We start from the raw sequence: 115343 nt of genomic DNA on the forward strand, positions 1-115343 counted from the left end.
CGTAGCTCAATACGCCGGCGACCACGGCAACGAAGGCGGATGACACGAGCGCCAGGACGACGAGGAGCACCTGCGCGGCGAAGGGGGAGAGTTTCACCGGTCCCAATCCCTTTCGTAAGAGTGGCCGGACCGATGGCAGGGTTGCCTCAGCTCGGCCACATGGATGTGGCCTTACTGAGGCTTTGGACGCATCAAAGCGCTCGTTGCTACACCTGCGCGGCCGGTGCCCCCTTGCGCCCACCGATCATGCGCAGTCAGTCAGACAGCCTCTTCGGACGGTCCTCGTCGCCGTCGCCCCGCCCGACTTCCTCGTACGAGGCCCCGCCTCGCATTGACGAGCGTAGCCCTGTCAACTCCGTGATCGCCACAGCCAGTTGAGCATGGCGAGCCGCACTCCGACCGCTCCCGCATGCCGTGCCCTGCCTCGCGATCCACGCCCCGATCAGCTACTCGGCGCCCTTCCTTGCACGGGGCCACGCTCGACGTCGCACAACATCGCCCCGAAACGCCGGAGCGCCCCAGCCAATGATCCCCGGCCGGGGCGCTCAGACGCAGGTCAGAGGGGTAAACCCCTGACCCCACTCGATGTAGGCCATGTCGGACTCGAACCGACAACCAACGGATTAAAAGTCCGCTGCTCTGCCAATTGAGCTAATGGCCCTTGGCGAGTCACCCATGAGCATAGCCGGACGCCGCCCGGCAGCCGATCGGGTATCGGTTGCCGGGCCCGTCGCGGGTCAGGCGCGGGGTGTCGCGTCGGCCGTCGGGCGCAGGAACCAGTGGCGGGCCGAGGCCAGCCACCAGGCCGTCGCGAAGCCCAGGACGGCGAGCACCGCGACCGGGGCGTAGTTGAAGTTCTCCCAGGTCATCGGGGAGAGCTGCGGCAGCATGAACAGGACTGTGATGACCGCCACCCAGGCCACCGCCAGGATGCCGACCGGGCGCGACCAGCGGCCCAGGTGCCAGGGGCCGCGGGCGAAGGAATCTCCACGGAACAGGCGCAGCAGGGTCGGGATCACATAGGCGATGTAGAGGCCGATCACCGCGATCGAGGTCACGGCCGCGTACGCCGTCACGTTGATCAGGTAGGGCAGGCCCAGGACCAGCGCGGCCCCGGCGGCCAGCCAGACCGCCGCGACCGGTGTGCGGGTGCGGGGGCTCACCGTGTGCCAGAGCCGGGAGAAGGGCAGCGCGCCGTCGCGTGAAAAGGCGTAGATCATGCGCGAGTTGGCGGTCACCGACGCCATCCCGCAGAAGAGCTGCGCGCCGATCACCACCAGCAGGAGCAGTTTGCCGCCCGTCGCGCCCAGTGAGTCCAAGAGGATCTGGGCGGGGGGCGCGCCGGTGTCGGAGTTCAGCTGGGTGTCGTACGCGCCGATCGCGTACGTGAAGCCGAGGAGGAGGACGAGGCCCGCTATCCAGGACGTCCAGATCGCGCGGACGATGCCCTTCGGGCCCGCCGTCGAGGCGTCGTGGGTCTCCTCCGTCATGTGGGCGGAGGCGTCGTACCCGGTGAAGGTGTACTGCGCCATCAGCAGGCCGATCAGCACGACGTACACGCTGTTGGTGAAGCCGGTTTCGTTCACGAACTTCGTGAAGACGAACGAGGTGGAGCGGTGGTGGTCGGGGACCAGCGCGAGCGCGGCCACGATCACCGCGACGCCGAGCACGTGCCACCACACGCTGACGCCGTTGAGGAACGCGACGATGCGCACGCCGAAGGTGTTCAGGAGGCCGTGCAGGAGCAGGATCGCCGCGAACAGCAGGATCGTTCGGGCCGGGGTGACCCCGAAGCCGAACTGGAGGTTCAGGTACGCCCCGAGGAACGACGCGGCGCCGAAGTCGACGCCCGCGGTCACGGCGATCTGGCCGAGCACGTTGAACCAGCCCGTGAACCACGCCCACGCGGCGGCCTGGCGCGGCGGGGCCAGACGGTGGGCCCAGAAGTACAGGCCCGCCGAGGTGGGGTAGGCCGAACAGATCTCAGCCATCGCGAGGCCGACGACGAGCGTCATGAGGCCCACCGCGACCCAGCCCCAGGTGATCAGGGCCGGGCCGCCGGTCTTCATGCCGTACGCGTACATCGTCAGGCAGCCGGAGAGCACCGAGATGATCGTGAACGAGACGGCGTAGTTGGAGAACGCCGACATCCGGCGCGCGAGGACCTGCTTGTAGCCCAGCTGTGCCAGGCGTTCCTCGTCCGACCCCGGTGTTCCCTCGCTGGTGGTGCCGACGTCAGTTGTCATGCCCCCGGTGATGCCCGCACCGGGGGCCCGACATGCCATCAGTCAGCCATGGAATGACCGCGTCTGAGCGTCCGCGGGACCGAAGTGGCGCCTAATAGAGCGACTTGTACATGTTCCAGCCACCGCCGAGCGGCTTCCGCTCCCCGAAGGCGCCGTTCCCGGCACCCGGGTACAACCAGAGCGAGCCGCCGTTCTCCCGGGCCAGCAGGTCGGGCCTGCCGTCGCCGTCGAGATCGCCCGCGCCGACCAGGGAGTTGAAACCGCCCCAGCCGCCGCCCAGGCGGATCCGGTCGGCGAAGCCGCCCTTGCCGTTGCCGGGGTACGTCCACAGGACACCGGCGGAGTCCCGGGTCAGGAGGTCGCCCCTGCCGTCCCCGGTCAGGTCGCCCGCGCCCACGATCAGGAGGCCGCCCCAGCCCCAGCCCGCCTTGACCGGGTCCTTGAAGCCGAGGGCGCCGTTGTCGGAGTAGACGTACAGATCCCCGCCGGGCGTCCGGGCCACCAGATCCGGGCGGCCGTCGCCGTCCACGTCCCCGGGCGACACCAGCGTGTCGTAGGCGTTCCACCCCTTGCCCAGGCTCTGGTACGCCGTCGAGGGCGTCAGCGCGGCGCCACACGGCGGTGTGTACGCCCGCAGCTCACCGGTCGCCATGCGTACCAGCACGTCGTTGCACCGGTCGCCGTTCACGTCCCGGAAGGCGATGGCGGCGGCCATCTCGTTCGCGCCGGTCCAGCCCTCGCCGACGGCCTGCGCCGAAGTGGCGACGCCGGGTCCGGTCCGCAGGTCGAAGCGGCCCGAGGGGGTCAGCGCGAGGAGGTCGGCACGGCCGTCGGGGCCGCCCGCGCCGACGAAGTCCCGCGCGACGGCGCCCGCGCCGGTCAGGCCGACCGTGCCGGTCCGGGTGAGGGCCGCGCCCTGGCCGTCGGCCGGGGTGGCGGTCAGGGTCCAGGCGTAGCCGCCGTTCGACGCGTACCGGCCGTCATCCGCCTTCCCGTCCCAGTCGGGCCGCACCAGACCGCGGGTCTGTCCGCCGGTCAGGGTGCGGACCGTGGCACCCATAGCGTCCTTGACGGTGAGCTGCCAGGACGCGGCGGGCTTGCTCAGCCACCAACGGGGCTTCCAGGAACCGGAGTTGGCGTTGCCCCGGGCGGGCGTGTCCGCGTCGATGGCGCTCAGAGCAGAGGTGGGGACGCCGGTCGGGACGACGTGAATGGCGTCCTCGGCGTCGACGTGGGCGACGGGCCCGCCGAAGCGGTCCACGGCCCAGCCCTTGTCCGCGGCCGTCTGCTTCGGGCTGCCGAGCGTCCGGGTGCCCGAACCGCCGCGCACGTCCGTGACGTTGAGGACGCCGCCCTGCTGCCAGGCGACGTAGCCGTCACCGAGCCGGGCGTCCTGGTGCGCGGGCAGCGCGACGCCGCGCCCGGTGGCGCTGTCGTACACCCCCGATGCCGAACTCCCGCACTCCCACAGGATGTTGACGCCATTGGCCTGGAGCGAGGTGAGGTCGCAGTCGCTCACCTTCGCGGTACTGAGGGTCTTGCCGCTGCGTACGTCGATGGCGTCCACCGAGCCGGTGCCACTCTCGACCCACAGGGTGGAACCGTAGAGCGCGTACGCGGAGTACATCTGGGAGTCGGGGCCGCGGTAGACGTACTCACCCGTGTCGAGGTCGTTGACCTCGACGCCGTACGGCCTGGTGGCCACGTACCGGCCGGACACCTGGAACGGATCGCTGCGCCGGAACAGCGGACCGTCCAGGACGGTCCGGCCCGGCAGCGACGCACCCTCGTCGACCACCCGCAGGCCGTCGGCCGCCCGGTACACCAGTCGCCCGTCGCCGGTGGGCTGGAGCTGGGGGCAGCTGTCGTCGGCGCAGCCGTTGGGGAAGGCCTTCTCGTCGCCGCCCCGGTCCACCCGCTCACCCGCCGCGGGAGCGCCGGTGACCGTGAGGTCGATGCCGCGCAGCCGGGCGGGCCGCTCACCGTCGCCCAGTACATGGTCGAGCGTGCTCAGGCGCCCCTGCGCGAGGGACATCCCGAGGCCGGCGGTCCGCACCAGCGGCGCGTTCGCGACCTCGGTCACGGAGAAGGAGCCGTCGGCGCCCGGGGCCCGGACCGCGACGACGCCCTTCCTGCCGCCCTCGGCCCGGCCGATCAGCATCGTGCCGTCCGCCGTGAACCGCGGCATCGCGGTGGCGCGCTCCAGGACCTGGCGCTCGGGGCCGCCGCCGAACGGGACGGCGACGATGCGGTAGTTGAGGGAGGAGTAGTACGTACCGCCGTCCGCGGAGATGCGCCGGGCGATCAGCACGTGGTCGCCGACCGTGCCGAGCAGCCGCGCGTCGTCGTCGCCGGAGACCGTGAACTCGTGGGCGGCGGGCTTGTCGAGCGCCGCCATGTCCCAGACCTTCACCCGGCCGTCGGGCGCCCACTGGGTGACGTGACCGCCGCTCACCTCGGTGCGGTCGACCTCGGCCAGCTTGGTGAGGCGGCTGCCCGACGCGTCCAGCCAGTACACCCAGGTGAACCCGCTGTAGTGGGTGATGGCGAACAGGCCGTCCCCGTTCGACGCCAGTTCGTTGACGTAGTCGCCGAACACGGCGGTCGGCCGGTCGTTCACGCTGCCGTTCCTCCAGGTCAGCGCGTGGAGCGTGGTCGTACTCCAGTCCTTCTGCGAGGTCACCACGGTGTCGCCGAAGACCGAGAAGAACTCCTGGCCCACGGGCAGCGTCCAGGTCCGCTCCGAGCCGTCCTTCATGTTGCGCTGCGTGACGCTGCGTCCGTCACGGCTCCTGAAGGTGACGGTGTCCGTCCCCGTCCCGTAGGCCACCTCCATGCCCGCGGGCATCGGCAGCGGCTTGGTGACTCCGTCGGCGTACGTCGTCCAGTTGAAACCGTCGTGCACCCAGCCGGACAGGTATCCGGTGTCTCCCGCGCCGTTCAGGACGACCGCGTTCTGGTCGGGCCGCTGCTCGGCGGGGATGGTCAGTCCGGCCGGCGCGTCGGCCGCGACCGCCGCCTGCGTGGTGAGTGGTACGACGACCGCGGTGATGCCGAGGGCGGCGGCTGCCGCGACAGCGCCGCGGAACATGGTGTGACGTCTCAAGTGGCTCTCCCGTAACCCTTCAAGGCAGGGGAGGACACGGCGAACGCGGTGTGCAGGATGAAGCCCCCCGGCTTCCCATAACCCCCCAGATCAAGCGCTTTGACCCTAACAGCAGACTCACAGGAAGCGGCGCGCGGTTTCGAACCCGTTCAGTTGCCGCCACCACGGATACGCGAACAGGGCCCGCACCACACCGATGAGGTGTCGTGCGGGCCCTGTCGAGCCGTCAGGCGGCGGCGTCAGGCAGTGCCTCAGCCGTTGCGCTTCCAGCGGGGCTTGTCGTCGCGGCGACCGAAGGAGCCGGTGTTCGTGCCGGTGTTGGAGCCACCGCGGTGGTCGTCACGACGGCCGTACGGGCGGTCGTGTCCGCCGGAGCGGAAGCCACCGCCGGCGGGACGGTCGTCACGACGGTCGCGGTTGAACGGGCGGTCGCTGCCACCGCGGTTGAAGCCGCCCGAGGGGCGCTCGTCACGGCGGTCGCGGTTGAAGCCACCGCGCTCGCCACCGCGGTCGTCACGGTTGAAACCGCCCGAGGGACGGTCGTCGCGGCGGAAGCCGCCACGGTCGCCACCGCGGTCGTCACGGTTGAAACCACCGGAGGGGCGGTCGTCGCGACGGAAGCCGCCCGAGGGACGGTCGTCACGGCGCTGGAAACCACCGGAGGGACGGTCGTCACGGCGGAAGCCGCCGGAGGGACGCTCGTCACGACGCTGGAAACCGCCCGAGGGACGGTCGTCACGGCGGAAACCGCCCGAGGGACGCTCGTCACGACGGTCACGGTTGAAGCCACCGCGCTCGCCACCGCGGTCGTCACGGCGCTGGAAACCGCCGCGGTCGCCACGGTCGCCGCCACGGTTGTCACGGCGGTCGAAGTTGCCCCGGTCGTCGCGGCGCTGGAAGCCACGGTCGTCGCGGGACTCGCGGGCCTCCGGCTGAGCCGGAACCGCGGCGGCGGCAGCAGCCGCGACCTCGGCCTCGGCCTCGGCGGCGACCTCGGCGACCGCGGCCGCCACGCCCTCGGCGTCCTCACCGCGCTCGCGGGCGGCACGCGCCACCAGGCGGTCGGCCTCCTCGCGGAGCTCGGCGGCCCGGCGCGTCGAGCGCTCCAGCTGCTGGGTGAGCTCGGCGACCTCGCGCTCGGCCTGCTTGGCGGCGTTGTTCGCCGAGTCGGCCTGGACCTCGGTCAGCGAACGGGCGCCGGTGATCTCGGCGACCTCGGGGTCGAAGGCGCCGGCGCTCTGGATGATGTGGCGCGAGGCGTCGACGCCCGCGTCCTCCATCAGCCGGAAGATCTGGCGGCGCTGGTGCGGCAGGGACAGCGACACGACGACACCGGACTTGCCGGCGCGGGCGGTACGGCCCGAACGGTGCAGGTAGTCCTTGTGGTCACCGGCCGGGTCCACGTTGAGGACCAGGTCGATGCCGTCGACGTGGATGCCGCGCGCGGCGACGTCGGTGGCGACGAGCGCGTTGACGTAACCCTTCTTGAAGTCCTCAAGGACTCGGGTACGCGCGCCCTGGGTCATGCCGCCGTGCAGCGCGTCGGCCTTCACGCCCGACTCGCACAGCTGCTCGGCGATGCGGTCCGCGCCCAGCTGGGTGCGGACGAAGATGATCGTGCGGCCCTTGCGGGCGGCGATCGCGGCCGTGACCGGCGCCTTGTCCTTCGGCTTCACGACGAGGACGTGGTGGGTCATGGTCGAGACGTTGCCCTGCGCGCTGTCGACCTCGTGCGTGACGGGGTTCGTCAGGTAGCGCTTGACCAGCGTGCTGATCTCGTTCTCCATGGTGGCGGAGAAGAGCATGCGCTGGCCGCCGCCGGGGATCTGGTCGAGCAGCTCGGTGACCTCGGGCAGGAAGCCCAGGTCGGACATCTGGTCGGCCTCGTCGAGGACGGCGACCTGGACGTTGGCGAGCGAGCAGGCGCCGCGGTTGATGAGGTCGCGCAGACGGCCCGGGGTGGCGACGAGGATGTCGACGCCGCGCTCCAGGGCGTAGATCTGGTTGCTCATCGAGGTGCCGCCGCAGACGACCTTCATCTTCAGGCCGAGCACGTCGCCGTACGGCTGGAGGGCGTCCGCGACCTGCATCGCGAGCTCACGCGTCGGCGTGAGGATGATCGCGCGGGGCTTCTTCTTCTCGGTGTGGCCGCCGGCCAGCTGGGCCAGGGTCGGCAGACCGAAGGAGAGGGTCTTGCCGGAACCGGTACGGCCACGGCCGAGGATGTCCTTGCCGGCCAGGGCGTCCGGGATGGTCGCGGCCTGGATCGGGAAGGGGGAGGTCACCCCGTTCTGGGCGAGCTTGCGCACGACGCCCTCGGGCAGACCGAGGTCCGCGAAGGTGACGGTGGGCTCGGTGTTCTCGTCCGCCTCGGACTCGACGATCTCGACGACCTCGATGACGTCGGAGGCCGCTACGGCCTCGACGACGTCGTTCTCACGGGTCTCGTTGTTCTCGTTCTCGGGCAGGACGGAGTGATCAGTGCTGGAAATGGACATGCGAAATGCGAAACCTTCCGGAGTCTCGGCACGCGCCCGTCAACTCCGTGATTCGCAATTCGACCGCCTCGATGCGGTCAGCCACGGCTAGGGAGAGTACGCGCCACACGGCGCTCTTCTGTGTCGGCGCCGGGCAATGGGATCAAACGATCTACTACCATACGCACCCCCACCCCCTTAAGGCAAACCGAGTCCGCCTAAACCGGTCCCACCTGCGGTGATGCGGTCGGCTCCTGATCCATCTCGACCCTGCTGCGGCGCAGCGCGCTGTTGTGGGTGTCGGCTCCCGGGGTCGTGGACGGCGAGGGGTCCGCGGTCACCGGCGGCGGCGCCGGAGCCGACGGGGAGGGCGGCGGGCTCGGGGCCGGGTGGCTGGGCACGGAGGGCGGCTGCGAGGGACCGCCCCGCGAGGGCTTGGCCGGGGCGGGCACGCCCGGCTTCGGCGGGGCACCGGCCGGCGGCGCGGCCGCGCCCGGCGCCGTGGCGGACCCGCTGGGGCTCGGCGCCCCGGACGCCCCGCCGGGCGCCTTCGCCTCGTGCTTGCCGGTGTGGGCCCGGCCCGCCGCCTCGCCCCCCTTGCCGCCGCCGGACCTGGCCGCCTCACCGTGCTGCCCGGCCGAGGCCGAGGGCTTCGGCCTGCCCCCGTCGTCCCTGACGCTCATGCAGCCCGCCGACGCCGCGAGCACCAGGACAGTCACGGCCAGCTCGGCCAGGCGGACAGGGGTGGTCAACTGGCGCACGGGGGCACCTCCGGGACGGGGAGCGGCGGGGTCGTACTTCCCAACTCCCGCGCCCCCACCGGGGACACGCCCGGCCCGCACCCGGGTTGCCCCCGACATTCGTCCGAGCCACGTCAAACTCCACCGCCGGTCTCGACGGGACCGGCAGGTCTCACGCCTGCCCGGCTTTTTGATGTTCTCCGGGCCGCCGGAACAGGCGTGCGTCCCGGACAATGGACCGTGTGCTGGAGATGACGCGCGACGCCTTCGAAGAGCTGGTCAGCGATGCCCTGGACAAGATCCCGGCAGAGCTGACCAGGCTCATGGACAACGTGGCCGTATTCGTCGAGGACGAACCCGATCCGTCGGACCCGGAGCTGCTGGGTCTGTACGAGGGGACCCCGCTCACCGACCGAGGTGAGTGGTACGCGGCCGTCTTGCCGGACCGGATCACGATCTACATGGGCCCGACCCTGCGGATGTGCGAGACGGCCGAGGACGTGGTCCACGAGGTTTCCGTGACCGTGGTCCACGAGATCGCCCATCACTTCGGCATCGCGGACGACCGCCTCCACGAGCTGGGCTGGGGCTGACCAGGGCTGATCGAGCCCGGCGGCGGTCACGCGATCACCCCAAGAGCCCCCGAAGAGACACGCGACGGGATTCGTGACCCCCCGTCACTTCCGCCTCCCCGAGCAGTTCCTCGAACTCCTCGCACGTCATCTCCAGCACCCGGCCATTGCCGGTCACCCGGCGGCATACGGGCGCGCCCGCAGGGGCATACGGCTCCCATGCGAGCCATGTCCGCGACCCGCCAGGCGCTGGCACGGGCAGCGGGACTGTGCTGCGTCGTCCTGATCGGCGCCTGGCTGGGACTGCTGGTCGTCGGCAACGTACGCACCCCCGTGGGCCCCATGGACACCACCATGACGCTGCGGCCCTCGCTCACCGGCGGCACCAAGATCAACGTCTCTCCGCTGGGCGCCCTCGAACTGCGCTCGCACCTCGCGCCGCTCCGGCTGGACGTCGACGTCGACCGGCTGGACCCGGAGCGCGCCCAGGCGCTGGTCAGCCACCCGGAGCGGATTTCGGGGCTCCAGCAGGAGATCACCCGCGACGTCGGGCAGGGCACCCGGGACGTGGCGCTGCGCTCGTGCGTCGCGGTTGTCTCCGGCGCCACCGCGCTCGGCCTCGCCGTCTACCGCCGCCCGCGCCGCGCGCTGGCCGCCGGCGGACTCGCCCTCACCCTGCTCGGCGCCTGCGGCCTGAGCGCGTACGCCACCTGGAACCCGCAGTCCGTACTCGAACCGAAGTACTCGGGGCTGCTCACCTCGGCCCCGCAGGTCGTCGGCGACGCCCGCTCGATCGTGACCGAATTCGGCGTCTACCAGCAGGAGTTGGCGAAGCTGGTGACCAACGTCACCAAGCTGTACGACGTCGCCTCCACCCTCCCCGCCTACCAGCCGGACCCGGCCACCCTGCGCGTGCTGCACGTTTCCGACATCCATCTGAACCCGGCCGCCTGGCACATCATCACCTCGCTGGTCACCCAGTACCGGATCGACGTGATCATCGACTCCGGCGACACCATGGACCACGGCAGCACCGCCGAGAACCGCTTCCTCGACGCGATCCCCGACCTCGGCGCCCCGTACGTCTGGGTGCGCGGCAACCACGACTCGGCGGCCACCCAGCGCTATGTCGCGGGGCTGCGGAACGCGCACGTCCTGGACGACGGGCAGGCCGTCACGATCGCGGGCGTACGCATCGCCGGGATGGGGGATCCCGAGTTCACCCCGGACCGCTCGACGGCGGACACCGACCCCGACGGGGCCGAACGTGCGGCCGGGAGCCGGCTCGCCGCCGCCCTGCGCGCCCAGAGCCGGGCCGGCACCCCCGCCGACATCGCGGTCACCCACGAGCCGGCCGCGGCGCGAGACGGACGGCACCGTCCCGCTCGTCCTCGCCGGGCACCTCCACCACCGCGAGACGGAGGTCATGAAGCAGGGCACCCGGCTGAAGGTGGAGGGATCCACGGGCGGTGGGGGCCTGCGCGCGCTCCAGAACCAGGAGCCGGAAAAGGTCCGCGCCTCCGTCCTGTACCTCGATCGCACCACCCGCCGTCTCCAGGCCTGGGACGAGGTGACGCTGGGCGGTCTGGGCCTGACCACGGCCGAGGTCGCCCGCCATCTGCCCACCCCGCGGTGACCTCCACGGAAACCGTTTTGGCGATACCTCCCCGCATCCCATATGCTTCTCACGTCCCCGACGCGCTGCGAAGCGCCCAGGCGGGCCAATTAGCCCTCATCGTCTAGTGGCCCAGGACGCCGCCCTTTCAAGGCGGTAGCACGGGTTCGAATCCCGTTGGGGGCACGCACAATCCTGTGCGAGACTTGGTCTCGCGCAAGCTTGGTCCTGTGGAGCAGTTTGGAGTGCTCGCCACCCTGTCAAGGTGGAGGCCGCGGGTTCAAATCCCGTCAGGACCGCTGGTGTTTCACGTGAAACACCGTGGCTGGGTAGCTCAGTTGGTACGAGCGATCGCCTGAAAAGCGATAGGTCGCCGGTTCGACCCCGGCCCCAGCCACCACCCGAAAGCCCCGACCGATCCGGTCGGGGCTTTCGTCGTATTCCAAGCCCAGGATGGCGTATTCCAAGCCCAGGACGGGGCCCGCCCTCCCCCGGGCGGGCCCCGTCACCTCAGGTTTCCTCCGACGCGCGGGTGCGGCCCCGCCAGCCGCGAACGCCCAGGACCAGCGCGGCCACCGCCGCCAGGACCATCAGCAAGACCCAGTCCGGGACCGCGTCGCCGATGCCCTTCGTCCACTCCTCCACCGCGTACGAGTCGTCGACGTCCAGCAGCCCCGGCAGGGCCGTCGCCCCGTCGTACGCGAGGAACAGCGCGCCCAGCGCGATGAAGAAGAGGCCCGACAGCAGCGACGTGGTGTGGAGTTCGAAGCGGCCCAGCCGCACGATCCGGCCACGCAGCCACTTGCGGCCGCCCAGTTCGAAGCGTTCCCAGAGCAGCGCCAGGACGAAGAGCGGCACCGCCATGCCCAGCGCGTACACCGCGAGCAGCAGGCCCCCGTAGACCGGGCTGCCGCTCACCGCCGCCACGGTGAGGACGCTGCCCAGGATCGGCCCCGCGCAGAAGCCCGCCAGGCCGTAGACCGCGCCGAGGGCGTAGACGGAGAGCGCGGTCGTGGGGCGGATCTTCCCCGACAGCTGCGTCATGCGGCGGCTCGCGAAGCCCAGGCCCACGATCTGGGCCACGCCGAGCGCGACGATCAGCCAGCCGCCGATGAGCACGAGCTGGTCGCGGTGGCCGTAGAAGATCCGGCCCGCGTACGAGCCCGCCGCCCCCAGCGGGACGAGCGTGGTCGCCAGGCCCGCGTAGAAGATGCCGGTCCGGGCGAGCAGCTTGGTGCGGCTGGAGATCGAGTACGCGAAGAACGCGGGCAGGAGCAGCGCGCTGCACGGGCTCAGGAGCGCGAGGAGACCGCCCAGGAACGCGGCCAAGTAGCCGATGTCCGGGGTCATTTCTTCGCCGCCGCCTTCGCCGCCTCGACGGCCTGCGCGAACTCGTCCATCGGCTGGGCGCCCGCCAGCGGACGGCCGTTGATCAGGAACGAGGGGGTGGAGCTGGCGCCCAGGCCGTACGCCTCGTCCTGGTCCTTCTTCACCGCCGCCTTGGCGGCCTCGCTGTCGAGGTCCGCCGCGAAGCGGGCGTCGTCCGGCACGCCCGCTTCCTTGGCGAGTTCCTTGACGCGCTCCGCGCCGAACCCCTTCTCCTTCGAGCCCTGCGCGTACGCCGCCGCGTGGAACTGCCAGAACCTCCCCTGCTGCCCGGCCGCCCAGGCCCCGCGCGCGGCCGCCTCGGACTCGGCGCCGAAGATCGGGAAGTTGCGCCACTCGATGCGCAGGGTGCCGTTGTCGACGTACTTCTTCACCAACTGCGGCTCGGTGTCGCGGGCGAACTTCCCGCAGTACGAGCACTTGAAGTCGGCGTACTCGATCATCACGACGGGGGCGTCCGCGCGGCCCTGGGCCAGCGGGTCCCTGGCGTCACGGCGGGCCAGCTTCGTCAGCTCGGGGTGGGTGTCGGCGGCCGCGTCGGTGGAGGAGGCGTCGCCGACCGCGGGCCGGGGGCCGGGGTTGGTCGCCTGGTAGGAGGCGATCCCGAGGACGGCCGCGGCGGCCACCACGGCCACCCCGATCAGGAACGGCTTGCGGGACTTGGCGGGCGGCGGGCCGGGCTTGCGGGACTTGGCGGACGTGGCAGCCTTCGCGGGCTTCGCGGACGTGGCAGCCTTCGCGGGCTTCGCGGACGTGGCAGCCTTCGCGGGCTTCGCGGGCGTGGCGGGCTTCGTGTTCTTGGGCATGCGGGAACTCCGGGTGCGTACGCAGGGCGCGTACAGGAAGGACGCGTGCAGCAAAGACGCGTACGGGGAGGAAAAGGGCGGTCGCGGGTGAGCGGACCGGACCTCTAGACCCGGAGCACCGAGAGTTCGACGGGGGAGGGCGCGACGAGCGTCGGCCCGCGCACCGGCGGGTTGCGGTGGGCCGCGTAGAGCCCGCACAGCGCGCCGGGCGCGATGCGGTCCTCCAGCACCGGCGCCTGGTCGTGGGCGACGCGCGCCCGGACCGGCGCGGCGGGCTCGGACCCCTCGTTCTGCCCGCCCTTCTTGCAGCCGGGCGTGCCCGACGTGCCGGCGAACGCGGGCGCCGACGCCTTCTGCGCGGGTACGCCGCCGGGCGCGGCCGAAGTCGCGGCAGCCGGCCCGCACAGCGCCACCGCGAACACCGCGAACACCGTCAGCAGCACCGCGGTGAGGCGGCGGCGCGGGGCACGGGAGCGGGGCATGCCCGAAATGGTACGGGGTGTTCACCCAGGGACACCGAAATGCGTTCGCCACTCGTCCGCGGCGGGTGAGATCCTGAATCAGGTATGTCTACTTCCTTCGCCGATCTCCAGACGCTGCTCGACGGGGCCTCGCTGCGCGACGCCCACCGTCTGGGCCGCCGTCTCGAAGGCGCCCGCCGCATCCGCAAGCCCGAGGCCCGGCAGGCCGTGCTCGACGAGATCGCCGCCGAGGCCCAGAAGTCCGCCGAGCGCATCGCCCGGCGGTCCGCCCGCGTGCCCGAGGTCAGCTACCCCGAGCAGCTCCCGGTCAGCCAGAAGAAGGACGACATCCTTCAGGCGATACGCGACCACCAGGTCGTGATCGTCGCGGGCGAGACCGGCTCGGGCAAGACCACCCAGATCCCGAAGATCTGCATGGAGCTGGGTCGCGGTGTCCGCGGGATGATCGGGCACACCCAGCCCCGCCGGATCGCGGCCCGCACGGTCGCGGACCGGATCGCCGAGGAGCTGAACACCCCGCTGGGCGAGGCGGTCGGCTGGAAGGTCCGGTTCACCGACCAGGTGAACCAGGACGCGACCTTCGTGAAGCTGATGACGGACGGCATCCTGCTCGCCGAGATCCAGACGGACCGCGAGCTGCGCGCCTACGACACGATCATCATCGACGAGGCCCACGAGCGGTCCCTCAACATCGACTTCCTGCTCGGCTATCTGGCCCAGCTGCTGCCCAGGCGCCCCGACCTCAAGGTCGTCATCACCTCGGCGACCATCGACCCGGAGCGCTTCTCGCGCCACTTCGGCGACGCGCCCATCGTGGAGGTCAGCGGGCGTACGTACCCCGTCGAGGTGCGCTACCGCCCCCTCCTCGAAGAGGACAGCGAGGACTCCGACCGCGACCAGATCACCGCGATCTGCGACGCCGTGGACGAGCTCCAGTCGGCGGGCCCCGGCGACATCCTGGTCTTCCTCTCCGGTGAACGCGAGATCCGCGACACGGCGGACGCGCTGATCAAGAAGAACCTCCGGTCGACGGAGGTGCTCCCCCTCTACGCACGCCTGAGCCACGCCGAGCAGCACCGCGTCTTCCAGCAGCACTCGGGCCGCCGGATCGTGCTCGCCACGAACGTCGCCGAGACCTCCCTCACCGTCCCGGGCATCAAGTACGTCATCGACCCCGGCACCGCCCGCATCTCGCGCTACAGCCACCGCACCAAGGTGCAGCGCCTGCCGATCGAGCCGGTCAGCCAGGCCAGCGCCAACCAGCGCAAGGGCCGCTGCGGCCGTACGTCCGACGGCATCTGCATCCGGCTGTACTCCGAGGACGACTTCCTCACCCGGCCGGAGTTCACCGACGCCGAGATCCTGCGTACGAACCTGGCCTCCGTCATCCTCCAGATGACCGCGGCCGGCCTCGGCGACATCGAGAAGTTCCCCTTCATCGACCCGCCGGACCACCGCAACATCCGTGACGGCGTCCAACTCCTACAGGAACTGGGCGCGTTGGACCCGACGGAGAAGGATCCGAAGAAGCGGCTGACCCAGCAGGGCCGCAAGCTGAGCCAGCTCCCCGTCGACCCGCGCCTGGCCCGCATGGTCCTGGAGGCCGACCGCAACGGCTGCGTACGCGAGGTCATGGTCATCGCGGCCGCGCTCTCCATCCAGGACCCGCGCGAGCGCCCCTCCGACAAGCAGGCGCAGGCCGACCAGCAGCACGCCCGCTTCAAGGACGAGACCAGCGACTTCCTGGCCTTCCTCAACCTGTGGCGGTACGTCCGCGAGCAGCAGAAGGAGCGCGGCTCGTCCTCGTTCCGCCGGATGTGCAAGCAGGAGTACCTGAACTTCCTGCGCATCCGCGAGTGGCAGGACATCTACTCGCAGCTGCGTACGGTCGCCAAGACCATGGGCATCCACCTGAACGAGGAGGACGCGCCCGAGCAGTCGGTGCACACCTCGCTCCTCGCCGGACTCCTCTCGCACATCGGCTTGAAGGACACCGACAAGAACGAGTACCTGGGCGCCCGCAGCGCGAAGTTCGCGATCTTCCCCGGCTCGGCGCTCTTCAAGAAGCAGCCGAAGCTCGTGATGTCGGCGGAGCTCGTGGAGACCTCGCGCCTGTGGGCCCGGGTCAACGCGAAGATCGAGCCCGAGTGGATCGAGCCGCTCGCCCAGCACCTGGTCAAGCGCACCTACAGCGAGCCGCACTGGGAGAAGGACCAGGCCGCGGTGATGGCGTACGAGCGCGTGACGCTGTACGGCGTGCCGATCGTCGCGAACCGCAAGGTGAACTACGGCCGCATCGACCCCGAGGCCTCGCGCGAGTTGTTCATCCGCAACGCCCTGGTCGAGGGCGACTGGCGCACGCACCACAAGTTCTTCGCCGACAACCGCAAACTCCTCACCGAGGTGGAGGAGCTGGAGCACCGGGCGCGGCGCCGCGACATCCTCGTGGACGACGAGACGCTGTACGACTTCTACGACCGGCGGGTGCCCGAACACGTCGTGTCCGGCGCGCACTTCGACTCCTGGTGGAAGCACAAGAAGCACGACGAGCCCGAACTCCTCGATTTCGAGCGCGAGATGCTCATCAACGAGAAGGCCGGGGCGGTCACCAAGGACGACTATCCGGACTCCTGGCGCCAGGGCCCGCTGAAGTTCCGGGTGACCTACCAGTTCGAGCCGGGCGCGGACGCGGACGGCGTGACCGTGCACATACCGCTCCAGGTCCTGAACCAGGTCACCGACGAGGGCTTCGACTGGCAGATTCCCGGCCTGCGCGAGGAGGTCGTCACGGAGCTGATCCGTTCCCTCCCCAAGCCGATCCGCCGCCATTACGTCCCGGCGCCGAACTACGCGTCGAAGTTCCTGGACCGGGCGGTGCCGTTGCAGGAGCCGCTGCCGGTCACCCTCGCCCGCGAGCTCCAGCGGATGGTGGGCGTCCCGGTCACGGCCGACGACTTCGACCTCACCCGGGTGCCGGACCACCTGAAGATCACCTTCCGGATCGTCGACGAACGGCGCCGCAAGCTCGCCGAGGACAAGGACCTGGAGGCGCTCAAGCTCCAGCTGCGCCCGAAGGCCCGTCAGGCCCTCTCGCAGGCCGCCAGGGCCACCGCGGGGCCCTCGGGCGAGTCCATCGAGCGCTCGGGCCTCACGGACTGGACGATCGGCACCCTGACGAAGGTCTTCGAAACCCGCAGGGCGGGCCAGCCGGTGAAGGCCTTCCCGGCGCTGGTCGACGCGGGCGAGACGGTCTCCGTACGCCTCTTCGACACGGAGGCCGAGCAGCAGCAGGCGATGTGGCGCGGCACCCGGAGGCTGATCCTGCTGAACATCCCGGTGAACCCCGCCAAGTTCGCCTCGGACAAGCTCACCAACCAGCAGAAGCTGGCCCTGTCCCGCAATCCGCACGGTTCGATCCAGGCGCTCTTCGACGACTGCGCGACGGCGGCCGCGGACAAGCTGATCGCGGACCACGGGGGCCCGGCCTGGGACGAGGAATCGTTCCGCAAGCTGTACGACAAGGTCCGCGCGGACCTGGTGGACGCGACGGTGCGCACGGTCGGACAGGTCCAGCAGATCCTGGCCGCCTGGCAGGCCTGTGAGCGCCGCCTGAAGGCCACGAACAGCCTGACCCTGGTCGGCAACGTGACGGACGTACGCAACCAGCTCGCGGCCCTCGTGCCGCCCGGCTTCGTGACGAAGACGGGGCTGCGCCGGCTACCCGACCTGATGCGCTACCTCGTCGCGGTGGACCGCCGGCTCCAGCAGATGCCGACGGCCGTCCAGCGCGACACCACGCGCATGGAGAAGGTCCACGAGATGCAGGACGAGTACGCGTGGCTGCTCGAACAGCTGCCGCAGGGGCGTCCGGTGCCGCAGCAGGTCCTGGACATCCGCTGGATGATCGAGGAACTGCGGGTGAGCTACTTCGCGCACGCGCTCGGCACGGCGTTCCCGGTCTCCGACAAGCGCATCGTGAAGGCGATCGACGCGGCGGCGCCGTAGCGCGGGCATCGCTCTGCGTGAGTTCGACCTGACCAGCTGACCTGCGGTACAGTCTGACTCGCAGCCAAGCACAACGGGCTGCGAAACCAGGTCCTGTGGAGCAGTTTGGAGTGCTCGCCACCCTGTCAAGGTGGAGGCCGCGGGTTCAAATCCCGTCAGGACCGCAGCAAATCGGAGCCCGCATCCCCACCGGATGCGGGCTCCGGTGTTTCCCGGGCACACCCCCGAAGGCCGCGTCCCACGGCACTGCCGCGCAGCGACACGGCAAATCCCGTCAAGAACGCGGCAGTTGAAGCCCCGCATCCGTTTTCGGACGCGGGGCTTCGGTGTTTTCGGCTTCCGTCTTGACTGGGGCACCTGCCGCCGGTACCCCTGCAAGGAGGGGAAGCGGGCCCCGGGAGGTGTCGCATGGCGCAGTCGTCGAGGCACGAGACGCGGGCGCTGCTGCGCGCCCACCTGGCGGCCGCTTCGGGCTACCGCCACCTCACCCGCCACTGCGCCGTCTGCCACCGGCTCCTGCGGCTCGCCATGGAGCCCGCCGAGGCCGCGCGCCCCGAGGACGAAAGACCCTCCAACCGGTGACCATTGGCGGCCCGGCGACCATTCCGGCGGTGGGAGGCTCGTACGAGGACGGGCTTGACGGTGTGACGGGAGTCACGGAATGAGTTTCCGGAACGGGTGAACTTACACACCCCCTACAACGCTCCCATTTAATATATGCAATTGCACTCCCCCGAACGGCCGTCGGCCAGAGCGTGCGGAATTACCCCTTCCGCAGTAGTCGGAACAGGGGTGGGGAGCCTCCCGGACGTGCCGGACAAGCCCGGACATAAAAAGATCGCGCTGGACCCGGCGGAGTCCAGCGCGATCGACGACGCGACCCGTTGGGGCGGGCATGCGTCATGTGGAGCTATAGGCGGGCCTGGCCGGGGTGGGGGCCCCAGTACGCCCGGATTTATTGGGGTGTTGTTCAGGCCTCGCTACGCTGCTGCGGAATACCCGCCAGCAGTGCGCGGACCTCTGCCTCGCGGTACCGGCGATGCCCACCCAGCGTGCGGATGGACGTGAGCTTGCCAGCCTTGGCCCAGCGGGTCACCGTCTTCGGGTCCACGCGGAACATCGTGGCGACCTCAGCCGGGGTCAGCAGCGGCTCGGCATCAGGGGTGCGAGCGGTCATGAGCGGCCTCCTCGGGAGAACCGAACCTTCTCGGTTCTTTCCTCTAAATTCTGCACCTTGACCCGCGTTGCCCGAAATGGCGGACGCGAGCCGAGTCGGTTATAGGACGAACGGCTTGTCCTCGGCACTACAACTACACCATCCGTCCAGCCACGTCGGCCAAACCGATGGAATTGCCCTCCCAGGTGTTCATCAGCGACGGAAGCCGATGGACCATGCCATAGCGGACAGTCACGCCACAGTGACGATCAGTCACAGAGCGATCAGGAGTCGTCAGACCCCCCATAGCAAGCAATACCGAGCATTCCACCCTCAGTTGGGCGGAAAGGGATCCTCCCCGGACCCCTTGTCCTATTTTGGCACGAGGGTGGGGTCTGGGCGCAAGGGTGAGATAAGTGCGTTCCGTCACGCTTGAGGGAAAGGCCCGTATCAGGACCTACGTCCTAAGGCAAGCGTTCGAAGGCCCCTCAGAAAACGGCCCGGCGGCTCAGTTGGCCATCCGGCGCTCCTTGACGGCCCGCCAGCGCTCCGCGAATCGGCCGTACGCCTCCTCCGCGCCCGCCTCGTCGCCGGCCCGCAGCGCGGCGACCCCCTCCGCGACATCCGCCGCTGAGCGGTCCGCCTCCAGAGCGGGCCAAGGAAGGGCATGAACGAGCCCCCCGTAGTCCAGCTCGACCATCGAGCGCGGATGGAACTCCTCCAGCCACCGCCCGACATCCACCAGGCCCTCGGTCAGCGGCCCCTCGTCGATGTGGTCCCGCACCGCCTTGAGCGCCCTGGCCAGGCGCCGGCGGGCCTGGACCATCGGGGTGCGGTAGCGCAGCACGGGCGCCGCCGCGCCCTTACCTCGGACATACTCGCGCTCTTCGTCCGAAAAGACCGTGAACCAGCTCACAGGAACGTGCCAAACACTGGTCAAGATCCAGGGCCGGGCGTCCGGGTTCTTCTCCCGCCAGCGCTCGTAGTCCGCCGCGGCCTGCCGGCGCACCACCTCGGGCAGCACGGCGTCGAGCACCGGCGCCGGGAACTGGCCCTCCAGCCCCTCCAGCGCCTGCCAGCCGCGCAGCCGGGTCCGCCACGGACAGACGCACACCACCCCGTCGACCTCCGCCACGAACGCGTCCGCGCTCTCGTGCACCGGCACCGGGACGGGCGGGGTGGCCACCAAGTCGGCCAACGCGCGCCGGAGTTCGTCCTGGGCCGTAGGAGTGCGCCCGCGCTCGGCATAGCGCAGCCAGTGGCCGCGCTCCGGTTCGGGAAAGGCGGCCAGCGGCTCGTACACCCGCAGGTAGGACGCGTACGGAACGATCACCGAGGACACCAGCGCCATGCTCCGCATCGTCCCACGGGAGTGCGCCCCTGCGCGCCCACGGGGGTGATCCTCAGCACTGAGCCCGATCTACGGGCGCGTAGGACTTAACCTGCTCCTCAACCAGGCCCGCCACCACCCATCGGCGGGCCGTCAACCGCCGCTTCGTACTTGGGAGTCACCACCGTGACCGATGTGACCGGCGCCGATGACGTACTGCACACTCTGTTCCGCGCCGACCAGGGCGGCCACGAACAGGTCGTGCTGTGCCAGGAACGAGCCAGTGGGCTCAAGGCAGTCATCGCGATCCACTCCACCGCCCTGGGCCCGGCCCTGGGCGGGACGCGCTTCTACCCGTACGCGACCGAGGCGGAGGCCATCGCCGACGCCCTCAACCTGTCGCGCGGCATGTCGTACAAGAACGCCATGGCCGGGCTCGACCACGGCGGCGGCAAGGCCGTGATCATCGGCGACCCGGACGCGATCGAGGCCCCGCAAAGGACAGAACTGCTGCTGGCCTACGGCCGGTTCGTGGCGTCCCTCGGCGGGCGTTACGTGACGGCCTGCGACGTGGGCACCTATGTGGCCGACATGGACGTCGTGGCCCGTACCTGCGAGTGGACCACCGGCCGCTCCCCCGAGAACGGTGGCGCGGGCGACTCGTCGGTACTGACCGCCTTCGGCGTCTTCCAGGGCATGCGGGCCTCGGCCCAGCACGTGTGGGGCGACCCGACGCTGCGCGGCCGCAAGGTGGCCGTGGCGGGCGTCGGCAAGGTCGGCCGCCACCTCGTCGATCACCTGCTTTCGGACGGCGCCGAGGTCGTGATCACGGACGTGCGCGAGGAATCGGTACGCGCCATCGCCGCCCGGCACCCCGAGGTCGCCGTCGCCCCCTCCACGGACGCGCTGATCCGCACCGAGGGGCTCGACATCTACGCTCCGTGCGCGCTCGGCGGCGCCCTGAACGACGAGAGCGTGCCGGTGCTCACCGCCAAGGTGGTGTGCGGCGCGGCCAACAACCAGCTCGCGCACCCCGGCGTCGAGAAGGACCTCGCGGACCGCGCGATCCTGTACGCACCCGACTACGTGGTGAACGCGGGCGGTGTGATCCAGGTCGCCGACGAGCTCCACGGCTTCGACTTCGACCGCTGCAAGGCGAAGGCCGCGAAGATCTTCGACACCACGCTCGCCATATTCGCTCGTGCGAAGGAAGACGGCATTCCGCCGGCCGCCGCGGCCGACCGGATCGCCGAACAGCGGATGGCGGAGGCACGTCAACACTGAGCCTCTCCGGGGCCCGCCGACCGGGCTGAGAGACATGACTCACGCCGGTCGGCGGGTCGGGCGCCAATAAGAGGTTAAAATCGCGGTTGACCAGCGAGGACAGGGCGCTTTGTTGGTTCTGCCAAGTGGCGCGTAATGCGGGCGGCGTACCGTATGGCCGCGGAAGCAGGTACCGTTGAAGCCCTACGGACACGGACTCTCCATGGAGAGTCCGTTCCGGATCATGAACGCGTGTCAAGACTCTGGGGCCGTCGAGCCCCGTCACCGAGGGGGTCGAGCCATGGGGCGCGGCCGGGCAAAGGCCAAGCAGACGAAGGTCGCCCGCCAGCTGAAGTACAGCAGCGGCGGGACTGACCTGTCGCGTCTGGCCAACGAGCTGGGCGCATCTACTCCGAACCCGACAGTGAGCCAACCGCCGAACGCGGAGCCACTGGAGGACGAGGAGGATGACCCGTACGCCCGCTATGCGGAGCTGTACGGGAACGACGACGAGGACGAGGACGAAGAGTCCGGTCCGTCGTCGCAGCGCCGCGGCGCTTGACTACGCTGATCCCGCTTCCGCAGCAGCCTTCGTTCCTGCTGCTCTGAGCACACCGACCCGGTCCGGGGCCTTCGCCCCAGACCGGGTTTCGTGCTGCCTGTAGCGGCTTACTTGGCGTAGTCGCCCGTCAGCTCGGCGCCGTCGCGGTGCTCGCCCCGGGTGCGGATCTCACCGGCGACCCAGGCGTCCACGCCCCGGTCCGCGAGGGTCTGGAGCGCGACGTCGACCGAGGCTCCGGGGACGATCGCCATCATGCCGACGCCCATGTTGAGCGTCTTCTCCAGTTCGAGCCGCTCGACGTTGCCCGCCGTGCCCACGAGGTCGAAGACCGCGCCCGGCGTCCACGTCGAGCGGTCGACGGTGGCGTGCAGGTGGTCCGGGATGACCCGGGCCAGGTTGTTTGCAAGGCCGCCGCCGGTGATGTGGCTGAAACCGTGCACCTCGGTGGTGCGGGTCAGGGCCAGGCAGTCCAGCGAGTAGATCTTGGTGGGCTCCAGGAGCTCCTCGCCGAGGGTCCGGCCGAACTCCTCGACGTGCTGGTCCAGGGTCATCCCGGCCCGGTCGAACACCACATGCCGTACGAGTGAGTACCCGTTCGAGTGAAGCCCGGAGGACGCCATCGCGATGACCGCGTCGCCCTCGCGGATGCGGTCCGCACCGAGCAGCTGGTCGTACTCGACGACCCCCGTACCGGCGCCGGCGACATCGAAGTCGTCGGGGCCGAGCAGGCCCGGGTGCTCCGCGGTCTCGCCGCCGACCAGCGCGCAGCCCGCGAGCACACAGCCTTCGGCGATGCCCTTCACGATGGCCGCGACGCGCTCGGGGTGGACCTTGCCCACGCAGATGTAGTCGGTCATGAACAGCGGCTCGGCGCCGCACACGACCAGGTCGTCCACGACCATGCCGACGAGGTCGTGGCCGATGGTGTCGTACACGCCCATCTTGCGGGCGAGGTCGACCTTCGTGCCGACGCCGTCGGTGGCGGAGGCGAGCAGCGGGCGCTCGTAGCGCTTGAGGGCCGAGGCGTCGAAGAGTCCGGCGAATCCGCCGAGGCCGCCCATGACCTCGGGCCGCTTCGTCTTCTTCACCCACTCCTTCATCAACTCGACGGCGCGGTCGCCCGCTTCGATGTCGACGCCCGCGGCTGCGTAGCTGGCACCAGTGGTCTCGGATGACATGGCTCAGAGAACTTTCGTGTCGTACTGCAGGGTTTTACGGGCGGCGCAGGGCGTCGGCTGCCGCGGTCGCGGCGGGGCCGGAAGCCAGCTCGGACTCCAGAAGCTGCTTGCCGAGCAGCTCGGGGTCGGGGAGCTCCATCGGGTACACGCCGTCGAAGCAGGCGCGGCAGAGGTTGTCCTTGGGGATCGTCGTCGCTTCGATCATCGCGTCGGTCGAGATGTACGAGAGCGAGTCGGCGCCCAGGGACGTGCCGATCTCCTCGATGGTCATGCCGTTGGCGATCAGCTCCGCGCGGGTCGCGAAGTCGATGCCGAAGAAGCAGGGCCACTTCACCGGCGGCGACGAGATCCGGATGTGGACCTCGGCGGCGCCCGCCTCACGGAGCATCTTCACGAGCGCGCGCTGGGTGTTGCCGCGGACGATCGAGTCGTCCACGACCACCAGGCGCTTGCCGCGGATGACTTCCTTCAGCGGGTTCAGCTTGAGCCGGATGCCGAGCTGGCGGATGGTCTGCGAGGGCTGGATGAACGTACGGCCCACATAGGCGTTCTTCACCAGTCCTGAGCCGTACGGGATGCCGCTGGCCTCCGCGTATCCGATCGCGGCGGGGGTGCCGGACTCCGGAGTCGCTATGACGAGATCGGCCTCGACCGGTGCTTCCTTGGCGAGTTTCCGTCCCATCTCCACTCGGGAGAGGTAGACGTTGCGGCCCGCGATGTCGGTGTCCGGGCGCGCCAGGTAGACGTACTCGAAGACACAGCCCTTGGGCTTCGCGTCCGCAAATCGGGACGTGCGCAGACCGTTCTCGTCGATGGCGACGAGCTCGCCCGGCTCGATCTCGCGGACGAAGCTGGCGCCGCAGATGTCGAGAGCGGCGCTCTCGGAGGCGACGACCCAGCCGCGCTCCAGGCGACCGAGGACCAGCGGGCGGATGCCCTGCGGGTCACGGGCGCAGTAGAGGGTCTGCTCGTCCATGAAGACCAGCGAGAAGGCGCCCTGCACCTGCGGAAGGACCTTCGCGGCCGCTTCCTCGACGGTCAGCGGCTTGCCGTCGTCGTCCGTCTGGCCCGCCAGGAGCGCGGTGACCAGATCGGTGTCGTTGGTGGCGGCGAGCTGAGTAGCCCGCCCGTTCTCCTTGGGCAGCTCGGCGACCATTTCCGCGAGCTGCGCGGTGTTCACCAGGTTGCCGTTGTGTCCGAGCGCGATCGAGCCGTGGGCGGTCGCCCGGAAGGTCGGCTGAGCGTTCTCCCACACGGAGGCACCCGTGGTCGAGTAGCGGGCGTGACCGACCGCGATATGACCCTGGAGGGAACCGAGCGAGGTCTCGTCGAAGACCTGGGAGACAAGTCCCATGTCCTTGAAGACGAGGATCTGGGAGCCGTTGCTGACCGCGATGCCCGCGGATTCCTGGCCCCGATGTTGGAGGGCGTAGAGCCCGAAGTAAGTGAGCTTCGCGACCTCTTCACCCGGAGCCCAGACACCGAAGACGCCGCAAGCGTCCTGGGGGCCCTTCTCACCGGGGAGCAGGTCGTGGTTGAGTCGTCCGTCACCACGTGGCACGCCACCGAGTGTAGGCGAGATCGACCACTGGTCCGAATTGGGGATACCGACAGACGGCCGCGATGGCCTCTTTTGTAGCTTTCGTGCCTCGGCCTCCCGCGACCGCCCCCTTCTGACCTTCGGCCACGTACCCGCAGGTGGGCCGGGGTACGCGTCGGCCGCTCGCGGTGTTTGCGACTGCGTCCGGGGTGGGGCGTGGGGCGGTGCCGAGTGTGACGGAGTTCGCTTCCGGCGCGGGGTTGGGCCGGGGGCCAGGTCCTGGGGCGTGTGCGCTGCGTGAGGACCCCGCGGCCCGCAGTCGCTGATCACGCGGTTCCCCGCACCCATGAACCCGCTATCGACCGCGGACCGTGCAAGGTTGCTCGCGCGGTTCCCCGCACCCCTGAACCCGCTATCGACCGCGGACCGTGCGTGGTCGCTCGCGCCCGGGTCGGTACGGGCATACCTGAGCCCGGGTCACGGCCGGCGGGCCGCCCGCCCCCGGGCGGCTACGACATCACCGGCAGGAGCGCCGTGAGGTCCGCCCGCTCGCCGCTCGCCGCGACCTGCGCCGCGTTCAGCGCCTCGGCCCATCCCGTACGCCCGGTGGCGAGCCGGATCCAGGTGAGCGGGTCGGTCTCCACCACGTTCGGCGGGGTGCCCCGGGTGTGCTTGGGCCCGGCCACGCACTGCACCACCGCGTACGGCGGGATCCGCACCTCGACCGAGCCGCCGGGCGCCTTCACGGCGAGCGCGTCGGCGAGCAGCCGCGTGCAGGCGGCGAGCGCCTGGCGGTCGTAGGGGATGCCGAGTTCGGGCAGCGCGTCGTTCAAGTCGTCGGTGTGGACGATGAGTTCGACGGCCCGGGTCACCAGGACGTCGGCGAAGGTCATCGCGCCGAACCGGGTCGGCATGAGCCGGGTGTCGGCGGTCGCGTCGAAGAGCTCGGCGGTGCGGGTCGCCCGCCGCTCGAACAGGGCGTCCAGGTCACCGACCCGCTCCGCCAACTCCCTTGTGCCGTCCGCGACTTGACCAGCGGCGGCCGCCGTCGCGAACGGCCAGTCGAGCAGCGCGACCTCTTGCTTGAGCGGCTCCTCCTCGGCGAGGTAGCGCTCCAGCATGCCGAGCGCCATCGTGTGGTGCACGGCGAGCTCGCGCACCGTCCAGTCACCGAGCCGGGTGGGCCGACCCAGCTGCGCGGGCGTGAGCGTGCGGACGGCGTCGCGTACGTGGCCGAACTGGGCGAGGACGGCGGACCGGACCTTCGCCGGGTCGTAGCTGCGGGTGCGCTTCTTGGCCGGGGGCATGAAACCGAGCCTACGCCGGGCCGGGATAACTCCCCAGACCGTTTTCGACCTGCGCGAACGCCCGCTCGGCGCGCTCCGCGGCGTCGGTCACGACCCACTGCACGGACTCCCCGCCGAGGATGCGGCGGTGGTGTTCGGTGATCAGCGCGTTGCGGGCGCCGGTCAGCTGGGCGGCGGCGACCGCGGCGAGCATCGCATCGCCGCTCTCCTCGGCGAGCAGCTCGGCCAGCTCCTGCTGGGCTTCGCGGAAGGCGACGGACGCGCGCTGGAGCAACACCGGTGTGTTCATGATGAGTTGGCGGGCCTGGAGGGAGCGGGGGTCGTCGTTGAGGCCGACCGACGGGTCGCGCGCCTCGATCATCTCCAGGAACTGCCGACGCACCGCGGCCACCGCCGACTCGCCCGGCTCGCGTTCGCGCACGGCCCGTACGACATCGCCGACGTGGTGCATCATCGGCGCGGTGACCAGGTCTTCCTTCGTGCCGAAGTAGTTGAAGACGGTCATCTTCGAGACGTCGGCGGCGGCGGCGATCTCCGCGACGGAGACGTGGTCGAAGCCTCGCTCGGTGAACAGGTCCAGCGCGGCGCGCCAGATCCGCATCCCGGTCTCGCGCTTCTTGCGCTCGCGCAGCCCCATCTCACCATCAGCCATGACAACACTGTACCAGGATGAAATTTAATCCGAGATGAAAGATTGACCCGGTACATTTTCTAGGCCATGGTGGTGCCCATGACCAAGACCCAGACCCTCATAGGCTTCGCCGTCTGCATCGCCACGATCCTGCTGGCCGTGCTCGACATGAACATCGTCTCGGCGGCCACCGTGCCCATCGCCCGCGATCTCGATCCGGCCCACGGGGTGGACAAGATCCCCTGGCTGATCAGCACGTTCGCGCTCGCCTCGGCCGCGGCGCTGCCGCTGTACGGAAAGCTCTGCGACAGCCTCGGCGCCAAGAAGGTCTTCGTCGGCGCCGTCGCCACCTTCCTGCTCGGCTCCACGCTGTGCGGCGCCGCCCAGTCCATGACCGAACTGATCGCGGCGCGCGCCCTCCAGGGCCTGGGCGGCGGCGGCCTCATGAGCGTCACGATGGTCGTGCTCGCCCAGCTCAAGGGCCCGGACGGCAAGGGCGGCAACAAGGGGAGCGGCATCGGCGGGATCGTCGCCGGCACGGGTATGGCGGTCGGCCCCTGGGTCGGCGGCACGCTGGCCGACCACGCCAACTGGCGCTGGATCTTCTACATCAACCTGCCGCTCGGCATCACCGCGCTGGTCGCCGCGATCCTCGTACTGAAACTCCCGGTCTCCCCGGTCCGCCACCGCATCGACTACCTCGGCGCGGCCCTCGCCGCCGCGTTCACCAGCAGCCTTCTCCTGCTGACCAGTTGGGGCGGCCAGCAGTACGCGTGGGGCTCGCCCCAGATCCTCGGCCTGGCCGCGGCCTGCGTGGTCTGCCTCGCGCTGTTCCTGCACCGCCAGCGGACCGCCGCCGAGCCCGTGCTGCCCCTGTCGATGTTCAAGGTGCCCCAGCTCCGGTACGGATTCGCCATCCAGGGGCTGCTCGGCGCCGCGATGATGGGCGCGCTCGTCTACGTCATGGTCTACCTCCAGGCGGTGCGCGGGCTCGCCCCCGCCGCCGCCGGGCTCTACCTCATCCCCATGGCGCTCGGCATGACCGCCGTGGGCCTCGCCGCCGGAAGGCTCACCGCCCGGGGCCAGTCCGTGAAGACCTCCGTGGTGATCGGCACCGTCACCTCCACCGTCGCGCTCGCCCTGCTCGCCACCCTCGACGCCGGCACCTCGCTCTGGCTGATCCGCACCGGGCTGCTGCTCATGGGCTGCGGGTTCGGCCTGCTCATGGGCCAGCTCATCCCGTACGTCCAGAACGCCGCCCCCGCCCACCAGCTGGGTGTCGCCACCACCAGCATCCGGTTCTTCCAGACCCTCGGGAACGCGCTGGGCGCCGCCGTCTTCGGCACCCTGCTCAGCCGGGTGTACGAGGCGAAGGTGCCCGGCGGCTCGACCAGCGCCATCGCCCACCTGACCGGCGCCGCCCACGACCGGGCGGTGCACGGCTTCGTCACCGCGATGGACGTCGTTTTCCTGGTGGCCGCCGCGGTCATGGCGGTGGCCGCGGTCCTGGCCGCCAGGCTCCCGGCCGAGACCGGCCCGGCAGCGTACGAGCCCATCCAGGAGAGGGAACTCGTCGCGGCCTGAACGCACTTCGGCCCCGTACCCCCTCAACAGGGGTACGGGGCCGAGGAGTTGAGGCGGTACTAGGCCAGCAGAGCCGGAATGGTCGCCTCGTAGGCCGTGCGGAGCTCGCTCAGTTCCAGAGTGAACTCGTCCTGGACGTCGATGCTCTCACCGTCCACGACACCGATCCGGACCGCCGGAAGACCGCGCGCACCGCACATGTCGGTGAAGCGCAGCTCCTCGGAGCGCGGCACGGAGACGATCGCGCGGCCCGCCGACTCGGAGAAGAGGAACGTGAAGGCGTCGAGCCCGTCCGGAACGACGAGGCGCGCGCCCTTGCCGCCCTTCAGGCAGGACTCGGTCACCGCCTGGATCAGACCGCCGTCCGACAGGTCGTGCGCGGCGTCGATCATGCCGTCGCGCGAGCCCGAGATCAGGATCTCGCCCAGCAGCTTCTCGCGGTCCAGGTCCACCTTGGGCGGCAGGCCGCCGAGGTGGTTGTGGATGACCTCGGACCAGGCCGAGCCGCCGAACTCCTCGCGGGTGTCACCGAGGAGGTAGAGCAGCTGGCCCTCTTCGGCGAACGCGATCGGGGTGCGCCGGTTCACGTCGTCGATCACGCCGAGCACCGCGACGACGGGCGTCGGGTGGATGGCCGTCTCGCCGGTCTGGTTGTAGAGCGAGACGTTGCCGCCGGTCACCGGGGTGCCGAGCTGGAGGCAGCCGTCCGCGAGCCCACGGGTGGCCTCGGCGAACTGCCACATCACGTCCGGGTCCTCGGGGGAGCCGAAGTTGAGGCAGTCCGAGATGGCCAGCGGCTTCGCGCCGGAGGCCGCCACGTTGCGGTAGGCCTCGGCGAGCGCCAGCTGCGCACCGGTGTACGGGTCGAGCTTGGCGTACCGGCCGTTGCCGTCGGTCGCCATGGCCACGCCCAGGTTCGACTCCTCGTCGATCCGGACCATGCCCGCGTCCTCGGGCATCGCGAGCACCGTGTTGCCCTGCACGAAACGGTCGTACTGGTCGGTGATCCACGCCTTGGAGGCCTGGTTCGGGGAGGCGACCAGCTTCAGGACCTGGTCCCTCAGCTCCGCGCCGGACCGCGGACGAGCGAGCTTGCCCGCGTCGTCGGCCTGGAGCGCGTCCTGCCAGGAGGGACGGGCGAAGGGCCGGTGGTAGACCGGGCCCTCGTGGGCGACGGTGCGCGGCGGTACGTCCACGATCTGCTCGCCGTGCCAGAAGATCTCCAGCTGGGAGCCCTCGGTCACCTCACCGATGACGGTGGCGATGACGTCCCACTTCTCGCAGATCTCCATGAAGCGCTCGACGTGCTGCGGCTCGACCACCGCGCACATGCGCTCCTGCGACTCGCTCATGAGGATTTCCTCGGGCGAGAGCGAGGAGTCACGCAGGTGGACGGTGTCCAGCTCGACGCGCATGCCGCCGGAACCCGCGCTCGCGAGCTCCGAGGTCGCGCACGACAGGCCCGCCCCGCCCAGGTCCTGGATGCCCGCGACGAGCTTCTCCTTGAAAATCTCAAGGGTGCACTCGATGAGGAGCTTCTCCTGGAACGGGTCGCCGACCTGGACCGCCGGTCGCTTGGCCGGACCGGTCGACTCGAAGGTCTCGGACGCGAGCACCGAGACACCGCCGATGCCGTCGCCGCCGGTGCGGGCGCCGTACAGGATGACCTTGTTGCCGGGGCCCGACGCCTTCGCGAGGTGGATGTCCTCGTGCTTCATCACACCGATGCAGCCGGCGTTGACCAGCGGGTTGCCCTGGTAACAGGCGTCGAAGACGACCTCGCCACCGATGTTCGGCAGGCCCAGGCAGTTGCCGTAGCCGCCGATGCCCGCGACGACGCCCGGCAGTACCCGCTTGGTGTCCGGGTGGTCGGCCGCACCGAAGCGCAGCGGGTCCACGACCGCGACCGGGCGGGCACCCATGGCGAGGATGTCGCGGACGATGCCGCCGACGCCGGTGGCCGCGCCCTGGTAGGGCTCGATGTAGCTGGGGTGGTTGTGCGACTCGACCTTGAAGGTGACCGCGTACCCCTGGCCGACGTCCACGACGCCCGCGTTCTCGCCGATGCCCACCAGCATGGCGTCGTTCTCGGGGACCTTGTCGCCGAACTGCTTCAGGTGGACCTTGCTGCTCTTGTACGAGCAGTGCTCGGACCACATGACCGAGTACATGGCGAGCTCGGCGCCGGTCGGGCGGCGGCCGAGGATCTCCCGGATGCGCGCGTACTCGTCCTCCTTGAGGCCGAGCTCCTTCCAGGGCTGCTCGACGTCCGGGGTCTCGGCGGCGTGCTTGACAGTGTCGAGAGTCATGCGTTGACCAGCTTCTTCAGGATCGAGGTGAAGAATCCGAGGCCGTCGGTACGGCCCGTACCGATCAGCGGCTCCACGGCGTGCTCGGGGTGCGGCATCAGGCCGACGACGTTTCCGGCGGCGTTGGTGATGCCGGCGATGTCACGGAGCGAGCCGTTGGGATTGACGTCCAGGTAGCGGAACGCGACCCGGCCCTCGGCCTCCAGCTCGTCAAGGGTGCGCTCGTCGGCGACGTAGCGGCCGTCCATGTTCTTGAGCGGAACCTGGATCTCCTGGCCCACCGAGTAGTCGGCGGTCCAGGCGGTCTCCGCGTTCTCCACCCGCAGCTTCTGCTCGCGGCAGATGAAGTGCAGGTGGTTGTTGCGGAGCATGGCGCCCGGCAGCAGGTGGGACTCGGTGAGGATCTGGAAGCCGTTGCAGATGCCGAGGACCGGAAGACCGGCCTTCGCCTGCTCGATGATCGTCTCCATCACCGGCGAGAACCGGGAGATGGCCCCGGCCCGCAGGTAGTCGCCGTAGGAGAAACCGCCGGCGAGGACGACCGCGTCGACCTGCTTGAGGTCCTTGTCACGGTGCCAGAGCGAAACCGGCTCGGCGCCCGCGATGCGCACAGCCCGCAGACTGTCCCGGTCGTCGAGAGTTCCGGGGAAGGTGACAACGCCGATGCGTGCAGTCACTTGGACTGCTCCTCGACCTTGACGGTGAAGTCTTCGATGACGGTGTTGGCGAGGAAGGTCTCGGCCATCTCGTGGATGCGGGCGAGGGCGGCCTCATCGACCGGCCCGTCCACTTCCAGCTCGAAACGCTTTCCCTGACGTACGTCGCCGATCCCCTCGAAGCCGAGACGGGGCAGTGCGCGCTGCACCGCCTGTCCCTGCGGGTCGAGGATTTCCGGCTTGAGCATGACGTCGACTACGACGCGTGCCACTGGCACTCCCGGTGTGGTGTGGTGCGAAGGCGGTTCCCTCAGAGTACCCGCCCGGAAAATCTACGCGGGTAGATATCGCTAACACCTGATCACGTTCCGGTTTCGGCCGCGACAACACGTGGGAAAAATCCCGAGAAAAAGTCGCCGAAGTCATTGCGTCGGGACACGCTGATGCAATTGGCTGGGCTTCACATTGCAATGGGTGTCGCTGTACAAAGGAATCTCAGCGAAAGCAACATTGCTCCATAACAGCCGGAAGGCCGGTATCGCCGCACGTCAGGCATGTGCCCATGTGCGACTGGCGACACCGTAGGAAGGAACCGATATCCGTGGCTCAGCGCGTAGTGGTCACACTCTCCGATGACATCGACGGCGGAGAAGCGGCGGAAACGGTCACGTTCGGCCTGGACGGAAAGGTCTACGAGATCGACCTCAATCCCGCCAATGCAAAGAAACTGCGCAAGGCGCTCGCGCCTTACGTGTCGGCGGGCCGCAAGCAGTCGAAGTCCGGGAAGACCTTCAGGCACACCGCCGTCGCCCCCGACCCGGCGGCCGTCCGGGCCTGGGCCCGCTCCAACAAGATGGACGTGCCGGCCCGCGGCCGGATCCCGAAGAAGGTCTACGAGGCCTTCGCCGAGGCGAGCTGACCTCCCGGCCGGGGCTGCTCTGCGGCCGCCCCGGCCACCGGAGTTGCAAACCCCCCCTGCTGATCAGCTAGAGTCTGGAGCACGCCGAGGGGCAAGGCCGAAAGGCCCGGTCCACCGGAGCGTGCGGGTGTAGTTCAGTAGTAGAACATCCCCCTTCCAGGGGGAAGGCGCAGTGTGCAATTCCTGTCACCCGCTCTGCATTGCCTACCAGTCATCCTTGTGGATCAGGTAGAGTAGTGCTCGCACCGCCCAGTGGCCCCTCTTTTTGAGGAGCGTGTGGTCGGAGGCATGCGGACGTGGCTCAGTTGGTAGAGCATCACCTTGCCAAGGTGAGGGTCGCGAGTTCGAATCTCGTCGTCCGCTCAGGAAGCACTAAAGGCCCCGGTTCATCGAACCGGGGCCTTAGTCATGTCCCGGTTCACTCCTGACATTTGTCATGCGCGGCGATGACAGCGCGCACTGCCCCCGCCTCCCTTCCCGCGGAACGCTGAAGTCATGGCAGGCACAGCAGATGTGATCGAGGTCGAGGAGCTGCGGCGGACCTACGCCGGTGGCTTCGAGGCCGTTTCCGGAATCTCCTTCTCGGTGGCGCGCGGCGAACTCTTCGCGCTGCTCGGCACCAACGGCGCGGGCAAGACCTCCACCGTCGAACTCCTCGAAGGTCTCGCCCGGCCGAGCGGCGGCAGCGTGCGGGTGCTGGGGCACGACCCGTACACCGAGCGGGCCGCCGTACGGCCCCGTACCGGGGTGATGCTCCAGGAAGGCGGCTTTCCAGCCGAGTTGACCGTCGCCGAGACCGTACGGATGTGGGCGGGCTGCACCAGTGGGGCCCGGCCGGTGGAGGAGGCGCTCGAAGTCGTCGGCCTCGCCCGGCGCTCCGACGTACGCGTGAAGCAGCTGTCCGGGGGCGAGAAACGGCGGCTCGACCTGGCGCTGGCGCTGCTCTCGCGGCCCGAGGTGCTCTTCCTGGACGAGCCGACGACGGGGCTCGACGCCGAAGGGCGGCGCGACACCTGGGAGTTGGTACGGGCGCTGCGCGACGGCGGCACCACCGTCCTGCTGACCACGCACCACCTGGAGGAGGCCGAGGCGCTCGCCGAGCGGCTCGCGATCCTGCACGACGGGCGGATCGCGGCGAGCGGACGCGTCGAGGACGTGGTCGCGGCCCAGCCGTCACACATCGCCTTCGAGTTGCCCGACGGCTACCACCTGGGCGATCTGCCGCCGCTCGCCGCACTCGGCGTCACCAGCCACGAGACGTCCGGCCGCACCGTGAGGCTGAAGACGGCCGAGCTCCAACGGGCCGCCACCGGGCTGCTGTTGTGGGCCCGCGACAGCGGGGTCGAGCTGCGGGGGCTCGATGTGCGCTCGGCCTCGCTCGAAGAGGCGTTCTTGAAGATCGCGCAGAGCCGGCGCGAGGAAAAGGAGACGGTTCGATGAGCACCCTGGACGCGGTACGCAGCCCGGTACGGGCCAGGGAGCGGACGCCGAACAACGCGGCGGACCGCATGAAGGCGCTCGGGCGGGCCGAACTCACCCTGCTCGGCCGCAACAAGTCCGCCCTGTTCACGATGCTCGCGCTGCCGAGCCTGCTCACCTACTCCCTGTACTCCGCCGTCCAGAGCATGGACCTGAAACGGGCCGGGCTCACCGTCGGGACCGTGCTGCTGCCCGGCGCACTCGGCTACGTCCTGCTGTTCGCGGTGTACTCGACGCTGAGCGGCGTCTATGTCATACGCCGTGAGGAACTCGTCTTGAAGCGGCTGCGCACGGGCGAGTTGCGGGACCTGGAGATCCTGGCCGGGGCGGCGCTGCCCGCGCTGGTCCTCGGGCTCGCGCAGTCCGTGCTGCTCGCGGCGGGCTGCGCGGTCCTGATGGATGTGCCGGTGCCCGGCACGGTGTGGCTCGCGGCCGTCGGGCTGCTGCTCGGCATGGGCCTGATGGGGGCGCTCGCCGCGGCGACGGCCGCGCTCACCAAGTCCGCGGAGGCCGCCCAGATCGCGGTCCTGCCGCTGATGATGGTGTCCATCCTCGGCTCGGGCATGGTCGTTCCGCTGGACACCCTGCCCGACCAGCTGGCCGCTGTGTGCGAGATGCTGCCGCTGACCCCGGTCATCGGCCTGATCAGGGACGGCTGGACCACCGGCACGGGCGCGGGCGACGTGCTGCGGGAGTTGCTCGTCATGGTTGTCTGGACGTTCATCGCGGTGTTGGTGGTGCGCAAGCGGTTCCGCTGGGAGCCGCGGCGCTGAGGGCGAGGGGGCGGCGGCGTGGTCGGCCGGATACGGGCATGGCACCAGCGGCACTGGCGGGACCGCAGCAGGGTCGAGAAGGTCGAAGTGCAGAGCCGGCTGATCTGGCGGTGCTCGACGTGGTTCCTCTTCATCAGCTGGGACGTGCCGTTCGTCATCCAGGACCTGCGGCCCGAGCCGCTGGCGAGGGCCCTGGCCTGGGCCGTTCTGGCGACCGGCGCGGTGCAGGCCTTCCAGGGCCTGCGGGCGCACCGCGACGCGCTGGACCAGTACCTGGGGCGCGGCGTGGCATCGCGCCGCCCGCTGGTGGTGGCCGGAGTGCTCTGCCTGGTCTCGATCGCCCTGCTCGCCGCGCTGTACGCGGGGCACGGCATCAAGGACACCGAGCTCATCCTGGTGCTGGTCTACGTCGTGCTGCCCTTCGGGATGACGTACAGCATGCTCACCACGCCGTGGAAGTTCCTCCTGCGGTCCGCCCTGCTCGCCGTCCCGACCGCCGTGGCGTTCACCCTGGCCGGAGTGCCGGCCGCGCGCGTGGTCTCCCTGGCGCTCGCGGCCGCCCTGTCCGGCGCGTACAACCTGCTGGTGTCGCGCTGCGGGGCCTGGACGCTGTCGGTGATGTGGGAGTCGGACCGCGCCCGCGAGACCGAGGCGCGCCTCGCCGTCGCCGAGGAACGGCTGCGCTTCGGACGGGACATGCACGACGTGCTCGGCCGCAACCTCGCCGTCATCGCGCTCAAGGCGGAGCTCGCCGTCCAGCTCGCCCAGCGCGGCCGGCCGGAGGCGGTGGCGCAGATGGTGGAGGTGCAGCGCATCGCGCAGGAATCTCAGAAGGAGGTACGGGAAGTGGTGCGCGGCTATCGCGAGGCGGACCTCGGCGTCGAAATCGAGGGCGCCCGGGGGGTGTTGGAGGCGGCCGGGATCGGCTGCGACTTCAGCGGCCCGGCGGACGGGCTGCCCGTCGAGGCGCAGTCGGCGCTCGGCTGGGTGGTGCGCGAGGCCACCACCAATGTGCTGCGGCACGGGGACGCCCGCGCGGTGGCGATCCGGCTCGCCCTCACCGAGCGCACCGCGACCCTGGTTGTCGAGAACGACGGCGTGCCCGAGCGCCCGGCCGGCACCCCCGGCTCCGGCCTCGCGGGGCTGCGCGAACGCCTCTCGGCGATCGGCGGCACCCTGGAGGCGGGGCCGGCCGGCGGCGGCCTTTTCCGGCTGACCGCGGAGGTGCCCCGATGACGCGGGTACGGGTGCTGCTCGCTGACGACGAGCATCTGATCCGGGGCGCGCTGGCCGCCCTGCTCGGCCTGGAGGACGATCTGACGGTGGTCGCGGAGGCCGCGTCCGGGCCCGAGGCCCTCGCGATGGCGCGGGCGCACCGGCCCGACGTCGCGGTGCTCGATCTGGAGATGCCGGGTGCGGACGGTGTGACAGTGGCCACAACGCTGCGGGCCGAGCTGCCGTCCTGCCGGACCATGATCGTGACCAGCCACGGCCGTCCCGGACACCTCAAGCGGGCACTGTCGGCGGGGGTGCGCGGCTTCGTACCGAAGACGGTGAGCGCCCAGCGCCTCGCCGAGATCATCCGGTCCGTGCACGCCGGAAACCGTTATGTGGACCCGGAGTTGGCGGCCGACGCGATCTCCGCCGGGGACTCGCCGCTGACCGCGCGCGAGGCCGAGGTGCTGGGGTTCGCGGCCGACGGGGCACCCGTCGCGGAGATCGCCGAGCGGGCCGCGCTGTCCCAGGGAACGGTGCGCAACTACCTGTCCTCGGCCGCCGCGAAGCTGGGCGCGGAGAACCGTCACACGGCCGTGCGTCTCGCCCGCGAGCGCGGTTGGGTATAGTGGTCTCCGCGCCACGGCGCATGCGAACGTAGCTCAGCTGGTAGAGCACCACCTTGCCAAGGTGGATGTCGCGAGTTCGAACCTCGTCGTTCGCTCAGAAGAAGAAGCCCCCCGGCCGCTCGGCCGGGGGGCTTCTCGCTGTCTACGACCAGCTGTTGCCGGTGAGGACCTCGTACGCCTCGACGTACTTGGCCCGCGTCGCGTCCACGACCTGCTGGGGCAGCGCGGGCGGCGGCCGCTCGGAGGTGCGGTCCCAGCCGGAGGCCGGCGAGGTCAGCCAGTCGCGCACGTACTGCTTGTCGTAGGACGGCTGGGCGCGGCCCGGCTCCCAGGTGGCGGCCGGCCAGAAGCGCGAGGAGTCCGGGGTGAGCACCTCGTCGGCGATGACGAGCTCCTCGCCCGCGAAACCGAACTCGAACTTGGTGTCGGCGAGGATGATCCCCCGCTCCAGCGCGATGTCGCGGGCCCTGCCGTACACGGCGAGGGTGGCCTGGCGCAGCTCGGCGGCGGTCTCCGCACCGATCTGGCGGGCGACCTCCTCGTAACTCACGTTCTCGTCGTGGTCGCCGACGGCGGCCTTGGTGGCGGGCGTGAAGATCGGCGCGGGCAGCTCGGAACCGTTGGACAGGCCCTCGGGCAGCGCGAGACCGCACACCGTACGGGACTGGTTGTACTCGACGAGGCCCGATCCGGTCAGGTAGCCGCGGGCGACGCACTCCACCGGGACCATCGCGAGCGACCGGCACACCAGGGTGCGGCCCGCCCAGTCGGCGGGGGCGCCTTCGGGGAGCTCGTCGGAGATGACGTGATTGGGCACGAGGTCGGTGAGCAGGTCGAACCACCACAGCGAGAGCTGGGTGAGCACCCGGCCCTTGTCGGGGATCTCGGTGGGCAGCACCCAGTCGTACGCGGACATCCGGTCGCTGGCGACCATGACCAGGTCGCCGGCCTCGTTCTGATAGAGGTCACGCACCTTGCCCGTGTGGAGGTGGGTGAGGCCCGGAACCTGGAGCGGCTCGGGCTTTTCTACGAATCCGGACACGGTTCCTCCGCGTAGGTTGATCCAGGAGCGATTCCGATTCTCTCGCATGCGGCCGGGCCCGGCGGTCGCGGGTCGGGCCCGGAGCCCCCGGCCGGATCCGGTCGGCCCCGCGGAGGCGGAGTCAGTCCCGCTTGCAGATGCGGTCCAGGAGGTTGGCGGTGGCCCGCTGAATGCGGGCGTCCACATGGCCGGGCCGATCCAGGGCCGGGGACCAGGCGAAGGTGCCGGCGGCGAAGACGAGCGCGCCGGAGGGGGCCCGGTACAGGGAGGTCTCCTGGTGACGGGCGTTCTGCTCGCCGTCCCGGTACGGGGAGTGGGCGAGCAGAATGCGGTCCTGGTGCTCAGGGAGCGCGGTGCGCGGGTAGTAGCGGTCGGCCTCGCCCGCGACCAGACCCTCGATCTCGTCGCCCTCACCGGCGCCGGTCGCCTCCCACAGCCAGTGGTCGGCGTTGCGGACGACCATGGGGTACGGCTCGGGGACCCGGCCCGCGTACTGGATGCCGAGGAGTTGCTGCTCGGCGCGCGCGACCTCGCGCCACAGGGCGGGCCGGCCGGGGCCGCGTCGCTTGCGGCAGGTCAGCAGACGGTCGGGTACCCCGGACGGCGACGGCCCCAACTCGACTTGCCAGTAAAGGGTGTTGGCGGACAGGAAGACGAGCGAGGTGCCGCCCTCGCGGGCCAGCTCCACGGTGCGGCGCATCGGGGCCGACCAGTACTCGTCGTGGCCGGGGAAGACCAGGCCGCGGTAGCGGGAGGGATCCACTCGGCCGGCGTGCAGATCGCGGGCGTCGGCGTAGGCGAGGTCGTAGCCGTAGCGCTCGGCCCAGCGAATGAAGTCGTAGGCGTGGCCGACGTGCAGGGGCAGACCCGCGCCCGCGTACGGCCGGTCGAAGGAGACGGTGATCGCCGCGTCCTCCTCACCGAGGAGGCGGCCCTCGTCGTCCCAGGCGTGGTAGAGGCTGGCGCCGGTGCGGCCGTCCTCCGGATAGAGGTTGTAGGCCTGCCAGGTGATGTCGGGCAGCAGCAGGAGCAGATCCGCCGGGTGGCTGTCGCGAACGGTGAACGGGATGTGCGAGCGGTAGCCGTCGGCGGTGGTCAGCACGGCGACGTGGGCGCCGATCGACGCGTGCGAGGGGACCTGGTAGCGCCAGGACTGCCACCAGTGGTGGCAGGAGACGGTCCGGTCGGCGGCGAGCGGCAGCGGCTGGACGATTCCGGAGAGCCGCGGGCTGGTGGTGATCTTCGCGGCTCCGTCGCCGCCGTAGTGCCCGATCCGGTAGATGTCGACGGTGAACTGCTGCGGCGGGTTCACGGTGATGTGGAAGTCGATGGCCTCGCCGGGTTCGACGGCACCGCTGGAGGCGAACCCCTTGATCTGCTGGCGTACGTCGTCGGCGGTGCGGGGGCCGGTGATGCGGGCGGTGCTGCGCGGGGTGCCGCGCTGGACCGGGAGGTGGTCGACGTACCAGGGCACCACGTGGCCCGTGTCGTCGAAGTAGGTCTCGCTGCCGCGCAGCCAGGGCAGTGGGCCCTGCCCGAAGGGGTCCGAGACGGCGTGCGCGAGGGCCCCGGATTCCCAGCGCGGGATGTGGTCCGACCGTTCCGCCCCCATGTCACTCCCTCCTCGATCCCCCGTGCCGTCATCGGTGCGGCGTTTTGGTGCCACGGCGGTACGACTGTGACGCGCCGCCTGTCAGCTACCGGTCTCCAGCACATCACATAACGCACGCACTCCGTCACCGTTCGTCGCGAATTGACGTGAAGGGGAAGTTGACGTTCCGGATGTGAGCAGGTGAGGGGGCGGAGGAGGGCGGGGTGGACAGGGGGCACTGGGGTTCACCGGGGGGCGTGAGGGGGCGGGCGGGGGGCGCCAGGGTTGAGGGGGCGGGACGGGGGCGCCAGGGTTGAGCGCGGGCCGAGGGAGTGGGGCCCAGGGGGCACAGCGTGGGGCGAGGGGGCGGAGCCCAGGAGTTGAGCGCGGGCGGAGAGCGGGGCCCGGGGCTGAAGGGCGCGAGCGGAGGGAGTGGGGGCGCCCAGGGTTGAGGGCACGGGCCAAGAGAGCAGAGCCCAGACTCAAGGGCGCGGGCCGAGAAAGCGGGGGCGCCCGGATTCAGGAGCGCGGCCACTCAGACCAGGCGTATTGGCTTCTCCGGGCGGATGCCTATGACCGAGAGCCACCCGCGCAGTTCGTCCGCGTCCCCGTCCTCGACCAGCGTCAGCACCGGCGAGGACAGGTCGGACCGGCGTACCCCGTCGACGAGCAGCGAGGGCCCGTCCAGCCAGTCGAGGCCGGGCAGCGCGCCCGCCGTGTCGACGGCGGCGCAGCACACCATCGCCGTCACATGGTCGGCGAGCAGTTCGCGGCCCGTGCGCGGCGGCTGGAGCGGGAACAGCGGTATCGCGTCGGCACCCCAGGACTCCGGGCCCGGGACGGGCGGCGCGGACGCGGCTTCCTCGTCGGCCACTTCCGCCGCGATCTGGGCGGCCAGCCGCTCCGCGGCCTCGCCGTCGCCGGCGGCGAGGTGGTCGATGACGCGGGCGAGCGTGGGCGCCGCCGGTTCCGCGGCGCGGCGCTCGCCGAGCGCGTCGAGTACCCGGTGCAGCCGGGCGGCCTCGATGCGCCATTTGCGGTCAACGACCTCCTCCGGGTACGCCGCCCAGTCGACCGGCGCCCAGTCGGGGCCGGGCTCGGCGGGGCCGCCGTGGAAGAGCCGGGCGGCGAGCAGCGAGGTCGCCTCGTCGGCGACTCCCGGTTCCTCCAAGAGGTCGCAGGCCGGGCGCTCGCCGAGGCGGGAGGTGAAGCCCTCGGCCAGTCGGTCGCGCCGGGAGAGCTCGGTGAGCGCCGAGACCACGCCCGCGTCGAGGCGGGACGGCCAGCGCCCCATCCGCCAAGCGGGCAGTGCGACCCGGGTGAGCAGCCGGTCCCAGCCCGCGTAGGCGAGCCCCACCTGCTCCTGGGCCACTATCCGCACCCCGTAATCCACAGCCTGTGCACGCTCGGACGCGGCGACGGCGACCCCGCGCTCCATTTCGGCGACATGCGTCCGGCAGCCCCGCAGGAGCAGCCGGGCCATCGAGCCGACGAAGCCGAACCCGAGGCGCCGTACCGGGTCGAGGCCGGGGCGGGCGGCCACGGCGACGGCCGCGTCCAGACCTCTGACGAATCGGCGCGCGGCGGCTATGTCCGGGTGCGCGGAGGGTCCCGTACCGGCGACGACGGGGGCGAGGATCGCGCGGAGTTCGCCGACCCGCATCCACCACATGAAGGGCGAGCCGATGACCAGGACCGGCGCGGCGGGGACCCGGCGGGCGCGGCCGGAACGTACGTCGGCGCCGCCCCGTATGGAGCGCTCGGGCACCGGGCGCTCGGCGGCGCCGTGCGCGCGGTGCGTACGGTCCTCCAGCCAGCTGTCGCAGTCCGGCGTGAGGGCTATGGCCGAGGGCGCGGGCACATCGAGCCGGTCGGCCAGGTCTCTGACCAGGCGGTACAGGTCTGGGGCGGCCGATTCGGAGAGGTGCACCGTCGGCGAGAGGGCGGGCCTGGCCCGTACGATCACCGCGGCGACGGCACCCGCGAGCAGCAGCACGACCAGTGCGACGACGGTGACCGCCCAGCGCGTGGCGTCCCACCCGCTGCCGTCGATGCGGCCCTGGACGGCGGCGACGCCCAACACCACGGCGACGGCGGCCGGCAGCAGGGCCACGGCCAGCGCCCTGCTGCGGATGCGCAGCACGGCCAGAGCCCGCGAGCGCGCGTGCTGCGCACCCACCTCTCCACCCATTCCGGTATCGGACACGGCGTTCACCCCCTCTGCCCTGCGGCGGCATTGCTCACTCCCCCACTGTGGCACCCCCCACTGACATCGCAATGCCGGTGGGCCAAGTGCCGCAACGCCCTCGCCGCACCCTAGTTGGGGCCCCGGCAGGAGTCATCCCGATGGGGCGACCGTCACTCGATGGAATGGCTTTGGGTAAAGGTGTGAGTGTTCCGGAGCGGGCGCCCGGCACGGCCGGTCGAACGCCGGGACGGGGGTGCGGGGGCGCAGGCCGGAACGGGCGCGGGGCCGCAACTGTGACGGTTCGGCACCGCGCCGCAGTCGTCAGCCCCGGCCCTCCGCCGCCGCGCGGGCGATGTCCGTGCGGTGCTGCGAGCCGTCGAGGCGGATCCGGCCGACGGCCGCGTACGCCCGGTCGCGTGCCTGCGTCAGGTCCTTGCCGGTCGCGGTGACCGAGAGGACCCGGCCGCCCGCGCTGACCACCGTGTCGCCGTCCCTCCTGGTCCCGGCGTGCAGGACGTACGCGGTGGGCGCGTCCTCGGCCGCTACCTCGTCCAGGCCCTCGATCGGGTCGCCGGTGCGGGGCGTGGCGGGGTAGTTGTGCGAGGCGAGGACCACGGTCACGGCCGCGTCGTCGCGCCAGTTCAGCGGCGGTTCGACGCCGAGCGTGCCGTTGGCCGAATTGAGCAGGACGCTCGCGAGCGGCGTCTTGAGCCGGGCCAGCACGACCTGCGTCTCGGGGTCGCCGAAGCGCGCGTTGAACTCGATGACCCGCACCCCGCGCGAGGTGATCGCAAGGCCCGCGTACAGAAGTCCGGAAAACGGCGTTCCGCGGCGGCGGAGTTCGTCGACGGTCGGCTGGAGCACGCTCGCCATCACCTCGTCGACGAGCTTGGGGTCGGCCCACGGAAGTGGTGAATAGGCGCCCATACCACCGGTGTTGGGACCCTCGTCGCCGTCGAGCGCGCGCTTGAAGTCCTGCGCGGGCTGGAGCGGAAGGACGGTCACGCCGTCGGTGATCGCGAAGAGCGAGACCTCGGGGCCGTCGAGGAACTCCTCGATGACGACGCGGTCGCAGGCCAGCGCGTGCTCGCGGGCCGCGGCGAGGTCGTCCGTCACGACGACGCCCTTGCCGGCTGCGAGACCGTCGTCCTTGACGACGTACGGAGCTCCGAAGGCGTCCAGCGCCTCGTCGATCTCCTCGGGGGTGGTACAGACGTAGGAGCGGGCGGTGGGCACGTTCGCCCCCGCCATCACGTCCTTGGCGAAGGCCTTGGAGCCCTCCAGCTGGGCGGCCTCCCGGGAGGGGCCGAAGCAGGGGATGCCGGCGGCGCGTACGGAGTCGGCGACCCCGGCGACGAGGGGGGCCTCGGGCCCGACGACGACCAGGTCGCTGCCCAGCTCGACGGCGAGGCGGGCGACCGCGTCCCCGTCCATCTGGTCGACCGGGTGGAGCTCGGCGACCTCCGCGATCCCGGCGTTGCCGGGGGCGCAGTACAGCGCCGTCACGTCGGGGTCGAGGGACAGGGAACGGCACAGGGCGTGTTCGCGGGCACCGCCGCCGATGACAAGGACCTTCACGGCAGCCAGCCTAGCCGCCACGGTGGCGTGATCTTTGTGCGGGCCACCAGGTGGACCCCTACCCCTCGTTCGTATATTCCTCCACCACGGTCGCCCCGAGCTCGCGCACGATCAGGTCGTGCCCGGACAGCGCGTTGTCCACGAGATCCGGGTCGTCGTCCTCCGGAACGTCGTCCTCCGGCCGGACCGGGGGTGGCGGCGGCTCCTCCTGCCGTACGGGAGCAGCAGCCTGCGGCGGCTGCTGTACGGGCGTGGAGGCGGCCGGAGTCGAGGGCCTCGGGGCCTGCGGGGTCGGCTGAACCGGCTGGTGCTGCTGCACCGGCGGCGCCGGGGGCCGGGGCGCGCCGCCGCCGAAGTTGCCCGCGGCGGCCGGGGGCTGGGCGCCGCCCGACGGGTCGATGATCGCCTCGACCTTCCACTGCACCCCGAACCGCTCGGAGAGCACGCTGCGCAGCACGTCCTCGCTGCCGCTGCTCGCGAAGTTGTCGCGGGCTCCGGCGTTGATGAAGCCGAGCTGGACCGTGGTGCCGTCGAAACCGGCCACCTGCGCGTTCTGACTGAGCAGGATCCAGGTGAAGCGCCGCTTGTTCTTCACGGCCTCCAGGATGTCCGGCCACATGTTGCGGACCTGCATCGCGTTGCCCTGACCGGCCGGGGCGGGGGCCTGCGCGACCGGGGCCGGGGTGGGCTCCGGTGCGGACGCGGGAGCGGGTGCGGGTGCGGGCCACGCGCCTGCGGAAGGGGCGGAAGCGGGAGCAGGGCCGGGGGCGGGAGCGGGGGCCGCTGCGCCGGGCCAGGCCCCTGGACGCTGACCGCCCCCCTGACCGGGTGCGGCCGCCGACGGCCAGGCCCCGGCCGGATTCCGCTCCGCGGGCTGAGCGGGCTGGGGCTGAGCGAGGGGCGCCGACTGAGCGGGCTGCGGCTGCACGGGTTGCTGCGCGGGCGCCTGCTGCACGGGCGGAACCGGCGGCGCGCCGGCCCCCGAATGGGCGGGCCCGCCAACCGGCGCCGGCCCTCCCGCCCCCGCACCCCGCGCCGCGGCCCGAGCAGCCTCGGGCCCGCCGGGCCCACCCTGCATCGGCGCATGCGCCTCGGGCCCCGGAACGTAGCCCATGGCGGGCCCACCGGCGGGCGCCGCCTGGAAGTTGGCGCCGCGCTCCAGACGGTCGATCCGGGCCTGGAGGGAGCGCTCGTCGTCGTACGCGGCAGGCAGCAGTACCCGGGCGCAGATCAATTCGAGCTGGAGCCGGGGCGAGGTGGCCCCGCGCATCTCGGTGAGCCCGGCGTTGACGAGGTCGGCGGCGCGGCTCAGCTCGGCCGCGCCGAACACGGAGGCCTGCGCCTGCATCCGCTCGACGACGTCCACGGGGGCGTCGATGAGCCCCTTCTCCCCCGCGTCGGGAACGGCGGCGAGGATCACCAAGTCGCGCAACCGCTCCAGAAGATCGGCGACGAAGCGGCGCGGGTCGTTGCCGCCCTCGATGACGCGATCGACAACCTCGAAAGCGGCGGCCCCGTCCCCCGCGGCGAAAGCGTCCACGACGGAATCGAGCAGCGACCCGTCGGTGTACCCGAGCAGGGCGGTGGCCATGGCGTACGTCACACCGTCTTCGGCGGCACCGGCGAGCAGCTGGTCCATGACGGACATGGAGTCACGCACGGACCCGGCCCCGGCCCGCACGACGAGCGGCAGCACCCCGTCCTCGACGGGAATGCCCTCGCGCCCGCAGACCTCCCCGAGGTACTCCCGGAGCGTCCCCGGCGGCACGAGCCGGAACGGGTAGTGGTGCGTACGCGACCGGATGGTCCCGATGACCTTCTCGGGCTCGGTGGTGGCGAAGATGAACTTGAGGTGCTCCGGCGGCTCCTCGACGACCTTCAGCAGGGCGTTGAAGCCCGCCGAGGTCACCATGTGCGCCTCGTCGATGATGTAGATCTTGTACCGGCTGGAGGCGGGCCCGAAGAAGGCCTTTTCGCGCAGCTCACGGGCGTCGTCCACGCCACCGTGCGAAGCGGCGTCGATCTCGATCACGTCGATGGAGCCGGGCCCGTTGCGAGCGAGATCCTGGCAGGACTGGCACTCACCGCACGGGGTGGGCGTCGGCCCCTGCTCGCAGTTCAGGCACCTGGCGAGGATCCGGGCACTGGTCGTCTTGCCGCAGCCCCGCGGCCCGCTGAACAGGTACGCGTGATTGACCCGGTTGTTCCGCAGCGCCTGCTGCAGCGGGTCAGTGACATGCTCCTGCCCGATGACCTCGGCGAACGACTCGGGGCGGTAGCGGCGGTACAGCGCAAGGGACGACACGCATACGAGGTTATCGGGGCCCACTGACAACCGTCCCCGCCGACGGATCCCGGGCCGCACCCGGCCGGGCGAAAGGGCGCCCACGCAGGGGGAGTAGACCCGCACCCCCGCGAAAAAATAAGCGCCCCCCACGCACCCGCCAGAGCCAACCTACCCTTGCTGCCTTCCGGCCCTGGGGGAGTTCAGTCAGATAGCGCCACGTGAGGGGCTCCGCACAGGGTACCCGATCCCTGACGTGGGAACGAGTTCGCGAGCACCCCTCAACGTCTTGTATTGTTTGCCGCGGAGGATTCGCCTAGTGGCCTAGGGCGCACGCTTGGAAAGCGTGTTGGGGGCAACCCCTCACGAGTTCGAATCTCGTATCCTCCGCCAGTGCCTCACCGGGCACGATGTTGAAGGGCCCCACCGTTCGCGGTGGGGCCCTTCTCCGTTCGCAGTCTCATCTACAGTCTCAACGCGCTTCGGCGGAGCCGTTCGAACCGTCCTCCTCGGCGGTCTTGGCCACCTCCCGGATAAGACCGCCGACCTGTTGCGCGACGTCGGCCAAGATTCCGCCCGTCACGTGCTGGTAGCGGGCCGCCATGGCCGTGGACGACCACCCCATGATCTGCATGACCACGCGCTCCGGGACTCCGAGGATGAGCAGCACCGTGGCGACGGTATGCCGGGCATCCCTGGTGGCAGTTCCGGTTGCATTTATATCGACATTTAGGACATGTCATCAAGCAGGAAGGGCTCGCGCCCGCGTCCTACAGGTCGACCGGCGCCGACCCCGAGGGGCTTTGACACCAAACGCGGTCACGCCCCGCATCCGTCGATGCCTTATCCACCCATCGCGGGCCGACCTGCGGCGACTCTGACTCACGGCGGATCCGCGCGGATCTGCCCATGGTCCCGGGACGAGCTCGCGTTCATAGCCCGATCATCCGGACCTTGCTGCCGCACAGCCGGGTCAGGTCATCGACATCCGACGTGAGGATGGCGACCGGGCCAGGCTGACGCAAGGCCGCTTCCGCGACGGTGGCGTCGATCGCGTACTTATGTCCGTGCAGACCTGCTCCCTTGAGCAGTTGTGCCGCCGCCTTCGCCGCTGCCTCCGTGACCGGCTCCACCTTGACCCGGGAGAGCGCCCATTGCAGTTGGGGCAGGTTCACCTTGGCGTGGCTCACCTCCACGATGGTGTTGGCGCTGACGACAAGGTCCGCTCCCATGTCATGGAACACCTGGAACATCGCCAGAACCTTCCACTCCTGCGCCACCCAGGCCGACAGCCCCTCGCTGTCCAGCACGACGGTCTCAATGTGCCCGCTCACGCGGCGCTCGCGCCGCCGGCCTGCGGCGTACCGAAGATCCGCGCCCGCGCCTCGGCCAGCTCTTCCTCGCTGAAGGCCCCGTGCTCGTCTGTGTGGCTGCGCAGGTCGGCCCCCAGGAGCTGATGCCGGATCTGCCTGGCGACCGCTTCGGCCACGTAGCCGGAGATGTTGTCCGTGATCTTCTTCAGCTCCGTCACCTGCTCGGTGGGGAGTGTCACCGTGATGCGTGTGGTGTCAGCCATAGCCGCAAGCATACTGCGGTATGCGCGCTGCGTGCTGCCTGTTCTCCGCAGTCGGTCCGGCCGGCGGCAGTCGGGGTGACTGTCCGTTCGACCAGGGCCTCAGCTGGGCAGTTGTGCGACACGCCGGTTCAGCGGGCCCAGTGGCGGTATGCCTCGATCCACTGTGAGCCCTCTGGGTCGGGTTCCGGCAGCGGCAGGTCCAGAATTCCGATGTCCTGTCGGACCGACCCCCGGGTGCAGCGTGCGACCACGCGACCGTCCTCGGCCAGTTCGACACCGACCACGCTCACCTCGACGCCGAGAACGGTCGTTGTGAACGGGAGGGCGAGGTTCTCCTCGATCATCGTGAAGAGGCCGGTGAGCTGCTCGTCCTCGCCGTAGGCGTCGATCGTGGCCTCTTCGATCAACGTGTCCAGTGTGGCGGGGTCCAAGGCGCTCATGGCCTCACCGTAGCGCCACACCGCGGCGAACTCGGCTCGTTTCCGGGAGTGAAGGCAAGGCCCGAACTTGCCAGTGGGTGACCGCTCCTGGTGGAGTTCGATGGCAGCGGGCCTGGATATGGGTCCCGGCGAGCGGCAGGGTGGGCGAGAGTGTCACGGGTCGTCGTACGAGGGTCGGGTACGGGTGTGAGGAGCGCACCGCCGCTGGCCCGACAGGAGACGTCCGCCTTCGTGAGGGGGCTGCTCGACGCCGGCTGGGCGACGGTGTTCCTGCCCGGTGAGCCCGCCCGCCTCGGCCGGCTGTTGCTGTGGAAGCCGACCGGGGCAGCAGCCGGAAACGGTATGGCGCCCACCGGCCTTGAGACCGAGGCGGTGGAACTGGTGCTACCGCATGGCCGCTCGGTCAGGCGGCGCACGGTGGAGGGTTACGCGCTGCCTGTCGCCGTTGCTGTCTCCGCCCTGGCCGACGCCCAGCCGACGCACCCGTCCGCCACTGCCTGGCAGGTGGCCGCCCGCTTCGCGCTGCGGCTGCTCGCCGACGGCCGCCTCCACCCGGCCCTCACCCCCGCCGGCTATGACACCTGGCAGGCGGGTCCCTTCACCGCCGCCCAGCGGCAGACACTGAACGCCCTGGCCACCGCTTTCCCTCCCCACGCCCACTGTCTGCCCGAGCCCGGCCCGGCCCCGCTGCGGATCGCGGAACCCGCCGCGCTGGTGCGCCAGTTCTGCGACGCGGTCGCCGACGAGCTGGTCCGCACCCCGGCCGCTCCGCTCGCCATGGGCCTGCTGCCGTACGCCTGGCGGGAGAAGCATGCGGTGCCCGTGCTGCGCGAGTGGGCCGAGGAGATCACCGACGCGTTCACGGCCGAGGTGAGCGTCTCGTTGCGCGTGGACGTACCCGAGGGACGCAGGAGGCAGTTCCGGGCCGTACTGCAGTTGCACACCGCGGCCGATCCGTCGCTCGTCGTCGAGGCCGCCCGGCTGTGGAGTGAGACGGCCGAGGTGGAGCGGCTGCTCGGCCCGCGCGCCGAGACCGAGACCCTGCTGGCGCTGCGCCGGGGCGCCCGCGTCTGGCCCCCACTGCGGAGGCTGCTCGACGATGCCGCCCCCGATCAGCTCCGGTTGACCGACGACGAAGCCTTCGACCTGCTGGGGGACGCCACCGACACGTTGCGCGCGGCCGGTGTCGACGTGCACTGGCCGCGCGAACTGGTCAAGGCACTCACCGCGACCGCGGAGATCGGGCAGCGCACCGCCCCCGGTTCCACCTCGGGCGGCCTCCTGGACGCCGACGCGCTGCTCGACTTCCGCTGGCAGCTCTCGCTCGGCGATGAGCCTCTCAGCGAGGCCGAGATGGATGCCCTCGCCGAGGCGCGCCGCCCGCTCATCCGGCTGCGTGACCAGTGGGTGGTCGCCGATCCGAAGCTGGTGGCCCGCGCCAAGCGCCGCCGCCTTGACCCGCTCTCTCCCATGGAGGCCCTGGGCGCCGCGCTGACTGGCGAGGTGGAGCGGGACGGCGAGCCGGTCCCGTGCGCGGCCATCGGCGCGTTCGGCGACCTCGTCGCCCGTATCCGCGACCCCGAGTCCCGCACGCCCGCCCCGCAGCCCGCTGCACTCAAGGCCACCTTGCGCGACTACCAGAAACGGGGCCTGGCCTGGCTGGCCGAGATGTGTGAACTCGGCCTCGGCGGCTGCCTCGCCGACGACATGGGCCTGGGCAAGACCATCACCCTCATCGCCCTGCACCTGCACCGCCAGACCGCCCCCGCCACCGCGGGCCCCACTCTCGTCGTCTGCCCAGCCTCCCTGCTCGGCAACTGGCAGCGCGAGGCGGCCAGGTTCGCGCCGTCGGTGCCCGTACGCCGCTACCACGGCGGCGACCGCCACCTCAAAGACCTCACCGAAGGCGAGATCGTCCTGGTCACCTACGGCGTCCTGCGCCGCGACCGCGACGTCCTGGCCGAAACCGCCTGGTCGCTGATCGCCGCCGACGAGGCCCAGCACGTCAAGAACCCCTACGCCGTCACCGCCCGCGAACTGCGCGCCTTGCCCGCCCGCGCCCGCGTCGCACTGACCGGCACCCCCGTGGAGAACAACCTCTCCGAGCTGTGGGCACTCCTGGACTGGACCACCCCAGGACTCCTCGGCTCGCTCGGTGCCTTCCGCGACCGGCACGCCCGGCCCATCGAGACGGGCGAGGACCCCCAGGCCGCCGAACGGCTGTCCCGCCTGGTCCGCCCCTTCCTGCTGCGCCGCAAGAAATCCGACCCGGGCATCGCCCCCGAACTGCCTGCCAAGACCGAGACCGACCGCGTCGTACCCCTCACGACCGAGCAGGCCGGCCTGTACGAGGCCGTGGTCCGCGAGACCATGGCGAAGATCGCGGAAGCCGAGGGCATCGCCCGACGCGGCCTGGTCCTGAAACTCCTCACCGCGCTCAAGCAGATCTGCAACCACCCGGCCCAGTACCTGCGCCAGTCCACGCCCTTGCGCGGCCGGTCCGGCAAGCTCGACCTGCTCGACGAACTGATCGACACCATCACCGCCGAAGGCGAGTCCGTGCTGGTCTTCACCCAGTACACGCAGATGGCGACGCTGCTGGAGAAACATCTCGCCGAGCGCGGCGTCTCCACCCTCTTCCTGCACGGCGGCACGCCCGTCGCCCGCCGCGAGGAGATGGTGGACGCCTTCCAGCGCGGTGAAGTGCCGGTGTTCCTGCTGTCGTTGAAGGCGGCGGGCACCGGCCTCAACCTCACCCGCGCCACCCATGTGGTGCACTACGACCGCTGGTGGAACCCGGCCGTCGAGGACCAGGCCACCGACCGCGCCTACCGCATCGGCCAGGACAAACCCGTGCAGGTCCACAAACTCCTCGCCGAGCAAACCGTGGAGGACAAGGTGGCGAAGCTGCTCGAATCCAAGCGCGCGCTCGCCGACGCCGTCGTCGGTTCCGGCGAGGCTGCCCTGACCGAACTGTCCGACGCCGACCTCGCCGAACTCGTCGCCCTGGGAAGGCCGTCATGACCCCCTCGCTCCCCAGCCCGCGCCGCGCCCCCGCCCGTGGCAAACGCGCCTTCGCCGCCACCTGGTGGGGCCAGGCGTGGGTGGCGGCCCTGGAGGACTCCAGCCTGGACGCGGGACGCCTTTCGCGCGGACGCACCTACGCCCGCAAGGGCATGGTCGGCCCGACCACCGTCGCCCCCGGCCAGATCAAAGCCCCGGTCCAAGGCAGCCGCCCCCGCCCCTACCGCTCCGCCGTCCACCTGCCCGTCCTCACGAACGCCCAGTGGGACACCCTCCTCGACACCATCGCGGCCCGCGCCGGGCATCTCGCAGCCCTCCTCGACGGCGAGATGCCCACCGAACTCGTCGACGACACCCGCCACACAGGCGTCCCCCTGCTCCCGCAGCCCACCGAACTCGAACCCGAATGCTCCTGCCCCGACTGGGGATACCCCTGCAAACACGCCGCCGCACTCTGCTACGCCATCGCCGCCACCATCGACACCGACCCGTTCGTGCTCTTCGCACTGCGCGGCCGCGGTCGTGAGGAGGTCTTCGCCCAGCTGCGCGCACTCCGTACGGCAGCACAGGAGACCGCAGCCCCACCGGCACCGGCCGGCATCCCGGCCGCCGCCGCGTACGCCCGCTGGGCCGAAGAGTCCCCCGAACTGCCCGAACTCCCAGAGCCCGCCGCCCACGCCACAGCACTGCCCGTCGCCCCGCCACCCGGCACCGGCCTGGCCGCCGCAGACCTGGAACGCCTCATGGCCGACGCCACCGCGCGCGCCGCCCGGCTCCTCGCGGGCGCCACCGCCGACCTGTACCTGACCCAGCACCAGGACGCCGTGCGCATCGCCGCGAGCAGCCCCGGACCCGAGTGGTTCCACCACCTGATCCGGAACACCGGCACCAAGCCCACTGCCTTCGCACGCCTCACCCGCGCCTGGCGCCATGGCGGCCCCACGGGCATCACCGTCGCTGAACAGCCCTACACGCCCGACCCGACGGTGATGAAGGCCGCCCGCACCTCCCTGGGCACCGCCCTCGCCGAGATGGCCGACTCCCCCGCACACCTCAGAACCTGGCGCAACCGCCTCACCCTCACCCACCACGGCATCCAGCTGCGTCTGGGCCCCGACACCCGCTGGTACCCCTACCTCCAGGACGACGACGGCGAATGGTGGCCCGCAGGACCAGCCGACAGTGACCCGGTCACCGCGCTCACCGCGGCCTGGCCGCAGAACGGGGGGTAGTGGTCCAGCGCTCCACTTGCGGGGCCGAGTCCGAGCCCGAGTCGGATCCCGAGCCGGATCCCGAGTCCGAGTCCGAGTCCGGCAATTAGACATTTCCGTTTGGCATGTGCCCGGATGGTCACGGCTGTAGCGTCGAGCTCCTTCTCGGTGACGGCCGGAGGAACGTCGCAGGCAGGGGGCGCCCGGACGCGGGTGTCCGGCGTGGGGGTGCGTCGTGGACCAGTACCGATTCAATCCGCCGCCCGGCTGGCCGGCTCCGCCGCCGGGGTGGGTGCCGCCGCCCGGCTGGGAACCCGAGCCGTCCTGGCCACCGCCGCCCCCGGGCTGGCAGCTCTGGGTACCCGTCGCTTCCGTATCCGTACCCGCCGACGCATCGGGCGGTGCCGCCTGGGGCGTCGGCCGCCCCTCGCCCGCCGGGGGCACCGTACCCGCGGCCCGGCAGGGCGGAATGCTGCGGCGGCTGCGGCGGGACGGCCCGTCCGAGGCCGCGCAGTTACGCGAGTGGATCCATGCCACCCAGGGGGCCGACGCCCTGAACGTCGCCCTGCTGACGCAGCGGTCGCGCGACGAGGCGCAGGAACTGCGCGCCCAGGCGGAGCGAGAGGCGGAGGAGATCCGCCGCGAAGCCCGTGATGTGGTCAAGAACGTCAAGGAGCACGCCCGCCGGACCGCGCGGGAGACCGAACTCGTCCGCAAGGACGCCGACCGGCTGCGCGGGGAGGCTTTCCAGGCGGAGACACGGCTGACCGAATTGCGCGCGCAGATCGTGACCACGGACGAGACGGCGATGCTCCAGCAGGTCGGCATCTACGCCTACCGCCATCCCTTGCAGGACGCCGTCGCCTACCGCAGCGCACTGGATTCCCTGCGCGCGGAGATCAAAGACCTGGCCCGCAAGGACGGGGCGGTTCTGGCGGCCACGGACTGGACGGTCAACGGATCGGTGCGCGAGGGCCGCAAAATGGTGCGCGACTTCTCCAAGCTCATGCTCCGCGCGTACAACGCCGAGGCCGACTACGCGGTGCGCAGCATGCGCCCCTACCGTCTGACCTCGCTGGTGGACCGCCTCTACAAGAGTCGCGAGACGATCGCCAAGCTGGGCTCCACCATGCACATCCGGATCTCGGACGGCTATCACAACGCCCGCGTACGGGAGTTGGAGATGACGGCCGACTTCCTGCAGAAGAAGGAAGAGGAGAAGGAAGCACAGCGCGAGGCACGGGCCCGCGAGCGCGAAGAGGCCGCGGCGCAACGCGAACTCGATCGCGAGCGGGAGAAGCTGCACAAGGAGATGGGGCACTACCAGTCCGCCCTTGAGCGCCTTCGTGAGCGCGGGGACCACGCGGCGGTCGGCGAGATGGAGGCGAAGCTCGCCGACCTTGAGAGGGCGCTGAACGATGTGGAGGCCCGTGCCGCCAACGTACGGACCGGGTACGTGTACGTGATCTCCAACGTGGGGGCGTTCGGCGACCGCATCGTCAAGATCGGCATGACGCGCCGGCTCGAACCGCTGGAGCGGGTCTACGAGTTGAGCGGGGCGGCGGTCCCGTTCCGCTTCGACGTGCACGCCCTCATCTTCAGCAAGGACGCGGTGGGTCTGGAGACGCGTCTGCACCAGGAGTTCGCGGCCCGCCGCGTCAATCGCGTCAACAGCCGGAAGGAGTTCTTCTACGTGACGCCGGTCGAGGTGCGGGACGCGTTGGAACGCTGTGCGGGCGAGCACGTCGTGGAGTTCAGCGAGGTGCCGCAGGCGTTGGAATGGCGAGCCAGCACGGCCGGTGCCGGTACCACGGAACAGCGTCCCTGACCCGTTGCTGTCCCGGCGGGCGCGTCACCCCGGGGTCGCAACGGGTCACCTCCGCCCGTCTCTCGCCCGTTCCCCGCCCCCCGCCTCTCTCCCCTTCCCTGTCGGCGCCACACCCGCGCGCCGGTCACACCCGCGCGCCCGTTACGCCTTCCCCGTCGGCGTCACCTCCACGAACGGGATGTGGTCGCGTCCGATGAGGTAGTAGTCGTCCTCGGTGCCGTCGGTTTCGATGCCGCAGACGGCCATGAGGCGGCGGGCGGTGCGGGGGTGGCGCGGGGCATAGGCAGCCATGGCCCGGCCGGATTCCTCGGGCGTCATGGGGCGGGCGGTCGCGGTGCTGCGGTGGCGGCCGACCTGGATGGTGACCCGGGGGGTCTGCTGGATGTTCCGGTACCACTGCGACTCGGGGCCGAAGCCGGAGGCCAGGTGGTACGCGCCGGTAGCCGGGTCGCGTCCGGTGATCTCCAGAACGACCTGCCGGGGCTGACCGCTTGTGCGGCCGGTGTGGGTCAGCAACAGGAGCCTGCCGCCGAGGAGTTGGCCGAGGCGCCAGCGGTAGAGGGTGATCGGCGCGCGGGCGATCACTCGGCGCCAGCCGGTCGGGGAGGGCGTCGCTCGGACCTTTCGGGGCATGGGGTCCTGCCTTTCGTCGCGGCTCGGCGGCCGCTTGTTCGGTGGCCGGTGGGGGCGCCCGCAGGGTGCTGGCCCGACGTCCACGGGATGCGCCGGGCGCTCGCGAGGGGCTCACGGGGCGCAGGGCTGCCGGGGACCGCGACCGCCCGCCCCGGCGCGCGCAGCGCCCGCACGGCTCGCACCGCCCAGGACTCCATTGCCCAGCACCCCGCCAAGCGCCCGCGTCGACAAGTTTTGCAGAGTGCAATATTCTACCTGTGACTCACCTCGGGAGTGAGCCTCTGTACATCAACTGCCTTGATGCCGACCCGAGTTGCATCGAAGAGGACGGCGGCCCGGCAGGGCCCGAGTGCGTCGCCCATGGGAGTGATGACCATGACAACAGCGCGCAGCCACCACGTGGCCTACTCGTTCCTCTGCACCGACTGCGCATACGGCTGGGACGCCGCCTACGAAGTCCGGGACCGGGCACCCTCGGCCAGTGGCGGCCCGGCACCCGCCGAGCATTACCTCGTTGGCATCCGCATCCCGTCACCCCTCACCCATAACCTCTGTACCGAGTGCGGCAGTGCGCGCGTCCGCGCGCTCGGGCCCGGTCGTACGGTCGCAGTCACATCCCCATCCCCATCCGCATCCGCATCCGCATCCGCATCAACAGCCACAGCCGGCGCAGTCGGCCACCGCGCATAGGAGGCAGCTTGTCCGCGCAGGAGACGTCCCGGGTTCTGGTGGCCCTCGCCACCCGCCTCGCCGCTGCTGACGAGGGGCAGAGCGGAGCGCTGTGGCGGCTCACGCAGGAGAGTCGGCAGCTCGACGCCAACCTGGTCAGACTGCCTGCCGACGCCTCCGTCCCCGGACACGTCGAAGCCGAACTGGACGTACTGCTGGTGGTTGTGGACGGCGCCGGGCACCTCGACGACGGCGTGAGTCTGCAAGAGCTGGAGCCCGGCGTCGTGGCGTGGCTGCCGAAGGCGGCGCCGCGCGGGCTGCGCGCCGGTCCGCGCGGATTGGCCTACCTGACCGTCCACCGACGCCGCCCCGGCCTCACCATCGGCGGGCGCACCGCTGCCGCCGAGGAAGGCGGGGAGGCGGCCTGCGCCCTGGACCGGGTCTGCCCGGCGTGCGGCCGCATGAGAGCGGAGGCACGAGCCCCGTTCTGCAGTTGGTGCGGGGAAGAGGTGGGGGCCGCCTAGTTCTGGGCGGCCGAACAGGACCCGGCACCGCTCAACACTCCGACTCCGGTCCACCCAGCGCCGGTCGCCCTACCGCGCAGCCCTGAGCACCCGCCAAGCCCCCATGTGGCCCGAGCCTCATGGCCGCAGGCCCCGTACGTCGTGCCCACACGCCGCCAGGCCCACATGGCTCGCGCCCCCATGCCCGCGAGCCACACGGCCCGATCTCCCGTGTCCGCCAGCGCCACAGCCCGAGCACATAGCCCCAGGCCACACGACCCCGAACTCCCACAGCCACACGCCACACGGCCCGAGCCCCCATGTCCGCCAGCGCCACAGCCGGAGCGCACATGACCCCAGGTCTCATGCCCCGAATCCGCACGGCCCCCGACTCCACAGCGCAACCCCACACCCCCGAGCCCCCAGCGCCCAAGCCCCCTTCAGACCACCGGCTCGCCCCCCAACAGGTCCCCGACCCCGCCCCGCTGTCCCGCGCCGATCGTGGGGTCGGCCGCGATCGCCGGGGTGGCGCCGGTCGCTGGGGTCGCCGGGTCGTCTGCGATGGCCGTCAGGGCGCGCAGACCCACGACGAGGCCCGCGCGCACGTCCACCGGCAGTCGGCTCACCAGAGCCGCGATCTCCCGGTGCCGGTGGTCCAGGACCTCGCGTACGAGATCCGTACCGGCGCCGGTCAGCCGCAGGATGACCTCCCGGCGGTTGTCCGGGTTGACCTTGCGGTCGACCAGGCCCCCGCCCTCCAGCCGCTCCACCATCCGCAGAGCCGTCGACGAGTTCACCCCCAGGGTCGCTGCCAGCGCCGCGAGCTTGGCCGGGCCGCTCCCGTCGAGGACGACCAGCGCCCGCAACTGCGGCAGCGTCAAGGTGTTGCTCACCTCGGCGAGCGCGCGTGCCGACAGGCCCACCAGGAGGCGCGAGGCCGCCATGACCGCCTCCGTGACCTCCCCGGTCTGCTCGGCGAGACCGGCCGCCCCGAAGCCACCCCCCGAGCCGTCCCCACCGCCAGGCCCGGCGCCATCCTCACCACCACGCCCGGAGCCGCTTCGGGGGTCGCCCCCATGGGCACCCCCGTCCGCCAACCGTGGCGGGTGGTCGTGTGCGGCGTCGCTGGCCATCTGATTTGTCCACCGTTCTGTCGTCCGGTCGGCCGACCGGACGCTCGTCCGGCCGGTCTGAGATCAAGTCTCCCGCAGGCCCGCAACCAGCCTGTAAGCCACGCCACACCTATCATTGCACTCTGCAATGATAGCCTTGGGGCATCAACCCGGTGCTGCGCGGGCGCGACAGAACCGGTCAAGGGATGTGATGGCCATGGGCGTTGAACTGGTTCATCGAGCGTATTCATTTGTCTGCCTCAGCTGCGGGCACGGTTGGGAGGCCTCGTACGACGTACGCCTCCGCACCGACCAGTACAACCGCCTCCACGCCGACTACTACCTGGCGGACCGCAAGGTCCCCTCGCCGCTCGCCCGCGCCCAGTGTCCGGCCTGCGAGAGCGGTCGCGTACGGATACTGCGCCCCGGACGCGTGGACTCCGCCCGCCCGCACCCCGGCTGATCCCGGCACCCAGCGGACCCGCACCCCCTGACACCAGGGGGACACCACCCGGGCAATGACGCCCGACCTCGGCACGGCGCGACCCCGCCACCGCGCGACCCCGCCACCGGCGACCCCGCACCCAACCGTCGACACCCGCCACCGCGGCCGCCGACGGCCTCCCACATGCGCCTGGACCACACGTGCCCGGCCCACATGTGCCAGGACCACACGTGCTCGCCCACGCATGCCCGGCCCACACGAAACCCCACCCCCACCCCCAACACCTCGACACTCCAACCCCGACACCCCACCACCCCAACACCCCGAAGCGGAGCCTCCGTGCCTAGTTCCAGCGCGTCCTCAGCACCCAAAAAGTCACGAACCCCACGCACCTCACGAACCCCACGGACCAATGCCGCGCAACGGCCGACCCGGCCCAAGGAGACCGGTCCCCCGAAGCCGGCCGCGCACCTCGGGAAGGTCGCCCACCTCGGCGACTTCCACGTGTTGCCCCGGGTGGCGGTCATCACCGCGCTCGCCGCCCCCGTCGGCGCGATCGCGGCACTGGTCGCGGTCGGGCTGCTCAAGCTGATCGCGCTGTTCACCAATCTCTGCTTCCACGGCCGTCTCTCCTTCGCCCAGACCACACCGGCCGGCACCACGCACTGGTGGCTGCTCCTGTTCATGCCGATCGTCGGCGGCCTCGTCATCGGATTGATGGCGCGGTACGGGTCCGAGAAGATCCGTGGCCACGGCATGCCGGAGGCCATCGAGTCGATCCTGGTCGGCGGCAGCCGCGTCCAGCCCCGGCTCGCCGTGCTCAAGCCGGTCTCGTCCGCGATATCCATAGGCACCGGCGGCCCGTTCGGCGCCGAGGGGCCGATCATCATGACCGGGGGCGCGGTCGGGTCGATCCTGGCCCAGTTCCTGCGCGTGACCACCGACGAACGCAAGACCCTCCTCGTCGCCGGCTCCGCCGCGGGCATGGCGGCCACGTTCAACGCCCCGCTCGCCGCGATCCTGCTCGCCGTCGAGCTGCTGCTCTTCGAATGGCGCCCCCGCTCCTACCTCCCCGTCGCGGTCGGCGCGGTCACCGCCACCCTCGTCCGCGGGCCGATCCTCGGTACCGCACCGCTCTTCGGCGGCGCTCACGTCCCGGCCCAACTCCCCATATCGGCATACGGGTTGTGCGTCGCGGCCGGGATCGGCGCTGGGCTGCTCGCGCTGCTCGCCACCTGGCTCGTCTACGTCTCCGAGGACCTGTTCGCGAAGCTGCCGCTGCACTGGATGTGGTGGCCCGCCATCGGCGGCGCCATCATCGGCATAGGCGGACTGTTCGAGCCCCGCGCCCTCGGTGTCGGCTACGACGTCATCGACCAGCTCCTCACCGGCCGGGCCACCGTCAGCCTGATCATCGGCATCCTCGTCGTCAAGACCCTCATCTGGGGCCTGTCGCTCGGCTCCGGCACCTCCGGCGGCGTACTGGCCCCCATGTTCATGGTCGGCGGTGCGCTCGGGGCCGCCGAAGGGCTCGTCTTCCCCTCCGTCAGCCCCGGCTTCTGGGCCCTGGTGTCCCTGGCGGGCGTGCTGGGCGGCGTGATGCGTTCGCCGCTGACCGGCATCGTCTTCTGCCTGGAACTGACCCATGAGATGAACGCCCTGATACCCATGGTGATCACCGCGTCGGCGGCGTACCTGCTGTCGGTGATCGTCCTGAAGCGGTCCGTCCTCACCGAGAAGATCGCCCGCCGCGGCCTGCACCTCAGCCGCGAGTACTCGGTGGACCCGCTCGAAGTCCATCTCGTACGGCAGCTCGAAACGCCCGTCACCGTGACCTTCCGTACGGGCGGGAGCGCGTCCGAGGCCACCGCGCTGCTGCGCGCGGCCCATCAGGGCGGCGACGCCGAGCGGCTGCTCGCCCAGCGGCTCTACCCCGTACTGGACGAGGACGGGCGCCTTGCCGGGGTGGTCACCCGCGCCGAGCTCCTGCACGGGGCCCCGGACGACCCGCGTCCGCTGGGCGCGCTCACCCGGCCCGCGATCACCGCCCACCCCGACGAGACGCTGCGGACCATCGCCAACCGGATGGCCGCGCACCACATCACTCGCGTCGTGATCGTGCCGCGCGGCGACGCGGGCGGGGTCGAGGGCATCCTCAGCCTGCGCCACCTGCTGGAGGCGCGCCGCGTCGACCTGCACGAGGAGCAGCACGCCGAGCGCCTCATCACCCCGTTCCGGCGCACCCCGCGACCGTCCCGGACGGTCGCCAGGGGTACGGGTGAACTACAGCCTCAAAAGGGCCAGTTGACGCCCTGACACCCTTTCGAGCACCCCCGCCGCCGTCCCACCTACAGCGGCCCGTCCTCGGGCTGCCAGGGGATGCGAATCGTTTCGGTGGGGCGCAACTGACGTCTGGCGGACTGGAGTTGCGGTGCGTCGGTGGGGTGGTTGCGCAGGCCCTGCCGGCGGGGCGGGGCGCCGGAAAGGAGGGCGCTCGTGCGGTACAGGTAGCCCACCTTGATACGCAGGGCCCACGGATCGAGGGGCTTGATCAGGTAGTCGGCGACACCCAGGTCCAGTGCCTGCGCGGCCAGTTCGTGGTCGAGGCCCATTCCGGTCACCAGAATGACGGGAATCAACTGGGTCTGGGACAGGCGGCGCAGATAGCGGACCACGTCCAGGCCGCTCACGCCCGGCATCACCACGTCCAGGACCGCGACGGCTATCCCTCCGTGGAGGGCGGCCTTGAGCGCCGCGTCCCCGTTGGTCGCGAGCTCCAGCGGGTAGCCGAGCGGCGCGAGGATGCTCTCCATGGCGAACAGGTTGTCCTCGTGGTCGTCGACCAGTAGCACCTTCATGTCCGCGGACATGGCCCCATCACCTTCATTCGGGAGCACACCGGTTGGGCATATGCCCGCTCGTGGCGACTCGTACGCAGTCGGAGAGCACAACTGTGGGGTGCACGTGGGGGATGCACGGGGTGCGTGCATGTGCCCGGATCTTCCGCACATGCTCGTCGGCTGGGTTTCGCGTGGTCCGAATTCTCGCACCGGGCCGGGCGGAACAGCAGGGTGGGGACGGCTCCGGTTGTCCGGCACCATGGCGCCATCCGGTGCCAACACGCAAGTGCCACAGGCTCATTTACGGCAGTTGATCACACCTATGGGTGAATCGGTGAATGCGCTTATGGGATTCGGTACCCCTGCGCGCCCCCCGCTCCGCCGCGCCCGCCGGGCGCGACCGCCATACCCGGGTGGTCTGAACCACCGTTCCTGGCGCGGCACTTGATCGTCTGAAACCTCCAGAATGACCGGATGATGATCCCGTCATCCCCTTTCATGCGGTACGCGACCGGGCGCGGCAAGCGATGAACGCGTCCGCCCCCCGGCGCCGCAACGGCCCCGCCGCCCTCGTCGCCGCGGTGCTCGGCGCCGTCCTCGTGCTCGGCGCCTGCTGGCTCCTCCTGGTCGTCGTGCCCGGGGCACTCGACGAGGAGAAGGCGTTCGTCGTGGCGACCGGCTGCCCTCTCGCGCGCGTCTCGGCGGAGTGCAGACACACCGTGGCGGCGACGGTGACCTCCGTGGTGGCCGATCAAAAGCACCGCTCCACCTACTACTGGCTGGGATTCGACCCCGTACCGGACGGCCAAAAGGCCCTCTCGCCGCTGCGGGTCAAGATGGACGGCCGCACCCCGGTGTTCGCGGCCGTGGAGCCCGGCGCCATCGCCCAACTGACGTACTGGCACGGGGAGATCAGATACGTCGAGTACCGCGACCTGCGCCAGTACACCTCGGCGGACCCGCGGGGCGGTTACCGGCTCCCGTTCGCCGCGGCGCTCGTGCTGATCTTCCTGGGCGGGGCCGCGCTGCGCGGCGCCCACTGGTGGGCCGGGCGCGCCGGTGAGCCGGCCGCGCCCGAGCCGTGGCGCCTGGCCGTGCCGCTGGCCTCCGCGCTGCTGCTCGCCTGCTGCGCCTTCGGCACCCCGTGGGTGGCCGGCGGGGTGCCGACCGCCCTGCTGCTCACGGCGGCCGGAGCCGTGCCGGTGCTGGCCTGGGCGGCGTGGCTGACCCGCCGCCACCGCCGCCGCACCACCGACACGATCAGGGTGGTGCCGCTGATGCCCGCCACACCGGGGTGCTTCCCGGGCCGCGTACTCGGCGAAGTCCCGTACGCCCACGAAGGGTTCGGGTACCTGGTGGCCGCCCCCGGGCTGCTCGCCGCCACCCCGGACCCGACCGGCCGCTTCGCCCGTCACCCGGTCCCGCGCACCCTCACCCCGATCCGCGTCCGGCCGCCCTACTGGACCGACCCCGGCCCCCGCCCCGCCCCCGGCTCCCAGGTGGTGGAGTGCCGGGACGGCGCGACGCCGGTGTACGTGGTGACCGAAAAGCGCTACACGGCCTGGGTGTTGGGGGCGCTGGCGCGCTGCCCGGGGATGGAGGTGCGGCCGGGGGGCGGGGTGCTGAGGGGATAGCGGGGCGCGTCGGGCCCTACTCGGCCGGGACCTCCGCGGGACAGCTCGTCCCCTCCCTCGGCAGCGCCCCCGTCGCGAAGAACGCGTCCGCCTTCGTCCTGACGCACTGGGAGGCGGTGTACGCACCATGGCCCTCGCCCTCATAGGTGAGCAGGACACCCGAACCCAGCCGCTTGGCGGTGTCCTCGGCCCACACGTAGGGCGTCGCCGGATCGCCCTTGCCGCCGACGACCAGGATCTTGGGCGCGCCGGGGTGGTTGATGCGGCGGATGTAGTCGGTGCCCGCGGGCCACCCGGCGCACGCGACCGCCCGCCCGGCCGCATTCGGCCCGAAGTAGGGCGATTCGGCGGCGAGTTGAGAGCGTACGGTGTCGAATTCCTTCACCGGGTCGGCCGGTCGCTCCGGGTCGTCCGCGCAGTTGACGGCGAGCAGCGCCTCATCGCTGTTGCCGGCGGCCGTCTCGTCCATCGCGCCGTTGAGCGAGATGAGGACCGAGGGATCGCTCTCCTGGAGCAGGGCGGCGATGCCGGAGGACAGGACCGGCCAGGAGGCCTGGCTGTACAGGGCGGTCCGTACGGCGCTTTGGAGGTCGGCGCCGGAGAACTCCTCGCTGTCGGCCGCCGTCACCGTCCGCCCGTCGGCGAGCTTCGCGACCGCCTGGTCGAAGGACGCCCTGACCTCCTGCGGGCTGGTGCCGAGCTCGCAGTTCTGCTGGGCGCAGGCCACGAAGAAGGCGTCGAGGGCCTGCTGTAGCCCCTTGGTCTGCGCCAGTACGTCCTGCTTGGCGGAGGCCTGCAAGGTGTCGACGGCGTCGAGGACCATCCGGCCGGTCTTGTTGGGGAACTGGCTCGCGTAGACCGCGCCGAGCCGCGTCCCGTACGAGATCCCCAGGTAGTTCAGCTTGTGCTCGCCGAGCGCCTGACGCAGGACGTCCATGTCCCGGGAGGCGTTGATGGTGCCGACGTGGTCGAGCAGCGGGCCCGTCTTGTCGTGGCACTCCGCGGCGATGCGCTTGGCCTCGTCGACCGCGGCGGCGCCCGTGTCCGGCGGGCTCGGGCCCTCCCCCTTCAGTTGCTTCATCTTGTCCGCGCCGCCGCAGTGCACGGGGGAACTGCGCGCGACCCCGCGCGGGTCGAAGCTCACCAGGTCGTAGTGCTTGGCGATCTGCGCGGCCTCGTCCCGGAACGCGGCCAGGCCGTCGACGCCGGATTCGCCGGGCCCGCCGAAGTTGAAGACGACGGAACCCTTGCGGTCCTTACCGCTCGCCTGCGTCGTGAAGCGGGAGACGGCGAGCGCGATCGCGCCCTTGCCGGGATCGGCGTAGTCGATCGGCACGCTGAGGGTGCCGCACTCCATGTCCCGTACGGAATCGAGGAGTTCACCGGTCTGGCCCTCGGTGGGCTTGCAGGGCTCCCAGCCGATCCGCTGCTGGTAGAACCGCCCCAGATCCGGGTCCGGCCCAGCGGCTTCGGTGACGGCCGCGGGGCCGATCAGTGCCAGCGCCGTGGTGGCTCCGGCCGCGATCACGCGTCGAGCGAGCATGGACTCACCCCTCCAGGAAGCCGAGCCCCCCGTTCAGGCTAGGCACCACCGACCGATCCCGCGCGCCGAGGCCGGTCACCCTCAGTAGCCGCTCGTTGGCGCGTCGTCCGCAACCAGTCTCCGAACGCCTCCGCGCCCCGGGCCTCGGGCCGCTCGGAGGTCAGGTGGCCCGCGCGCAGGGGCCGGCGTATGGCCCCGGGCAGGGGCACGTGCAGGAGGGCGTACCTGCCGGAAGCCGCCGTGCGCCACTGCTCGGCCAGGGTGCGCAGGTCGGTGACCTCCGGGCCCGCCGCCTCCACGCGGGCCCGGCGGGCAGCCGACTCCGCCGCGTCCGCCACGGCTCCCGCCGCCTCCACCGCGGCGATCGGCTGGAGGCGGACGTTCCGTGTGGCGGGCAGCACGCGGGCCCGGCCCGTCACGGTGAACACGCTCGCGACCAGCTCGTGGAACTGGGTGGCCCGCACGATGGTCCACGGCACCGGGCCGGCCGTCACCTCGTCCTCCTGCGCGGTCTTGACCTTGTAGTACGGCAGCGGTACGCGGTCGCAGCCCACGATCGACACGCACACGTGGTGGCCGACGCCCGCCGCCCGCTCCGCGGCGAGCAGCCGCCGCGTACCGTCCACCAGGGTGGCGCGCATGGTGCGCGGGGAGGTCGAGTTCGCCGCGTCGACCACCACGTCGCAGCCGGCGAGCGCCTCCTCAAGGCCCGCACCCGTGCGCAGGTCCACCCGGTACTCGGCCGAACTCCGGCTCAGCACCCGCACCTTGTGGCCGCGCTCCCTCAGCTGTGCCACCACATGGCGCCCCAGCGTGCCGGTGCCTCCGGCGACGGCTATGTCCAGCGTGCTCCGCCCGCTCGCGCTCTGTCCGCGCGCCTGGCGCTCGCCCGCAAACGGTCCGTGCGCGGGTTGCTGGCCAGCGGCGGCCGTGCCGGATGTGGTGCACGTGGCGTCCGGGTTCATGGCGTCCGTGTTCACGTCGTTGCTATTCGCGTTCACGTGGTTGCCATTCGTGTTCGCTTCGTTGGTATTCATGCCCCCAGGACGAGACGGCGGCGCCATGTGTGACAGTCCGGGCGACATCGAGACGCGGCAGACATGGGTGACCGTCACATGTGCAGGGATTCCGCGGCTTCCCGGTGGCCCTCCGGCTCCAGCTGGATCGTGGAGTGCGCCACGTCGAAGTGGTCGCCCACACAGCGCTGGAGCCGGGCGAGCAGCTCCCCGTACCCCCCGTCCAGGGCGGCCGCCGACACCACCACATGCGCGGTCAGCACGGGCATCCCGGACGTCACGGTCCAGCCGTGCAGATCGTGTACGTCCACCACACCCGGCTCATCAAGGAGGTGCTGGCGCACCTGGGCGAGGTCCATGTCCTGCGGGGTCGCCTCCATCAGCACGTGCAGGGCGTCGCGCAGCAGGCCGTACGCTCTCGGCACGATCAGCAGCCCGATCACGATCGAGGCGATCGGGTCGGCGGCCTGCCAGCCGGTGAGCAGGATGACCAGGCCGCCCACGATCACCGCGACCGAGCCGAGCGCGTCACCGAGCACCTCCAGATAGGCGCCGCGCAGATTGAGGCTCTTGTCCTTGGCATCCTTCAAGAGCCACAGTCCCACCAGGTTCGCGGCGAGCCCGCCCACCGCGACGGCGAACATCAGCCCGCCCTTGACCTCGACGGGTTCACGGAAGCGGCCGATCGCCGACCACATGACCCAGACGAAGATCGCCGCGAGCAGCAGCGCGTTCAGGACCGCCGAAAAGATCTCCACCCGGTAGAAACCGAAGGTGCGGCGCGGGGTCGGGGCGCGCTGGGCGAGCGTGATCGCGCCGAGCGCGAGGGACACCCCGATCGCGTCGGTGAGACTGTGCGCGGCATCGGCGAGCAGCGCGAGGCTGCCGGAAAGCAGCGCGCCGACCACCTGGATGAGGGTGATCGACACACTGATGCCGATGGTCCACAGGAGCCGCTTGCGATACGTGCCGCTGAGCGTGCCGGATGCGGCGGTGGGCGCGCCGTGGTCGTGTCCCATGCGCGCCTCCTCGTGCCGGGCGGGGCCCCGCACAACATCGCTGGTGCCGGGCGCCGCCCCCGCACACCTCGCCGTGCCGGCCGCCGCCCACGCCCCACACGCCTCACTCGTGCCGGGCGCGACCGCACACACGCCCCGCACACCTCAGAGGATCACGAGGTGTGCCCTCCCGCCACCGTGGGGGTCCCGGGGAGCGCCGACGCGATCACCTCCGGCAGCCGTACCCGGTCGGCCGAGGTCCCGACGCCCGTCGGCCGCATCCACCACGGCGCCGCCCCGGCCTCCGGCTCCCCATGGATGCCGCCCCCATGGGGCAGGGACCCGGGCAGGTCCTCGGCCATGTAGCGGCGCGCCGCCACGTGCCAGTTCAGGATGCCCGCGATCCAGTCCTGGAGTTCGGCCACATAGGTGTCCAGGGCCGCCCGCCCCGCCTCGTCGAGCTCGAAGTCGGCGTACAGAACGGGGAGTTCGTTGTCCACGACGTGCTGGAACTGTCGCAGCCGCGACCGCATCAGGTCGTCCGTGATGCGCAGGGCCGTCGGGTAGTCGCAGTTGAAGAAGTTCTGGATGACGAGGACACCGTTGTGCAGCTCGCCCTCGTACTCGATCTCCTTCTGGTACGAGAAGACGTCGTTGAGCAGGCAGCAGTAGTCCGCCGCCGAGTTCTCCAGGTTGCGCACCGGGCCGCTCTCGTAGATCCCGGACGGCAGCCGGTCCGCGTGGCGCAGCCGGGACAGGCTCATCGTGAGGTCGGAGCCGAAGGTGTAGCGGCGCATCTCGATGTAGTCGACCGGGTCGGGGATGCGGTGCTGGGCCTGGTTGTGCAGTTCCCACAGCCAGCTCTCCAGCATGACGTCGACCGACCGGCGGAAGGCCGCGCGGGCCTCGGGCGGCATCGGCCCGGCGGTGCGCGCCCACAGGTCGGCGAGGCCACGCTCCATGGGGGTCTGGGCCACCGCGAGTCCGGCCGCCGGCTCGTCCAGCGGCATGCACAGGGCGAACCGCTCGACGCAGGCCCGCGCCCCGGCCAGATCGCGCGAACGGCCGTACGCCAGCGGGAAGTAGTCGTCGCCGTACGTCCCCCAGGTCAGCCACTCGGCGCTGAGTTCCATCTCCTCCAGGGTCGCGTCGGGGTCGAGGCCGCCCGAGCACAGCGCGAAGTCGTAACCCGCGAGCTTCTCCGCGTCCCAGATGTCGTCGAGCAGGCCCATCCGGTCCGCCCAGGCGATGGAGAGCCGCCGGGCCTCGGCCACGTGCGGACTGACCGTCAGCGGGTACGGCACGTCGAAGTCGGGCAGCAGGGACTGCCCGACCTTCTGCATCGGTACGTGAGTGAAGCTGCGGTGCCGGGCCGCCGCCGGGCGGCCGAACAGCGTGGTGATGTCGAACGCCGAGGTGCCGAGCAACCCGTCGAAGAGGGCGGGCCCGGTGACCGCGCCCTCGTTCATGTAGCGGCTGGAGCGCATGTGCCACTCCTGCCCGCCGGACTGCCAGTCCTGGAGCCCCTTGGCGTACGCGGCGACGGCCGCGGACTCGGCCGGCGTGAGGCCCTTCTCCAGGCACAGCGCGGGGACTTCGGTCAGCGCGGTGTTCTCGAACTGCTGGAGCCGCGAGGTCAGCAGGTCGTTGACGGCTTCGGCCGCCTCCTGTGTCGTACAGCCGAGGAAGGTCTCCAACACCAGGACGCCGTTGCTGAGTTCACCCTCGTCCTCCACCTCGCGCTGGTAGGAGAACAGGTCGTTGCGCAGGTGCACGCCGTCGGCGAACGCGTCGGTGAGGACCCGCAGCGGTCTCGACTTCGCGACGGACGCGGGGAGTTCGGCGTTCGCGTACTCGATGAGTCCGGCCGACCAGGGCGCGCCGCCCACCTTGCGGCGCATCTCGATGTACTCGACGGGGTTGGCGATCCGCCCCGCGTTGATGTTGGCGAGCTCCCACAGCGACTCGTTGAGCAGATTGCGGGTGCTGACCGCGAAGCGCTCGCGCCAGGCCTCCGTCATGGCCGGGACGGTTCGCGCCCACAGGTCGGCGAGGCCCGCTTCCACGGGGTTGGTGGGCTCCGGGAAGCCGTCCGCGAGGTCCATGGGCATGAAGGCGGGCAGCCGGTCGAGGTACTCCTTGCCGCCCTTGCGGTCCAGGGTCCGCTTGAACATCTCCAGGAAGTGGTCGTCGAAGAAGAACACCCACACGTACCAGTCGGTCACCAGGGCCAGCTGCTCGGCGTCGCAGTCGGGGTGGGTGTACGAGCACAGCAGCGCGTAGTCGTGCGCTTCGAGGTCCTTCAGCTCCCAGATCCCGGAGCCCTCCAGCATGCCCATCCCGGCGGCCCACTCGCGGGTGTGCGCGCGGGCCGCTTCGAGATGGGGATTGAGCCGAGCCGGATACGGCATGTAGAAATCCGGCAGGACGAAAGGCTGGGTCACTGCGGTCGCCCCTCCTGGTACGCGCGTTGACGGTCGGGCCCGAACTACCCAGCCCCGACACGCCCATTCGGCACGCGTATGTCTGTCATACGAAAGCGTGAGTCCACTCGAAAACGCTTCTGTGGGGCGCGGCACGCAGTACTCGCCTCTGCGGTGCGCGGCATGCGGCACTCGCTTCTGCGGTGCGCGGCACGCAGCACTCGATTCCGCGGTGCGTGGCACGTAGTAATCCGCCCGCTGTGTCCACATGCGACCGGGGCACCGTCCGCCGATCATCGAGGCATGAACACAACCCTTCGGCTCGCCCAGCAGCCCGACGCGGACGAGCTGCTCGGCCGGAGCCCCCTGGCAGCCCTGGTCGGCATGCTGCTCGACCAGCAGGTCCCCATGGAGTGGGCGTTCTCCGGCCCGTACACGATCGCCACGCGCATGGGGGCGGACGACCTCGACGCCGGGGCGATCACCGCGTACGACCCGGAGGCCTTCGCGGAGCTCCTCAAGGAGAAGCCGGCCGTCCACCGCTACCCGGGCTCGATGGCGAAGCGCATCCAGTCGCTGTGCGCCTTCCTGGTCGAGGAGTACGGGGGTGACGCGGCCGCGGTGTGGACGGGCGCGGCGTCCGGGGCCGAGCTGCTGGGCCGCCTCCAAGCGCTGCCGGGCTTCGGCGAGCAGAAGGCGAAGATCTTCCTCGCGCTCCTGGGCAAGCAGTTCGGGGTGCGGCCCAAGGGGTGGCGGGAGGCGGCTGGGGCGTATGGGGAAGCGGGGTGCTTCCGCTCGGTGGCGGACATCACCGGCCCGGATTCCCTGGTGAAGGTACGCGCGTACAAGCAACAGGCCAAGGCGGCGGCGAAGGCGGCGGAGCCGCCGAGGTAGCCCGGGGGCCATGCCGCCCGCACCGCGCTGGAACGGCGAGATCTCCCGCCCCGGCCAGGCCCGGACGCGGCGTCGCCGTGGGCCTCGGGGCGTAAGTGGGGTGGTGGGCGCCTCGGCGGTATCCCGCGCCCCGGTTTCGTCCGTGTCGCGGGCGCGAAGGGGCTCGGGGGCGCCCGCCGTCCGGTCACTGTGGGTCAGGACGCGCCCCATACGCCGGTTTTCTTAAGTTTTGTTCAGGATTGCACTCGCGTTCCATGGCTGCGCCCGGAGCCGCTCGCCCGGTAGGCTTTCCGTGTGATCTTCAAGCGCATCGGAAGCGGGCGGCCGTACCCCGACCACGGCCGGGAAAGCACCCGGCAGTGGGCGGACGTCGCGCCGCGCCCGGTCCGGCTCGATCAGCTCGTGACCACCAAGGGCCAACTCGACCTGGAAACCCTGCTCGCCGAGGACTCCACGTTCTACGGCGACCTCTTCGCGCACGTCGTGAAGTGGCAGGGCGACCTGTACCTGGAGGACGGGCTGCACCGCGCGGTACGGGCGGCGCTCCAGCAGCGCCAGGTCCTGCACGCGCGCGTACTCGAAATGGACTGACCCCGACACCCGGGTGAGCCTTTCGGGCCTTTTGAGGCGCATACGGGCGCACACGCGCCCCCGCCGTTGATCATTTAGTAGGCATCATCACAAGGCGGCATTACGCTGCCGCTATGAGCATGCTCACTCCCCCCGGCATGGGCGGAAAGTACCGCATCAAGGGCGACACGTACCCGCGGATGCGACGTCCCCGAAGGCGCGGCCGACTCATCGCCGCGCTCGTCGGCGCGGTCCTGGCCCTCGGCCTGATCGGCTGGGGGACGCTCCAGCTCATCGACGTGTTCGGCGGCCACAGCGGCGCCAAGGCCGCCGCGCCCAAGGGGGACTGCAAGAAGAACTCCGCGTCCCCCGCCGCCCCGGCGCAGGCGCTGCCCAAGCCCGCCCAGATCACGGTCAACGTCTACAACGCGACCCCGCGCGGCGGCCTCGCCAAGTCCGTGGCGGACGAGCTGAAGAAGCGCGGCTTCGCGATCGGCAAGGTCGGCAACGCGCCCGAGGCGTACGACAAGAAGGTCCCGGGCAACGGGATACTGCTCGGCAACCCCGCGTCCACCCGGGGCCCGCTCTCCGTGCTGGGTACGCAGCTCAAGGGCGCGGAGCAGAAGGTCGACACGCGCAACACGCCGGACGTCGACCTCATCATCGGCACCACCTTCGGCGCCCTGAACACACCACAGGACGCGACCACGGCCCTGGCCGCCCTGGCCAAGCCCGCACCCGCGCCCTCGGGGAAGTGCTGAGCGCTCCGCGGAAGTGGTGCCCGCCGGCCGCGGACCGGCGGGGTCCCCCTGCTCGAACGAAGTCCAAGCTTGCGGGATCGCGCAGTTGTCCGCGCCCTTCAGGGCGCGGTACCGCACCGGACCGTCACGCGGTCGCCTAGCCGGCGGTCCCGTACATCCGGTCACCGGCGTCGCCGAGCCCCGGCACGATGTAGCCGTGCTCGTTGAGCCGCTCGTCGACGGAGGCGGTCACCACGGTCACCGGGGTGCCCGCGAGCTCGCGCTCCATGACCTCGACGCCCTCGGGGGCGGCGAGCAGCACCACCGCGGTCACGTCGTCGGCGCCGCGCTTGATCAGCTCCCGGATCGCCGCGACCAGCGTGCCGCCGGTCGCCAGCATCGGGTCGAGCACGTACACCTGACGGCCCGACAGGTCCTCGGGCATCCGGGACGCGTACGTGGAGGCCTCCAGGGTCTCCTCGTTGCGGATCATGCCGAGGAAGCCCACCTCGGCGGTCGGCAGCAGGCGCACCATGCCGTCCAGCATGCCCAGGCCCGCCCGCAGGATCGGGACCACCAGCGGGCGCGGGTGGGAGAGCTTGACGCCCGTCGTCGGCGTCACCGGGGTCTCGATGTCGACCTGCTCGGTGCGCACGTCCCGGGTGGCCTCGTAGGCGAGCAGGGTGACCAGCTCGTCGGCGAGCCGCCGGAAGGTCGGGGAGTCGGTGCGCTTGTCACGCAGCGTGGTGAGCTTGTGCGCCACGAGAGGGTGGTCGACGACATGGATCCGCATGACGTCCACAGTAGCCGGGGAGCAGGGGCACCGCGCCCCACCTGCTGAGGGCCGGCTCTGGCGTCAAGCGGCCGAACGGGGGGAAGGTGGGGAGCAGAACCGACCGGGGCGGTGTGAGCCAATGGCGGACGAGCACGACCGAGACCAACAACCCGAGAACGACACGGACCGCCGTCGGCGGCGCGCCCAGTTCCTGCGCGAACTGCACGAGGCGAAGGCGCTGCGCGACCGGGTCCAGCCGCGGCGCGCCCGCGCGGCCCGTATGCGGCAGGCCATGCGCATGCGAACCTTCCGCTGGTGACCCGCGAAACCGGTGCTCCCGAGCCCGTGATCGCGGCGACTGGAAAAACGCAACCGTGGAAGAACTCTCGCAACCGCGGTTTTTTCTGCCACGATTCCGAAGGAAGCCACAGCCGGGGGGACCCCCAACCGGCACGCCTATGACCAGTGGGAGAGTCACGGTGTACTTCGCCGCACTGCTCGCGCGCACCGAAGACGGGTGGGAAGCGAGCGACACAGAGCTCGACGATGTGGAAACGCTGTCCGATCTGGCCGACCTGGCCCGGGAAGCAGCGGCCGACGGGGCCGATGACACGGTGCTCGTCTTCATCGAGCAGGAGGACGCCTGGTTCGGCGTCGTCCGCGTCGACGGCGAGGAGGACCCACGCGTCTTCGTCTCCAACGCCGCCGTCGCAGCCCGCTCCTCGTACGGGGCCATGCTCACCGACGAACTGCTCGGCCACGACCAGGACGACGAGGAGGACGAGCTGGAGGCCCTTGACCTCGACGGCACGGAGGACGGTTACGAGGAGGAGGAGGCCCAGTCGGCCACGGACGACCCGGACGACGGGGACGACCCGTCGGACGGCGCCGTGCCGGCCGGTCCGCTCGGCGAGAGCGCGATCCTCGCCGACCTCGGCATCGGCGAGCGCGACCTCCTCGCCCTGGACGGCGACGCCCTCGTGACGATCGCGGACGCGCTGGGCGCGGCCGAGGTCCTGGAGGCCGTCCGCTAGTGCCCCATCCGCACGACCCCGTACAGCAACGATGGGCGGAGCCGATGCGTTCCGCCCTGGCCGGGGCCGCCGAGGCCGAGTCGGCCGGCGACGTGCCGGTCGGCGCGGTCGTGCTGGCCGCCGACGGCTCGTTCCTCGCGTCCGGGCACAACGAACGCGAGGCGACCGGTGATCCGACCGCGCACGCGGAAGTCCTCGCGATCCGCCGCGCGGCGGACCGGACCGGCCAGTGGCGGCTGACCGGCTGCACGCTCGTCGTCACCCTGGAGCCGTGCGTGATGTGCGCGGGCGCCATCGTCCAGTCCCGGATCGACCGCGTCGTGTACGGCGCCCGCGACGAGAAGGCCGGGGCGGCCGGATCGCTGTGGGACCTCGTACGCGACCGACGGCTCAACCACCGCCCCGAGGTCGTCGCCGGGGTCCTGGAAGAGGAGTGCTCGGCGCAGCTGACGGCGTTCTTCCGCCAGCGGTGACGGAGCTCTCGCAGAACCGATTTCAAACCACGGCCCACCTTGGGCTAAGCTCTCTCTCGGTAGCGTGTCCGAGCGGCCGAAGGAGCTCGCCTCGAAAGCGAGTGTGGGGAAACTCACCGAGGGTTCAAATCCCTCCGCTACCGCTTTCAACACCCCGCCGGGCTGAGGAAACTCAGAACGGCGGGGTGTTTTGCGTGGGTCGCCGGGTGCACACGCCACTCGCCCAACGACGTCAATCGCCGCCCGCCGAGCCGCTGGTGGCAACCCCCCGTCGCCCCCGCCCGAACCCTCCTGGCGCCAGCGCCCGCCGCGCATGCGAGAGCCCCCGGCCGGAAGAAGGGCGACCGGGGGCTCTCGCATGCTGGACGGGGGGAGCGGCATCGGGGGGACAAGCCGCTCCCCCCGATGAGAACAGAACCTGCAAGCCCTGCGCCGCGGTCAGGGGGGAAGCTCGCGGCGCGGACCCCGCAGTGAGGTCCTGATCCTGGCCCTCCGCATTCCTGCCAGATCCGGGGGGCTCAGGAACCATCCTGCTCTCCCGTCACACCCGTACCGCCGGGCGAAGGACCCCGATCGCCGGGCCGTTGGTCCATAAAGCCCGGGTGAGTACTGGCCGGGTGGCGGTTAGACTCACCCGACCGCACAGCGGACCGCCGGGGAGGGGCAAGGTAAGTGGACGTCAAGAAGGTCCTGCTCTACGTGGCCGTGGTCTTCGTGCTGTACACGATCATCACGTCACCCGTGCAGGCCGCCGGGATGGTCCAGACCGGGTTCGAGGGCATATCGAGCGCGGCCAAGGGCGTCGGGCAGTTCATGACCAATCTGGTCCGTTGAACCGCCGCCGTTCGGCCCCACCACAGCCGTAGGAGAAGTTCATGATCCGCCACCTGGTCCTGTTCAAGCTCAATGAAGGTGTCGCGCGCGACGAGGCCCGGGTGGCCGCCGGCGCGAAGGCGTTCCAGGAGCTCGACGGGCTCGTCCCCGAGATCCAGTTCTGGGAGTGCGCCTGGAACATCACCGAGCGGCCGATCGCGTACGACTTCGCCATCAACTCCGCCGTGGCGGACGCGGACGCGCTGAAGCGCTACCTGGAGCACCCGGCTCACCAGGCGGCCGCCGCGCAGTGGCGCGAGTTCGCCACCTGGGTGATCGCCGACTACCCGTTCTGACCCGGCCCGCAGCCCGGCCCCGCGCCTGAGAAGGCGCGGGGCTTTTTTGCTGCCCGGCGAGGCGCTGACCGGCCCATCTGCCCCAACTTGCCCTCAACACGTAGTTATACGGTGCTTGCACACAGTGGACATGTCTTGTGATGCTATGACCGCTTTTGACGGATGAGTTGACCGAACGCTAAGGGGTGGCGTGACAGTGCCGGCCAGTACGACGCCTCAAGTCCCACCCCAGAACGAGCCGCAGGACGCACGCGAAGTGCCCGCCCAGGAATCCCCGGAGGGCCCCAGGGACCCCGCGAGAACCTCCAGCCGGGGCGCGGACACCCGCGCCCTCACCCAGGTGCTGTTCGCTCGCCTCAAGGGGCTTGAGCCGGGCACCCCGGAGCACGACCGGGTGCGCGGGGCGCTGATCGAGGCGAACCTGCCGCTCGTGCGGTACGCCGCCGCGCGGTTCCGCTCCCGCAACGAGCCCATGGAGGACGTCGTCCAGGTCGGCACGATCGGCCTGATCAACGCGATCGACCGCTTCGACCCGGACCGGGGCGTGCAGTTCCCCACCTTCGCGATGCCCACCGTCGTCGGCGAGATCAAGCGGTACTTCCGCGACAACGTGCGCACCGTGCACGTCCCGCGCCGCCTGCACGAGCTCTGGGTGCAGGTGAACGGCGCCACCGAGGACCTGACGACCCTGCACGGCCGTTCCCCCACCACCGCCGAGATCGCCGAACGGCTGCGGATCGGCGAGGACGAGGTGCTCGCCTGCATCGAGGCGGGCCGCTCCTACCACGCGACCTCCCTGGAGGCCGCCCAGGAGGGCGACGGCCTGCCCGGCCTGCTCGACCGGCTCGGCTACGAGGACCCCGCCCTCGCCGGGGTCGAACACCGGGACCTGGTCCGCCATCTGCTCGTACAACTGCCCGAAAGGGAACAGCGGATCCTGATGCTCCGCTATTACAGCAATCTGACGCAGTCCCAGATCAGCCAGGAATTGGGAGTGTCGCAGATGCATGTGTCAAGGCTCCTCGCCAGGAGTTTCGCCCGGCTGCGGTCCGCAAATCGAATCGAGGCATAACCGGATCGAGTGGTCCGCGCTCCTGGCACATCCCTGCGAAAATTCTGCCCGCAAACGCCCGGCACCCCTTGCTTCCTGCACGTACTCCGGCCCGACTTGTCGACAAGTCACTACAGCGTGTTGCCGACATGTGACATTCTGCTGGAACCGCGTTTGCCGCAGCCCCCCGTCCGGTATTCAGGTGGAGGCTGCTTCCTCCGATGGTCGTGGCCCAACGCGACCGTCCGCGACCTCAAGGGGGTGGCATGTCCGCAGAACAGGGCAGCTCGAAGGTGCTCACGCTCACCAAGAGCGCACCCGCACCAACCGTGCGCCGACACGCCGCAAACACCGCAGCCATCGACACCCGCACGCTGTCCCGCTCCTTGTTCCTGCGGCTGGCCACCCTGGACACCGACAGCCCGGAGCGTACATACGTACGCGACACGCTCATCGAGCTCAACCTGCCGCTCGTGCGGTACGCGGCGGCCAGGTTCCGCAGCCGCAACGAGCCGATGGAGGACATCGTCCAGGTCGGCACGATCGGCCTGATCAAGGCGATCGACCGCTTCGACTGCGAACGCGGCGTGGAGTTCCCCACGTTCGCGATGCCCACGGTCGTCGGCGAGATCAAGCGGTTCTTCCGCGACACCTCGTGGTCGGTGCGGGTGCCGCGCCGCCTCCAGGAGCTGCGGCTCGCCCTCACCAAGGCGAGCGACGAACTCGCCCAGAAGCTCGACCGCTCGCCAACGGTCCCCGAACTGGCGGCAGTTCTCGGGGTCTCCGAGGAGGACGTGGTCGACGGGCTCGCGGTCGGCAACGCGTACACCGCTTCCTCGCTCGACTCGCCCGCCACCGAGGACGACGGCGGCGAGGGCTCGCTCGCGGACCGGCTCGGCTACGAGGACACCGCGCTCGAAGGCGTCGAGTACCGCGAGTCCCTCAAGCCGCTGCTCGCCAAACTCCCGCCCAGGGAACGGCAGATCATCATGCTCCGCTTCTTCGCGAACATGACGCAGTCGCAGATCGGCGAGGAGGTCGGCATCTCGCAGATGCACGTCTCGCGTCTGCTCACCCGCACGCTGGCCCAGCTCCGCGAGGGCCTGATCTCCGACTGAGGACCGCCACCGAAGCCGCTCCTCTGGTTAATTGACGCATCGTCAGACACACTGGCGCGATGCGACGACGTGTGGTGATCGGCGTCTCGGTGGCGGTGGTGCTCGGCCTGGGCGGCACGCTCGCCGCCCGCGCGGGCGGCGGGGGCGCAACCGGCTACGTGGCGGTCGGCGCGGCCGGCACCGGACCCTCGGCCCCGGACCACGCGGTGCCGCCGCACGGCGCGGTGGAGCTGGTGCCGCTGGACGGGGCGCCGTCGGGTGCGCCCGGCGGGCCTGCCCGATCCGGTGTGCCCGGTACGCCGCCGGGCCCCAGCCCTGCCGCATCTCCGGGCCCAGGGGGCCGGACCCCCACCACGCCGGTCACACCGACAGCGCCGGGCACTTCAGCCGACCCGGCCGGGCCTTCGGCGCCGGGGGGCGGCAACTCCCCTTCCGCTCCTGGGCGTTCGGGGACGGGCGGCCCTACAGATACCGGCAGCTCCTCACCCGCTCCGCCGCCCGCCGGGCCCGCGGTGCTGACCCTCGGGGCGCCGAGCCGCTCGGCGGGGGACCACCGCTGGTGCGAGAACGTGACCGTGCGGTTCGGCAACACCGGCGGTACGGCCGTGAAGTCGGGCACTGTCACCTTCGCGACGCACGTCATCGGGCTGCTCGGCGTGGACTGGGCGACGATCACGTCCAGTCAGGCGCTGCCGGTGCCGATCGCGGCGGGGGCGGTGCGGTCACAGACATACGGGGTGTGTGTCGACGCGTGGCGGGTGCCGCTGGGGATGCATATCGAGACCCGGTCGGTGACGGCGAGCTGGGGGTGACCGGGGGCTTCGCCCCGGGCCCCCGGCGGGAAGGAAATCAGCCCAGCGCCAGCCAGGCCACCGCTCCCAGGATGGCGATCGCCGCGATCACGCCGATGATCAGGCCGACGCGCGGCCCGGCCGGCGCCGCCGCCGGAGTCGCCGGCTGCCGGCCCTGCGGCCCGCCCTCGTCGACAAAGGCGCGGAACATCTGAGTTGAGCCCGCCGGGTCGTGGTTGCCCTCGGGACCCTGGGGCGCGTGGGGGTTGTGTGCCATGGGGCAGGACCCTAGCGAAGTTGGGGGTCGCGCCCAACCCCCGCCCCCGCAAGAACCCGTTCCGGACCCCCGCGACCTGCAACTTGGGTTTCCATATGCGAAGGCTTTGCAGTTCCTTTGCCGCCAGACCTCCCATTTAGTTTGCCTTCGGCAACCAACAATCTTATGGTTGCCTAAAGCAACAAGATGTGAGGAGGTGTCCATGGCAGCGCAGAGCCTGTACGAGGAGCTGGCCCGGCAGCTCAGCGCCATCGGCGCCGTCAAACGAGGACTCGCGCGGATCCTGCCGCCCGAGTGCCCGGCCGGCTCCGCCGCGGCCCTCACCCTCCTGGAGCGGTACGGCGAGATGCGGATCAGCCGCCTCGCCGAACTCCTCGCGGTGGACATGTCGGTGACCAGCCGTCATGTCGCACACGTGGCCGAGCGGGGCTGGATCGAGAGGTCCGCCGACCCCGCCGACAAGCGCTCGCGGATCGTGCGGCTCACCCCCGCGGGCCGGGCCATGGTCGACGATCTCGGGCTGCGCACCGCGGAGATGTTCGCGCACACCCTCAAGGACTGGTCCGACGACGAGGTCGGGCAGCTCAACACGATGCTGGCGCGGCTGCGCGACTCCTTCGGAGACTGCCGGGCACCCCACGTCCGCACCCCCGAGCCCCGGATCGCCCAGACCAGCACCCCCGCATAGCAAACACACCCGTACACCCGCCCAACAGACGTACAAGACAAGGAACTTCATGGCTACGACCACACCAGCCGGTGTGCGGGGCGGCCACGCCAAGCACGGAGGGCACACGCCGTCCGAGAGTGGCGCGCCGATGACTCACCGGCAGATCATGGAGGCGTTGTCCGGGCTGCTGCTCGGCATGTTCGTCGCCATCCTGTCCTCGACAATCGTCACCAACGCCCTGCCGCACATCATCAGCGACCTGGGCGGCGGCCAGTCCGCGTACACCTGGGTCGTCACGGCCTCGCTGCTCGCGATGACCGCGACCACCCCGCTGTGGGGCAAGCTCTCGGACCTCTTCAGCAAGAAGCTGCTGGTCCAGATAGCCCTGGTCATCTACGTCTCCGGCTCGATCGTGGCCGGTCTGTCCCAGAACTCCGGCATGCTGATCGCCTGCCGCGTGGTCCAGGGCATCGGCGTCGGCGGCCTCTCCGCGCTCGCCCAGATCGTCATGGCCGCCATGATCTCCCCGCGCGAGCGCGGCCGTTACAGCGGCTACCTCGGCGCCACGTTCGCGGTCGCGACGGTCGGCGGACCGCTGCTCGGCGGCGTGATCACCGACACCGACTGGCTCGGCTGGCGCTGGTGCTTCTACGTCGGCGTGCCGTTCGCCATCATCGCGCTGGTCGTGCTCCAGAAGACCCTGAAGCTCCCCGTCGTGAAGCGTGACGTCAAGGTCGACTGGACCGGCGCCTTCCTGATCAGCGCGGCCGTCTCGCTGCTCCTGGTCTGGGTGACGTTCGCGGGCGACAAGTACGACTGGATCTCGTGGCAGACGTATGCCATGGTCGGCGGCTCGGTCCTGCTCGGCGCGCTGTTCGTGTTCGCCGAGTCGAAGGCCAGCGAGCCGATCATCCCGCTGCGCCTGTTCCGCAACCGCACCATCACCCTCGCCTCGATCGCCTCGCTCTTCGTGGGTGTCGCGATGTTCACCGGCACGGTGTTCTTCTCCCAGTACTTCCAGCTGGCCCGCGGCAAGACGCCGACGATGTCCGGCGTCATGACGATCCCGATGATCGGCGGCCTGTTCATCTCCTCGACCATCTCCGGGCAGGTCATCACCAAGACCGGCAAGTGGAAGGCCTGGCTGGTCAGCGGCGGCGTGCTGGTGACGGCGGGCCTCGGTCTGCTCGGCACGATGCGCTACGACACCCCGTACTGGCGCCTCTCCATCTACATGGCGCTGATGGGCCTCGGCATCGGCATGATGATGCAGAACCTGGTCCTGTGCACCCAGAACCAGGTCTCCGCCGCCGACCTCGGCTCCGCCTCCTCCGTCGTCACCTTCTTCCGCTCGCTCGGCGGTGCGGTCGGTGTCTCGGCGCTCGGCGCGGTCATGGCCAACCGGGTCACCCACTACGTCCACGACGGCCTCACCGCGCTCGGCCCGCAGGGCGCGGCCGCCGCCAAGAGCGGCAGCGGAGGCTCCGGCGCCATCCCGGACCTGGCCACGCTGCCCGGCCCGATCCGCACCGTCATCGAGAGCGCGTACGGACACGGCGTCGGCGATGTGTTCCTGTACGCGGCGCCCTGCGCGCTGCTCGCCTTCTTCGTCACGCTGTTCATCAAGGAGGTCCCGCTGCGGACCCGTGCGGTGGGCGCGAGCGAGGAGGCTCCCGCCGCGGCGACCGCCCCGATTCCCGCCCAGGCGACGGCTGTTGAGGCCACCGCCACGATGACCCCCGTGGCCACGGCGACCCCGGCCGCCGCCCCGGTGATCAACGGCATCGCGGTGCACGGCACGGTGCGCGGCGCCGAGGGGGCGCCCGTCGCCTCCGCCGCCGTCACCCTCATCTCGCTCGGCGGCAGCCAGCTCGGCCGCGCGGTGGCGGGGCCCGACGGCGGGTACCTGCTCGATGCGCCGGGCGCCGGTTCGTACGTCCTGATCGCGGCCGCCGACGGCTTCCAGCCGCAGGCAGCGACCGTCGTCGTGGGCAGCGATCCGCTCGGGTACGACATCCTCCTGTCCGGCACCAGCGGCCTCGCCGGTGCGGTCAGGGCGGCCGAGACCGGGGCACCGGTCGAGGGCGCGATGGTGATCGTGACCGATGTGCGCGGCGATGTGCTCGCCACCGGCAAGTCGGGCGCGGTCGGTGAGTTCACCTTCGGCGAGCTCGTGCCGGGCCAGGTCACCGTGGCGGTCAACGCGGACGGCTTCCGCCCGCTGGCGCTGCCGGTGGAGATCGCGAGCCACGGCGTGACCCGTATCGAGGCCGCGCTCCAGTCCGGGGCACGGCTCCAGGGCACGGTGCGGGGCGGCGCCGACCGGCGTCCGCTGGCCGACGCCCGGGTCACCCTGGTCGACGCGGCGGGCAACGTGGTCGCGGGTACGACGACGGGCGACGACGGCGCGTACGCCTTCGCCGACCTGAACTCCGGCGAGTACACGCTGATCGCGACCGGCTACCCGCCGGTGGCCGGCTCGCTGACCGTGGCCGGCCGCGGCGTGGACGGCCACGACATCGAACTCGCCCACCCGGGCGAGTAGTTGACCCCCGGGTGCGGGCGCCGCTTCGAGCGGAGGCGGCGCGCGCACCCGGCGTGGAAACGGGCCCCGGGTACGGGGCGGCGGGCAGGGGACGGCCGGCCGCCCCGGGCCCGGGGCCCGGCCTTTTGCACCTAAGAGGCTTCTGTACTTCAAGAGGAGAGAAAACGGGATGGGACTGCGGGCACAGGTACGGACACGCGACGGCTGGGCGGTTTCGCACGCCGTGGTGACGATGACCGACATGACGGGGACGCAGGTACTGCGGGCGTCGGCGGCCCCAGACGGCTCGGTTGCGGCGGACGTGGCGCTGGCGCCCGGCCCGTACACGGTGATCGTGACGGCCGTCGGGTACGCCCCCGCCGCCTCCACCGCGCTGGTCACGGCGAGCGGCCGGGCCGAGGCGGGCACCGTGGTGCTGGCCCGCCAGGGCGGCGTCGAGCTGCCGCCGCCGGGCCCCTGGACGATCGACCCGGTGCACTCGTCGGTCGGCGCGGTCGCCCAGCACCTGGGCATCTCCAGCGTGCACGGCCGGTTCGGCGAGTTCGGCGGCCGGATCGAGATCGCGGAGGACCTGGCGAAGTCGCGGGTTCAGGCGGTGATCGGCGCGGCCTCGATCGACACGGGCAACGCCATGCGGGACGGGCACCTCAAGTCGCCCGACTTCCTGGACGTCGAGCGCTTCCCCGAGATCACCTACCGCAGTACGGGACTGGTCCCGGCCGGCCCCGACCGCTGGACGGTGCAGGGCGAACTGTCCCTGCACGGCGTGCTCCGCGAGGTCGACCTCGACCTCTCCTACCTGGGTACGGGCCCGGACCCGTGGGGCGGCGTACGGGCGGCCTACCGCGCGACGGCCGAACTGCGCCGCGAGGACTTCGCGATGAACTACAACCAGGTGCTCCAGGCGGGGATCTCGGCGATCGGCACGACGCTGAAGGTGGAGCTGGACATCCAGACCGTGCAGGGCGAAGCCCTGCCCACCGTCTGACCCGGGGCGCGCCCGACCCTCTTGGGCTGCGCCCGGCCAGGCTGCGCGATCATTTCGGCTGCGGGCCGTGAGGGCCGATCGCGCGGTTCCCCGCGCCCCTGACAGGGTCGGTGCCGACCCCGGCAAGCATTTTCAGCCCGTCATGAGGGTCCCCCCTGGCCCTTAAGGCCTTGGGGGAGTTTGAGGACGAGCGCCGTTCAGGCGCGAACGGGGTCCGGGGCGGAGCCCCAGGGGGTCAGGCGGGGTGCTGGGTGCTCAGGGCTTCGATGCCCGCCACGAGCAGCGAGAGCGCGAAATCGAAGTCCCGCTCCCGCATCTCCTGCACCGTCTCCCCACCCCGCGCCGCCATCAACTCCGCCGCCTCCTCGAACTGCGCCCGGTACTCAGGCCGTTCGTTCAGCGCCCCCATCGCCTGGGCGAAGTACTCGTCCTGCGTGACCCCCGCATCCGCGCAGCGCTGCACGAACGTGCCCTCGATCGTGCCGAACCCATACACGAACTGGAAGACCGCGGCCAGCCCGCCCATCTGCCCGTGCGGCGGCAGCCCCGTGCGCGCCAGGATGCGCTGGGCCGTGCGCGAGAAGGCCATCGAGTGCGGCCCGATGTTGAGGTAGCGGCCGATCAGCGCGGACGCCCAGGAGTGGCGTACGAAGACCGCGCGGTAGCCGATGGTGACCGCGCGGAGCTGGTCGCGCCAGTCGGCCGCCTCGTCCTCCATGTCGGGCAGCTCGATCTCGGAGAACACCGAGTCGAGGGCGAGTTCGAGGAGGTCGTCCTTGGTGTCGACGTACCAGTACAGGGACATCGCGGTCACGCCGAGCTCCCCCGCGAGCCGCCGCATGGAGAACTTGGCGGACCCTTCGGCGTCGAGCAGCCGGACGGCCTCGGCGGTGATCCGGTCCCGGTCGAGAGCAGCGCCGCCCTCGGGCGCCTCCGCCCGGCGCACCCGGTTGCCCGCCTTGCTCCCGAGCCACACGCTGGTACGCGCCGCATCCTTCGTACGGTCCGCCGCCGACACCATCGCCGCCCTCCTCGGGTTTTGTCCTGCCGACCCCGCAGGGTCCTGTCCGTAGGGAACACACCCCTCAGGGGATATGTCCGGAATTCGGGGAGCTCACCCCCGTCGATGCTATGCGGCGGTAGCCGACCCGGCGGGCGCGGGCACGCCTCGTTCCGCGCGGTGCAGCAGCACCGCCGCGAGCAGGCCGCCCGCGAGGACCGCGACCGCGCCGACCAACTGGCTGGTCTCCAGGCCGGAGGCGAACGCGTCGGCGATCTCGGACCGCTCGGCGTCGTTCCCGGCGGCGGCGAGCGCGGCGGGCAGCGAGGCAGCCGCGACCGGCACCAGCGCGGCGAACCGCGAGTTCAGCACCGCGCCGAGCACCGCGACGCCGAGCCCGTTGCCGAACTCGCCCAGCGTTCCGTTGACGCCCGCGCCCACGCCCGCCTTCTCCGGCGGTATCGCGCTCATGATGGCGTTGGCCATGGCCGGCATGGAGAAGGCGATGCCCGCGCCCATCACGACCAGGCCGAGCAGCGTGCCGCCGTAGCTGTGGCCGCCGAGCAGCGCGATCGAGGCGAGCCCGGCCGCGTTCGCGGTCATGCCGATGGCGATGGCGCGCGGGGTGCCGACCGTGGCCACCAGCTTGGCGCCGATCCCCGACATGTTGAGCACTACGACGCTCAGCGCGAGCGGCGCGGTACGAAGGCCCGCCTCCAACGGCCCGTATCCCAGGACGAATTGGAGGTGCTGGGTGAGCAGGAACAGCGAGCCGCCCATGCCGAACGCCACCAGGATCGATCCGGCCACCGCCCCGATGAACTTCTGGTTGCGGAAGAAGTGCATGTCCAGCATCGGGTGCTCGATCGACAGCTCCCAGCGCACGAACCCGGCGAGGAACACCAGTCCGATGGCCGCCGAGGCCAGCACGTGGCCGGAGAGCCAGCCGTGCCCCGGACCGGAGATGATCGCGTACACGACACCCGTCATACCGACCGTGGAGAGCAGCGCCCCGAGCAGGTCGGGCCGGTCGCCCCGGGGGTTCTTCGACTCGGGTACGAGCACGATCACGGCGGCCAGGCCGATCACCGCGACCGGGATGTTCACCAGGAAGATCGCGCCCCACCAGAAGTGGTCGAGCATGACCCCGCCGATCAGCGGCCCGGCGGCGAAGCCGAGCGAGTTGACGGTGGCCCAGACGCCGATGGCCTTGACCCGGGCCTCGTCGTCGAAGATCTGGACGACGACGGCCAGGGTGGTGGTCATCAGGAGCGCCCCGCCGATGCCCATGCCGGCGCGCGCGGCGATCAGCTGCCCCGAGTTCTGCGCGAAACCGGCGGCCAGCGAGCCGATACCGAAGAGCGCGAGTCCCGCTGCGAGCATCTTCTTGCGCCCGTAGCGGTCGGACGCGCTGCCCGCGGTGAGCAGCAGCCCGGACTGGACCAGCGAGTACGCGTTGATCATCCACTGGATGTCGGCGGTGGACGCGCCGAGCGAGGTGGTGAGGGAAGGGATGGCGACGTTGAGGACGGTGTTGTCGAGCAGCACCGTTAGCTGGGCCAGGCAGATGACGCCGAGGATCAGCCAGCGCTGCGGATGGGCGGCGGGGGTGGTTCGGTTCTCGGTTGTCGTGGCCGTCATGGCGGCTCCCTGGCTCCTTATACGGTGTACGAGAGGTGGTGCTGTACACCGTAAGGGAGTTCTTCTACGCCGTAAAGCGAATTACTTCCCCAAGGCCCGCGGCGGACGAACACCTGCCCGACGTGGAACGCTGAGCCGGATGGCTGGACGGACGAGGAGAGCGCCGTGACACCTGGACCGAGACGGTACGGCCGAATGGCTCAACTGACGCTGAGCGCAAGCCTGTTGGGACTGATTCTGGTACCTGCGGCGCACGCGTCGCCCGGCTCCGGGCGGGAGGTGCCGCTGCGGGTCGCGACGTACAACATCCATGCGGGCGCCGGAATGGACGACGTCTTCGACCTCGACCGGCAGGCCGCCGCGCTGCGGGCCCTGCACGCGGACGTGATCGGACTTGAGGAGGTCGATGTGCGCTGGGGCACGCGCAGCCAGGGGCGCGACGTGGCCGCGGAGCTCGCCGCGCGGCTCGGCATGCATGTCTCGTTCGCGCCGATATACAGCCTGGACCCCGAGCAACCGGGCGGCCCCCGGCGGGAGTTCGGCGTCGCGGTGCTGTCCCGGTACGCGATCCTGGCCGCCGAGAACCACGAGATCACCCGGCTCTCGACCCAAGTCCCGCACCCCGTACCGGCGCCCGCGCCCGGCTTCGGCGAGGTGAAGCTGAAGGCGCGGGGCGTACCAGTCCATGTGTACGTCACCCACCTCGACTACCGGGGCGACCCCTCGGTACGGGTGGCGCAGGTCGCCGACACGCGGCGCATCATGAACGCCGACCGAGGCGCCCGCAAGATCCTGCTCGGCGACTTCAACGCCGCACCTTCTTCGTCTGAACTGTCCCCGCTGTGGCGGGAGTTGACCGACGCCGACCCGCACGCGAACAGCTTCCCCGCGGATGTTCCCGTCAGGCGGATCGACTATGTGGCGGTGCAGAGTGGCGCGGTACGGGTGCGCGACGCGACGGTGCCCAGGACACTGGCCTCGGACCACCGCCCGGTCGTCGCCGATCTGCTACTCCGCCGGTGAGGCCGGGCGTGGCTGGGGAGGGGCTACCTCACCCAGGCCTGACCAGCGGGGGCTGCCTCGCCGGTGGCCGGGGCCCGACTAACGAGGCCACCTCGCCGGTGAGGCCGGGCGTGACCAGCGGGGCTACTCCGCCGACGAGGCCCGGCCCGACCGGAGGGGCCACCTCACCGACGAGGGCGGGCCGGCCGGGGGCCGCCTCGTTGACCAGGCCCCGCCCGACCGGCAGGGCTACTTCGCCGACGAGGTCAGGTCGTAGAAGGTGGCGGTGCCGAGCGTCACCTTCGGGAAGGTCGCCTCGACCCAGCTGCTGATGGAGCTGCCACTGGCCTGGCCCCCGCCGCCGCCGCCCATCATTCCGCCGCCGCTCGCGATGAAGTAGTGGATCTTCCCGTCCGCCACGTACTTCTTGAACTGCGCGAGTGTCGGTGACGGGTCACTGCCGTTGAAGCCGCCGACCGCCATCACCGGGTCCTGCGTGGCGAGTTGATAGCTCGCGGCGTTCTGCGACCCGATGGCGGCCGCGGCCCAGGTGTACCGCGCCGCGTCCTTCTTCAGGAGCGCCCCGGCCTGCGCGCTCACCTTGGCACCGTCGAGCAGGCCGCCCGTACCAGCACCCATACCGGCGCCCGCGCCGCCACGCTCGCCGCCGACGCCGGGCATCGTCGGTGCCCCGCCGTTGCGGCCCTGTGCCTGTCCGGGCCGGCCTTGGGGCTGGTTCCACCCTTGGCCCGTGGGCGCCTGGCCCATGGGCCCGCCGGGCATCCCCTGCCCGCCCTGCGGCGGCTGCCCCTGGCCCGCGGCGCCGCCCAGCCGGCCCCCGCCGAACCGCATCCGGCCACCACCCCCGGGCCCGCCCATCGTGCCGGTCCCGGTAGGCCCCGCCGTGACGATGGAACCGGTGTGCCCGGTGTCGAGCGTGCTGACCGAGTACGCGCTCGGTCCGGCCAGCGATGCCACGAGCCCGGCACCCGCGACACCGAGCGCCACCCCGCGGTTCAGCCGCCCCGCGCACGCGAGGCCCACCCCGGCGAGCAGCCCGCCGACGAGCACCGCCCAGCGCAGCCACGGCAGATAGTCCGGGGTGCGCCCGAGCAGCACGTACGACCACAGCGCGGTGCCCGCCACCGTCACCCCGAGCGCGAGGGCCGCCCAGACGCGCGAGCGCTCCTCCCACAGCACCGTGACGCCCATGCCGACGAGCGCCGCGATGTAGGGGGCCAGGGCCACCGTGTAGTACTGGTGGAAGATCCCCGCCATGAAGCTGAAGATCACGGCGGTCATCAGCAGCGCGCCGCCCCAGGCCAGGAACGCGGCCCGCGCGGTGTCGCTCCGCCCGGCCCTCCAGGTGATCACGAGGCCGGCGATCAGCAGGAGCAGCGCGGCGGGCAGCAGCCACGAGATCTGGCTGCCGATCTCGGAGTTGAACATCCGGCCGATGCCGGTCGCCCCCCAGCCACCACCGCCACCGCCGCCCTGCTTCATCCCGGCCGGGAGTTCCATGCCCCCGGGCATGGCGCCGCCGCCGACGCTGCCGGTCTCGTCACCGCTGATCCGGCCGAGTCCGTTGTAGCCGAAGGTGAGTTCAAGGAAGGAGTTGTGCTGCGAGCCGCCGATGTACGGGCGCGAGGACGTGGGCCACAGTTCCACGGCGGCCACCCACCAGCCGCCGGAGACGATCAACACCCCGGTGGACAGGGCGAGTTGGCTCAGGCGGCGACGTACGGTCGTGGGCGCGCACACCGCGTACAGGACCGCGAGCGGCGGCAGGATCAAGAACGCCTGGAGGGTCTTCGTCAGGAACGCGAACCCGATCGCGACACCGGCCCACACCAGCCACTTGGTGCGGGCGTCCTCCAGCGCGCGCAGCACGCAGTACACGGTGACCGTCATGAGGAGCGCGAGCAGCGCGTCCGGGTTGTTGAAGCGGAACATCAGGGCGGCGACGGGCGTCAGGGCGAGCACCGCGCCCGAGATCAGCCCCGCGGCCGGGCTGAACCGTCGCCGCACCGCCGCGTACAGCACGGCGACCGTGCCGACGCCCATCACCACCTCGGGCAGCAGGATCTGCCAGGAGCCGAGGCCGAAGAGGCGTACGGACAGGGCCATCGGCCACAGCGCGGCCGGGGGCTTGTCGACGGTGATCGCGTTGGCGGCGTCGAGCGAGCCGAAGAAGAACGCCTTCCAGCTCTGGCTGCCCGCCTGGACGGCCGCCGAGTAGAAGGAGTTCGCGTAACCGGACGCGCTGAGGTTCCACAGGTAGCCGGCGAAGGTGAGGGCGAGCAGCGCGAACAGCGCGGGGCGCACCCAGGCCGGGTCATCGGGCCGACCGCGCCACAGCCGGCTCCGGGCCACCCGGCGCCCGGCCGCGGCAACCCCCTCGCGCGGATCGGCCTGGGCGGAGGTCGTAGTCATCGTGCGTGGCCCTTCGGGTCGGAGGCTTGCGGGGCGCGGGGGTGTGGATCGGGGTGGTGCGGGTCGCTGCCGTATGGGCCCCGGTCGGGCGGGGTCCGGTCGGGCGGGGCGCAGTGGCGCGTGGCGTGGTCGAGCCGGGTTTCGGGGCGCTGCGGGGCACAGCCGGGCCGGGTTTCGGGGCTCAGCGGAGCGGTGGTGGGCGGGGTTTCGGGGCTTTGCGGGGTGGCGGCGGCTGCCGGGCGGCGGGCCGGGAAGACCCAGGCGCGGAACAGCAGGAAGCGCAGCACCGTGGCCGCGAGGTTCGCCGCCAGCAGGACGGCGACCTCGGTGGAGTGCGCGGCGTTCGCGTTGGCGGCGTCGAGCGCCGCGAGCGAGCCGCTGGTCAGCGCGAGCCCGATGGCGAAGACGGCCAGGCCCTGGGCCTGGTGGCGCACCGCGCGGTCCCGGCCGCGTACCCCGAAGGTGAGTCGCCGGTTGGCCGCGGTGTTGGCGACGGCCGACACCAACAGGGCGGTCCCGTTGGCGAGTTGGGGCCCCATGGCGCCCCGCGCGACGGCGTACAGGGCGAGGTAGAACAGGGTGGAGAGCGCGCCGATGACACAGAACCCGACGAGCTGGCGGGCGAGCCCGCCCGGCACCCCCTCCAGCTGCCGGTCCCGGGGGTCGTCGCCGAACGGCCGGGCGAGCCGGTCGAGTGGCAGCGCCCCCACCGCGAGCGCCCGCCCGACGCGCCACACGCCCAACAGGTCGTCCCGCGCCGTACTGACCAGGTGCACGGTGCTCGCCGGATCATCCACCCAGTCCACCGGCACCTCGTGGATCCTGAGCCCGGCGCGTTCGGCGAGCACCAGCATCTCGGTGTCGAAGAACCATCCGGTGTCCTCGACCATGGGCAGCAGCCGCTGGGCCACCTCGCGCCGGATCGCCTTGAACCCGCACTGGGCGTCGGAGAACCGCGCCGCGAGCGATCCGCGCAGGATCAGGTTGTACGTACGCGAGATGAACTCCCGCTTGGCGCCGCGCACCACCCGCGAGGAGCGGGCGAGCCGCGAGCCGATGGCCAGGTCCGAATGCCCGGAGATCAGCGGCGCGACCAACGGAAGCAGCGCGTTGAGATCGGTGGAGAGGTCCACGTCCATGTAGGCGAGCACGGGCGCCTCGGACGCCGACCACACGGTACGCAGCGCCCGCCCGCGCCCCTTCTCCTCAAGGCGGACGGCGCTGAGTTCCGGTATCTCCCGCTCAAGTCGCGCCGAAATCAGGGGAGTCGAGTCGGTGCTCGCGTTGTCCGCGACGGTGATCCGGAAGCCGTACGGGAAGGTCCGCGCGAGGTGCTCGTGCAGCCGCCGCACACACCGCTCCAGGTCCTGCTCCTCGTTGTGGACGGGGATCGTCACATCGAGGACGGGGGCGCCGGACGGCTGGACGGTGAGGTGCCGGCGAGCGGGAAGGGCGACCGGCTGCGGTGCGCCTGCGGCGCGCGGGGCGCTCGGGGCAGAGGATTCGGTTCGCATGACAGCGACCCTCGTCGCCGCCGCTGTCACACCTGTGTGGTCAGCCTGTGCCCAGCCTGTGGGAAGTGGCCCGCGCCCTCGGCGGCGGGGAGGTGCACCGCGAATACCGTCTGCCCAGGGGCACTTCGCACCGTCACCCGGCCGCCGTGGGCGACGACGACGGCCTGCACGATCGCGAGGCCGAGTCCGGTGGAACCGGCGTTGCGCGAGCGGGAGGCATCGCCACGGGCGAACCGCTCGAAGACGCGCGGCGCCAGCTCGGGCGGGATGCCGGGACCGGTGTCCTCGATCTCGACCACGACCCAGGGCCCGCACTCCTCGATGCGGGCGGTGACGGTGGTGCCCGGCGGGGTGTGCGTACGGGCGTTGCCCAGAAGATTGACCAGGACCTGCTGGAGCCGGGCTCCGTCCCCGTGCACGGTGACGGGCCGCACGGGCAGTTCGAGCCGCCACCGGTGGTCCTGCCCCGCCGCGTGCGCGTCACCCACCGCATCCACGACGAGCGAGGAGAGATCAGTGCTCTCATACGAGAGCGGGCGTCCGGCGTCGAGCCGGGCGAGCAGCAACAGATCCTCGACCAGGACGGTCATCCGCGCCGCCTCCGACTCGATCCGCCCCAGCGAACGCCGCGTGTCGGGCCCGATGTCCTCGCGCCCGCGCCGGGTCAGCTCGGCATACCCGCGGATGGAGGCGAGCGGAGTCCTCAGCTCGTGGCTGGCATCGGCGACGAACTGCCGTACCCGCGTCTCGCTGTCCTGCCGGGCGCTGAGCGCCCCGTCCACGTGGTCGAGCATCCGGTTGAGCGCCGCGCCGACCTGCCCGACCTCGGTCCGTGGATCCGCCTCGGCGCCCGGCACCCGCTCGTACAGCGCGACCTCCCCGCTGTGCAGGGGCAGTTCGGACACCCGGGTGGCCGTCGAGGCGACCCGCCGCAGCGGGCGCAGGGCGACCCCGACGATGGCCGTCCCGGCGATCCCGGCGGCGACGAGACCGGCGGCGGTGACGCAGATGATGACGAGGACGAGCGTGTTGACGGTGGAGTCGACCCCGTCGGTGGGGTAGCCGAGGACGAACGCGCCGTCACGGTCCCAGGTGGCGCGGTAGTCGCCGAGGCCCGGAACCGACACAGAGTGCACGGCGCCGTCCTTCGGGACGGCCGTCAGGGCCCGGGTCTGCGCGTCGGACAGCGGCGCGGACCGGGCCTGGCCCAGCCGCTCCGGCTGAACGGCCTGAAGGCCCGCGGCCCCGCCCGAGGGCAGCGTGCCCGCACCGATCGTGTGCGGCGGCTGCCCCGGCCTTGAGACGAGGAGCTCCAGCCGGTCGGCGCCGCCCATCGGGTCCTGGCCGGGCCCCACGTGCCCGGTTATCCGGACCGACGTACTCACCTGGCCGTCCAACTGGTGCTGGAGGTTCGCCCCCATGGCGAGCACCGTCACGGTGCCGATGACCGCGCCGATCACCGCGAGCAGCGTCACCGTGGACACGACGAGCCGCGTGCGCAACGACCAGGGCCGCCGGAACCTGGCCATCCGGGCGCTTACTCCCCCGGCTTGATCAGATATCCCGCGCCGCGCCGGGTGTGGATCATCGGGGAGCGCCCGGCGTCGATCTTCCGGCGCAGGTAGGAGATGTACAGCTCGACGACGTTGGCCTGTCCGCCGAAGTCGTACGACCACACCCGGTCCAGGATCTGCGCCTTGCTGAGCACCCGGCGCGGGTTGCGCATGAGGAAGCGAAGCAGCTCGAACTCGGTCGCGGTGAGGTGGATGTTGACCCCGCCGCGCGCCACGTCGTGGCTGTCCTCGTCCAGCGTGAGGTCGCCGACGACCAGCACGGACTCGCTGCGTACGGCCGCCGTGCCCGAGCGGCGGATCAGCCCGCGCAGCCGGGCCACGACCTCCTCCAGGCTGAACGGCTTGGTGACGTAGTCGTCGCCGCCCGCCGTGAGACCGGCGATCCGGTCCTCCACGGAGTCCTTGGCGGTGAGGAAGAGCACCGGCACGTCCGGGAGCTCTCGCCGCAGCCGCCCGAGGACGGCGAGGCCGTCCATGTCGGGCAGCATGATGTCGAGGACCACGGCGTCGGGCCGGAAGTCGCGGGCGTCGCGCACCGCCCCGGCCCCGTCACCAGCGCTGCGCACGTCCCAGCCTTCGTAGCGCAGCGCCATGGAGAGGAGCTCGCTGAGCGGCGCCTCGTCGTCCACGACGAGCACTCGGACGGGACTCCCGTCCGGCCTGAGCATTTCGGTCCGCCCCTGGGGCGAGGAGGTAACGGTCATGGCCCCACCCTGTGAGCGGGCCCTGAGAACATCCTTGCCCGATCCTGTGAATTCCCTGAGAAATGGCGCCGGGGTCAGGGGACGTCCGGCACCCGCAGGGGCAGCCCGAACAGGCGGGCGGCGTTGTCGTGGCAGACCGCCCGGAGCCAGTCGTCGCCGAACCCGAGCCGCGCCAGGGCCTCAAGCTGGTGGACGTACGGGTAGGGAATGTTCGGGAAATCGGTGCCGAGCAGGATGCGGTCGCCCAGATCCCGCAGCCTGCCCCGCTCCGACGCGGGGAAGGGGGCGATGCGCTCGCTGAAATCGGTGAAGGCCATGGTCGTGTCGAGCATGACCGAGCCGTACGTTTCGGCGAGGTCGAGGAAGTCGGCGTACTCCGGCATCCCCATGTGCGCGACGATCAGCCGGAGCCGGGGGTGCCGGGCGAGCACCCGGGCGACCGGCCCCGGCCCGGTGTACTTGCCGGGCGCGGGCCCCGACCCGCAGTGGATGACGACCGGCACACCGGCGTCGGCGAGCATCCCCCAGACGGGGTCGAGCAGCGGGTCCCCCGGGTCGTAACTCCCCACCTGCACATGGGACTTGAAGACCCGCGCGCCCGTATCGAGCGCCTGCCGCACATAGCGCCCGACACCGGGCTCGGGGAAGAAGGTGGCGGTATGCAGACAACCGGGCGTCCGGGCCGCGAACTGCCCGGCCCATCCGTTGAGCCACTCGGCCATGTCGGCCTTGTGCGGATAGAGCATCGAGGTGAACGCGACCACCCCGAACTCCTCCCGCAGCAACCGCACCCGCTCCGTCTCCTCCTCGCGGTACGTGATGGGCCACTCGACCCCGCCCACCAGCTCCCCGGCGGAGTCGAAGTACTCCCAGACCTTCCGCATCACCCGGCGCGGCATGAAATGCGTATGCACATCAATCCCCCCAACCACCCCGAGCCGCCCCCAGAACCCCCGGACAGCCGCTCCCTCGGCCCCGCCCCCGGCCGCCGCCCCGGCCCGAGAAACCCCGCCGGCGGGGAGACCCGGCTCGCCTTCGGCGGAGCTGGGCGGGTGGGGGGTGGTGGGGTGGGCGGCGAGGTGGGCGAGGTCGGCGGCGGAGTGGGTGGCGCTGACGACGGCAGGGTGATCGTCGGGGCTGGCGGCGGGGTGGGCAGTGGGGTGGGCAAGGTCGGCGGCGGAGTGGGTGGCGCTGACGACGGCAGGGTGATCGTCGGGGCTGGTGGTGGGGTGGGCGGCGGGATGGGCGTGGGGGCGGGCCTCTTCACCCTCGTTCAAAGCCGTAACTCCGCTCGACCTTGGCGACATGGACGCTGTAACCCTTGTACCAGTCGGCCCTGCCACGCTTCTGCGCCTGCTGGTGCTCGACGCGGCCGCGCCAAGCGGCGATGGCCTCCTCGTCCCTGAAGTACCCGACGGTGATCCCGAGCCCGCCGGGGTTGCGCGCGCTCTCGTACCCGAGGAAGCCCGGTATCTCCTTCACCAGCTCCCTCATCTCGACGGCGGTCTCCCCGTACCCGTTGTCGTCCTCGGTTCGCAGGGAGGTGAACACCACGGCGTAATAAGGCGGTTCGATCCCCGAGACCAGCCCTTGCACTTGATCGCTCATGCCCCCACCCTCGGCCGCGCCGCCCGACGCTGTCCAGATCAATTACCGGAAGGGATCCAAGAGGGATCCAAGCCTTGACCTCGCGCCGGACGGGATCGCCCGCCGTGCGGCCCACGCCGTGACGCCGGGCTCAGCACGCCGACCCATCACACCGCGACGCCGGACCCGCCACGCCACGCCAACCACGCCGCCCACCCTGCGACCTCGAACCCGACACGACACCCACCACGCCACCCAAGAGACCCGCCCCAACCACCACCGGCCTCCCCACCCCGGTCAGAAGAGGAGGTCCTGCACCCCGTCCGCCCGGGGTCGAGGGAGCTCGCGGACGGGGACGCTGACGCCCCCGCCGGTGCCGTCGCCGACGGCGGTCAGGTCCCAGCCGCTCATGAGCCGGGTGTCCAGGACGAGGATTTCGTCCCCGCCCCCGTCCCCGTCCCCGGTCGCCAGATGCAGATCGGGCCCGGCAGCCGCGAGCAGCCGGCCGCCGACCACCCCGCCGTCCACCAGCTCCGTCACCACCCCGCAGGCCGGCGCGAGCCCGGCAAGCCCGAACTCCTCGGTGTGGTCGACCACTTCGCAGGGCAGCCGCTCCAGGGACTCCGGCCAGTCGGCCAGCGCCACGGCCCGCGCATGGAGCCGGGCCACTTCCGCCGCCCGCTCGGCCACCCCGGGAAGGCGGGCCCTTACCGCCCGCTTCTCGGCGTAAGCGATCCGGTCCGGCACACCCAGGGCCGTCCTCAGCAACTCCTCGCTGCGTCGCGCCGCCATCAACGGCCCTCGCCCCAGCCAGCCGAACGCCACCGCCCCCTGTTCGAGCAACCGGGCCGAACCCCGCTCCTCCGCGGTGATCCCGACCTTGACCATCCCGCTGCCGAACCAGGCGAGGTAGACGCGATAGGTGCGGGGATCATCGACGTACGTGTCGGCTGCGACGGAATGCGCCCGGTCCAGCCGCGCACACTCCCCGCACCGCGCCTGCGTACTGCGCCCCGGCACCGGCGCCGCGAGGGGGCAGACGTTCCCCCGCGCCCCCACACACCTCCGCTCCCCGACCACCCGAAACGCGATCCCCCGCCCGTACACAAGCGCACTGGCCCGCCCCTCCTCCCACACGAGCCGGGGTCCGCCCTCCCCCCAGCGAACCCCCACGCACCGCCACATCCCAGCCACACCTCGACGGTACCGACCACCACTGACAACGCCGCCCGCCCGAAATCAGAAGCACACCCCCGCGCTCCAGAACATGATCATCACGGCTCTGTCGTCATCAGCGGCCAAGTACACGCGACCACCCCCCTGGTGGACAGCGCGGCGGCCCGCACCGAACGACCGGCCTGGCACGCGGACCAGAAACGCAAGAGGCCCCGGACGCGATGTCCGGGGCCTCTCACCTGTGTGCACTCGGCAGGATTCGAACCTGCAACCTTCTGATCCGTAGTCAGATGCTCTATCCGTTAAGCTACGAGTGCTTGTGCTTCCGGGGTTTTTTCTGCCCCGTCGGCGTTGCGAGAACAACATTACATGACCTGCGCCGTGACGCGAAATCCATTGGCCATACCGGCTCCGACCTGCGGGAATGCCTCTGCGTGAGCAGCCGCGGGGGCGTGGGCCCCGGTTGGGAAGTGCCCCGGAACGGCCGAAGCCCCGGCCGTGGGGCCGGGGCTTCGGGTGGTGCTGGCGGAGGCGGAGGGATTTGAACCCTCGATGGGCTTTAAAACCCAAACCGCATTAGCAGTGCGGCGCCATAGACCGGACTAGGCGACGCCTCCAGCACACCATCGCTCGCGCGAGTGGTGCGTGCAGATGATGACACAGCCTTGCGGGCCGTCACCAATCGAACCCCACGGTACTAGGCAGAAGGCCGCCAGGGCAAAGGCGTTCCGTGTGGCGGAGTGTGGCGCAACGCCGGGCGTTGACGCGCGTTAGACCGCGGGAGACCGAAGACCCGCCGAAACACCTGGAGTACGACATGCTGCGCCGCCTCGCCGTCACCGCCGCCGCCTCGCTCACCGCCCTCGGCGCCGCCCCCGCCGCCTCCGCCGGGCCCCTGCCGGTCCCGGTCCCCCTGCTCGGCGACGGGCACACCGAGGACCGGCTCACCGTCACCGTCACCCACAACCCGGGTACCGACGGGACGTACACACTCGAATGCCACCCGGCGGGCGGAACCCATCCGCGCCAGGAGCAGGCCTGCGACAAACTGGACTCGGTGACGACGTGGGGCAAGGACCCCTTCGCGTCGGTGCCGAAGGACCAGGCGTGCACGTTCATCTACGGCGGTCCCGCCACCGCGCACATCACCGGCAGCTGGGCCGGGCGGCCCGTGGACGCGACGTACAACCGTGCCAATGGGTGCGAGATCTCGCGGTGGGACAACATGGTGCCGTTGCTGCCGAGCGCCAGGTAGGACACCCCGTACGCCCCCCGCGCGTACTCCGTGGTCACACAACCTTGGTGAGAGCTCCCCCTCATCCGCCGTCGCTCGCACACCGCCTGCCTTTAGACTCCCTCCCAGTGACAGGCCGCAAGGTGCAGTGGTTCAGGGAGGAAGCGTCGTCGTGAGCAGCAGGCCATCCCGAGGCGCTGCTCGCCTCGCAGCCATACTTGACGCCCTTCCGGACGGGCTTCTGCTCGTCAACTGCAACGGCACGGTCGTGAACGCCAACACCGTCGCACTGGGAATGCTGGAGGCGCCGGGTACCGGGCTCGTGGGGCGGGGAGTCCTCGATCTGCTGCCCGCCTTCGACTCCAAGCTCATCCCCGGCTCCATGCGCCGGCCCGAGAGTGAGGACGAGCAGGGCCGCACCAAACCGACCCGGATGATCGCGCGCCGCACCGACGGCACCGAGTTCCCGGTCGAGGTGACCAGCGCCAACCTGGAGGACGGGCGGGACGCGTACGCCTCGTACGGCAGCGGCGGCGGCCCCGGCTCGTACTCCGGTGACGAACTCCTCATGCTCGTCCTTCGGGATCTCTCCGGCACCGTCGACACCGAAGCCGAACTCGCCCGTTCGCAGCGGCAGACCGAGATGATCCTGCGCGCGGCGGCCGAGGGAGTGGTCGGCACCGACACCGACGGGCGGGTGGTGCTGGTTAATCCGGCCGCCGCGCAGATCCTCGGCTACCGGGCCAGCGACCTCGGCGGGCGGGAGCTGCACCCGCTGGTGCTCCACTCGCGCGAGGACGGCGAGGCGTTCCCGTACGAGGGAAGCCCGCTCGCCGACACCCTCAAGTCCGGGCGCAAGCACCGGGTGCGCGGGCAGGTGATCTGGACGAAGAGCGGCGCCATGGTGCCCGTAGACCTGACCACCGCGCCGGTACGCGACGGCGACCTGCTGGTCGGCGCCGTCATGACGTTCACCGACCGCCGCCCGTACGAGGAGCAGGCCGCCAAGCACGCCGAGGTCCTGGAGCGGGAGACCGCGCGCTACGACGCGCTCGCCGCCCGCCACCAGCAGCTGCTCTCGGTCCTCGCGGGCTCGCTGCGCGGCCCGCTGGACGAGCTGCGGCACGAACTCGCCGCCCTCGCCGCCGATGACGCGGGACAGCTGTGGCCCGAGGCCAACCAGGTGCTGCACCACCTCGCCGCCGGGTACTCCCGCATCACCACGCTCGTCGACAACGTCCTCGGCTACCAGCGCCTCGACGCGGGCAGCGAGGAGCTCAAGAAGGCCAAGGTGCTGGTCGGTTCGGTCGTCGGCGCCGGTGTCGACGGGGCCGTCGAGCTGATCGGGCCGGGGCGCGCCCAGTTCGCCGTGCACACCCCGCCCATCGAGGCCGAGGTCGACGCCGGCCGGCTGGCGACCGCGCTGGCCCACCTGATCGCCGACGTCGCCGGGGTCGACGCGACGGGCAAGGCGCCGGTGGCCGCCGGCGGCTACATGGACTCCACCGTGGTCGTGGCGGCCGCGGTGCGCGGCGAGGTCGTACGCATCGAGGTCCGCGGGCCCTACGCGGGGGGCGACCCCGTGCACGGGCCCATCGTCCGCGGCATCGTGAAGGCGCACGGCGGCGTCCTGCAAACCGTGGACGTGCCGGGCATGAGCGGTTCGGCGTACGTGCTCGAAGTGCCGCTCGGGGCTGGGGCCGGGACGGTCGAGGCGCCCGAGGCGGCCCCGGAGCCCAATGAGGCGCTGCTGCCCGCGCAGCACGACGGTGGGCTGCGCACGCAGCCCGACGGCGGCGGGCGTCGGCGCGCGCGGCGGGCGTCCACGGACGCGTTCCTGGAGAGCCCGGTCACGGAGGAGAAGTCCCCGACCGGCCGGCGCCGGGGGCGCTCGGAGGCCACCGGGGGCGCGGGGGAGTCCGACAGTGGCTCCGGTCCGGAGGGTGAACGGGGCCGGATTCCCGGCCAGCAGGGCGCGCAGGCCGCGCGGCTAGGTGTTGAGAGTGGTGGTCAGAGCGGCGGCCAGAGTGGTGGTCCGGGTGTCAGGAGTGCCGGGAGTGCCGGGAGCGGTGGCGCGTCCGGGGCTGGGTCCCCGTCGGGGTCTGGGCGTCGTCGTGGGCGGCCCAGCCCTGCCGAACAGGCCGTAGGCCGGGCCTCCGAGGGGTCCGTCGTCACCGGTGCCGAGAGCGCGCGCGAGTCGTCCGGCATGGGCCGGGCCGCGCTGGGCGAGACGGTGCCGCCGCAGGGCGTGCCGAACGAAGCCACGGGCCGCCGGGCCCGGCGTGCGCTGCCCTCGCCCGCCGCACTTGAGGCGCCGGCCGCCCCCGCCGAGAACGCGGCCGCGCCGACCGGGCGCCGAGCCCGGCGCGCGCTGGGCTCCGCACCGACCGGTGCGGCGAATGGTGCGGGTGGTGCTTCTGCGGGTGGCGTGGCTGGGGGAGCTTCTGGGGGTGGCCAGGACGGCTCGGCGCGGACGGCGTTCGCGCTGCCGCCTGCCGACGCCGACCGCACGCCGAACCCTGCCGCACCTGCGGCCGCGCCCCTGGGCGCGACTTCGCACCCGGGTGTGGCCGACGCGTCGCTGCGGGACCGCCACGGCTCCGGGCGAGGCACGGGGGCGGCGGGCGCCGCGAGCGCGGGAACCGCTGCGGGAGCCATGGGTGGTGCGCCTGTGAGTGGTGCACCCGTGGGTGGTGGGCCTCTGGGTGACGGCTCTGTAGGCGCCGGGGCCGTGGAGGCTGGGCCCATGGGGGGTCGCCCCATGGGTGCGGGGTCTACGGGCGCCGGACATATGGATGTTGGGGCTATGGGCGCTCCGCACAGGGCGGCCGGGGCCATGGGGTCTGGACCTGTGGGGCCTGGGTCTGTGGGGCCTGGGTCTGTGGGGCCTGGGTCTGTGGGGGATCAGGCCGTGGATGCCGGCCACATGGGCGCGGGGCACATGGGTGCTCACACCACGGACGCCGGGCACATGGGCGCGCGGCCTAGGGGCGCTCAGACCATGAGCGGAACACCCATGGGTGCTCACACCACAGACCCCCGGCACACGGCTGCCGGGCGCACGGGCACACAGAGCACAGACGCCGGACGCACGGGCACGCAGCCCATGAGTTCGCAGCCCGCCGCCAGCCAGGCCATGGGCACGCACCCCATGGGTGGCCAGCCCGCAGCCAGCCAGCCCCTTGGGGCCCAGCCCACAGCGAACCAGCCCATGGGCAGCCACCCCACAGGCACCCACCCCGCAGAGGTCAGCCCCGCCCCCGGTCCCGCAGGCCACCAGCAAGGCGCGGGTCGCGCGCGGCGGAAGGCCCGCGCCGAGGACGCATCGGCGGGCGCCCCCGCCCCCGGTGCCCCGGCAGCCGAGCACGCCGAGCACACCCCGGCCCAGCCGCATCCCGCCGAGCGGCCCGAATGGGCTGCCCGCGCGGTCGCGGCGCCGGGTGGGCCCGGTCCCGTACCGCCGCAGGACCCGGCCGCGCCCGAGCCCGGCCGGCCCGGCTGGGGCTCCGGCACGCCGTCCGCCCCGGCAGCACAGCCCGCGGCCGGACCGTCCGCTCAGCCCGGCCCCGTATCGCCCACGCGGCAGCCGCTGCCCGCCGAGACGCCGCCGGGTGGGATCCCGGCCGTCGGCGGGGACACCCAGGGGCGCGCCTTCAGCGTGCGGACGCTCGGCCAGGGCGCGCCGTTCGGCCGGACGCAGCCACCGGCCCAGCCCCAGGGTCAGACGCAAACGCAGGCGCCCGCACCGGCCACCGGCCAGACGCCCGCGCAGCCCGGCACCCAGGCCGCGGCCCCGCTCGGTTCGGGGCGGCGGCGCAAGCTCGGTACGCCCACGCCTCCCAAGGGTGTCGAGCGGCCCGCAGAACCGGCCGCCCGGCCGCACCCCGTGCTGCCGTCGCCCCCCTCGGAGGGCCAGGGCCGTGCGTACGCCATAGGGGCGCCCGACGAGGGTGCCGAGGGGCCCGAGCCGCTCGACGGGCCCGGCGGCGCGGTCGAGGTGGCCCACCGGCCGCAGCCGCAGCCCATCGACGACGAGCTTCCTCCGGAGCCGCTCGACAATCCGCGTCGGCTGCTCGTGTGGCCCGCGCCCGACGTCTCCACCCAGCAGGCGCTGAGCGAACGTGGCTACCGGCCGGTGGTCGTGCACTCCCGCGAGGAGGTCGACGCCCAGATCGCCGCCTTCCCGGCCGCGCTCTTCGTGGACCCGCTGACCGGTCCGATCACCCGCACCGCGTTGCAGTCGCTGCGCCAGGCGGCCGTCGCGGCCGAGGTTCCGGTGCTGGTCACGGCGGGTCTTGGGCAGGCGACGCGGGAGGCGGCGTACGGTGCCGACCCGGCCGTCCTGCTCAAGGCCCTCGCGCCGCGCGACAGCGAGCAGCACCCGCCCCGGGTGCTGCTGATCGAGGAGCACGAGGAGATCGCGCTCGCGCTGACGGCGACCCTGGAGCGGCGCGGCATGCAGGTCGCCCGCGCCGCGACCGACTCCGAGGCGGTCACCCTGGCCGGTCAGATGCGGCCGAACCTGGTGGTGATGGACCTGATGCAGGTACGCCGCCGCCGCGCCGGAATCGTGGACTGGCTGCGCGCCAACGGGCAGTTGAACCACACCCCGCTGGTCGTCTACACCTCGGCCGCCATCGACCAGGCGGAGCTCCCCAAGCTGGCGTCCGGCGAGACCGTACTGTTCCTGGCCGAACGGTCCACCAGCGGCGAAGTACAGGGCCGCATCGTGGACCTCCTGGCGAAGATCGGCACCAACTGACCCCTACCACCTACTAGTTACCAGTAGGTGGGGGGGTGGGAAGTGGGCATCGGGTCATCCGCGTGCCCCTCGGCGCCTCCTGGCCGATCGACACCTCGTGACCCCTCGGCGCCTGGTGCCGCTCCATGCGTAGGCTGGCGCGGCGCGCGACACCGTACGAATCACGAGGAGAGCCCCGTGGCCACCGCGAGCTCCGCCATACGTCAGGAACACGCCACCGTCCCCGCCGACAACGGCGAGGTCACCCTGCTGATCGCCCGCCAGGTCGAGGAGGGCTACGAGGAGTCGTTCGAGAAGTGGGCGCGCGACATCCTCGCCGCTGCCGCGCGTTTTCCCGGGCACCTCGGGCACGGGCTCTTCCGGCCGTCGACTGAGGGGGCGCCCTGGTTCCTCGTGCACCGCTTCCGGGACTCGGCCGCCCTTGAACGCTGGCAGAATTCGCCGGAGCGGGCCGGTTTCTTCGCCACCTGCACGGGCCACCACCACAGCGAGATAGCCCGCCGCGAACTGACCGGCATGGAGACCTGGTTCGCCAAACCCGGTGAGACCCGCCCCGCGCCGCCGCGCTGGAAGATGGCGATCAGCTCGGGCCTCGCCATCTTCCCCATCTCGCTGCTCGGCAACGCTGTGCTCGGCCCCTACGTCGCGGGCCTTCCGCTGGTGGTGCGGACGGCCGTGTTCACCGTGCTGTTCAGCGTGCTCATGACGTACGTGGCGATGCCGAACATGAGCCGGCTGCTACGGCGCTGGCTGCACGGCTGAGCAGGGCCGGGGCTAGCGCAGTTCCGTCACGTCCAGCTCGCCGTCCGCGTACTGCCTGCGGATGACCTTCTTGTCGAACTTGCCGACGCTGGTCTTCGGCACCGCGTCGATCAGCGCCCAGCGCTCCGGGAGCTGCCACTTGGCGATCTTCCCGGCGAGGAAGGACTTCAGGGCTGTGTAGTCGGCGGTGGCGCCCGGTTTCAACACGACGGTGGCGAGCGGACGTTCGCCCCACTTGTCGTCGGGGACGGCGACCACCGCCGCCTCGGCGACCTCGGGGTGCGCCATCAGCGCGTTCTCCAGTTCCTGGCTGGAGATCCATTCGCCGCCGGACTTGATGACGTCCTTCGCACGGTCGGTGAGGGTGAGATAGCCGTCCGTGCTGATGACGCCGACATCGCCCGTTTTCAGCCAGCCGTCCGCGCTGAACTTGTCGGCCGGGCGGAAGTCCTCGCCGCCCGCGCCGCCGAAGTACGCGCCCGCGATCCAGGGGCCGCGCACTTCGAGCTCGCCCGCCGACTCCCCGTCCCAGGGCAGGAACTCGCCGCCGGGACCGGTGAGCCGCGCCTCGACGCCGGCGGGAAAGCGGCCCTGCGTGAGACGGTACGGCCACTCCTCCTCGGCGCTCAGCCCGGCCGGCGGGTTGGACATGGTGCCGAGCGGCGAGGTCTCCGTCATGCCCCAGGCGTGACAGAGCCGTACGCCGAGCTTGTCGTACGCCTCCATCAGCGACGGCGGGCAGGCCGCGCCACCGATCGTGACGTTGCGCATGGAGGTGAGGTCGCGCGGGCGGGCCGTGACCTCGGCGAGCAGGCCCTGCCAGATGGTGGGGACGGCGGCCGCGTGCGTCGGCTTCTCGCGCTCGATCATGTCGGCGAGCGGCGCGGGCTGGAGGAAGCGGTCGGGCATGAGCATGCTGACCCCGGCCATGAAGGTGGCGTGCGGCAGGCCCCAGGCGTTCACATGGAACTGCGGCACCACGACCAGCGTCGTGTCCTTGCCCGTGAGCCCCATCGACTCGGCCATGTTGACCTGCATGGAGTGCAGGTAGATCGAACGGTGCGAGTAGACGACACCCTTGGGGTCGCCGGTCGTGCCGGAGGTGTAGCACATGGCGGCGGCGCTTCGCTCGTCCAGCTGCGGCCAGTCGTACGTCGTCGGCCGCCCGGCGATCAGCTCCTCGTACTCGTGCACCTGCGGGCCAGAGCCGTCGATGTCGTCGAGGAGCGAACGGTCACCTGGCCCGGACACCACGAGGTGCTCCAGCGTCGGCAGATGCGGAAGCAGCGGGGCGAGCAGCGGCAGCAGCGAACCGTTGACGATGACCACCCGGTCGGCGGCGTGGTTGACGATCCAGATCAACTGCTCGGCGGGAAGCCGCAGGTTGAGGGTGTGCAGCACGGCACCCATGGACGGAATCGCCATGTACGCCTCGACGTGCTCCGCGTTGTTCCACATCAAGGTCCCGGTCGCCTGGCCGTCCTCGACGCCGAGCTCGCGCAGGGCGTGGGCCAGCTGGGCGGCCCGGCCACCGATCTCGGCGAAGCTGCGGCGGTGCGGCTCGGAGTCGCCGGTCCAGGTGGTGACCTGGGACGCGCCGTGAATCGTCGACCCGTGGGTCAGGATCCGCGAGATCAGCAGCGGTACGTCCTGCATGGTGCTCAGCACGGCGTCCTCCCGGTGAGCGCTGCGGTGCGCCCGGTGGTGGCGATAGGGGTGAGCCGATTCTGCGCACATACCAAGCGGTATGTCACTACCCGGGAGTAGTTTCAGCCGAGGTCCGCGAAAGTTACCTGCGGATACTCGTCGGCGCCGTCCTTTCCGTCGGCCTCACCATCACTGCGCGTCACCGTATGGGTTCGAGTTCCGGGTCCTCGCGGAGCTTGCCGAGGGCACGCGACACCGCGCTCTTGACCGTGCCCACCGACACCCCGAGCACCTCGGCGGTCTGCGCCTCGCTCAGGTCCTCGTAGTAGCGCAGAACGACCATGGCACGCTGGCGGTCGGGCAGCTTCATGACCGCGCGCCACATCGCGTCGTGCAGGACCTGGTGGTCGGCCGGGTCCGGCCCCGGCACGACCTCCGGCTCGGGCAGCTCGTCACAGGCGAACTCCTCGACCTTGCGCTTGCGCCACTGCGAGGTGCGGGTGTTGAGCAGCGCGCGGCGCACATAACCGTCGAGCGCCCGGTGGTCCTCGATCCGGTCCCAGGCGACGTACGTCTTGGTGAGCGCCGTCTGCAGCAGGTCCTCGGCATCGCTCGGGTTCGCGGTCAGCGAGCGCGCGGTGCGCAGCAGCACGGGGCCCCTCGCGCGGACGTACGACGAGAACGACGAGTACGCGTGGTAGGGCGTCGCCGCTCGGGAGGCGCTGGTGCAGACGGGCGTTGTCATGACTCCACGCTATGAGCGCTCAAGCCCCGCGGGATCGGCCCCAGGTCCCGAAGCGGTGTCCGCCTCAGGTTGTAGGGGTGGGGGTGGCCTCACCTCCTGAAGGTGGAGGACGCATCCCCACCCGTCGGGGTTCAGCCCCGCCACGCCAGGCCCTGGGGCCCGCCAAACCCCGGGGCCCGCCACGCCTGGCTCTCGCGGCCCGCCAGATCCCCGGGGCCCCGCCGCGCCTGGCCCTCGGGGTCTGCCAGACCCCCGGCCCCACCACGCCACGCCGAACGCGGGGCGCCCTGGCCAGCCGAACGCAGACCGCCCTGCCCGGCCGAACGCGGACCGCCGCCCGGTCCGCCGCCCCGCAGACCACCCCGCCGAACGCCGACCCCCACCCGGTCCGTCACCCCGCGGACCGGCCGGCCCAGCCGAACGCAGACCGCTCAGCCCGGCCCGCCGAGTGACCTCGTGGCCTAGCCGTCCCTGCCCAGGATCAGGCCCGAGGTCGGAACGCCCGTGCCCGCCGTGACCAGGACGTGGGCCGCGCCGGGTATCTGGTTCACCGAACTCCCCCGGAGCTGGCGGACCGCCTCCGCCATGCCGTTCATTCCGTGCAGATACGCCTCTCCCAGCTGGCCCCCGTGCGTGTTGAGTGGCAGCGCGTCCGCCGCCACGAAGTCGGCCGCCTCACCCGGTGTGCAGAAACCGAACTCTTCCAACTGCATCAGCACGAACGGCGTGAAATGGTCGTACAGAATCCCCACATCGATCTCGGCGGGTGTGAGGCCCGAGGTCTGCCAGAGCTGGCGCGCGACCACGCCCATCTCGGGCAGTCCGGTCAGCCCGTCCCGGTAGAAGCTGGTCATCCCCTCCTGTCTGCGGCCGGCGCCCTGCGCGGCCGCGGTGATCACGGCGGGCCGCTGCCGCAGATCCCTGGCCCGTTCCGTGGTGGTGACGACGATCGCTTGTCCGCCGTCGGTCTCCTGGCAGCAGTCCAGGAGCCTGAGCGGCTCGACGATCCACCGCGAGGCCGCATGATCGGCCAGGGTGATCGGCTTGCCGTAGAAGTACGCAGCCGGATTGTTCGCGGCATGGCGGCGATCGGTCACGGCGACATGGCCGAACGCGTCCGGCGTCAGGTTGTAGGTGTGCAGATACCGCTGAGCGGCCATGGCGACCCACGACGCGGGCGTGAGCAGCCCGAACGGAAGCGACCAGCCGAGCGCCGCCCCCTCCGCCGACGGCTCCCGGTGCTGCACCCCGGACCCGAACCGTCGCCCGGAACGCTCATTGAACGCCCGGTAGCAGACCACCACTTCCGCCACCCCGGCAGCGACCGCGAGAGCGGCCTGCTGGACCGTCGCGCAGGCCGCGCCGCCCCCGTAGTGGATGCGCGAGAAGAACGACAGCTCACCGATGCCCGCCGCCTGCGCCACGGTGATCTCGGGGCTGGTGTCCATGGTGAACGTCACCATGCCGTCGACGTCGGCGGGCGCGAGCCCGGCGTCGTCAAGTGCCGCGTGCACCGCCTCGACCGCCAGTTTCAGCTCGCTGCGCCCGGAGTCCTTGGAGAACTCGGTCGCCCCGATCCCGGCGATGGCCGCCTTCCCGCCGAGCGAGTCGGCCCTGCGTACGCTCATGACCGGGCTCCGGGGAGCGCGTGGTGCTCGGCGGAGCCCACAAGGCCGGGCACGGCCACGCGGACGGTGCCCGTGACGTGATGGCCGAGCCCGTTGGCACCGACCACCCGGACCTCGGCGACGTCTGCCTCCACGGCCGTCACCGTGCCGGTCAGCGTCATGGTGTCCCCCGGATAGTTGGGCGCCCCGAGCCGTATCCTCACCGACCGCAGCCGGGCCGCGGGCCCGAAGTGGTCGGTGATGTACCGCCCGACCAGGCCGTTGGTGGTCAGGATGTTCATGAAGATGTCCGGGGAACCCTTCTCCCGGGCGAGCACCGCGTCGTGGTGTACGTCCTGGTAGTCGCGGGAGGCCACCGCCCCGGCCACGATCAGCGTCCGGGTGACCGGAATCTCCAGCACCGGCAACTCGTCTCCGACCTTCACGCCCCTACCCCCGTGATCCCCGTCTGTTTTTCGGACACGATCAACTCCCCCAATTCCGCGAGGAGTTCGGCACCACAGCCCAGGTGGGCGTCGAGCTGCCGTCCCCACAGGAAGTGCCGGTGGACGGGGTGCTCCAGGTCCGCCCCAAGGCCGCCGTGCAGGTGCTGGCCCGCGTGCACGACGCGGGTGCCCGCCTCCGCCGCCCACCAGGCCGCCGTCAGCGCGTGCGTCCCGTACCGCAGCCCCGCGTCTCGTCGCCAGGCCGCCTCGTACGAGGTGACCCGTATCGCCTCGGTGTCCATGTACGCGTCCGCGGCCCGCAACAGCACGCCCTGGTTGGTGGAGAGCGGGCGCCCGAACTGCTCGCGGGTCGTGGTGTGCCGAACCGCCCTGGCCAGCGAGCCCGCGCACACACCGGCCTGGAGACCGGCAAACGCCGTACGGGCGGTGGCCAGCACGTCCTCGTACGCACCCGGCCCGCCCACGCGCTCGCCCGGCGTGCCGTTGAGCGTGAGCCGACCGGCCGACCAGGGTGCGGTCGTCTCCACCGGCTCGGCCTCCGCATCGGCCACCCGCACCAGCCACAGCCCGCGCTCGGCGTCAGGGACCAGCACATGGGTGGCGTCCCGCAGCCACGGTACGAGCGGAACGACCCCGCTCAACTCACCTTGCACCGTTGTCTGTACGCCCCCGCGCCGCGACGCGGGGAACGCACCGGTCGCCACCGCCGTGCCGTCGCGCAGGGCGGGCAGCAGTCGCTCGCGCTGCATGGGCGTGCCGTGCGCGGTGAGCGCGAGAATCCCGTAGACACAGCTGGCCGCGAACGGGACCTGGGCCGTGGTCCTGCCCTGCTCCTCCAGGGCGATCACCAGGCCGAGCAGACCGATCTCCTCGACGGCCGCGGGCAGACCGGCCCCGCACAGTGCCTTCCACAGCTCGGCGTCCGTCCCCGTACCGGCCGCGGTGAGCCTCTCGTGCGTGGACAGGTCGCCGAAGATCTGCGCGGCCAGATCACGCACGGCCGCCTGTTCCTCGGTGGGTGTGAAGTCCATCAGACCGCCTCCGTCCGGAAAACGGGCAGCTCCAACTCGTCGTCCATCCGCTGGAATTCGAGCCGGACGGGCATGCCGATGCGCACCTCGTCCGGAGCCACACCGACCACGTTGCTGATCATCCGCACGCCCTCCGCGAGCTCGATGAGCCCCACCGCATAGGGCGGGTCGAAGGCCGGGAAGGGTGGGTGGTGCATCACGACGTACGAGAAGACGGTCCCGCTGCCGCTCGCCTCGACGGTGTCCCACTGCGCCGATCCGCAGGCGTGGCATCCCGGCAGCCACGGGAACCGCAGCTCGGCGCAGCCGCCGCAGCGCTGGATGAGCAGCCGGTGCTCTGCGACGCCGGCCCAGAATCCGGCGTTGTCCCGGTTGACGACGGGCCGGGGCCGTACCGCCCCGGCCGAAGCCTTCGGTTCAGCGACCGTCCGGGCCCCTCCCGGCCCCCCGGCATTCCCAGGACTCCGCGAATTCCTTTGCGCGGGCGCGTACTTGAGAATCCGGAAGCGATGTGTGCCCGCGAGGGCGCCGTTGGCCCGGACGTCCATCCGGGTGGTGACGAAGTGCCCGGCCCCCAGCTTGGTGGTCTTGGGCTCGGACACGGACTCGATCACCGCGTCGTAGGTGATCCGGTCGCCGGGACGGAGATCGCGGACGTACTCCTGCTCGCAGTCCGTCGCGACCACCGAGGTGAACCCGGCGCCGTCGAGCAGCTCGAACAGCTCGTCGTAGGCCGAGGTGCGGCCCGAGCCGTCGCCGTGCCCGGAGAGGCCGCCCATCGTCCAGGCCTGGAGCATCGTCGGTGGCGCTATGGCGTCAGGCCCGGTGTACGCGGCGTTGGTGTCGCCCATCGCCTCGCACCAGTGCCTGATCATCGGCTCGTTGACGAGGTCCTTGCCGACCCCGGCGGTCGCGGCCGCCCGACCCTCGAACTTCTTCAACCGGCCAAGGAAGTCGGCCTCGTTCACCCCGCTCACCTCTTCCCCCTCTTCATGCCGAGCCGCATCGTCGCGACGATCTCCCGCTGCACCTCGCTCACCCCGCCCCCGAACGTGTTGATCTGCGCCGCCCTGTTCATCCGCTCCAGCTCCCCGTCCCCGAAGGCGCCGGGCGAACCACCCCGTACCAGGCCCGCGTCACCCACGATTGCCTGACACATTCGATACGTTTCGACCGCGGCCTCCGTTCCCGCGAACTTCACGCCGCTGGCGTCCCCGGGGGCCAGCCGGCCACCCCCCACATCGGCCACCAAACGCCAGCTGAGCAGGCGATTCACCGCCAGCCGTGCATGCGTCTCGGCCAGCTTGGCCTTCACCCAATCGTGGTCAACACGGCGCTCACCATTCACCGGATCGGGCGTACAGGCGTGGGTGAGCGCCGCGTCGCAGAAATCCTCGGCCTGCATGCCGATCGCGGCGAGCGCGACCCGCTCGTGGTTCAGCTGGTTGGTGATCAGCCCCCAGCCCGCGTTCTCCTCGCCGACCAGGTTCCCGGCAGGCACGCGGATGCCGTCGTAGTACGTCGCCGTTGTGGTCAGACCGCCGACCGTCTCGATCGGCGTCCACGAGAAGCCCGGCGCCTCGGTCGGCACCAGGATGATCGAAATCCCCTTGTGCTTGGGCGCGTTGGGGTCGGTGCGGCAGGCGAGCCAGATCCAGTCGGCGTTCTGCGCGTTGGAGGTGAAGACCTTCTGCCCGTCGATCAGCCACTGCGCGCCGCCCTCCGCACTCCCTTCCACGCGTACGGCCCGGGTGCGGAGCGAGGCGAGATCGGTACCGGCCTCCGGCTCGCTGTAGCCGATGGCGAAGACGAGGTCGCCACTCAGGATCCTGGGCAGGAAGTACGCCTTCTGCTCGGCGGTCCCGTACTTCATCAGGGTCGGACCGACCGTGTTCAGGGTGACCATCGAGACCGGGGCGCCCGCCCGGTAGGCCTCGTCGAAGAAGACGAACTGCTCGTCGGGGCCCCGCCCCCGACCGCCGTACTCGACGGGCCAGCCGAGCCCCAGCAGCCCGTCGTCGCCGATGCGGCGCAGTAGCGCGCGCTGCTCGGCGGCGCTCGCACCGAGTGGTGGTCCGTCCGGCATCAATTGGGAGAAGTACATGCGGAGTTCGGCGCGCAGCCGCTGCTGGCGCTCGGTGGGGGCGAGGTGCACGACGGGGCCTTCCGTGCGTACGGCGGGCGGGGAACGGGATCCGCGTCAACGGCGTCATGTGCGTCATCTGGGTCACAAGGTTTTCTGACTGTCCGTCAGATGCCGTCCCGCTGTCAATGCCCGCCGCAGCGAGGGACGCTCCCTTGGGCCACGTACGCATGTCGCGCGCATGCGTACGGCCCGGGTGGCAGTGCCGAAGCACCGCCACCCGGGCCGCCGATCACCCCACTGACCGGCCCCGCAGCCGGGGCGAAGGCTCACCAGAGGCGTGAGAAGTTCACGGCGACGTTTCCGTTGCCCTGGTTGACCGATGTGAAGGCGGAACCGTTCACCTGGGCGGTATTGCTCTGGTTGGTGGCGCCTGATCCGACAGCCTGCTGCTGGGTGGTGGACGAATTACCCCGATTGTCATGTCCGACCCCGCTGCCGCTGACGGTCGCGACCGCCGCGTTCGATCCGTGGCCAGCGATCGAGCCGTTGTCGGCGATGGCCACACCCGAGCAGAGGGCGGCGGCGAGGGGCAGCGCGGCAACGGCGGCGAGAACGCGGGCGGTACGGATGCTTGCCATGTCAATTCCTCCAGGAACCAGATGTACGTGCTGCTTGTACTGCCTTGCCCGTGTCTGTGGTGCTGATGGTTCGGCTCGGGCCGGGCAGTAAGTACGGCCTGTTCCAAGGCAGTTGGCCGACCACCTCGGACGCTGTGACGACGTCGCGAGATCAGAATTGCCCACCGAATCCCCGGCGAACCCGCCAAGTCGGCACCTTTCGCCCGCAAGCGTGATGACATGTCGATAAACCTCCCATGCACCCCCAACCGGCGACCGGGGGACGGGTTTGCGGCCGGACCCGCCAGCCCCCAAGGGGAGAACCGTTTCGGCACCGAAGCAGCCAGACTTTCCGGCCGATCAGGTCGCCAGGCGATCAGCGGGGTCACCCGGAGGCCGCCCTCCCGGAGGGGATTCCCTTTCTCGAACATTCGTACGAACATGGAGCCATGGCCACCATCGACCGGCAGGCCGCCACCCTGGCCCTCGCCCACGCCCTGTCCGCCGCCGAGCGCGGGCTGCCCGTCATCCCGCTGTCGCGCACCAAGCTCCCCGCGATCGCCTCGCCACACCGTGCGGACCCCCGGCCGGTGCTCTGCCGGGGCGAGTGCGGCCTCCCCGGCCACGGGGTGCACGACGCCACCACCGACCCGTCCGCGGTGCGCGCGCTGTTCGCCACCGCACCCTGGGCCACGGGCTACGGCATCGCCTGCGGCCGGCCCCCGCACCACCTCATAGGCATCGATCTGGACACCAAACCACCGGCGGCCGATTCCACCGCGGCGCTCCAACACCTGGCCCTGGGCCACCTGTTCACCATCCCGGAGACGGTGGTGGTGATCACTCCGAGCGGGGGCCGCCACATCTGGCTGACCGGCCCCCCGGACGCGGTCGTGCCGAATTCCGCGAGCCGCCTCGCCCCCGGCATCGACATCCGGGGCTCCGGCGGCTACCTGGTCGGCCCCGGCTCGCTGAGCAGCCGGGGGGTGTACCGGCTCGCGCCCGGCACCGCCCACCTGGAGCCGGCCCCCTGCCCCCGCGCACTCCTCGACCTCCTCACGCCCCCCACGCGCCCGCAGCACGGCCAGCGGTACGCCGGCCACCAGGGGCAGGGGCTGGTTCAGTTCGTGCTGGCCGCCCAAGAGGGGCAGCGCAACACCCGGCTGTTCTGGGCGGCGTGCCGGGCGTACGAGAACGGAATCGGCGAGGAACTGGCCGCCGCACTGACGACCGCCGCGATCCGGACCGGCCTCACCGAACACGAGGCCCGCGCGACGATCGCCTCCGCGGCGAGGATGAGCGCAGCTCGGTGAGGGCGCGGGGGAGGTGGGCGTGTGAAGGGTGTGGCGTACGGGGTCGGGGGGCACGGGCCGGGGCGTACGGGGTGGGGCGGCGGGTCCCGCCGCACCTAGGGGAACCCGAGGGGGCTTCCCCACCGTTACTTGGGGGGACCACCCCATGTCCCGGCCGCACCCTCAACGGCCAAGATCCATCCATGACTTCACAGCTGACGCAGATCCGAATTGTCGTCGGCGCGGCCCTCCTCGGCGGCGCCTTAACCTCGATCACTCCGGCCTCGGCGGCCGACGTCCGCCCCTCTCGGGCCCAGCCCGGCGCCATCGTCTCGTCGGAGCAGGTGGCCGACCTGACGGCGGGAGAAGTGACGGGACAGCTCCAGGGGAAGATCGACTCGTCGCAGGTCCGCTACGGGGTGACGGCCTACCGGGTCGCCTACCGCACCACTGACAGCGCGGGCGCCCCCACCACCGCCAGCCAGCTCCTCGTCCTGCCCAAGAACGAGGCACACCGCCTGCCCACCGTCTCCTGGCTGCACGGCACCACCGTGTACCGCAAGGACGTCGCCTCGGAGAACCCGAAGTCGGACGACCGGCTCGCGGCGCTGCTCTTCGCGTCGACCGGCCGGGCAGTCTCGGCCCCCGACTATGTGGGCCTCGGCTCGGGTGAGGGCTTCCACCCGTACGGCGACCCGGCGGCCACGGTGTCGGCGTCCGTCGACGGACTGCGCGCGGCCCGCGCCATCGCCCACCAAAAGGGACGCGAGCTGGACCGGAAGGTGCAGGTCAGCGGGTTCTCGCAGGGCGGTCCCGCGACGATGATGGTGGGTCGCGCACTTCAGCAGGAGGACGCCGACCGCTACTTCCGGCTGGGCGCGCTCGCTCCGGTCAGCGGTCCCTTCCATCTCTCCGTCTTCGAAGCCGCGGCGGCCAACGACAAGATCAACAACTCCGGCCTCTACCTCGCCTACTTCGCCACCGCCTGGAACAAGATGTACGGCCTCTACAGCTCCCCCAGCGAGGCCTTCCGCTTCCCCTACGACCAGAAGGTGGAGGGCCTCTTCGACGGCTATCACACCACTGAGCAGATCGCGCGCGAACTGACGCCTGCCGCCAAGGACTTGTTCACCGAGGACTTCCTGAACAAGGTCCGCGCGCCCAGCGGAGTCCTGCAACGCAAGCTGCGCCCGACGGACAACACCTGCGACTGGAAGCCGGACGTGCCGGTGGACATCTTCTACGCCAGCGGCGACAAGGACGTCGACAACGCGCACTCCGGGTACTGCGCGGACCAGTTGGCGCGCAACGGCGCCGCCGAGAAGCTGACCGATGTCGGCGACTACAGCCACAACGATTCCGTCCGGCAGGCACTTCCCCGGATCATCAGGTTCTTCGACAAGTCGGAGACGATGACGGGCTGAAGCGGGCGGTCCTGAGTGGATCCGCCGACGCCGGTCAGCCGGCCGGGCCACGCTGAAACGCTGGCGCCGCCTCGCTTGCCCGCGAGACGGCACCAACTACTCGGTCAGCTCGGGAGGTTGGTCAGCACCCCCAGGACAGCTGCTTGTAGCCGACGTACAGGAAGCCGCGCGAGTTGATGTCGACGGTCGAGCCCGCTCCACCCATGGAGTCCGACGCCCACGCCGCGTGACCGTCCGGGGTGTAGACCACGAAGTTGCCGTCTCCCTGATACGTCGCGTGGTTGGCGCCGGACCCATTGCTGTTCGACGCCCAGCACACCTTGCGGCTCTGGGCTCCCTCGGTCGGGTCGCCGTCCCAGCGGTACTCGACCAGGTTGCCGTCCGACTGCATGATCAGCTGGAACCAGGTGCTGGAGCCCGTGGTGCCGATGATCGAGTCGCCGGCGTAGAGGGTCTCGCCGCGGGACAAGGCATTGGTGGTGTTCGCCGAAGCGGTTCCGGCCACACCGACAACGGCTGCCACTGCCGCAGCGCCCGCTACGAGCATTTTGATCGTCTTGCGCATGGGTGTCCCCCCGTAGGTGAAGCAGATGTACTTGGATGGCGCCCTGGCCCTGACACGGCCCAGACGGCCTCCGAGGTGCGGCTTCACCGTGCCGGGTGGCGCTCGCCGGTGGCAACCTTGATCGGCGTCTCAGCGTCTCGTCTTGCTCCCAGGCCCTCTAACCTGCGGATTGGGACGTCCCGCAAGGGAGGGCCAGGCGCGATGCACGACGCGCGGGATGCGCCCAAAGGACGGCGCGGTTCCCGGTGGTTCGCCCGGTTCACGCCGGGTGCGCACACGGTGATCCGGGGCGTCGCGAAGGGGATCAAGGCGAACCAGACCCCACGGAAAAGGGGCGCCCCGGAATCAGGACGCCCCTTGTGACCAGCGCATACGCTGACCTGCTGCGGTGGGTGTGGGATTTGAACCCACGGTGACTCGCGCCACGACGGTTTTCAAGACCGTTCCCTTAGGCCGCTCGGGCAACCCACCCACGCCCCGCCGACCAGCGGCGGAAGCGGCTACAGCCTACCGGCAACGGGTCAGTTGCTGTCGCCCCTGCGTTCGCCCAGGGTGATCGTGACCGTGGTCTCCTTGCCGTTCCGCTTGTAGGTCAGCGGGACCTGGTCGCCCGGCTTGTGCGTCCAGATCTCGCTGATCAGCGTCGGGCCGCTGTCGATGGGCATGTCGCCGAACTTGGTGATGAGGTCGCCCGGCTTCAGACCGGCCTTGTCCGCCGGGCCGCCCGGGGTGATCGGTTGCTGGCTGGCGGTGCCCTGGGGGGAGATCTGGGCGCCGTCGCCACCGCCGGGGAGGCCGGCGCCGCTGCTCTGCTGGATCCCCACCGAGGCGCCGATCACCGGGTAGACCGGCTGGCCGGTCTTGATGAGCTGCTCCGCGACGTTCTTCGCCTGGTTGATCGGGATGGCGAAGCCGAGGCCGATCGAGCCCGCCTGGGACTGGCCCATGCCGCCGCCCGTGCCCGCCGACTGGATCGCGGAGTTGATGCCGATGACCGCGCCCGTGGAACTGATCAGCGGGCCGCCCGAGTTGCCCGGATTGATGGACGCGTCGGTCTGTAGGGCGCTCATGTACGAGGCCTTGGAGTTCTGGCCGTCGCTGGAGGCCACCGGGCGGTTCTTGGCGCTGATGATGCCGGTGGTCACGGTGTTGGAGAGGCCGAAGGGGGCGCCGATCGCGATCGTCGAGTCGCCGACCGCGATCTTGTCCGAGTCGCCGAGGGCCAGCGGCTTGAGGTTCGAAGGGGCGTTCTTCAGCTTGATGACGGCAACGTCGTAGCCCTGCGCGCGGCCCACCACTTCGGCGTCGTACTTCTTGCCGTTGGAGAACGTCGCGGACAGCTTGCCGCCGCTCGCCGCGGAGGCCACCACGTGGTTGTTCGTGAGGATGTGGCCTTCCTTGTCGTAGATGAAGCCGGTGCCGGTGCCGCCCTCGCCGTCGTTGCCCTGGGCGTCGATCGTGACGACGCTGGGCAGCGAGTTCGCCGCGACGGCCGCCACCGTGCCCGGATCGCGCTTGAAGTCCTTCGGGGTGTCGGAGGACGCCACCGTGGTGGAACCCGAGCCGCTGTTGTCCCGGTCCGCGGCGAAGTAGCCGATGGCTCCGCCGATGCCGCCGGCCACCAGCGCGGCCGCGACCACCGCGGCGACCAGGCCGCCGCCGCGCTTGCGCGGAGCGGGGGACTGCGGGGCGCCCCACGGGTCGCCGCCGTTGCCCTCGCCACCGCCGCCGTAGGAGGGGAGCACGGGCGGGGGCGGCGGCCAGCCGGCGCCGCCCTGCTGCGGGGGCGCCGGCTCGTGCGCCGCGTACGCCTGCGGGTCGTGCTGCGCCGACGCGGCCGGGGTGGGAGGCAGCGGGGCGGTGGCCGGGTCCTGGCCGGGCTGCGCGCCGGGCTCGTGGGCCGACGCGGCCGGCTGCGGCACCGCTTCGTGGACGAGGGTGCTGTCGGCCTCTCGGGGCGCGGCGGGCGGCGCGTCCGAAGGCGCGGCGGGGGCCGTGGTGCCGGGGGCTGCGGCAGGGGCGGGAGGTGCAGCAGGTGCAGACGACGGGGCAGGCGGGACGGCCGGGACCGCGGTGCCCTCGTTCTCGGTGCTCACAGCTTGCTCTCCTCGGTTTCCACTCGGTCTGGGGGACGGATGGTCTGGCGGGCGTCGTGCGGGTGGTGCTCGGCGTTGCTGTCGGGCGTCGGCGCGGGGCCTCGGCAACAACAATGGTGCGCCGGGGGTCCGACATCGGACCCCGCACTGTGCGGATGACTCCGCTCAGCTTTTACCACCGCACGTCAGGCCACTGTAAGCAGGAGCTGTGTATTGGGGCGCGCCCGGCGGATCCCGCCCCGGGCGCCGCACCCGAAGAGCGCCCTCGAACGGGGGCGCCCGGATGCGCCGGACGCGCCCTGGCGCACCGGCCTGTGACCCGGCGGTGGCACGATGACGCGGTGACCCAAGCACGGCAGCACAGCCCGCACACCCCAGACAGCGACCGCATCCAGGTGGTGGCCCACCGCGGAGCCTCCGAGGACGCCCCCGAGCACACTCTCGCCGCGTACGTGAAGGCGATCGAGGACGGGGCCGACGCCCTGGAGTGCGATGTCCGGCTCACCGCCGACGGCCACCTCGTCTGCGTGCACGACCGGCGTGTCAACCGCACCTCCAACGGCCGTGGCGCGGTGTCCACCCTGGAGCTGTCCGCGCTCGCCGCGCTCGACTTCGGCTCCTGGAAGGACAGCGAGGAGAGCCCTGACTGGGGGGACCGCGAGTTCACCTCCGTGCTGACCCTGGAGCGGCTGCTCGAACTCGTCGCCGATGCCGGGCGCCGGGTCGAGCTGGCCATCGAGACCAAGCACCCCACCCGGTGGGCCGGGCAGGTGGAGGAGCGTCTGCTGCACCTCCTCAAGAGGTTCGGCCTCACTGAGCCGCCGCCGGCCGGTGAAACCTCCCCGGTCCGCATCATGAGTTTCTCCGCTCGCTCCCTGCACCGGGTGGCCGCGGCGGCGCCCGACATCCCGACCGTCTATCTGATGCAGTTCCTGTCGCCGCGGCTGCGCGACGGGCGGCTGCCGGCCGGGGCGCGGATCGCGGGTCCGGGGATGCGGATCGTGCGCAACCACCCCGCCTACGTCGAGCGCCTCCACAGCGCGGGGCACCGCGTCCACGTCTGGACGGTGAACGAACCCGAGGACGTCGATCTGTGCGTAAGCCTCGGAGTGGAGGCAATCATCACCAATCGCCCGAAACAGGTTCTATCCCAACTGGGCCGTATGTAAAGGCCATTACAGGGAGTGCACCGGCGCGTTCGCTCCGCATTCGATCGTGACAAATGCGTCGCCTGCCGACGGTTGGCCGGTTTCCGGTCCAGTCCATTGGGGCATCCACACCGTGGCGTGGGGCGAAGGAGGTCTCGGGGGTGGCGTTGGTGGTGGCACAGGAGGTGCCCACGTCGTCGAGCATGGCCGTACCCCATGGCCCTGCGGGCGTGGGCAAGGCGAGGCACCGGATGCGTGAGCAGTTGCTCGGCAGCGGGGTGTCCGAACCGGTCGTGGACGATGCCGTTCTGGTTCTGTCCGAACTGCTCAGCAACGCCTGCCGGCACGGCAGGCCGCTGGGGCGGTCGGACATAGGCGACGGCGACATCAAGGCGGCTTGGCGACTCGACAAGGCAGGGCGGCTGACCGTCGAGGTGACCGACGGAGGCGGCCCGACACGGCCCGTCCCCGCGACGCCTTCGGTCACCGCGCGCGGTGGCCGCGGGCTCAACATCATCAGTGCCCTGGCCCAGGACTGGGGTGTGCGGGACAGCGCGTCCGGCGAGGTGACGGTGTGGGTGATTCTCATCGCGGGGCACCGCCACGACGATTTCGCTACGCGCGTTGCGGCCCCGGGAGCAGCACCGGGACTGGAGTACGCGGACGTGTTCGACGACCTGGACTGAGCAGCACGTACGGGCCGGAAGGCGCCGCGCGCACGACCCCCGGGGACACACCGACCGTTCCCGGGCCGTGCTCGGGAGCCGGGCCCTCGTCATCGGGCAGCACTGGGGGCCACACCCGCCGACCGCCGGTCGGGCTCGGGAGGCCGGGACCGTCGGCGTTGGGCAACGCCCAGGGGCCGGGCGCACCAACCCCGGCCAGCGCTCCGGGCCGGGCGCGGCCGATGGCGGGCAGCGCGCCCAACACCCCGCTGCGGCGGCCTGGATGGCTCCGGGGCGGCTAGGCTCGCGGCCGACACAGCGACACCGCACCACCGCAGTCGGGAGAGCCACACCATGGCCAAGAAGCGTCCCCAGGCGAAGGCCGTCAAGCCGCAGATCAGCGACGGGGAGATCCCGGTCGTCGGGGCCCGCGAGCCCTGTCCCTGCGGCTCCGGCCGCCGTTACAAGGCCTGTCACGGGCGGGCTGCCTCGCACGCCGTGACCGAGCTGGTCCAGCGCCCCTTCGAGGGGCTGCCCGGCGAGTGCGACTGGGTCGCGCTGCGCGAGCTGGTCCCGGCCGCGACCGTACCGCTGACGCTCAAGGACGGGCTGCCCGACGGCGTGCCCTCCGTGACGCTGGCGACCGTGCTGCCGATGGCGTGGCCCGCGCTGCGCCGCGAGGACGGGTCAGTCCTGATCGGCCTGCAGAACGACACCCCCTCCGGCGACATCAGCCGCGACCTCGCCGACACGCTGAAGCGCGCCCTTGTCGCCGAGCCCGGCTCGCCGGTCGCCGCCCAGCGCGCCGAGGCCGACGGCGTACGGCTCCAGGACCTGCTCGACCCGAACGGCCCGTTCGAGCCTGAGGTGCACGCCGGGTTCGAGTTCTGGGTGCCGGACGCCGAGAGCGCCGCCCCCGAGGTCT

At 71.2% G+C, this 115343-nt stretch carries 95 protein-coding genes, 13 tRNA genes, 1 other RNA gene and 1 pseudogene (2 of these 110 cut by a window edge); 51 read left to right on the forward strand and 59 right to left on the reverse strand.

The window, feature by feature from the left end:
• The 6 genes from OG522_RS17855 to OG522_RS17880 all read right to left on the reverse strand — a co-directional run.
• On the reverse strand, positions 1-97 hold the start of the coding sequence (locus OG522_RS17855) for a hypothetical protein (RefSeq protein WP_329463970.1). It extends 128 nt beyond the left edge of the window; the window shows 97 of its 225 coding nt (coding positions 1-97); the start codon lies at positions 95-97; its stop codon lies off the left edge, out of view.
• A 491-nt stretch (positions 98-588) separates the two neighbouring features.
• Positions 589-661 (reverse strand) — tRNA-Lys (locus OG522_RS17860).
• A 76-nt stretch (positions 662-737) separates the two neighbouring features.
• Entirely contained in the window at positions 738-2246 is a 1509-nt protein-coding gene (locus tag OG522_RS17865) for an amino acid permease (RefSeq protein ID WP_329463971.1), read from the reverse strand.
• Positions 2247-2337: 91 nt separating this feature from the next.
• The gene (locus OG522_RS17870) at positions 2338-5352 is read right to left on the reverse strand and encodes an FG-GAP-like repeat-containing protein (protein ID WP_329463972.1); all 3015 of its coding nucleotides are present in this window, start codon (positions 5350-5352) and stop codon (positions 2338-2340) included.
• 251 nt (positions 5353-5603) lie between these two features.
• Positions 5604-7850 (reverse strand): DEAD/DEAH box helicase, encoded by a 2247-nt coding sequence (locus OG522_RS17875; protein ID WP_329463973.1) that lies wholly within the window; start codon positions 7848-7850, stop codon positions 5604-5606.
• Positions 7851-8047: 197 nt separating this feature from the next.
• On the reverse strand, positions 8048-8590 hold the full coding sequence (locus tag OG522_RS17880) for a hypothetical protein (protein ID WP_329463974.1): 543 nt from the start codon (positions 8588-8590) through the stop codon (positions 8048-8050).
• Between the two features lie 221 nt (positions 8591-8811).
• Between OG522_RS17880 and OG522_RS17885 the strand changes: the two genes are divergently transcribed.
• From OG522_RS17885 to OG522_RS17905, 5 genes and pseudogenes are all read left to right on the forward strand, one after another.
• Complete coding sequence (locus OG522_RS17885) at positions 8812-9162, forward strand: metallopeptidase family protein (protein WP_329463975.1); 351 nt, start codon at positions 8812-8814, stop codon at positions 9160-9162.
• Between the two features lie 198 nt (positions 9163-9360).
• A pseudogene (locus tag OG522_RS17890) lies at positions 9361-10777 on the forward strand (metallophosphoesterase family protein).
• A gap of 92 nt (positions 10778-10869) precedes the next feature.
• A tRNA-Glu gene (locus tag OG522_RS17895) sits at positions 10870-10942 on the forward strand.
• 38 nt (positions 10943-10980) lie between these two features.
• Positions 10981-11055: transfer RNA gene (locus OG522_RS17900), tRNA-Asp, on the forward strand.
• A 24-nt stretch (positions 11056-11079) separates the two neighbouring features.
• A tRNA-Phe gene (locus OG522_RS17905) sits at positions 11080-11156 on the forward strand.
• A gap of 110 nt (positions 11157-11266) precedes the next feature.
• On the opposite strand, the gene OG522_RS17910 is transcribed toward OG522_RS17905, so the two are convergent.
• The 3 genes from OG522_RS17910 to OG522_RS17920 all read right to left on the reverse strand — a co-directional run bounded on the left by OG522_RS17910 (position 11267) and on the right by OG522_RS17920 (position 13430).
• Entirely contained in the window at positions 11267-12106 is an 840-nt protein-coding gene (locus OG522_RS17910) for a cytochrome c biogenesis CcdA family protein (protein WP_329463976.1), read from the reverse strand.
• On the reverse strand, positions 12103-12948 hold the full coding sequence (locus OG522_RS17915) for a DsbA family protein (RefSeq protein WP_329463977.1): 846 nt from the start codon (positions 12946-12948) through the stop codon (positions 12103-12105). The genes OG522_RS17910 and OG522_RS17915 overlap by 4 nt, the downstream gene beginning before the upstream one ends.
• 104 nt (positions 12949-13052) lie before the next feature.
• Positions 13053-13430, reverse strand: coding sequence for a hypothetical protein (locus OG522_RS17920; RefSeq protein ID WP_329463978.1), 378 nt, complete (start codon positions 13428-13430; stop codon positions 13053-13055).
• Between the two features lie 84 nt (positions 13431-13514).
• On the opposite strand from OG522_RS17920, the gene hrpA reads away from it, so the two are divergent.
• The 3 genes from hrpA to OG522_RS17935 all read left to right on the forward strand — a co-directional run bounded on the left by hrpA (position 13515) and on the right by OG522_RS17935 (position 18017).
• Positions 13515-17435 (forward strand): ATP-dependent RNA helicase HrpA, encoded by a 3921-nt coding sequence (gene hrpA / locus OG522_RS17925; RefSeq protein ID WP_329463979.1) that lies wholly within the window; start codon positions 13515-13517, stop codon positions 17433-17435.
• Between the two features lie 89 nt (positions 17436-17524).
• Positions 17525-17599: transfer RNA gene (locus OG522_RS17930), tRNA-Asp, on the forward strand.
• Positions 17600-17843: 244 nt separating this feature from the next.
• Positions 17844-18017, forward strand: coding sequence for a DUF6274 family protein (locus tag OG522_RS17935; protein ID WP_329463980.1), 174 nt, complete (start codon positions 17844-17846; stop codon positions 18015-18017).
• A gap of 388 nt (positions 18018-18405) precedes the next feature.
• Here OG522_RS17935 and bldC read toward each other — a convergent pair whose 3' ends face one another.
• Complete coding sequence (gene bldC, locus OG522_RS17940; protein WP_003949541.1) at positions 18406-18612, reverse strand: developmental transcriptional regulator BldC; 207 nt, start codon at positions 18610-18612, stop codon at positions 18406-18408.
• A 487-nt stretch (positions 18613-19099) separates the two neighbouring features.
• Entirely contained in the window at positions 19100-19942 is an 843-nt protein-coding gene (locus OG522_RS17945; protein WP_329463981.1) for a hypothetical protein, read from the reverse strand.
• A gap of 165 nt (positions 19943-20107) precedes the next feature.
• Between OG522_RS17945 and OG522_RS17950 the strand changes: the two genes are divergently transcribed.
• Together OG522_RS17950 and OG522_RS17955 are read left to right on the forward strand one after the other, a co-directional pair.
• The gene (locus tag OG522_RS17950) at positions 20108-21205 is read left to right on the forward strand and encodes a Leu/Phe/Val dehydrogenase (RefSeq protein ID WP_329463982.1); all 1098 of its coding nucleotides are present in this window, start codon (positions 20108-20110) and stop codon (positions 21203-21205) included.
• Positions 21206-21485: 280 nt separating this feature from the next.
• The gene (locus OG522_RS17955; RefSeq protein WP_329463983.1) at positions 21486-21746 is read left to right on the forward strand and encodes a DUF3073 domain-containing protein; all 261 of its coding nucleotides are present in this window, start codon (positions 21486-21488) and stop codon (positions 21744-21746) included.
• 107 nt (positions 21747-21853) lie between these two features.
• On the opposite strand, the gene purM is transcribed toward OG522_RS17955, so the two are convergent.
• From purM to OG522_RS17975, 4 genes are all read right to left on the reverse strand, one after another.
• Positions 21854-22924 carry a phosphoribosylformylglycinamidine cyclo-ligase gene (gene purM, locus OG522_RS17960; RefSeq protein ID WP_329463984.1) on the reverse strand — a complete coding sequence of 357 codons (1071 nt, stop codon included), beginning with the start codon at positions 22922-22924 and terminating at the stop codon, positions 21854-21856.
• 34 nt (positions 22925-22958) lie between these two features.
• On the reverse strand, positions 22959-24485 hold the full coding sequence (gene purF, locus OG522_RS17965; protein ID WP_329463985.1) for an amidophosphoribosyltransferase: 1527 nt from the start codon (positions 24483-24485) through the stop codon (positions 22959-22961).
• A 488-nt stretch (positions 24486-24973) separates the two neighbouring features.
• Entirely contained in the window at positions 24974-25771 is a 798-nt protein-coding gene (locus OG522_RS17970) for a maleylpyruvate isomerase family mycothiol-dependent enzyme (RefSeq protein ID WP_329463986.1), read from the reverse strand.
• Positions 25772-25781: 10 nt separating this feature from the next.
• Positions 25782-26423 (reverse strand): TetR/AcrR family transcriptional regulator, encoded by a 642-nt coding sequence (locus OG522_RS17975; protein WP_329463987.1) that lies wholly within the window; start codon positions 26421-26423, stop codon positions 25782-25784.
• Between the two features lie 78 nt (positions 26424-26501).
• Here OG522_RS17975 and OG522_RS17980 point away from each other — a divergent pair, with 78 nt between their 5' ends.
• Entirely contained in the window at positions 26502-27986 is a 1485-nt protein-coding gene (locus OG522_RS17980) for an MFS transporter (RefSeq protein WP_329463988.1), read from the forward strand.
• Positions 27987-28045: 59 nt separating this feature from the next.
• Here OG522_RS17980 and purL read toward each other — a convergent pair whose 3' ends face one another.
• Genes purL through purS form a run of 3 tightly spaced genes read right to left on the reverse strand, consistent with a single transcriptional unit; the run spans position 28046 to position 31223 of the window.
• The gene (gene purL / locus OG522_RS17985; protein WP_329463989.1) at positions 28046-30295 is read right to left on the reverse strand and encodes a phosphoribosylformylglycinamidine synthase subunit PurL; all 2250 of its coding nucleotides are present in this window, start codon (positions 30293-30295) and stop codon (positions 28046-28048) included.
• Entirely contained in the window at positions 30292-30972 is a 681-nt protein-coding gene (purQ, locus tag OG522_RS17990; RefSeq protein WP_329463990.1) for a phosphoribosylformylglycinamidine synthase subunit PurQ, read from the reverse strand. Before purQ ends, purL begins: the two co-directional genes overlap by 4 nt.
• Positions 30969-31223, reverse strand: coding sequence for a phosphoribosylformylglycinamidine synthase subunit PurS (purS, locus tag OG522_RS17995; protein WP_120722307.1), 255 nt, complete (start codon positions 31221-31223; stop codon positions 30969-30971). Before purS ends, purQ begins: the two co-directional genes overlap by 4 nt.
• A gap of 329 nt (positions 31224-31552) precedes the next feature.
• On the opposite strand from purS, the gene OG522_RS18000 reads away from it, so the two are divergent.
• The 8 genes from OG522_RS18000 (at position 31553) to OG522_RS18035 (ending at position 36061) form a co-directional block, all read left to right on the forward strand.
• Positions 31553-31870, forward strand: coding sequence for a histone-like nucleoid-structuring protein Lsr2 (locus OG522_RS18000; RefSeq protein ID WP_329463991.1), 318 nt, complete (start codon positions 31553-31555; stop codon positions 31868-31870).
• Between the two features lie 123 nt (positions 31871-31993).
• Positions 31994-32065: transfer RNA gene (locus OG522_RS18005), tRNA-Gly, on the forward strand.
• Positions 32066-32160: 95 nt separating this feature from the next.
• A tRNA-Gly gene (locus OG522_RS18010) sits at positions 32161-32233 on the forward strand.
• A 132-nt stretch (positions 32234-32365) separates the two neighbouring features.
• Positions 32366-33310: an ABC transporter ATP-binding protein gene (locus OG522_RS18015; RefSeq protein ID WP_329463992.1), complete on the forward strand. Its 945-nt coding sequence runs from the start codon at positions 32366-32368 to the stop codon at positions 33308-33310.
• A complete protein-coding gene (locus OG522_RS18020; protein WP_329463993.1) occupies positions 33307-34122 on the forward strand; it encodes an ABC transporter permease in 816 nt (271 codons plus the stop codon). Before OG522_RS18015 ends, OG522_RS18020 begins: the two co-directional genes overlap by 4 nt.
• Before the next feature lie 18 nt (positions 34123-34140).
• A complete protein-coding gene (locus OG522_RS18025) occupies positions 34141-35358 on the forward strand; it encodes a sensor histidine kinase (RefSeq protein ID WP_329463994.1) in 1218 nt (405 codons plus the stop codon).
• The gene (locus OG522_RS18030) at positions 35355-35966 is read left to right on the forward strand and encodes a response regulator transcription factor (protein ID WP_329463995.1); all 612 of its coding nucleotides are present in this window, start codon (positions 35355-35357) and stop codon (positions 35964-35966) included. Before OG522_RS18025 ends, OG522_RS18030 begins: the two co-directional genes overlap by 4 nt.
• Positions 35967-35988: 22 nt before the next feature.
• Positions 35989-36061 (forward strand) — tRNA-Gly (locus tag OG522_RS18035).
• 47 nt (positions 36062-36108) lie between these two features.
• On the opposite strand, the gene OG522_RS18040 is transcribed toward OG522_RS18035, so the two are convergent.
• The 6 genes from OG522_RS18040 to ffs form a co-directional block, all read right to left on the reverse strand.
• Positions 36109-37008 carry a phosphoribosylaminoimidazolesuccinocarboxamide synthase gene (locus OG522_RS18040; protein ID WP_329463996.1) on the reverse strand — a complete coding sequence of 300 codons (900 nt, stop codon included), beginning with the start codon at positions 37006-37008 and terminating at the stop codon, positions 36109-36111.
• A 121-nt stretch (positions 37009-37129) separates the two neighbouring features.
• Positions 37130-38620 (reverse strand): N,N-dimethylformamidase beta subunit family domain-containing protein, encoded by a 1491-nt coding sequence (locus OG522_RS18045; protein WP_329463997.1) that lies wholly within the window; start codon positions 38618-38620, stop codon positions 37130-37132.
• A 514-nt stretch (positions 38621-39134) separates the two neighbouring features.
• Positions 39135-40805 (reverse strand): hypothetical protein, encoded by a 1671-nt coding sequence (locus OG522_RS18050; protein ID WP_329463998.1) that lies wholly within the window; start codon positions 40803-40805, stop codon positions 39135-39137.
• 303 nt (positions 40806-41108) lie between these two features.
• Positions 41109-42365 carry a phosphoribosylamine--glycine ligase gene (gene purD, locus OG522_RS18055; protein WP_329463999.1) on the reverse strand — a complete coding sequence of 419 codons (1257 nt, stop codon included), beginning with the start codon at positions 42363-42365 and terminating at the stop codon, positions 41109-41111.
• Between the two features lie 58 nt (positions 42366-42423).
• Positions 42424-44670, reverse strand: a complete 2247-nt coding sequence (locus tag OG522_RS18060; protein WP_329464000.1) for a DNA polymerase III subunit gamma and tau — start codon at positions 44668-44670, stop codon at positions 42424-42426.
• 114 nt (positions 44671-44784) lie between these two features.
• An RNA gene (ffs, locus tag OG522_RS18065) (signal recognition particle sRNA small type) lies at positions 44785-44883 on the reverse strand.
• A 71-nt stretch (positions 44884-44954) separates the two neighbouring features.
• Between ffs and OG522_RS18070 the strand changes: the two genes are divergently transcribed.
• Positions 44955-45042: transfer RNA gene (locus tag OG522_RS18070), tRNA-Ser, on the forward strand.
• 79 nt (positions 45043-45121) lie between these two features.
• On the opposite strand, the gene OG522_RS18075 is transcribed toward OG522_RS18070, so the two are convergent.
• The 4 genes from OG522_RS18075 to OG522_RS18090 form a co-directional block, all read right to left on the reverse strand.
• The gene (locus OG522_RS18075) at positions 45122-45370 is read right to left on the reverse strand and encodes a tyrosine-type recombinase/integrase (RefSeq protein ID WP_443074835.1); all 249 of its coding nucleotides are present in this window, start codon (positions 45368-45370) and stop codon (positions 45122-45124) included.
• Positions 45371-45581: 211 nt separating this feature from the next.
• Positions 45582-45983 (reverse strand): DNA-binding protein, encoded by a 402-nt coding sequence (locus OG522_RS18080; protein WP_329464001.1) that lies wholly within the window; start codon positions 45981-45983, stop codon positions 45582-45584.
• Complete coding sequence (locus tag OG522_RS18085) at positions 45980-46225, reverse strand: hypothetical protein (RefSeq protein ID WP_329464002.1); 246 nt, start codon at positions 46223-46225, stop codon at positions 45980-45982. The genes OG522_RS18080 and OG522_RS18085 overlap by 4 nt, the downstream gene beginning before the upstream one ends.
• 128 nt (positions 46226-46353) lie before the next feature.
• The gene (locus OG522_RS18090) at positions 46354-46665 is read right to left on the reverse strand and encodes a hypothetical protein (protein WP_329464003.1); all 312 of its coding nucleotides are present in this window, start codon (positions 46663-46665) and stop codon (positions 46354-46356) included.
• Positions 46666-46851: 186 nt separating this feature from the next.
• Between OG522_RS18090 and OG522_RS18095 the strand changes: the two genes are divergently transcribed.
• The 3 genes from OG522_RS18095 (at position 46852) to OG522_RS18105 (ending at position 52728) form a co-directional block, all read left to right on the forward strand.
• Complete coding sequence (locus OG522_RS18095; protein WP_329464004.1) at positions 46852-49689, forward strand: DEAD/DEAH box helicase; 2838 nt, start codon at positions 46852-46854, stop codon at positions 49687-49689.
• A complete protein-coding gene (locus tag OG522_RS18100; RefSeq protein WP_329464005.1) occupies positions 49686-50921 on the forward strand; it encodes an SWIM zinc finger family protein in 1236 nt (411 codons plus the stop codon). The genes OG522_RS18095 and OG522_RS18100 overlap by 4 nt, the downstream gene beginning before the upstream one ends.
• A 214-nt stretch (positions 50922-51135) precedes the next feature.
• On the forward strand, positions 51136-52728 hold the full coding sequence (locus OG522_RS18105) for a DUF4041 domain-containing protein (protein WP_329464006.1): 1593 nt from the start codon (positions 51136-51138) through the stop codon (positions 52726-52728).
• A 141-nt stretch (positions 52729-52869) separates the two neighbouring features.
• Here the strand turns inward: OG522_RS18105 and OG522_RS18110 are convergent, their stop codons facing one another.
• Entirely contained in the window at positions 52870-53361 is a 492-nt protein-coding gene (locus tag OG522_RS18110) for a nitroreductase family deazaflavin-dependent oxidoreductase (protein WP_329464007.1), read from the reverse strand.
• Between the two features lie 698 nt (positions 53362-54059).
• Here OG522_RS18110 and OG522_RS18115 point away from each other — a divergent pair.
• Positions 54060-54554 (forward strand): hypothetical protein, encoded by a 495-nt coding sequence (locus OG522_RS18115; RefSeq protein ID WP_329464008.1) that lies wholly within the window; start codon positions 54060-54062, stop codon positions 54552-54554.
• A 419-nt stretch (positions 54555-54973) separates the two neighbouring features.
• Here the strand turns inward: OG522_RS18115 and OG522_RS18120 are convergent, their stop codons facing one another.
• A complete protein-coding gene (locus OG522_RS18120) occupies positions 54974-55477 on the reverse strand; it encodes a MarR family winged helix-turn-helix transcriptional regulator (RefSeq protein ID WP_329464009.1) in 504 nt (167 codons plus the stop codon).
• A gap of 385 nt (positions 55478-55862) precedes the next feature.
• Between OG522_RS18120 and OG522_RS18125 the strand changes: the two genes are divergently transcribed.
• The gene (locus OG522_RS18125; RefSeq protein WP_329464010.1) at positions 55863-56108 is read left to right on the forward strand and encodes a hypothetical protein; all 246 of its coding nucleotides are present in this window, start codon (positions 55863-55865) and stop codon (positions 56106-56108) included.
• A 498-nt stretch (positions 56109-56606) separates the two neighbouring features.
• On the forward strand, positions 56607-58406 hold the full coding sequence (locus OG522_RS18130; protein ID WP_329464011.1) for a chloride channel protein: 1800 nt from the start codon (positions 56607-56609) through the stop codon (positions 58404-58406).
• A 32-nt stretch (positions 58407-58438) separates the two neighbouring features.
• On the opposite strand, the gene OG522_RS18135 is transcribed toward OG522_RS18130, so the two are convergent.
• Positions 58439-58960, reverse strand: coding sequence for a response regulator (locus tag OG522_RS18135; RefSeq protein ID WP_329464012.1), 522 nt, complete (start codon positions 58958-58960; stop codon positions 58439-58441).
• 497 nt (positions 58961-59457) lie between these two features.
• Here OG522_RS18135 and OG522_RS18140 point away from each other — a divergent pair, with 497 nt between their 5' ends.
• Positions 59458-60564: a hypothetical protein gene (locus OG522_RS18140; RefSeq protein WP_329464013.1), complete on the forward strand. Its 1107-nt coding sequence runs from the start codon at positions 59458-59460 to the stop codon at positions 60562-60564.
• A gap of 16 nt (positions 60565-60580) precedes the next feature.
• Here OG522_RS18140 and OG522_RS18145 read toward each other — a convergent pair whose 3' ends face one another.
• The 4 genes from OG522_RS18145 to OG522_RS18160 all read right to left on the reverse strand — a co-directional run bounded on the left by OG522_RS18145 (position 60581) and on the right by OG522_RS18160 (position 66565).
• A complete protein-coding gene (locus OG522_RS18145) occupies positions 60581-62107 on the reverse strand; it encodes an alpha/beta hydrolase (RefSeq protein WP_329464014.1) in 1527 nt (508 codons plus the stop codon).
• 38 nt (positions 62108-62145) lie between these two features.
• Positions 62146-63144, reverse strand: a complete 999-nt coding sequence (locus OG522_RS18150) for an SDR family oxidoreductase (RefSeq protein ID WP_329464015.1) — start codon at positions 63142-63144, stop codon at positions 62146-62148.
• 74 nt (positions 63145-63218) lie between these two features.
• Entirely contained in the window at positions 63219-64142 is a 924-nt protein-coding gene (locus OG522_RS18155; RefSeq protein WP_329464016.1) for a cation diffusion facilitator family transporter, read from the reverse strand.
• Between the two features lie 152 nt (positions 64143-64294).
• Positions 64295-66565, reverse strand: a complete 2271-nt coding sequence (locus OG522_RS18160) for a terpene synthase family protein (RefSeq protein WP_329464017.1) — start codon at positions 66563-66565, stop codon at positions 64295-64297.
• A 282-nt stretch (positions 66566-66847) separates the two neighbouring features.
• Between OG522_RS18160 and OG522_RS18165 the strand changes: the two genes are divergently transcribed.
• The 3 genes from OG522_RS18165 (at position 66848) to OG522_RS18175 (ending at position 68769) form a co-directional block, all read left to right on the forward strand.
• Complete coding sequence (locus tag OG522_RS18165) at positions 66848-67438, forward strand: HhH-GPD-type base excision DNA repair protein (RefSeq protein ID WP_329464018.1); 591 nt, start codon at positions 66848-66850, stop codon at positions 67436-67438.
• A 294-nt stretch (positions 67439-67732) separates the two neighbouring features.
• The gene (locus OG522_RS18170) at positions 67733-68029 is read left to right on the forward strand and encodes a type II toxin-antitoxin system VapB family antitoxin (RefSeq protein WP_053725882.1); all 297 of its coding nucleotides are present in this window, start codon (positions 67733-67735) and stop codon (positions 68027-68029) included.
• A 113-nt stretch (positions 68030-68142) separates the two neighbouring features.
• Complete coding sequence (locus OG522_RS18175; RefSeq protein ID WP_329464019.1) at positions 68143-68769, forward strand: LytR C-terminal domain-containing protein; 627 nt, start codon at positions 68143-68145, stop codon at positions 68767-68769.
• Between the two features lie 136 nt (positions 68770-68905).
• Here OG522_RS18175 and upp read toward each other — a convergent pair whose 3' ends face one another.
• Positions 68906-69541 (reverse strand): uracil phosphoribosyltransferase, encoded by a 636-nt coding sequence (gene upp / locus OG522_RS18180; protein ID WP_329464020.1) that lies wholly within the window; start codon positions 69539-69541, stop codon positions 68906-68908.
• Positions 69542-69662: 121 nt separating this feature from the next.
• Here upp and OG522_RS18185 point away from each other — a divergent pair, with 121 nt between their 5' ends.
• The 9 genes from OG522_RS18185 (at position 69663) to OG522_RS18225 (ending at position 75180) form a co-directional block, all read left to right on the forward strand.
• Complete coding sequence (locus OG522_RS18185) at positions 69663-69842, forward strand: hypothetical protein (protein ID WP_329464021.1); 180 nt, start codon at positions 69663-69665, stop codon at positions 69840-69842.
• A gap of 139 nt (positions 69843-69981) precedes the next feature.
• Positions 69982-70557: a tRNA adenosine deaminase-associated protein gene (locus OG522_RS18190; RefSeq protein WP_329464022.1), complete on the forward strand. Its 576-nt coding sequence runs from the start codon at positions 69982-69984 to the stop codon at positions 70555-70557.
• Between the two features lie 44 nt (positions 70558-70601).
• Positions 70602-71030 carry a tRNA adenosine(34) deaminase TadA gene (gene tadA, locus OG522_RS18195; protein ID WP_329464023.1) on the forward strand — a complete coding sequence of 143 codons (429 nt, stop codon included), beginning with the start codon at positions 70602-70604 and terminating at the stop codon, positions 71028-71030.
• Positions 71031-71088: 58 nt separating this feature from the next.
• Positions 71089-71173: transfer RNA gene (locus OG522_RS18200), tRNA-Ser, on the forward strand.
• A gap of 529 nt (positions 71174-71702) precedes the next feature.
• On the forward strand, positions 71703-71864 hold the full coding sequence (locus OG522_RS18205) for a hypothetical protein (RefSeq protein WP_329464024.1): 162 nt from the start codon (positions 71703-71705) through the stop codon (positions 71862-71864).
• A 41-nt stretch (positions 71865-71905) separates the two neighbouring features.
• Positions 71906-72199, forward strand: coding sequence for a Dabb family protein (locus tag OG522_RS18210; RefSeq protein WP_329464025.1), 294 nt, complete (start codon positions 71906-71908; stop codon positions 72197-72199).
• Positions 72200-72395: 196 nt separating this feature from the next.
• Complete coding sequence (locus tag OG522_RS18215; protein WP_329467639.1) at positions 72396-73271, forward strand: RNA polymerase sigma factor SigF; 876 nt, start codon at positions 72396-72398, stop codon at positions 73269-73271.
• Between the two features lie 245 nt (positions 73272-73516).
• Entirely contained in the window at positions 73517-74368 is an 852-nt protein-coding gene (locus OG522_RS18220) for an RNA polymerase sigma factor SigF (RefSeq protein WP_053725878.1), read from the forward strand.
• Between the two features lie 59 nt (positions 74369-74427).
• Positions 74428-75180 (forward strand): hypothetical protein, encoded by a 753-nt coding sequence (locus OG522_RS18225; RefSeq protein ID WP_329464026.1) that lies wholly within the window; start codon positions 74428-74430, stop codon positions 75178-75180.
• Between the two features lie 37 nt (positions 75181-75217).
• Here the strand turns inward: OG522_RS18225 and OG522_RS18230 are convergent, their stop codons facing one another.
• Positions 75218-75436: a hypothetical protein gene (locus tag OG522_RS18230; RefSeq protein WP_329464027.1), complete on the reverse strand. Its 219-nt coding sequence runs from the start codon at positions 75434-75436 to the stop codon at positions 75218-75220.
• A gap of 202 nt (positions 75437-75638) precedes the next feature.
• Between OG522_RS18230 and OG522_RS18235 the strand changes: the two genes are divergently transcribed.
• The 3 genes from OG522_RS18235 (at position 75639) to OG522_RS18245 (ending at position 79639) form a co-directional block, all read left to right on the forward strand.
• Positions 75639-76124, forward strand: a complete 486-nt coding sequence (locus tag OG522_RS18235) for a MarR family winged helix-turn-helix transcriptional regulator (RefSeq protein WP_329464028.1) — start codon at positions 75639-75641, stop codon at positions 76122-76124.
• A gap of 49 nt (positions 76125-76173) precedes the next feature.
• The gene (locus tag OG522_RS18240) at positions 76174-78651 is read left to right on the forward strand and encodes an MFS transporter (RefSeq protein WP_329464029.1); all 2478 of its coding nucleotides are present in this window, start codon (positions 76174-76176) and stop codon (positions 78649-78651) included.
• Positions 78652-78820: 169 nt separating this feature from the next.
• Positions 78821-79639 (forward strand): YceI family protein, encoded by an 819-nt coding sequence (locus OG522_RS18245; RefSeq protein WP_329464030.1) that lies wholly within the window; start codon positions 78821-78823, stop codon positions 79637-79639.
• A gap of 235 nt (positions 79640-79874) precedes the next feature.
• On the opposite strand, the gene OG522_RS18250 is transcribed toward OG522_RS18245, so the two are convergent.
• Complete coding sequence (locus tag OG522_RS18250; RefSeq protein ID WP_329464031.1) at positions 79875-80660, reverse strand: TetR/AcrR family transcriptional regulator; 786 nt, start codon at positions 80658-80660, stop codon at positions 79875-79877.
• A gap of 108 nt (positions 80661-80768) precedes the next feature.
• Positions 80769-82280: an MFS transporter gene (locus OG522_RS18255; RefSeq protein ID WP_329464032.1), complete on the reverse strand. Its 1512-nt coding sequence runs from the start codon at positions 82278-82280 to the stop codon at positions 80769-80771.
• A gap of 195 nt (positions 82281-82475) precedes the next feature.
• On the opposite strand from OG522_RS18255, the gene OG522_RS18260 reads away from it, so the two are divergent.
• Positions 82476-83303: an endonuclease/exonuclease/phosphatase family protein gene (locus OG522_RS18260; RefSeq protein WP_329464033.1), complete on the forward strand. Its 828-nt coding sequence runs from the start codon at positions 82476-82478 to the stop codon at positions 83301-83303.
• Between the two features lie 228 nt (positions 83304-83531).
• Here the strand turns inward: OG522_RS18260 and OG522_RS18265 are convergent, their stop codons facing one another.
• From OG522_RS18265 to OG522_RS18305, 9 genes are all read right to left on the reverse strand, one after another.
• Positions 83532-85715: a glycosyltransferase family 39 protein gene (locus OG522_RS18265; protein ID WP_329464034.1), complete on the reverse strand. Its 2184-nt coding sequence runs from the start codon at positions 85713-85715 to the stop codon at positions 83532-83534.
• Positions 85712-87229 (reverse strand): glycosyltransferase, encoded by a 1518-nt coding sequence (locus OG522_RS18270; protein ID WP_329464035.1) that lies wholly within the window; start codon positions 87227-87229, stop codon positions 85712-85714. The genes OG522_RS18265 and OG522_RS18270 overlap by 4 nt, the downstream gene beginning before the upstream one ends.
• A 26-nt stretch (positions 87230-87255) precedes the next feature.
• Positions 87256-88758 carry a sensor histidine kinase gene (locus OG522_RS18275; protein WP_329464036.1) on the reverse strand — a complete coding sequence of 501 codons (1503 nt, stop codon included), beginning with the start codon at positions 88756-88758 and terminating at the stop codon, positions 87256-87258.
• Positions 88759-88766: 8 nt separating this feature from the next.
• Positions 88767-89507, reverse strand: a complete 741-nt coding sequence (locus tag OG522_RS18280) for a response regulator transcription factor (protein ID WP_329464037.1) — start codon at positions 89505-89507, stop codon at positions 88767-88769.
• Between the two features lie 74 nt (positions 89508-89581).
• Entirely contained in the window at positions 89582-90439 is an 858-nt protein-coding gene (locus OG522_RS18285; RefSeq protein ID WP_329467640.1) for an amidohydrolase family protein, read from the reverse strand.
• Between the two features lie 331 nt (positions 90440-90770).
• Positions 90771-91115 (reverse strand): antibiotic biosynthesis monooxygenase family protein, encoded by a 345-nt coding sequence (locus OG522_RS18290; RefSeq protein ID WP_329464038.1) that lies wholly within the window; start codon positions 91113-91115, stop codon positions 90771-90773.
• A gap of 276 nt (positions 91116-91391) precedes the next feature.
• Positions 91392-92288 carry a DUF2797 domain-containing protein gene (locus OG522_RS18295; RefSeq protein ID WP_329464039.1) on the reverse strand — a complete coding sequence of 299 codons (897 nt, stop codon included), beginning with the start codon at positions 92286-92288 and terminating at the stop codon, positions 91392-91394.
• Between the two features lie 226 nt (positions 92289-92514).
• Positions 92515-92587: transfer RNA gene (locus OG522_RS18300), tRNA-Arg, on the reverse strand.
• A 206-nt stretch (positions 92588-92793) separates the two neighbouring features.
• Positions 92794-92887 (reverse strand) — tRNA-Ser (locus OG522_RS18305).
• Positions 92888-93087: 200 nt separating this feature from the next.
• Between OG522_RS18305 and OG522_RS18310 the strand changes: the two genes are divergently transcribed.
• From OG522_RS18310 to OG522_RS18320, 3 genes are all read left to right on the forward strand, one after another.
• On the forward strand, positions 93088-93525 hold the full coding sequence (locus tag OG522_RS18310) for an SSI family serine proteinase inhibitor (protein ID WP_329464040.1): 438 nt from the start codon (positions 93088-93090) through the stop codon (positions 93523-93525).
• 151 nt (positions 93526-93676) lie between these two features.
• Positions 93677-98266, forward strand: a complete 4590-nt coding sequence (locus OG522_RS18315) for a PAS domain-containing protein (protein ID WP_329464041.1) — start codon at positions 93677-93679, stop codon at positions 98264-98266.
• A gap of 177 nt (positions 98267-98443) precedes the next feature.
• A complete protein-coding gene (locus OG522_RS18320) occupies positions 98444-99028 on the forward strand; it encodes an antibiotic biosynthesis monooxygenase (RefSeq protein WP_329464042.1) in 585 nt (194 codons plus the stop codon).
• Between the two features lie 12 nt (positions 99029-99040).
• Here OG522_RS18320 and OG522_RS18325 read toward each other — a convergent pair whose 3' ends face one another.
• The 8 genes from OG522_RS18325 to OG522_RS18360 form a co-directional block, all read right to left on the reverse strand.
• Positions 99041-100696 (reverse strand): long-chain fatty acid--CoA ligase, encoded by a 1656-nt coding sequence (locus OG522_RS18325; protein WP_329464043.1) that lies wholly within the window; start codon positions 100694-100696, stop codon positions 99041-99043.
• Positions 100697-100874: 178 nt separating this feature from the next.
• Positions 100875-101420: a SigE family RNA polymerase sigma factor gene (locus tag OG522_RS18330; RefSeq protein ID WP_329464044.1), complete on the reverse strand. Its 546-nt coding sequence runs from the start codon at positions 101418-101420 to the stop codon at positions 100875-100877.
• A 461-nt stretch (positions 101421-101881) separates the two neighbouring features.
• Complete coding sequence (locus OG522_RS18335; RefSeq protein ID WP_329464045.1) at positions 101882-103048, reverse strand: lipid-transfer protein; 1167 nt, start codon at positions 103046-103048, stop codon at positions 101882-101884.
• Positions 103045-103473, reverse strand: a complete 429-nt coding sequence (locus OG522_RS18340) for a MaoC family dehydratase (RefSeq protein ID WP_329464046.1) — start codon at positions 103471-103473, stop codon at positions 103045-103047. Before OG522_RS18340 ends, OG522_RS18335 begins: the two co-directional genes overlap by 4 nt.
• The gene (locus OG522_RS18345; protein WP_329464047.1) at positions 103470-104525 is read right to left on the reverse strand and encodes an acyl-CoA dehydrogenase family protein; all 1056 of its coding nucleotides are present in this window, start codon (positions 104523-104525) and stop codon (positions 103470-103472) included. The genes OG522_RS18340 and OG522_RS18345 overlap by 4 nt, the downstream gene beginning before the upstream one ends.
• Positions 104525-105502: a bifunctional MaoC family dehydratase N-terminal/OB-fold nucleic acid binding domain-containing protein gene (locus OG522_RS18350; protein ID WP_329464048.1), complete on the reverse strand. Its 978-nt coding sequence runs from the start codon at positions 105500-105502 to the stop codon at positions 104525-104527. The genes OG522_RS18345 and OG522_RS18350 overlap by 1 nt, the downstream gene beginning before the upstream one ends.
• Positions 105499-106680: an acyl-CoA dehydrogenase family protein gene (locus OG522_RS18355; protein ID WP_329464049.1), complete on the reverse strand. Its 1182-nt coding sequence runs from the start codon at positions 106678-106680 to the stop codon at positions 105499-105501. Before OG522_RS18355 ends, OG522_RS18350 begins: the two co-directional genes overlap by 4 nt.
• Before the next feature lie 257 nt (positions 106681-106937).
• Positions 106938-107249, reverse strand: coding sequence for a hypothetical protein (locus OG522_RS18360; protein WP_329464050.1), 312 nt, complete (start codon positions 107247-107249; stop codon positions 106938-106940).
• Between the two features lie 428 nt (positions 107250-107677).
• Here OG522_RS18360 and OG522_RS18365 point away from each other — a divergent pair, with 428 nt between their 5' ends.
• Both OG522_RS18365 and OG522_RS18370 read left to right on the forward strand, forming a co-directional pair.
• Complete coding sequence (locus OG522_RS18365) at positions 107678-108541, forward strand: bifunctional DNA primase/polymerase (protein ID WP_329464051.1); 864 nt, start codon at positions 107678-107680, stop codon at positions 108539-108541.
• A 182-nt stretch (positions 108542-108723) separates the two neighbouring features.
• A complete protein-coding gene (locus OG522_RS18370) occupies positions 108724-109944 on the forward strand; it encodes a lipase family protein (RefSeq protein WP_329464052.1) in 1221 nt (406 codons plus the stop codon).
• 121 nt (positions 109945-110065) lie between these two features.
• Here the strand turns inward: OG522_RS18370 and OG522_RS18375 are convergent, their stop codons facing one another.
• The 3 genes from OG522_RS18375 to OG522_RS18385 form a co-directional block, all read right to left on the reverse strand.
• Entirely contained in the window at positions 110066-110509 is a 444-nt protein-coding gene (locus tag OG522_RS18375; protein ID WP_329464054.1) for a hypothetical protein, read from the reverse strand.
• Positions 110510-110895: 386 nt separating this feature from the next.
• A tRNA-Ser gene (locus OG522_RS18380) sits at positions 110896-110980 on the reverse strand.
• A 50-nt stretch (positions 110981-111030) separates the two neighbouring features.
• On the reverse strand, positions 111031-112605 hold the full coding sequence (locus OG522_RS18385) for a S1C family serine protease (protein WP_329464055.1): 1575 nt from the start codon (positions 112603-112605) through the stop codon (positions 111031-111033).
• A gap of 341 nt (positions 112606-112946) precedes the next feature.
• On the opposite strand from OG522_RS18385, the gene OG522_RS18390 reads away from it, so the two are divergent.
• The 3 genes from OG522_RS18390 to OG522_RS18400 all read left to right on the forward strand — a co-directional run.
• Positions 112947-113774 (forward strand): glycerophosphodiester phosphodiesterase, encoded by an 828-nt coding sequence (locus OG522_RS18390; protein WP_329464056.1) that lies wholly within the window; start codon positions 112947-112949, stop codon positions 113772-113774.
• 53 nt (positions 113775-113827) lie between these two features.
• Positions 113828-114439 carry an ATP-binding protein gene (locus tag OG522_RS18395; RefSeq protein ID WP_329464057.1) on the forward strand — a complete coding sequence of 204 codons (612 nt, stop codon included), beginning with the start codon at positions 113828-113830 and terminating at the stop codon, positions 114437-114439.
• A 333-nt stretch (positions 114440-114772) separates the two neighbouring features.
• Positions 114773-115343 carry the 5' portion of a DUF5926 family protein gene (locus tag OG522_RS18400; protein ID WP_329464058.1) on the forward strand. It continues 395 nt past the right edge of the window, so the window shows 571 of its 966 coding nt (coding positions 1-571); its start codon is at positions 114773-114775; its stop codon lies beyond the right edge, outside the window.

Source organism: Streptomyces sp. NBC_01431 (assembly GCF_036231355.1).
Lineage (GTDB): Bacteria > Actinomycetota > Actinomycetes > Streptomycetales > Streptomycetaceae > Streptomyces.

What these genes read in the sequence shown, in the direction of transcription:
- OG522_RS17975 (WP_329463987.1), bottom strand. Translation starts at nt 26,423, where the DNA reads ATGGCTGATGGTGAGATGGGGCTGCGCGAGCGCAAGAAGCGCGAGACC.
- OG522_RS18280 (WP_329464037.1), bottom strand. Translation starts at nt 89,507, where the DNA reads ATGACCGTTACCTCCTCGCCCCAGGGGCGGACCGAAATGCTCAGGCCG.
- OG522_RS18110 (WP_329464007.1), bottom strand. Translation starts at nt 53,361, where the DNA reads ATGCCCCGAAAGGTCCGAGCGACGCCCTCCCCGACCGGCTGGCGCCGA.
- OG522_RS17945 (WP_329463981.1), bottom strand. Translation starts at nt 19,942, where the DNA reads ATGGCGCTGGTGTCCTCGGTGATCGTTCCGTACGCGTCCTACCTGCGG.
- OG522_RS17980 (WP_329463988.1), top strand. Translation starts at nt 26,502, where the DNA reads ATGACCAAGACCCAGACCCTCATAGGCTTCGCCGTCTGCATCGCCACG.
- OG522_RS18235 (WP_329464028.1), top strand. Translation starts at nt 75,639, where the DNA reads ATGGCAGCGCAGAGCCTGTACGAGGAGCTGGCCCGGCAGCTCAGCGCC.
- upp (WP_329464020.1), bottom strand. Translation starts at nt 69,541, where the DNA reads ATGCGGATCCATGTCGTCGACCACCCTCTCGTGGCGCACAAGCTCACC.
- OG522_RS17935 (WP_329463980.1), top strand. Translation starts at nt 17,844, where the DNA reads ATGGCGCAGTCGTCGAGGCACGAGACGCGGGCGCTGCTGCGCGCCCAC.
- OG522_RS18120 (WP_329464009.1), bottom strand. Translation starts at nt 55,477, where the DNA reads ATGGCGGCCTCGCGCCTCCTGGTGGGCCTGTCGGCACGCGCGCTCGCC.
- OG522_RS18395 (WP_329464057.1), top strand. Translation starts at nt 113,828, where the DNA reads ATGCGTCGCCTGCCGACGGTTGGCCGGTTTCCGGTCCAGTCCATTGGG.
- OG522_RS18260 (WP_329464033.1), top strand. Translation starts at nt 82,476, where the DNA reads ATGGCTCAACTGACGCTGAGCGCAAGCCTGTTGGGACTGATTCTGGTA.
- OG522_RS18250 (WP_329464031.1), bottom strand. Translation starts at nt 80,660, where the DNA reads ATGGTGTCGGCGGCGGACCGTACGAAGGATGCGGCGCGTACCAGCGTG.
- OG522_RS18140 (WP_329464013.1), top strand. Translation starts at nt 59,458, where the DNA reads ATGAACGCGTCCGCCCCCCGGCGCCGCAACGGCCCCGCCGCCCTCGTC.
- OG522_RS18225 (WP_329464026.1), top strand. Translation starts at nt 74,428, where the DNA reads ATGCGACGACGTGTGGTGATCGGCGTCTCGGTGGCGGTGGTGCTCGGC.
- OG522_RS18290 (WP_329464038.1), bottom strand. Translation starts at nt 91,115, where the DNA reads ATGAGCGATCAAGTGCAAGGGCTGGTCTCGGGGATCGAACCGCCTTAT.
- OG522_RS18255 (WP_329464032.1), bottom strand. Translation starts at nt 82,280, where the DNA reads ATGACGGCCACGACAACCGAGAACCGAACCACCCCCGCCGCCCATCCG.
- OG522_RS18135 (WP_329464012.1), bottom strand. Translation starts at nt 58,960, where the DNA reads ATGTCCGCGGACATGAAGGTGCTACTGGTCGACGACCACGAGGACAAC.
- OG522_RS17920 (WP_329463978.1), bottom strand. Translation starts at nt 13,430, where the DNA reads ATGCCCCGCTCCCGTGCCCCGCGCCGCCGCCTCACCGCGGTGCTGCTG.
- OG522_RS17915 (WP_329463977.1), bottom strand. Translation starts at nt 12,948, where the DNA reads ATGCCCAAGAACACGAAGCCCGCCACGCCCGCGAAGCCCGCGAAGGCT.
- OG522_RS18365 (WP_329464051.1), top strand. Translation starts at nt 107,678, where the DNA reads ATGGCCACCATCGACCGGCAGGCCGCCACCCTGGCCCTCGCCCACGCC.
- OG522_RS18270 (WP_329464035.1), bottom strand. Translation starts at nt 87,229, where the DNA reads ATGCGAACCGAATCCTCTGCCCCGAGCGCCCCGCGCGCCGCAGGCGCA.
- OG522_RS18230 (WP_329464027.1), bottom strand. Translation starts at nt 75,436, where the DNA reads ATGGCACACAACCCCCACGCGCCCCAGGGTCCCGAGGGCAACCACGAC.
- OG522_RS18375 (WP_329464054.1), bottom strand. Translation starts at nt 110,509, where the DNA reads ATGCGCAAGACGATCAAAATGCTCGTAGCGGGCGCTGCGGCAGTGGCA.
- OG522_RS18335 (WP_329464045.1), bottom strand. Translation starts at nt 103,048, where the DNA reads ATGAGCGTACGCAGGGCCGACTCGCTCGGCGGGAAGGCGGCCATCGCC.
- OG522_RS18045 (WP_329463997.1), bottom strand. Translation starts at nt 38,620, where the DNA reads ATGGGGGCGGAACGGTCGGACCACATCCCGCGCTGGGAATCCGGGGCC.
- purM (WP_329463984.1), bottom strand. Translation starts at nt 22,924, where the DNA reads ATGTCATCCGAGACCACTGGTGCCAGCTACGCAGCCGCGGGCGTCGAC.
- bldC (WP_003949541.1), bottom strand. Translation starts at nt 18,612, where the DNA reads ATGACCGCTCGCACCCCTGATGCCGAGCCGCTGCTGACCCCGGCTGAG.
- OG522_RS18145 (WP_329464014.1), bottom strand. Translation starts at nt 62,107, where the DNA reads ATGCTCGCTCGACGCGTGATCGCGGCCGGAGCCACCACGGCGCTGGCA.
- OG522_RS18360 (WP_329464050.1), bottom strand. Translation starts at nt 107,249, where the DNA reads ATGGCAAGCATCCGTACCGCCCGCGTTCTCGCCGCCGTTGCCGCGCTG.
- OG522_RS18185 (WP_329464021.1), top strand. Translation starts at nt 69,663, where the DNA reads ATGGCGGACGAGCACGACCGAGACCAACAACCCGAGAACGACACGGAC.
- OG522_RS18100 (WP_329464005.1), top strand. Translation starts at nt 49,686, where the DNA reads ATGACCCCCTCGCTCCCCAGCCCGCGCCGCGCCCCCGCCCGTGGCAAA.
- OG522_RS18165 (WP_329464018.1), top strand. Translation starts at nt 66,848, where the DNA reads ATGAACACAACCCTTCGGCTCGCCCAGCAGCCCGACGCGGACGAGCTG.
- OG522_RS18345 (WP_329464047.1), bottom strand. Translation starts at nt 104,525, where the DNA reads ATGGACTTCACACCCACCGAGGAACAGGCGGCCGTGCGTGATCTGGCC.
- OG522_RS18015 (WP_329463992.1), top strand. Translation starts at nt 32,366, where the DNA reads ATGGCAGGCACAGCAGATGTGATCGAGGTCGAGGAGCTGCGGCGGACC.
- OG522_RS18150 (WP_329464015.1), bottom strand. Translation starts at nt 63,144, where the DNA reads ATGAATACCAACGAAGCGAACACGAATGGCAACCACGTGAACGCGAAT.
- hrpA (WP_329463979.1), top strand. Translation starts at nt 13,515, where the DNA reads ATGTCTACTTCCTTCGCCGATCTCCAGACGCTGCTCGACGGGGCCTCG.
- OG522_RS18155 (WP_329464016.1), bottom strand. Translation starts at nt 64,142, where the DNA reads ATGGGACACGACCACGGCGCGCCCACCGCCGCATCCGGCACGCTCAGC.
- OG522_RS17970 (WP_329463986.1), bottom strand. Translation starts at nt 25,771, where the DNA reads ATGCCCCCGGCCAAGAAGCGCACCCGCAGCTACGACCCGGCGAAGGTC.
- OG522_RS18245 (WP_329464030.1), top strand. Translation starts at nt 78,821, where the DNA reads ATGGGACTGCGGGCACAGGTACGGACACGCGACGGCTGGGCGGTTTCG.
- tadA (WP_329464023.1), top strand. Translation starts at nt 70,602, where the DNA reads ATGCGTTCCGCCCTGGCCGGGGCCGCCGAGGCCGAGTCGGCCGGCGAC.
- OG522_RS18190 (WP_329464022.1), top strand. Translation starts at nt 69,982, where the DNA reads ATGACCAGTGGGAGAGTCACGGTGTACTTCGCCGCACTGCTCGCGCGC.
- OG522_RS18370 (WP_329464052.1), top strand. Translation starts at nt 108,724, where the DNA reads ATGACTTCACAGCTGACGCAGATCCGAATTGTCGTCGGCGCGGCCCTC.
- OG522_RS17910 (WP_329463976.1), bottom strand. Translation starts at nt 12,106, where the DNA reads ATGACCCCGGACATCGGCTACTTGGCCGCGTTCCTGGGCGGTCTCCTC.
- OG522_RS18330 (WP_329464044.1), bottom strand. Translation starts at nt 101,420, where the DNA reads ATGACAACGCCCGTCTGCACCAGCGCCTCCCGAGCGGCGACGCCCTAC.
- OG522_RS17865 (WP_329463971.1), bottom strand. Translation starts at nt 2,246, where the DNA reads ATGACAACTGACGTCGGCACCACCAGCGAGGGAACACCGGGGTCGGAC.
- purL (WP_329463989.1), bottom strand. Translation starts at nt 30,295, where the DNA reads ATGACTCTCGACACTGTCAAGCACGCCGCCGAGACCCCGGACGTCGAG.
- OG522_RS18090 (WP_329464003.1), bottom strand. Translation starts at nt 46,665, where the DNA reads ATGAGCGCCTTGGACCCCGCCACACTGGACACGTTGATCGAAGAGGCC.
- OG522_RS18240 (WP_329464029.1), top strand. Translation starts at nt 76,174, where the DNA reads ATGGCTACGACCACACCAGCCGGTGTGCGGGGCGGCCACGCCAAGCAC.
- OG522_RS18220 (WP_053725878.1), top strand. Translation starts at nt 73,517, where the DNA reads ATGTCCGCAGAACAGGGCAGCTCGAAGGTGCTCACGCTCACCAAGAGC.
- OG522_RS18265 (WP_329464034.1), bottom strand. Translation starts at nt 85,715, where the DNA reads ATGACTACGACCTCCGCCCAGGCCGATCCGCGCGAGGGGGTTGCCGCG.
- OG522_RS17955 (WP_329463983.1), top strand. Translation starts at nt 21,486, where the DNA reads ATGGGGCGCGGCCGGGCAAAGGCCAAGCAGACGAAGGTCGCCCGCCAG.
- OG522_RS18030 (WP_329463995.1), top strand. Translation starts at nt 35,355, where the DNA reads ATGACGCGGGTACGGGTGCTGCTCGCTGACGACGAGCATCTGATCCGG.
- OG522_RS18210 (WP_329464025.1), top strand. Translation starts at nt 71,906, where the DNA reads ATGATCCGCCACCTGGTCCTGTTCAAGCTCAATGAAGGTGTCGCGCGC.
- OG522_RS18275 (WP_329464036.1), bottom strand. Translation starts at nt 88,758, where the DNA reads ATGGCCAGGTTCCGGCGGCCCTGGTCGTTGCGCACGCGGCTCGTCGTG.
- OG522_RS18020 (WP_329463993.1), top strand. Translation starts at nt 33,307, where the DNA reads ATGAGCACCCTGGACGCGGTACGCAGCCCGGTACGGGCCAGGGAGCGG.
- OG522_RS18310 (WP_329464040.1), top strand. Translation starts at nt 93,088, where the DNA reads ATGCTGCGCCGCCTCGCCGTCACCGCCGCCGCCTCGCTCACCGCCCTC.
- OG522_RS18125 (WP_329464010.1), top strand. Translation starts at nt 55,863, where the DNA reads ATGGGCGTTGAACTGGTTCATCGAGCGTATTCATTTGTCTGCCTCAGC.
- OG522_RS18175 (WP_329464019.1), top strand. Translation starts at nt 68,143, where the DNA reads ATGAGCATGCTCACTCCCCCCGGCATGGGCGGAAAGTACCGCATCAAG.
- OG522_RS18085 (WP_329464002.1), bottom strand. Translation starts at nt 46,225, where the DNA reads ATGGCTGACACCACACGCATCACGGTGACACTCCCCACCGAGCAGGTG.
- OG522_RS17875 (WP_329463973.1), bottom strand. Translation starts at nt 7,850, where the DNA reads ATGTCCATTTCCAGCACTGATCACTCCGTCCTGCCCGAGAACGAGAAC.